This is a genomic window from Leptolyngbya sp. FACHB-60, from assembly GCF_014695775.1.
Lineage (GTDB): Bacteria > Cyanobacteriota > Cyanobacteriia > Phormidesmidales > Phormidesmidaceae > Nodosilinea.
On the sequence record NZ_JACJOX010000020.1, the window covers coordinates 1 to 114,338 of the forward strand.

The following is a 114,338-nucleotide window of genomic DNA, read 5'->3' on the forward strand; positions in this document are numbered from 1 at the left end:
TTGTGGCTATGGCCCTGCTGGTAACCTTGCTTCGGGGCAACCTCCCCATTGCCGCGATACTGGTTGTGCCATTCCGTAAGGGTGCTACGGGCAATGCCCAGCAGTTGACTGACGGCAACTTTGGATTGGCCTGACTCAATCGAGGCAATCACTTTCTGGCGCAGGTCAAGGCTGTAGGGAGCTGGCATCACAATACTCCTCTCGATATCCTGTCATTTTGCCTGACCGAACCCTTATACGGATCGCTATACACAATCCCCACCGGCTCAATCCGCTCAGCTTTCACCTGATAGGTCTGCTGAATCCGCTCCGGCTCCGTCACCATCTCCTCCGCCAGTTGCTCTACCCTGGTGCGCCAGTGCCGACGATCCGCCTCAATCTGCCGCATCTCATCCCGGTTAAACAGCCCCAGCTGCAACGTCTCATACTGCTGCTCCTGCTTCAGAATCCGGTCTCGCTGTTCCTCCAGCAGTGTTTTCATCTCCGCCGCTTCCCGTTCCCCCCGCTGGGCCAGCTTCCGCTTCGCCCGTTCCGTTAGCTCCGTCGCCCGCCGCTCTAGGTTCGGCAGCAAATCCTCCACATCCCGGCCCACAAACCCCTTCAGCCGTTCCATCAGCGAATCGGCACCTCCTGAAGCCGCCGATTCGCCAGCGAGGCCTCCAAAATTTGCATCACATCCTTCTTCTCTCCCTCCGTTAGGGGCCGCAGCTTACCCCGGCCCCTGGCCTCCGGGTCAAGCCACTCCGCCGCCACCGTCACCACCTCATCGTGCAGCCGAGCCGCCCGCTCCCCATAGAGCGACAGCCTCCCCAAAATAATCACCCTGGGGATGGGGTCATCCGTGCGGCACACACGGCCCGAGTCAGCTCATCGTAGAGAAACCCCTGGGAGAGAAATCGCCCCAGCAGCCGCTGCACCATACGGTGCTCCAGGTGCAGGTGCACCACCTCCCCATCCAGCGACCCCGGATCGCGAAAAACAACAGGACGAATGGGGGCTTCCTTGCGCCAGTCCCACAGCTTTTGGCCCCGTGGCCGAGGTGCCCGCAAGGTGTCAAGGGTAGTGGCCCAGGTCGGGTCAGCCCCGGCCTGCTGATCGAGGGCAGGCACCGTCCAGCGGCTGCGCTCTTCGTTGTCTACCGCGTCTGCCGCCGAAAGGGGCGTTAGTGCCGCAGACCCCATCAGCTCTAGCGAGACCGACAGGGCATCGCGAAAGTGGCGATCGCTCAGCCCCAGCCACTCCTTCGAGTCGCGCAACATGCCCTCTAGTTCCACCTGCTGTTGCCGCAGTTTGTCTTGCCGCAGGCGAATCGCCTCCAGCTCTTCTTTGATCGCGGTGCCTCGCCCGGTAGACTCGGCATCGGCCTGGTCAGCATTGTCAATGGCTCCGCTCAACGCCTCGGTCTGCTCAGCCCGAATGCCCTGCTCCAGCAGCTTGGTCACATTCTTTTCCACCACCGGCGACAGGCTACCCAGTTCCTCTTGAATGCGCTGAGTCTTTTTCACCAGCACATCAATCACTCGGTCTTCGGGTCGCTGGAGCAAGACAAAGTAGTGGCAGCGAACAATGGGCGATCGCTGCAATTTCCGGTCAATCCGCCCGTTGCGCTGCTCCATGCGGCTGGGGTTCCAGGGCACATCGAAGTGGAACAGGTCGGCGCAGTAATTTTGTAGGTTCACCCCCTCCCGCGCCGCATCGGTGGCGATCAGAATTCGCAGGGGGTTGTGGGCTGGGTCGGCATTGAAGGCAGCTTTGATTTCTTCGCGGCGATCGTCGCTCATGCCGCCGTGGAAGGTGCCAATACGATCGTCTTCGCGATCGCTGCCTGCCATGATCGCCTTGAGCTGCTGCTCCAGGTAGCGCTTGGTGTCGGTGTATTCCGTGAAGATCAGCACCCGCCGATTTAGCCACTTGGCCTTGGGCTGCCCCAGGTCGGGGCAGAGGTTTTGGCGCAGCCATTGCTCCAACTCCACAATTCGACTGTCGGGCTGTCGTCGGGCCTGCTCCGCCAGCTGGGTCATCTCCTCCATCAGGGCCAGCTCCTCCTGGGAAATCGCTTCCCCAGCGGCGTAGGTGGCCTTCTCCATTTGACGGTCTTCCTCCGCCAGCACCTCGTCTTCTTGCAGGTCAGCCCGGTCATCGTCAGACCCAGGACTCTCCATCAGTAGGGACAGGCTGCCCTGGGTCGAATTCTGCTGAGCCTGGGCCTGCCGCTCAATCGCCCGACGGTGGACGCTGAGGGTGCGGGCAAAGGCTTCAATCGACGACAGCAGCCGCTTTTGTAGGTTGGTGAGCACCAGCAGGGCGGCGGTCTGGGTCGAGCGGGGGGCATCCTTCAAGCACTGCTCCCGCAGCTTGCGGTAGGCCTGCAACAACCGCGCCAGCTTTAGCTCGGGGGCATCCTCCGGCAGGTCTTTAATTACCACCGGCACAATCTCCCGCTTGGGGAAGTCGGGCTCGTTGATTTCCCGCAGGTCTTGCTTGAGCCGCCGCACCATCACCGCATCCAGCAGCTTTTTGCTGCGCACCGGCACCCCCCGACAAAACCTCTGGGGGTCGAGAATTTCCAGCAGGGCAGCAAAGCTATTGGAGTGGCCATTGTGGGGGGTGGCCGACAAAAATAGCCGGTGCTCGAACCGGGGAGCCAGGTCGCGCACGGTGCGGGTGAGTTGCGAATCCACGGCATAGCGCGAGGCACTGGCCGGAGCCGCATTGTGGGCCTCATCTAAAATCAGCATTGACCCCGCCGAGAACTCGCCCAGCCAGTCCCGCAAGGGAGCGGCATAGGTTTCATCCCGCAGCAAGGCATGGGAAATGATGAAGCGGGTGTGAGCCTTCCAAGGGTTGATGCCGTAGCCCCGCTCGCGCCGTTTGGAGGCCACAAACTCGCGATCGAACACGATGAACGTCAGGCCAAACCGGCTCTCCATTTCCTCCTGCCACTGGCGCACCACCGACGGTGGGCAAGAGATCACCACCCGCTTAATCCTCTGCCGCATCAACATCTCGCGCAGGATCAGCCCCGCCTCGATGGTTTTGCCCAGGCCTACATCGTCGGCGATGAACAGGTTCACTCGGGGCATCCGCAGGGCTTTGCGCAGCGGCTCTAGCTGGTAGGCCTTGACCTCAATCCCCGCCCGGTAGGGGGCCTGAAATAGCTTCGGCTCCGTAGACGTGACGCAGTTCCACCGCAGCGCGTGGAGGTAGGCCGAGAAATAGCGCGGGTCATCAAAGCCTTTATGGGCCACCGCCTCCCAGGAAGAAGTTTCGATCATCTGAGCGTCGATCTCCCGTTCCCAAAACACCTCCAGCGCTTCGCCCTGGGCATCGTCCTCCAGGCAAGCCAGGCGCACTAGGGTGTCGCCTGTGGCCAGCGGCGCGGGGGTAACGTCTTCGACCAGAAACTGGCGCGACCTGACATGGACGATCTGACCGGGGCTAAGTGTGGTGCTGTTCTCGGTGCCTGCCAATGGTTAATCCCCAACTCACTGCTAGAAAATGCGTCTAAATGTCGTTACTTACCGATGGCCTCTTTGTTGAAGTGCCCACTGCATTACTCCCAACCTGGGGGCATCAACTCTGCGATCGCCCTCAAAGCGTGATTAAACAGAACATTTCGCTGGACACCCGTACACTCCGTTTCAAACTACGGTCACCTAGGCGTTAGATCCGTACCTTAAATCCACTAGAAATCACATACCTAATAATACCCAACGTCTTTATGATCATCTCCCTGCAAGGGTTTCAGTCACCTCCTTAAACAGTGGCTTAGGATTATAGGAGAATTAATCCTATCGTTTTTATGGGGGTGGGGAGAGCCCGAAGGCCGACAATTTGTGGCCGAACGAGAGGATTTTCAAAATAAAAACGCCCACAGATCTGAACCTGGGGCGTGTGCGTTTTTAAGTTTTGATTTAAGTCTCACAACTCTGGCACCTGAATGTGATCTGTCGGTTTAGCATAGACCCGATCGATCATCTGCGCAGAGTTGCCTACCCATTTAGCAATTTGAATGCTAGATATATCTGCCTCTCGACAAAGGCTACAAAACGTATGCCGAGTCTGATAGGGATTGCGGTACTCAATATCTAGCAAAGAAGCCATCACCTTGGCCCAGGCCCTGTTCGCGAAGTTGTGCCAATCGATGAATTTGAACTCCCGACTGGGAAATACCAACGCTTCAGGATCAGCTGAAGCGGGCTTGATCGACTCCAGCAGTTCGGTCAACTGGGCATTGACCGGGAACTTCCTCAACTTCTGAGTCTTGAGACCTTCCTTCAATACCAGCCTTCTACCGTTATAAATCACTGCCTGCCTAAAAGTGATGACTTTGGATCCAATATGTTTCCACTGAAGTGCGATCGCTTCTGATGGGCGACACCCAGTAAAAAACAAGAATTCCACGAGAGGGGCATAGTAGCCGTAATACTGATTTGCTTTGAAGGCGGCGATAATTTGATTCCGCTCATCGCGGGTGAAGGGATTGATCTCTTCCTCCTCTGTCCCGGTTTTTTTAACTTTGACATCGGCAGACATGCCATCAAACGGGTTCGAGCCGATGATGTCTGACCGCTTAGCCCACCGGCAGCAGGCTCCCAGGTGCATTAAGACCCGCTTGGCAGAGTCAGCGGGTATATGAGTAGTAAACCAATCAAACACGGCTTGAGAGTCAGCCAGGTGCTTGTGAGGACATCTTTCCAAATGGTTAGCCATCCACCCGTACATCCGAATTGTGGCAGGAGACTTGCCAGTCTTTCTGGCATCTACGTACTGCTGCCACAGCTCATTCAGCTTGGGTGTAGTTTTGGGTGTAATGTCCAGCGATGCAACACTCATTGCTGATTGAGGCTTGTACTTTGCCAGGGTTTGGTCAAAGTTGCCGGAAAGAATGTCCAGCTCAATCTCTCTAGCCTTCATCTCAGCTAGCTTTCGCCCTTCTGGGCTGTCGGGCAACCCTATGGAAATATAATGCCGTTCGCCAGCATGTCGAAATCGGAGCTGCAACCGGCCATTAGAGGCGATTACCGTAACAGTTCCTTTTGAAGCTTTGCCAGTGGGGGTTTTAGAGTACATAGGGCTACCTCGGCAGTACGTTTGAATTACACCCGGCTTACACCCAATTTACACCCAAAAAGCCTGGAAAATACCCAAAAAAGTGATGGGTCTAGAACATAGGTACTTGGACTCTACAGGCTTGCTGACAACAAAAAACCCCTGAAACCTTTTGATTTCAGGGGTTTTGGGGATAAGCTGGTGACAAGATTCGAACTTGCGACCGGCTGATTACAAATCAGCTGCTCTACCAACTGAGCTACACCAGCAAAAGCATACCCAGTATAGCAACGTTACCGGGTAGCTTTATACCTCAAACGGCATCTGGGGCTAAGATCCTACCTCGTCAGCGGTTTCCAACTCGGGGGCGGGCGCAGCGGGAGAGATGGGGTCTTCGTCGTCTTTGAAGACAATCCGCAGCAGAGGCGGAGCTACGAACGTGGTGAAAATAACCATGACGATAATGGCAGCATCGAGCGACTCGGTGAGCACGCCGCTGGCTGCCCCCACGCCAGCAAACACAAGCCCCACCTCACCCCGAGGAATCATCCCGACCCCGACGGCTAGGCGGTTAATGCCGGGCTGTCCGAAGATAGCAAAGCCAGTAATGACCTTACCGAGAATGGCGACCACCACCAGAAAAGAGGCAATCACTAACCCAGCTCTGTTTTCAGGGTTGAGAGGGTTGAGCACGCTGATATCGGTGCGCGCGCCTACAACGATAAAGAAAATCGGCACCAGCATGTCAGCAATGGGGCTGATTTGCTCCTCAATTTCCTTGTGCTTTGATGTTTCAGCCAAGATTAAGCCAGCGGCAAAGGCTCCCAAGATGGCCTCTAGCTGAATGGCGGCGGCAATATAGGCGAGCACAAAGGCAAAGATCAGCGAGCTGATGATCACCTGCCCTCGGGTGCGCATTTGATTTACCACCATGACGAAGTAGGGGCTGAGCAGGCGGCCCAGGAAGATAGACCCCACCAAAAACGTGGCGGCTCCAGCAATCAGGAAAGCCACATTTAGAATCTCAATCTCACCGGTTTTAGCCAGACTAGCGACCACAGCCAGAACAATAATGCCGAGTACGTCGTCGAGTACTGCCGCGCCGATGATAATTTGGCCTTCTTTCGAACTGAGCTGCTGCATTTCGGCCAGCACCTTGGCGGTAATGCCAATGCTGGTGGCGGTGAGTGCTGCTCCAGCAAATACGGCTGGGATGGTGTCGATACCAAAAATTGCAATGAGCCCAGCGGTACCAGCAGCGAAGGGGACCACTACCCCAACAACGGCTACTACCGCCGCCTGTGGACCAACGCGGATGAGTTCTTTCAGGTCTGACTCTAGGCCAATTTCGAACAGGAGCACGATTACCCCCAGCTCAGCCAGGACCGAGATGACCTCGCTTTCGCCCTGGAAAACTCGCAGCAGATCGCTTGGGGCTTGGCCTGTGGTCATGCCGACTAGGTTCATCAGCAGTGACTGCACTTCACCGCCGCCTTCGGGAAAGACAATCAGGTGCATGGCCGAGACGCCAACGACGACGCCCCCAATTAGCTCTCCTAGAACGGCGGGTAGGTTAACGCGAGCGCACAGCTCACCGCCAATCTTGGCAGCGAGGTAGACCACAACTAGGCTTAGCAATACACTGGCTAGCACTAAGGGCTCTACCTCAGCCTCTGAGACCTCGGCCAGCCAGGGGCTGAACGCAGATTTTGTCGATAAAAAATCGGTGGGAAGATTGCTAATCAGGCCGCTGCCGATGAGGCCACTCATCCAATTTGCCATGCAGACCGCTACAACTCGTCCCGTCCAATGTACATGAAATTACTTCAGCTGAAGAGTTCACAGGAATCGTTCCAACGACTGTTCTGCCGGAGGAAATAGGTCTTAGGGAAAGACCCGGTGGGCTAATGAGGGCATTTGGCGACGCACTTGGGAGATGCGATCGGGGTTAATTTCGGCGATCGCAACCCCCTTATCGACGCCGGCATCAGCCAGCACCATGCCCCAAGGGTCGATAATCATGGCGTGCCCGTGGGACTGGCGGCGGGCGTTGTGGAAGCCGGTTTGGGCGGGCGCAATCACGTAACAAGTATTCTCAATGGCGCGAGCTTGCAGCAGGATCTGCCAGTGATCTTTGCCGGTGAATTCGGTAAAAGCGGCGGGGATTACTAGCACCTCGGCTCCCTGTTGCGACAGGTGGCGGTACAGCTCTGGAAAGCGAACGTCGTAGCAGACCGACAAGCCCAAAATACCAAAAGGCTTAGAGGGAAACACATCGGGCAGCAGGTGGCCAGAAATAACGGTGTTGGACTCGCGGTAGGTGTTGCCGTCGGGCAAGTTGACGTCAAACAGGTGCACTTTCTCGTAGCGCAGCATCTCTTGCCCCTCGGGGGAGACCAGCAGAGCGGTGTTAAAGACTTTCCCCTCTTTTGCGGGCACAGGATAGCCGCCGCCAATCAGCGTTACCTGGTAGCGCTGGGCCATGGTTCTAAGAAACGCTTCGCTAGCCTGGCTGATGGTGTCGGCTTGAACCATCTTGGCTTCTTCGTTGCCCAAAAACGAAAAATTTTCGGGAAGGCTGACCAGTTCGGCTCCCTGGCGCACCGCCAGGTCGATTAGTTCTTCGGCCTGGGCCAAATTTTTGGCCAAGTCTGGCACACTGGTCATCTGTACGGCGGCGGCCCGATACGCTCTCATAAATTACCTGGCTGGAGTTGGAGACACCTGGAACCGCTGGGTTCCATAAACTCCAATTTTATTCGCTCGGGGGAACGGTTTGCCCAGTTGCCCCAAAACAGCCGAGGAATTACTGAGAGTTACGGTTCAGTCACTACGGTGATGCTCAGGGAATCTGCCCCAGCGCTGAGGATTACGGGAACCTCAGCAGGAATGGCGGGGGGCTGGTTGCGCTGCACGTTGCGTAGGCTCTCTATCAGCCAGGGCTGCGTAGCGGTTTCGGGGGTCGCAAGGGTTAAAAACTGGTTGGCGTGAACCACCTGGGCCATGGTCAGCGTTTTGCCCTGCGGGCTGCGGGGCAAAACTAGGGTGGCGCGATCGCGGCCCAGTTCCACCGTGGCTAGGCCATCGGCAGAGCGACCCACGGTGCGAGCATTGGGGCCAGGAGAAAAGGTAAAGGCAGGTTCGGCGGCGGCCAAGGCTGTTTGTAGGTTGCTGGCAGCAGTGGGGACGCTGGCGGAAGGGCTGGCTTTGGCTAGGCGATCGCCCGCGATCGCCCGATTGCCCCGGTACTGCTCTGCCTTAGCCTGGGCCTGGGCATCGGTGGCATCGGTGGCGGGTACGCTCTCTAGGGTGGCGATCGCCTGCCCCCAGAGATCGCTTACCCGCTGCCAGTCAGCCGGGGTCTGAGCGGTCTGAGCCGCGACTGCGGCCTGCCAACCGAAGTCAGTGCCCTGCTGCCAGGGCGAAACGGAGAAATTGTTGAGGGTCAGCTCAGGGGCGGGGGCAGGGTCGCCAGCCATCGATAGGTAGGACAGACTGATCAGGGTGGCGGCGATCGCGCCCACCCCACCAATACTCCGTACCCAAGGCGACTTGGCCAGATTGAGCCCCATAAAAACCTTGCCCCATGAGTAGACCCTTAATGTTTCAGCGCTACTGGGTCGCTAACCGGGAAGTTTTAGCGGGGTTTCGGGTTTAAGGTCGCCTCTCTAACCCAGAACCCTTTGCATAAATAACCCGTTAGATCAGACAGTGCAGATCACCCGCCTTCTGGCTAAACAGCAGGTTTTCGCGGTAGTCCACCGGGCAGTCGATCACCGCTGGCACATCATCTTCCAATGCTTGCTTCAACGTCGGAATAAAGTCCTCTGCCGATTCGATGCGGTAGCCCTTCAGCCCCATAGCCTCTGCCAGCTTGACAAAGTCGGGGTTGGTGAAGTGAACGTAGGTCGATTCACCGTAGTAGTTCATCTGCTTCCACTCGATCAGCCCGTAACCGCCGTCGTTAAAGATGATCGTGACAAAGGGCGTACCGACCCGCAGAGCAGTTTCTAGCTCCTGGCAGTTCATCATGAAGCCGCCGTCGCCAGTCACCGCCACCACCTTGCGGTTGGGGTGCACCAGCTTGGCTGCCAGCGCCCCCGGCAGGGCAATGCCCATAGCCGCGAAGCCGTTAGAGATCAGGCAGGTGTTGGGCCGGAGGCAGTGGTAGTTGCGGGCCATCCACATTTTGTGGGCACCTACGTCAGAGATGACGATGTCTTCGGCGCCGAGCACCTGACGCAGGTCGTAAATTAGCTTCTGAGGCTTGATCGGGAAGCCGTAGTCATCGGCGTACTGCTCGTAGTCGGCCCGAATTTCGTCGCGAATTTTGAGGTTATGGGGTGCAGGGCGACCCTGACGCTTCACCCGCTTGAGAATTTCTTCTAGCGAGTCTGAGATGTCGCCAATGACTTCGACTTTGGGAATGTAGCTGCTGTCAACTTCGGCGTGGGTGAGGTTGATGTGCAGGATGGGCAGCGTGCCGTCGGGGTTCCACTTTTTGGGCGAATACTCGATTAAGTCGTAGCCCACGGCAATGATCAGGTCGGTCTGTTCCATGGCGCAGGTGATGTAGTCGCGCTGCTGCAACCCGATCGACCACAGTGCCAGCGGGTGGGTGTAAGGAATCACGCCCTTACCCATGAAGGTGTTGGCGACGGGAATGTAGAGCTGGGTGGCAAACTCGGTCAGGGCTTCGCTGGCGCTGGCGCGAATAGCTCCGTTGCCCACCAAAATCATTGGGTTAGTGGCTTGAGAAATCGCCACCGCTGCCTGCTGAATGCTCTGCAATGAGGCGTAGGTTTTTTCCTGGCTATCTCTGCGCAGGGCGGCCCCGACTACCTCCATGTCAGCAATGTTTTCGGGCAGATCGATGTGGACAGCGCCCGGTTTTTCGGCTTGGGCCAGCTTAAAGGCTTTGCGCACAATTTCGGGGGTAATGCTGGGCCGCACAATCTGGGCATTCCACTTGGTGACTGGGGCAAACATAGCCACTAGGTCGAGGTACTGGTGCGACTCAATGTGCATGCGATCGGTGCCCACCTGGCCCGTAATGGCTACCAGCGGGGCGCGATCTAGAGTTGCGTCGGCCACCCCAGTCATTAAGTTTGTCGCTCCCGGCCCTAGGGTCGAAAGGCACACCCCCGCCTTGCCTGTCAGCCGTCCGTAGACATCGGCCATAAAGGCCGCCCCCTGCTCGTGACGGGTGGTGATGAACTGAATTGAGGATCGCTTTAGGGCCTGGAGCAGCTGGAGGTTTTCCTCCCCTGGTAGACCAAAAATGTATTCGACGCCTTCGTTCTCAAGGCATTGGACAAGCAATTCGGCGGTGTTCATAGCGTGGTTCGGGGGTGTAAATGGTCGAGAAAAGGGGTGAATGGCAACCGATGGGATGGTTATGTCGGGTAGAAATTGAGTAACCAGCGGGCTACTTAACCCACACAGTTTTGATGTTGACGAACTCGTGAATGCCATGGCGACCCAGCTCGCGCCCGTAGCCCGATCGCTTAATGCCGCCAAAGGGCAGACGCGGATCAGATTTAACCAGTCCATTAATAAAGACTGCCCCAGCCTCTAGCTCAGCCATCAGCCGCTCTTGCTCGGCGGCATCCTGGCTCCAGGCGCTCGCCCCCAGGCCAAAGGGAATGTCGTTGGCCCGCGCGATCGCATCATCCAAGTTGGCCACCCGAAACACCAGGGCCACTGGCCCAAAGAACTCCTCCTGGTCGGCGGGGGTGCCAGGCGGTAGAGCGGCAAGAATGGTGGGGGGAAACCAGTTGCCGTCTTGCAGATCGGCAGGCAGCTGAGATTTCAGCGCCGCGACATCGCCGCCGATCAGCGCGGTGCCTCCCTGGGCCAAGCAGGTGTTGACCTGCTGCTCAAGCTCGGCGGCAATGTCGGGGGTGGCCAGGGGGCCAACGGTAACGCCGTCATTTAAAGGATTGCCCACCACCAGGGCGGCAAATTTTTCGGTGAGGCCCTGCTCAAAGCGCTCGGCGATCGCCTCGTGGACAATAAACCGCTTGGCAGCAATGCAGGACTGGCCGGTGTTGAGCATGCGGGCGGTGGCAGCGGTGGCGATCGCCGCCTCCAAGTCAGCACTGGGCATGACAATAAATGGGTCGCTGCCGCCCAGTTCTAGCACGGTTTTTTTGATCTGCTGACCGCAGGCGGCGGCCAGGCTAGCCCCAGCGGGTTCGCTGCCAGTGAGGGTGGCGGCTTTAATTCGATCGTCGGTGACGAGTTTGGCAATGCGATCGCCTCCGATCAGCAGCGTTTGAAACGCCCCCTCGGGCAGCCCTGCCTTCTGAAAAATTTCCTCGATCGCCAGGGCGCACTGGGGCACATTCGAGGCGTGCTTGAGTAGCCCCACGTTGCCCGCCATCAGGGCCGGGGCCGCAAAACGAAACACCTGCCAAAACGGAAAGTTCCACGGCATCACCGCCAGCACCGGGCCGAGGGGCTGGTAGCGCACAAAGCTGCGGCTGGCGTCGGTGGTGACGGGCTCATCGGCCAAAAACTCGGCCCCGTGGTCGGCGTAGTAGCGGCAGACCAGGGCGCTTTTTTCGACTTCGGCGATCGCCCCCGCCAGCGGCTTGCCCATCTCCAGGGCCATGATTTGGGCGTAGGCGGCCTTGTTGTCGTCGAGCACCTGGGCAGCCTGGTGCAGCCACCCGGCGCGCTGCTCAAAGGATGTGTGATGGTAGGTAACAAAGGTCTGGGTGGCCAAGGCGAGCTTGTGCTCGATGTCGGCCTCGCTCAAGGGTTCAAAACGCTTGAGCACCGCTCCGGTGGCGGGGTTAATACTGGCAATGGGCATGGTTTGACCTCCTGTTGGTCACTGAGGTCGGCGGTGGTGCTCTCGGTCGTTGCTATCACCACGGCTACCGCCAATCGCGGCGTCACTACCGCGATTGGCGCAGCGATTGGTCAAAATCGCAGGTAACCCAGCTGGGTCAAAATCTCGACAACCCAGACTAGTCGGCTCATGGAGTGTGTTAGCTCTCAAAACAAGCGTAGCTTGACCGCCAACTTATAAAACTAAGACTCTCTATAACTGTGCCCTGAAGCACAAAAGCCTACTCCAACATCCTATTACTTCTGCACAAAACATAGTGTTATGTAACGATGACCAAACACCGCCTGTTTTCAAGCCTTTTAGGCTTCATCTGGGGTGCTAGCTCTGAGCCAGGGCCAGGGGTTAGTCAACAGTGCTGTCGCCGCCTCGCGGCCCAGGGGCCGCGAAAAGAGGTAGCCCTGACCGCGCCGACAGCCCATGGCCCGCAGTCGGTTAAGCTGGGTGTCGGTTTCAATGCCTTCGGCCACTAGATCCATGTTGAGCTTTTGACCTAGGGTGATAATGGTATGCACGATCTCGCGATCGTCACCGCTTTGATCCATTCGACCGACAAAAGACTGGTCAATTTTGAGGGTATCTGTAGGGAAACGGTGCAGGTAGCTGAGCGACGAATAGCCGGTGCCAAAGTCGTCGATCGCCAGATTCAGACCCAGCTCCTTTAGCCGGTGCATTAGCTCAGTCGCCCCATCCACGTCCCGCATGATCATGCTTTCAGTAATTTCGAGCTGCACCTGCTTGCCAGCCAAATTTAGCTCGCGCAGACAGGCTCCAAACTGTTCCACCAGATTGACCTGATGCAGCTGCCGCCGCGATAGGTTGATGCTCATGGTCAAGGGATAGTCAGGAAACTGCTGCTGCCAATCCTTGAGCTGGGCGCAAGCGGCCCGAAAGATCCACTGGCCTAGGTGCACAATCAGCCCGGTTTCTTCGGTTACTTGAATAAACTGCCCCGGCGACACAAAGCCCTCCTCAGGGCGGTACCACCGCACCAGCGCCTCAAAGCCGACAATGCGACCGCTCTGGAGACACACAATGGGTTGGTAGTGGAGCAAAAACTCGTTATTCTCAAAGGCGCTGAGCAGGTGGCTTTCGAGCTCTAGGCGGCGCACCGCCTCTTCGTGCATGGTGCTGGCAAACACTTCGTAGCGGTACTCATTCAAGGCCTTAGCCCGATACATGGCGGTGTGGGCATCGCGCAACAGGTCTTGGGGACTGGGAGGATGTTCGCCGTGGGCCATGGCGACTCCCATCGAGCTGGTCACCGAGAGCCGCCGCCGCGCGATCGAAAATGGCTCTGACAGCTCGGTTTGCAAACGATTTAACCACTCGTCTACGGTGGGCTGGTCGTGCACCGGCAGCAGGAAGGCAAACTCGTCGCCCCCCACCCGTGACAGCTGAGCCGAGGCCGGCAAAAACTGTTGCAGCCGCTGACCTAGGGTTTGCAAGACGCGATCGCCCGCAATGTGCCCAAAGGACTGGTTGATCAGCTTAAAGCGATCGATGTCTAAAAACACCACCGTCACTGCCGTGGCGGGTTTTTGGCAGAGAGCCCGCTGCACTTGCAGCACAAACATGTCTCGCCCAGGCAGCAGGGTGAGCTGGTCGTAGCTGCTGCGGTACAGCACCTTTTGGGTGAGCACCAGCCCCAAGGCCAGCCCTGAGGCCGCAACAGGTTCTACCGTAGGTATCCACAACATGTTGGCCAGGGCCAGACCGCCCAGACCCCAAATGGCCAAAACCATACTTCCGCTGAGCAACAACAGCATGGCCGGTCGGCGCACCTGCCAGCCCATTACTCCGGCCACTAGAGTCCAGCCCACCAGCCAGAGAAATTCGCCCCACTGAGGCAAAAAACGATAGAGGGCGGGTTTGCCTGCGATCGCGTCGAGCATCTGGCTAATGCTCTGGGCATGCACCTCAACCCCCGCCATTACAAACTGGGTCTCATGCTCGTGGCTGAAAGGGGTAAAAAACTCATCTTTGAGACTAGAGGCGGTAGAGCCAATCAGCACAATCTTGCCCCGCACCCAGGCGGGAGGGACCGCCCCGGCCAAGACTTGGGTAATGGTGAGGGTGGGGGCCGGCTCGTAGGGGGTGCGATACTTCAGCAGCACCTGAAAGCCCCGGTCATCAATGTTGGCGTAGCCGCCATCCTTAGCCAACAGAGCTGGAAACTCCGCCTCACCAATGCGCAGCAGATCGTTGTCTCGATCGACTTGAAACGCTAAATCGGCGTGGTAGGCCAGCACCACCCGCAGCGGAAACGAGTAAGCGGGATTGTCAGGGGTTGCTACATACAGCAGATTGCGGCGCAGCACGCCGTCAGGATCAATGGCCAAGTCGTTAAACCCCACCTGATCGGCGGGCCAAGTGGCTGGAGCGGGCACCTCAATGCCGTTTCCCTGCTCGCCCACGTTAAAGATGCCGATTACCTTTGAAGAATTGGTAAAGGCTTGGGCCAGGGCCGCCTGACCTGGCATGTCCTGGGGGGTGTTGCGGTACAGATCGAGCCCCACCACCGCCGGATCGTGGCGCTGCACCTGGGCAATAATATCGGCCACCATCTGGTCAGACAGGGGCCAACCGTAGACTTCTAGATCGGCCTCGGTCACCTCTATAATCAGCAACCGCGGGTCTGAGGTCTGCCGAATCAGCAACTGGGTCAGCAGGTCAAAGCTAGAGGTTTCGAGGGGTTCAAACAGCTGTAGCCGCTTGCCCGCAGATACCATCGTCAGGGCGAGCAGGCCAGAAACCAGTACGGCTCGACTGCCAAAATTGATGGGTTTAGAAAAACGGGAGGCCCACTGTTGGAGTTGCTGCCTAGACGGCCAGACCCGAAAATGCACCATGGATTAAACCGACAATGGTAGGAGTGGCAATGGCAGGCATTGACTCGCAATTCCCTGAATACAGAGATATACAGGGAATAAGAGCCCTATCCGGAAATCGCTAGGAGCCAGATTGGCCCCCGGTACCCCACGGAATCGTTAGCCTGCTAGGCCACAGACTTAAGCCATAGTGTCATTGTGTTGGTCGTTAACCCAGTGGGTGCCGCCCCCTCGCCGCTGGCCCGGAAACTCGTCGCGGTTGCCGCTGGCCTGCTGTTCAGTCTCGAAACTGGGCCAGTGGAGAAGTAGCAAACTTAACATGCTGAATCCCACTAGTAGCGCGGCACCACTGGGCCAAATAAAGACTCGAATCAGTGTTGCCTTCATAGCAAGAACTCAACTAGAGTAGTGACAGAACCCCTGCCCTGCCGCTAGCGCAGGCTCGTCAAAACGAGCGTTTTACGCTGCGGGGGCATAGTGTTATTCTTCACGGCTGAAGTTATATTCGATACTTGATTAACTGAGCTTTTACTGAAGCTTTATAGAGCAGTAAAGCTCGGTCAACCCGAGTTAGCTCAGCATCTAAATTGAGGCCAGGGAGCAGGTTGCCTGCAATTTCTGACGATCGCTCTACCGGGGAGCCTTAAAATCTTGTTAAGGGAAGGCTACACTCAGCCATTCCACGGATATGCTGAACGCAAGATACCTCCTAACTGCGTCTCCAGCCCCGTCTGACTCCCTCTGTTGGTGTCATTTTGACGGGGCTGCTACTTTTGTAAACCACTTCGGAAAGCTATTGAGCTGATTGTTGGCAACGTTTTGAGGTGGTCTTGAAAGCATTTTTTCGACTGCATTCAGCTACTCTGCAAAGGCTTGTCGGCGATCGTAGAAGTGTCTGCTAACTGAGAGCTTGAGCGTAAGCTCGCACTTCTATCTATAGGAAGAAATAGTTCTCTACCCGTAGTGAGATTTTTGCCTAACCTAAAGAACGCGACTAGAGTGTGATTGCAGATACAAATTTTAAGTGATATTCTAAGAAAACTAGTCGCAATCTTGCGAATAGACGTTTATATGCCCTAAAAACCCAGTTTTTTGCCTTAGTTGCTCAGCAAGCGCAACACCTGAGGCGGCTTCTATCTTGCCCGTGGCCCAGCTTGTGGCTGACTTCATCGTTAGGTGAAATCAGTGGGGGCTAGGGGCGTCGCTTTCTGCACACGCATAAATGACGCTATTTGGAATTTTCTGGGCTGCATTTCTACCGCATTATTTCAACCCGCTCAACCCATTTGGCTTTTTAGCGCTGCCGGTTAATTCCAGCGCAGCGGCTCAATCACAGCGTCCGCTCACGGTAGATCTAAGCGCCTCGCCCTATTCTCCCTTGCATCTGCAAGCTGCTATCCACAAGCCCCTTCAGTTGTTTCCTCAGCTAAGTTGGCCGCAGGCCGCGGCTGTAGACTGGCGACTCTGGAGGGCTACCGCCGCCGTGGCTGTAGTCGGCCAGGGCACGAACGCCCACATGGGCAGCGGGGTAACCCAAGTTGCTTCTCCCCCTGTGGCTTGTGGCAAGCTAGCTACGGCAAACGCTAGTGCCCCAGCTAAAGGGTTTGCCATCCGAGTTAAGAATGTGGTGATTGGCCAGGTGCCATCTCGTCCGGCGGCGGATCAGGTGGCGCGCCAAATTCGCCAAGCGGTGCCTGAGCTAGAGGCCAACCCCAACGGGCTGACCCCTCAATTAAGCGAGGCTCTAGCCGCCGCGCAGGTCGATGGCAAAACTGTGTTTGTGTTGCCTAAGGTAGGAGCCGCTCAGCCTAGTTCAGCTGAGGCATCCCACCCTAGCCAGACTGCTCTTCAGGCGATCGCATGGGTTAACAACCTGCGCCTAGCCTTTGGGGGTTCCCCCCTAGAGCCCAGTCAAGTGCAGATGGTGGCCCACGGCCTGGGTGAAACCCGCAAGACGTTTAACGGCACAGCATCTTGGTACGGGCCTTACTTCCACGGACGGCAGACGGCCACAGGTGAAATCTTCAACCAAAATGACCTGACGGCGGCCCACAAGACCCTGCCTTTTGGTACCTACCTCAAGGTGCGCAACCAGCTCAACGGCAAGAGCGTGGTCGTACGGATTAACGATCGCGGCCCATATATCGGCGATCGCTCCCTCGATCTGTCCTACGCTGCTGCCCAGTGTCTAGGAGGCGCTCATGTTGGGTTAATTCCCTATCAGGCGACGATTCTAGCGCCGGGAGTTCCCCAAGCTTGGAGCTCTGATGTAGTAGCCGCGCTTCCCTAGGGAGAGGATGACACGGTCTAGGGCCGAAGGCGAGTGCCAACATCCTCGACCCAGGCTTTTGTGCAGCCACGGGGCGGCCGGAGGGCGATCGGATCGCCTTCAAAAATCAATCCAATAGGACCTAGCCTAAGGCACGAACCCTAAGCCCCATCAGGCCCGCCACTTGAGCAGCTGGGTTTTGACAGGGGTAACAAACTCACGGGATTCAACCTGGGAGCGCTGGTACTCTTTTTTGAGCTGGTAGTACCACCGGGCTAGGGTGTCAGAGTCTTTGATCAGCCGCAGCACCGTTTCGTGTTTGAGCCCTTCCTGCTGCTTGATCACAACGTCGCGATCTTGGCCCAAAAATGAGCGAATCATGAAGGGCAAAATTGGCTTGAGCAGAGCACCCCAGGGTAAATCCCAGTAGAGCTCAAAGGTGACGTCGGTTTGGTCGTCCGTGAGCGGTGTGACCGTAGTTAGATTCACCACCCGGTGTTTTGAAGTGGTGGTTTCTTCGGTGCGCACACCGGGTAGATAAAAGATGATTTCGTTGTCGGGGACACCACCGATCAGCCAGTAGCCATAGCCCATGTTGTCGCCCATGCGGTGTTTGCGCATGGTGAAACCGTAGGTGGAGGGGTCAAACCATTTGATTTCGTCGTTTAGAGTCGCTCCGCGCCACCACCACGAACGATGCACAAAGGGGGAATGAGCTGGATCCATCAGCCCCACCACGGCGTGGTCGATGTAGCAGGGAAAGCGCATAGTGTAGGTGACTTTGGGGCGCACGTCGTCGCTAAAGCCCGGTACACGCGGCACGTCGAAGCGGGGAGGTTGGGGGTTGGCGCGATCGCTCACATAGACCCACAGGTTGCCCTGCACCTCTTTGACCTCGTAGCGGTTGACGTCAAAGCGGCTTAGATCGATCTGCTGGTCGGGCATCAGCGAGGGAATCTCGGTGCACTGGCCGTTTTCGTTAAACCGCCAGCCGTGGTAACAGCACTCGACTTCAGTGCCGTCAAAGCGGCCGCAGCTAAGGGGCACCGCCCGGTGCGGGCAAATGTCGCGAATGGCAAAGGCTTTGCCTTGCTCCGTGCGGCCAAACAAAATCGGCTCGTTGAGCAGGGTTTTAGCCACTATCTTGCCCGCCTTCAGCTCGTGGCTGGGCATAGCGTGGTACCAGATGTTGCGCAGCAGGTAGATGTCGTTAACGGCAACCACAGGTTCTCAGGGAGGTTAAGGATTAGGCGATTAATACTGTAGCAGAGGCCTAGCAGGGGGGTATGGGTGGCCATAGACCAGTTTTTGCTGGCGCAGTCCATCCTCTGACCGGCGAATACTTTCCCTAGAGCAAGCACTGAAACCTTATGCCGTTAATTAAAGCGACTAAACTATCGTGACGATGTGACTATTGAAGAAATTAGAGCTGCGATCGCTGATTTTGAGCAATTTGAGGATTTAGAACCATAATTGTCGCCAGCGGTTCTGGCCCTAAGCTACTACTGATAAAAGCCAAGAGAATCCTACAGTGCTGTAGGATTCTCTTGGCTTTTGACCACCGATTAACCCACTGCTTGGGGTTCTTGCACTTGCTTGAGCTGTTCGCGCAGGGGCGGGCCTTCGATCACCTCAGCCTCCAGCAGCTGCTGGGCTAGGGTTTCTAGCAATTCACGATTTTGCTTGAGAATGTCTAGCGCTCGCTGATGCCCTTCTTCAACGATCGCCTTCACCTCTTCATCGATCGCCTTAGCCGTTTCTTCGCTGATCGGACGGCGAGCGTTGGGCATGCCACCGTCGAGGAAGGCGTTGCGCTGGGCGCGATCGTAGGCGAGGGGGCCGAGCACCTGACTCATGCCGTAGGTGGTGACCATTTGCTCAGCCAGGTCAGTAGCCCGCTGGAGGTCATTAGAAGCCCCGGTGGTGATGCTGCCGAAGATGATTTCTTCAGCCGATCGCCCGCCGAGCAGAGTGGCAATTTGCCCCTTTAGCTCAGCCTCATCTCTGAGAAAGCGGTCTTCGGTGGGCAGTTGCAGGGTATAGCCGAGGGCAGCCATACCGCGCGGCACGATGGAGATTTTTTCGACCTCGTCGCTGCCGGGCATCATGGCACCGACCAGAGCGTGGCCGACCTCGTGATAGGCGACAATTTTCTTCTCTTTGTCGTTGAGCACGCGGCTCTTCTTCTCTAGACCGGCCACTACGCGCTCGATCGCTTCGCTAAAGTCTTCTTGCTCAACGATGGTGCTATTGCGGCGAGCGGCCAACAGAGCAGCCTCATTGACCAGGTTGGCCAGGTCGGCGCCGGCAAAGCCTGGGGTACGGGTGGCCGTCTGCCGCAGATCAACGGTGTCGGCCAGCTTCACATCCTTAGCGTGGATTTTGAGAATCGCTTCGCGGCCTTTGAGATCGGGGCGATCAACGAGAACTTGGCGATCGAAGCGACCGGGGCGCAACAAGGCCGGGTCGAGGGTTTCGGGGCGGTTGGTGGCGGCCAGCACAATTACAGTGGTCGCCCCCGCGTCAAAGCCATCCATCTCGGTGAGCAGCTGGTTGAGGGTTTGCTCACGCTCGTCGTTGCCGCCGTAGAAACCGTTGCTGGAGCGCGATTTACCGATCGCATCCAACTCATCGATAAAAATGATGCAGGGAGACTGCTTTTTGGCCTGCTCGAACAAGTCTCGCACGCGAGATGACCCGACGCCAACGAACAGTTCCACAAATTCTGAACCGGAGATGCTGAAGAAGGGAACCCCTGCCTCACCAGCCACAGCCTTGGCCATTAGGGTTTTGCCCGTGCCGGGAGGGCCGACCAGCAGCACCCCTTTAGGAATTTTGGCCCCTAGGTCAGTGAAGCGCTTGGGAGTTTTGAGGAAATCGACCACTTCTACCAGCTCAGTCTTAGCCTCTTCGACCCCGGCGACATCGTCAAAGGTAATTTTGCCGGCATCGCCTTCGACATAGACCTTAGCCTTGCTCTTGCCAATGGAAAGCGCCCCCTGGGGACCACCGCCACCGCGAGCCAAAAAGAACCGCCACACACCAATGAAAATCAGCGGCGGAATCACCCAGCTCAGCAAGCTGCCAAACCACTGGCCTTTAGGCGGTGGTACGGCGGCAAACTCAACGCCGTTGTCTTCAAGCAGCTGAGGCAGTTGCAGGTCAAAGATGGGAGTAGTGGTGTAGACATCTCCCGGTTCGCCCGTGGTGGGGTCTTTGATCTGGTAGCGAATTTCGTTTTGGCCCACCGAGGCCCGCACTACTTCTTGCTCTTGAATGCGGTGAATGAACATGCTGTAGGGTTCGCGGGCGGTTTGGCTGCCAAACACGCTAGAGAACACAATATTGAGCAGCAGGAGTCCAGTGGCGGCCCAGAGCACGATATTGATAATTTGCCGCGATCGCGGCGGCTGAGGGTCTTTTTTAACAGGCATAACGCTTTTGAAGGTGTGTTTTTGGAGTTTGGTGGGGGCGATCGCCCAACGCAGAGAGGTATCAACCGCCGGGTGAGTTAGCGGTTTTTCGCTTTGGTGCTAGTTAGTCACCTGGGGCACCCGGGGAGGATCGCACCCCACCGTTCGAGAATTTCACTTAATTAAAATCAACGTCCACGGTGGTGTCGCCTGCATCGGGGGCATCGGCCCGCAATCCAGAGCGCTTGTTGCTCAGCCCCGACAGCATGATCTGCGACATCGCTGCGATAAAGATAGACGCCACCGCCGCGTCATCAATCCAGCCGATGATGGGGATGAAGTCGGGGGAAATGTCGATGGGGCTAAGCAGGTATAGCAGCGTAGCACCGGCTAAAATCCAGCGATATTTAGGGTGCTCAAGGGTGCGCTTATACCAGTCATAAAACGACTGAACGGGAGAGTTCATGGGGCAAGGTTGAATGCGATGGCTTTATGGTGCCACGGAACCCCCTGCTTGCTCCGTGGCGGATAGCCGCCCGCTAGGTAGGGCGAGGGCCGAACCCTTAGCCCGCACGCAGGTGCCAGGCGCGAGGCTGCAAGAACGTATAGAGCCCTGCCAGCGAGAGGGTTGTACCTAAACCAGAATGGCCTCGACCGCTCCAGGGCAGGCGGGGGCTGACGCGATCGCAACAGTTCCAATAGGCGCTCCCCGTTTTGAGCTGGCGCAAAATCCCCACGGCCCGTTCCCGCTCCGTGCCATATACCGCCGCCGTCAGCCCATAGGGCGTATCTTGCATTAGCGCTACAGCTTCCGCATCACTGGCCACCCGCTGAATGCCGATTACTGGGCCAAAGGTTTCTGCTTGCATCACCGTCATGGTGTGGTTAACCTCGGTGAGCACCGTGGGGGCAAAGTACCAGCCAGGGCGATCGAGCTGCTTGCCGCCACAACGCAGGGTCGCCCCTTTAGCCAACGCATCTGCCACTTGGTCAGCCAAAACATCTAGCTGTGGCCTACGGCTGACCGGGCCAAGGTAAGTTTTGGGATCGGTTGGGTCTCCCAACGCAAAGCCCCGCACCGTTTCTATAAAAGCTGTCAGAAACTCGTCATAAACATCGGTATGAACGTAGATGCGCTCCACCGCGCAACAGCTCTGGCCGTTGTTGTAAAACGCCCCATCTGCCAGACCTGCCGCCGCCACCGCCACCTTAGCATCGGTGCACACGTAGGCCGGATCTTTGCCGCCCAGTTCGAGCTGGGTGCGAACCAGTTTGGGAGCCGCCGCGATCGCAATTTTCTGCCCCGTAGCGTAGGAGCCCGTGAAGAATACGCCATCAATCGGCTGCTCCAGCAGCGCCGATCCGGTTAGCCCTGAGCCGATAACCGGGATGAAAATATCTTGGGGAATGCCGGACTCATGGAGCAGATCTGCGATCGCCCTCCCGGTCAGTGTGGCCAACTCCGACGGCTTATACAGCACCGCATTCCCCATCAGCAGCGCCGGAATAAATACATTTCCCCCCACAAAATACGGATAGTTCCACGCCGAAATATTGGCCACCACCCCCAGCGGGTCGTAAGCAATCACCTCCTCCAACCTCCCCATCCCTGGCAGCGCCGCCGCTGGCTCAGCGTAGACCCGCTCTGGCGTGAGAACGTTGGCCGCATGCTCCACAAAGAAATCAAGTCTTCCCGGCACTGCCAAAATTTCGCTGCGCGCTTGGGTAATGGGCTTGCCAGTTTCTGACGTCAGCAACGCCGCCAGAGCATCTGCCCGCTCAATCAGCAGCTCTCGAAACCGCAGGATAGGCTGAATGCGATCGGCCAAAGGCTGCGCCGCCCACCCCGGCTGCGCCTGCCGCGCCCGATCATATTTCTCGGCAACAGTGGCGCGATCGTCCACCGCGAGTTCTTGAATCAACGCTTCAGTAGCCGGGTTGATGATCGAAAGAACGTCAGCCATAGTGATAAGAAATTCTGGAACTGATGAGCAATGTCAGCAGATGGAGTTGTTTGTAATCCGGGGTGAAAGGTGGGCAGTGCCCACCCTACGGTTGTTTAGGCCGATCGCAGAAAAGAACAGATTCATTTGCAGAACAGAGGTTTAAACCGATGATCAATTGCTCCTTTCCGTGAGGTGAAGGACGACGGAACGTCCTTCTCGTAGGGGTCTGGGGGGACCGAAATCCCCCCAGCAGTAGGTTTGGCTTTTACCACCCAGACTCTCTCAACGAGCGATCGCTCATGGGCTAAAACAATGGTGCATTGCTGCGCGGATGCACCCTACGGTTGAATGGAAGCCCACGCACAGGGTGCTCAAAAAGCATCTTGATAGATAGCGTAGAAATCCTTCTCCGTAACGGGTTTAGGATTCAACGGATGACACCCATCCTTCATCGCCACCGCCACCAACGGCCCCAACCCATCGGGTGTCACCCCCAAAGCCCCCAATGAAGCCGGAATCCCAATCGACTCAGACAGGTCCACAATCCAATCCACAAACGCTTGCCCATCGGCGGTCCCTGGCTTCACGACTTGAGCCATGCGCAAAAACTGCTCGGGCGCGGCAGCTAAGTTAAACCGCATCGCCGCAGGCAGCATAATGCCATTCGCCAAACCGTGGTGCGTGTCATACACCGTAGACAGCGCATGGGCACAGGAATGGGTGACGCCAAGGCCCTTTTGAAACGCGATCGCCCCCATCATCGACGCATTCAGCATCCCCCCCCGCGCTGCCAAGTGCGCCGCCGTCGTCGCCTCGTCAAAGGCTTCTCCATCTCGCGATCGCTGGGCAAAGTCCACACAGGCTTTCAAGTTCTGCGCTACCAGATAAATGCCCTCCAACGCAATGCCATCGCAGAGAGGATTAAACCCCTTGGCCAGAAACGCCTCAACCAAATGGGTCAGCGCATCCATCCCCGTCGCAGCGGTGATTTTGGCCGGTAGCCCTAGCAGCAGTTTGGGGTCAGCCAGCACCACCTTGGGCAACAGCTGCGGATCAAACACGATCTTTTTAGCGTGGCTGTCATCGTCCGAGATTACGGCGCTGCGTCCCACTTCGCTGCCGGTGCCCGCCGTGGTGGGCACCGCGACAATAGGCGGAATCGGTCGATCAATCGGGCGGGTGCTGTTGCCGTCTTCGTAGTCGAATAGGTGACCGGGGTGGTTGGCCATCAGGGCGATCGCCTTCGCCACATCGATTGGGGCACCGCCGCCTACGGCCACAATGCCGTCGGCCCCGTGGCTTTTCCATGCTTCAACCCCGGCATTGACCTGAGAAACTACCGGGTTGCCCCAAACGCCGCTAAAGACAGCCGCCCCGAAGGACGCCAGAGAATTCTTTAGCTCAGGAAACCAGGGGAGTTGAGCGACATCTTTATCGGTGATGATGAGGACTCGCTGAATGCCTAACGTGGTGAGTTCGTCCGCGAGTTCGTGCCGCGCCCCTGGCCCGAAGCGAATGCGGGTGGGAAAGTTGTAGGTGTGAATGGTAGAAGACATAGCGGATTTATGCCCTTGAAAATAGGAACCGTGGGGTGCATCTGCGCAGCGATGCATTGTTGCTTTGCGCTGTAAGCGATCGCTTATGCACGAGATCGGTGGAGAAAGCCAAGCCTGCCGCTGGGGGGATTTCGGTCCCCCCAGACCCCTACGAGAAGGACGTTCCGTCGTCCTTCACCTCACGGAAAGGAGCGATCGCCCATCGGTTTAAACCTCTGTTTTGCAAATTGGCCTAGTTTTTCTCTGCAATTGATCGAGGCAGTCGTAGGGTGGGCACTGCCCACCAGCTAACCTTCTGGTCGGGGCAAACGGTTGTCGCCTGCGACCTTTAAACATTCACGTACTGATCCATTTCCCAGGTGGTGATTTGGGCGTTGAAGGCGTTCCATTCCTTCGCTTTCATTTCGAGGAAGGTTTTGGCACCGAGTTCACCCATCGTTTCCATTAACAGAGGGTCTTGCTTGAGGGCGACCATCGCCTCGTAGAGGTTGTGGGGCAGGGTTTGCAAGTTGGTGAACTCGTCGCCCCGGGCGAACAGGTTTTCGTCGATGCGCTGGCCGGGGTCAAGCTGCTGCTGGATGCCCTCTAGCCCAGCCGCCAAAATTCCGGCTGTAGCCAGGTAGAGGTTGACGGCCCCATCGATCATGCGGCACTCGAAGCGACCCTTGTCGGGAATGCGGATCAGGTGGGAGCGGTTGTTGCCGCCGTAAGAGATGTATCGGGGGCTCCAGGTGCTGCCGGAGGTGGTGGTGCTGGCCCCCAACCGCCGGTAGGAGTTGACCGTGGGGGCGCAGAGAGCCGTCAGCCCTTTGCCGTGGGCCAAGACCCCGCCCAAAAAGTTGTAGCCGATGGGCGAAAGCCCCCCCGCGTCGGCCCCTTCTGCAAAGGCGTTGACGTCGCCCTGCCACAGGCTGTTGTGGACATGGCCGCCGTTGCCAGTGATGTGGCTAAAGGGTTTGGGCATAAAGGTGGCGACAAAGCCCCGCTGCTCGGCCAGGGTTTTGACCATGTATTTAAAGAAGACGTGGCGATCGCAGGTGGTCTTGGCATCGCTGTAGGTCCAATTCAGCTCAAACTGGCCATTGGCGTCTTCGTGGTCGCACTGGTACGGACCCCAACCCAGATCTTCCATATAGGTGACAACGGTTGAGATCAGGTCAAACTGGCGCATCAGGTTGAGCTGGTCATAGCAGGGCCGCTCAGCGGTGTCTTTAGGGTCAGCCAGTTCGTACCCTGTCTCGGTCTGGCGCAGCAAAAAGAACTCGGCTTCTACTCCAGTTTTAAGGGTGTAGCTCAGGGATGCGGCTTGATCGATCACCCGGTTCAACATCATCCGGGGCGCGGCGGGGAAGGGTTCGCCCTCGTAGTACACATCACAGGCTACCCAGCCTACGGTCGGCTCCCAGGGCAGCTGAATCAGCGAGTCGGGGTCGGGCACGGCCGCAATCTCAGCCGCCTCTGGCCCCAGGCCCAGGTTGGAGGCAAACGAGCAGAAAAATGCGCCGTCTTTTTCTACCGAAGCCATTTGAGTGGCGGGCACCAGCTTGGCCCGAGTGCCCCCCAGCAAATCAGTATAGGAAACTAGAAAAAACTTGATGCCGAGGGCCTTGGCCCTTTCTGCCAGGTTCTGAACCTGAGTCAACATGCTGACCATAGAACGACTCCGGACGTTTCAGCTTAGTAAAACAGGCTGACGAAGTCGCTTTTGTAGTTGTAGATACGGGGCAAGGTTGGTAGTTGTTCTTTTCTTACTGGCAGCTTTGGTCAACAGTCAGTGTCTATTTGGGGCTGGCAAATGGGCGCTAAATCCCTCAGGTTATATAGATTAATCTCTGCCATCCTACCGAGTTGTTTTGGCTGCAAAGTTCTTAGTTTGTGGACAGTGTTAGGTGCAAGGCAATCAGTCATGGCCTACACCCGACGCTGCTCTTAATACGGAATTTAGAACCATGGAACGTGACAAAAACTTGGATCACAATCCTGACACGAATCCCGATCCCATCACTGGGCAGCCAGGATCACATCCCGTTGGCACTGGAGTCGGTGCAGCTGGAGTAGGTGCGATCGCTACCGCTGTGGGTGGTGTAGTTGGTGGTCCTGTGGGCGCCGTGGTCGGTGCAGCCGTTGGTGCTGTGGCGGGTGGCCTTGCTGGTAAAGGTGTGGCCGAGAAAGTCGATCCCACTGTGGAAGACGACTACTGGCGCAATAATTACAAAAGTCGGCCCTATGTCGAGTCTGACTATAGCTACGACGACTACAGCCCAGCCTATCGCACCGGTTATGAGGGCTACAGCACCTACTCTGGTCAGGGTATGACCTTTACTCAAGCCGAGCCCCATCTGCAGAAAGACTACGAAAACCACAACGGCCGCCTCGGCTGGGAAAAAGCCAAGCATGCCAGCCAAGACGCCTGGTACCGAGTAGAGTCCACTGGCAGCCGCGATTCAGATCGACAAATTGACGATCGCCGCACTGATTCTGGCACCACCGGTATGCTGTAACCCCAATTGGGCAGGCTACCTGAGATAGTTCTCGGCTAACCGCTGAGCCAGTAACTCTGGCTCAGCGGTTGGCGATCGTAGCCATCTTTGCTGGGGCTTCTGCGATCGTCCCCCTGTGCCAAAACCACCAATCCAAACGAATTATTGCCAATCTCGAAAAACTTTGGCACAACCTGTCATATCAAGTTATGCTATGCCCCCTAGGGGTATTTAGGCAAAGCCGAGCTCCTTTCGCTGCAAAAGATTCCACCCCGCATGTCTTTCTAAAGGCTGGGTCTCATCCATGGATATTTTGGTTGTTCAACATGTCGAAGCAGACCCCGTAGGCATTTTGGGCCGATATCTAGAAGTCAAAGGAGCCTGGCTGCACACCTGGTTGGTGCCCCAGAGCCCAACCCCGCCTTACGGGGATTACGACGGCCTAGTTGTACTCGGCGGCCCCATGAATGCCTGCGAAGACGACAACTTTCCTCACCTGGCACGAGTGGCCGAGCTGATCCGCGAATTTCACAGTCAGGGCAAGCCGGTGTTGGGCATTTGCCTAGGCGCTCAGCTGGTTGCCCGCGCCTTTGGCAGTCGGGTTTACCAAAATGAGGTTCCAGAACTGGGTTTTACGCCGCTGTTTCCCGTTGCGGCTCCCGAAGAACCCTGGCTGCAAGACTACCCACCGGGGATGCCGATGATGCAGTGGCATTTTGACACCTTCGATCTACCCCCTGGAGCGCAACTGCTGCTCACCAATAAGACCTGCAAAAATCAGGCCTTTCGCATCGGCAGCAATATCTATGGCCTACAGTTTCATCCCGAAGTCACCCCGCAGGTTGTGATGAGCTGGATGGCCTTTAAGACTGAATGGATTGAGGCTAACTATCCTCACCTGTTGGAGCAACTGCGGGAGCAGCTAGGGCTGCACTGGGGGCAGTCAGCCCAGTTTACCGAAAAGCTGGCCGATGCCTGGTACGACCAGGTCGTGGCTGTGGCCCAAACCGAACCATTACTTCATCAAGGCAGCTTCACTTAAATCGCGTCAGTTGAGCCTGCGGGCTAGGAGAAAGGGTGTAACAATTGTTGCACCCTTTCTCCATTAGTCTTTGCTGCGCTCTGAGGTATGGTCTAAGCTGTAAGCGGCCGCAAACTGTTATGACGATTAAGTCTTTGAGGCGTTTGAACCCCGAGTTAATACCGTTGTAAGCAGTCAGAAAGCCTCAAGAATTACTACGCTTATCAGTCTATGTAAAGAGAGATCATGGTAGAAAATACACATGATCAATCACCTACTACGGCCAATAGCCTCCGTTTTGAACATGCTGCCCCGGTGGTGGCGCCAGCTGGCCCTGGTTGGAATCAGTATTATTGCGGTCATTTCAGTGTCTTTTGATACTCAGGCGCTGCCAGTTCGGGTAGAGCGAGGGCTGGCGCTGCGACAGCTTCAGGGGGAGGTGACACTGCTGCGACCCAGCAGTGCTAGCCCTGCGCGGGCGGGCGATCGCCTCAATCAGGTCGGTGACGGCTTGCGGACGGGGGCGCGATCGACGGTCGTTCTAGATGTGGATACCGACGTGGGCTTTTTGCAGGTTTCGGAGCGCACTGAGCTGCGCATTCGCACCCTGGAGATGGCCGCCGACGGTGGGCGCATTACCCACCTCAACGTGTCGCGGGGGCAGGTGCGTACTCAGTTGCGCCGCTTTACCAACCGAGGCTCTGAGTTTGAGATCGAAACCCCCGCCGGCATTAGCGGTGTGCGCGGCACCGAGTTTGGGGTCAGCGTGCAAGACGACGGCAAGACCGGCATTGCCACCCTCTCCGGCGCGGTGGAAACCAGTGCCGTTGGCGCGACGGTACCGGTGCCGGGGGGCTACCAAAACCTGATCTTGCCCGGTGAACCCCCCACTCAGCCAGTGCCCCTGCGGGATGATCCCGGGCTGGAGTACGAGCGCACTGTATCGTTTGAAAACAACACCCGCATGGTTACGCTCACGGGTCGGGTTGACCCCGTCAATACTGTATTTGTCGATGGTGCCCCTCAACTGGTCGATCGCCAGGGTGAATTTCGCCTGACGCGGGTGGCGACGGCCCGTTTGCGAGTCGAGGTTGTCGTGATTACGCCCCTTGGCCGCCAGGAAGTCCATGAGATTTACCTTCTCTAACCAGTTGCGGCGAGGAATAGAGTCGCTGCTGACCTTGGCTACTGCCAGCCTATTGGTCGTAAGTTTGAGCGAACTGGGCCTGCTCATGCCCCTAGTGCAAGCTGAGTATGGGCTGCGCTTCCGGCTGCGGGGGCAGCGGCCCTGGGCCGACCAGGTGGTGCTGATTGCCATCGATGAACCCAGTTTGGACGCGTTGGGGGCGTTCCCCTGGCCGCGCCGCCGCTATGCTGAGCTGATGCAAGGTCTGCAAGCAGCGTCGCCCCAGGCGGTGGTATTTGACCTGCTGTTTGTGGAGCCTAGCCCTGACGATGCGGTGTTTGTCGAGGCGATCGCTGCCCACCCTGCCGTCATCCTAGCCTCCGCCTGGGATCGCGACGGGCAACCTTTGGGGCCAACTCCAACACTGGCTAAGGCGGCGCTGACCACTGGCCATATTTTGCAGCGGTACCAGGGCGGCTACATCCACAGCGTTGAGCCGATGGTGAGCCGCCAGCCCGCCCTGGCCATTGCTACCGCAGAAGCGCTGAGTTTGACTCAGCAGGCCGTTTCCCTGCCGCCCCTCGATCGCCCTCTGTGGGTCAACTGGCCTGGGGTAGCCACTGCCCTGCCCACCTACTCTTTTGTAGATGTGCTGGAGGGACGGGTGCCGCCTCAGGTGTTTAAGGGCAAAGTGGTGCTGATTGGAGCCACGGCCCTGGGCCTAGATGACCGGGTCACCCCCTTTGACGCTTACCCGCCTGCCAGTGGGGTGTTTTTGCACGGCGCGTTAATCGACAACCTGCTGCACCAGCGCTGGCTGAGACCGTTAACCGGGGGCTGGATCGGGGCGATCGCCCTGGCTCTGGCCCTAAGCCTGGGGTTACAGCGGCAACCAGGGGTGTTTTGGCGGCAGGGGGTGTTGATGAGCGGCCTGGTGGCAGGCTGGTGGGGAACGGCCCTGGTGCTCATGGGAGCTAACCTGTGGCTGCCGGTGGTAGGGCCGGTGCTGCTGCTGAGTGCTGTGGGCGGTCTGAGCCTGGGTCAGCAATGGCTGCGACAGAACCGCTGGCTGCGGCAGATGACGACTGCATTACAGCATCGCCATCCGCCCGAAGTATTGCTGCCCGAGCCCTCACCATCCCCCGCCACCCTCGCTCAGCCTGGCTTTATACCGGGCGATCGCGTCTCAGATCTGACTCAGCTGGTCGAGCTGACCGAGCAACTGGGGCGATCGCAGGCGGTTCAGGCGGCCATTGCCCGCAGTCTGCCCCTGGGGTTGGTGGCGGCGGCGGCGGATGGCACCGTTTGGTTTGCTAACCCCTTGGCCACCGAATGGTTGGGTCTGGCGGCGGGCGATCGCCTGGCCTCGGCCCTGCCGCCCGACTGGTTTGAGGTCAAAGCTTGGGAGCAGCTGTGGGAGCGGGTCTGTCGAGGTCAAGCCGTAGCGCATCAGCTGCGCCAGCGGGGCGATCGCTGGTATGAGCTGCGGCTAGAATCGCTGGCCGTCAATGACAATACCCCCGCCGATTGGCCCCAGGGGGCCATTGTGCTGTTCGAAGACATCACCTACCGCCAGCAGATGGAAAGCGAACTGCGGCGGCTCAACGACAGCTTAGAAACCAAAGTAGAGGTGCGCACGCGGCAGCTAGAGCAGCTCAATCGATCGCTCCAGGAGCAGATTGCTGAGCGCCAGCTGGCTCAGCATCAGCTGGCCTATGAGGCGCTGCACGACCCGCTCACTGGGCTGCCCAACCGCCGTCAGTTTTTGAGTCGCCTGGGGGAGCAGTTTGGCCTACCCGAGCCGGGGCTGTACGCGGTGCTGTTTCTCGACTGCGATCGCTTTAAGCTGATCAACGACACCTTTGGCCACTGGGTGGGGGATGAGCTGCTCAAGCGGGTGGCCACCATTGTGCAAGAGTGCGTGCGCCCTAACGATGTCGTCGCTCGCTTTGGTGGCGACGAGTTCACCATTCTGCTGACGACGCTTGACCAAATGGGGGATGCGATCGCCGTGGCCCAGCGCATTCGCCAGCGGTTTACCGAAGCCTTGCACATTCAAGAGCACCAGCTATTTACTAACACCAGCATTGGCATTGTCATGGGCGGCCCCGACTACCAGCACCCCGACGAACTGCTCCGCGATGCGGACACCGCCATGTACCAGGCCAAAATCAACAACCAGGGCTATGCCCTATTCGAGCCGGGCATGCACCTCGACGTGTGCCGCTCGCTCCAGATCGAAACCGCCCTCAGGCTGGCCCTAGAACGGCAAGAGTTTCAGCTCCACTACCAGCCCATTGTGAACCTTGATACCCAGCAGCTGATGGGGTGTGAAGCTCTGCTGCGCTGGCTGCACCCCGACCGGGGGCTGATGTTTCCCGACGAGTTTATTGCCATTGCCGAAAACACGGGCATGATGGCGGCGATCGGGGCCTGGGTGCTCCGAGAAGCCTGCACCCAAATGCAGCGCTGGCGACGGCGCAGCCTGATCAACGCCGATGCCGTGGTCAGCGTCAATCTGTCGGCGCTTCAGTTTGCGCAGCCCGATTTTTTGGCCCAGGTTGACAGCGCTTTAAACGACAGCGGCTTGCCCGCGGCCAACCTCAAGCTCGAAATCACCGAAACGGTTGTGATTCAAAACCCTGAGCAGGTGGTGCCGATCATTCAAACCCTGCGCGATCGCGGCATTCGCCTCAGCATTGACGACTTTGGCACCGGTTACTCCTCCCTCGGCTACCTGCAACAGCTGCCGGTGGATATTCTCAAAATCGATCGCAGCTTCATTGCCAACATTCACCACAGCCCGCAGCAGTATGGCATCGTTGAAACCATCATTCACCTGGCAACCCACCTCAATATTCAGGTGATTGCCGAAGGGATTGAGCAGTTCCCCCAGCTGGAGTCGCTCACCCAATTGGGCTGCAAATTTGGTCAGGGGTTCTTCTTTGCCCGCCCGCTGAGCGTCAGTCAATTCAGTCAATATTTACGCGGCCGAGACAACGGGGAGGGCGGTTGGTGAGCCCATACCAAACAGGGCAGCAAGGCCGGCCTAAGCTCGGATTTGCTGCCCTGGAGGTTGGTCTTGGCGGCGGGGCTACAGTGCGCCTCACCTTCTGCGTCGGGGTATTCCATCATGGTTGTCGATGGTGATAGTGCCGACTATTCGTAGTAGCGATTGTCGAGCCAGCGCCGCACATCTTGCTCAGAGTGAAACGAGCGAGTGCGGTTGGTCACCGGGTCGTGGGCGAACCAGACCTGATGCCCGTTGCGGGTGCTCTGCCAAATGCGCAGCTCTTGGGTGTCGGTGAAGAAGCTTAGTAAGCGATCGCCCAGAGCACTGAGAGCCTGGCCCATACCTAGGGGCCGTTGGGCGGGCTGTACCAGGGTTTCAAGGCGCTGCCGCTGCCGGTTGAGCTCGGAGTTAGAGTTACGAGTAGTGGTGTTCATGGCATTTCTCGACTAAGGGAATTGCAGCGGGCAGGGCGGTGGCACGCTTAACCAAAAACCTCTGTCAGCCCTAGAGGGGCTGAGCGTAGATGCAGTCAGAATGCAAAGGCTAAGGTTAACGGTCAGGGTTCCACTACTGGGAGTGGGGGCATCTCGCCCCAAGCGCTACCGCTGCTGATGTATCTAATGTAGGCGGGGCGTCAGTTTGTAACAAAGCATGACGTGAATGGGTGCTATGCAAAAAATCGATAGGCCAGCTAAAGCCTCTGCCCTTAGCCTGGAATAGGCGTTTAGGTGCCTGGAGCCGCCATGAACCTCAACAAAATCAAGCTGTCACAACTGCGGGCACTGGTGACGATCGCCGAGTGCGGCAACTTCAGCGAAGCGGCCCTCAAGCTCGATGTCACCCAGTCCACCATCAGCCACGCCATTGCCACCCTAGAAGACGAGCTAGGCGTTACCCTTCTGAAGCGGGGCCGCCACGGGGCGCGGCTGACGAGCGTGGGCGATCGCATCACCACCCACGCCCGCGACGTGCTGGGTCTGCTCGACACCATTGGCAGCGAGGCCAACCAGGCGCGGGGCGTACAGGGAGGCAATTTGCGCATTGCCTCTTTTCGCAGCGTAGCGACCCACGTGCTGCCTGGAGCGATCGCCCGTCTGCACCGCCGCTACCCCACCATCGCCATCAGCGTCCACGAAATGGATGAAGTGCACCAGCTGAAGCAGGCGCTGGCTAAGGGCGAAGTTGATCTTTGCGTTGCCGAAACCATCGATGGCGACGATGTGGAAACCCTGCATATCTTTAACGACGACTACGTGGCCCTGCTGCCCCCTGGCTATCGCCCCAAAACCGATGCGCTCACCGTGGATGATATGCGCCAAATGCCCATTATTGGCTCTAGCCACAGCAGCTGTGGCCTGCGCATTCGCACCGTGCTGGGTGCCCAAGAGCATCCTTTAGAAATTGCCTACTGCATTCGCCACGACTCGTCGATGGTGGCCATGGTGCAGCAGGGCTTAGGCATTGCCATTCTGCCTCGACTTGCCGCTGAGCCGGTGCCCCCTGACGTGCAGATCGTCTCTATGCCCTTCCCAATTTCTCGGCCAATTGGGGCCACCATTCTAAAAGACGCATTGCACACCCCCGCGCTCTACGCCTTTCTAGACGCCCTGCGGGAAGTGGGCGAATTTAGCCGCATCAAGGCCGTTTAGAGTTACGGCTTGGCCATCGGGTTATTGCTCCCTGCTGCCCACCGCTTCGACCTCAGGGGCCGACTTCGGCTCATTGACGGGCAGTTCATTGTTCCGGCGCGCGGCGCGATTGCTCAAATAGGTCAGCCAGGACGGTGCCCAAGACGAGTGGCTGTCTTGACCAAAAGCCCGCTCTTCACCACCTTCAATAGGCCCTGGTAGCAGCCTACTGCCCCAACTCAGCAGACTAGTCATGAACCCTGGGAATAGACCGTAGAACCGGGCCATGAGCAGAATTGGCAGCGGCACCACCACTTCGGCGGCCCCTCGACGCATGCCGGCAATGGCGGTCCGGGCTACCTTTTCTGGGCTGGCAGAGATGATCGGCAGCGACTCGCTAATGCTGAACCAGGTGTACTCTTTGCGGTGCTGTCCCTTGAACAGGGCGTGATCGTTAACGCCTGTATAAATCAAACCGGGACAGACCGTGGTGACAGCAATGCCAGCCCGGGCTAGTTCAATGTGCAATCCGGCTGATAACCCCGTCAGGGCAAATTTGCTGGCGCAGTAAGCCACCATGTGCGGCGACGCCACCTTGCCTCCCACAGACGAAATGTTGACGATGCGACCGGCTCTGCGATCGCGCATCCCCGGCAACACCGCATAGGTGGTGTAGACCGGTGCCCAGAAATGGAGCTGCATCAGGTCGTCGTAGTCCTGCATGGTCAGGTTTTCTAGCGGCCCCACGATGTCAGTGCCAGCATTGTTGATCAGAATGTCGATTGCCCCAAACTGCTCGCTGACCTGCTGCACCATCTGCTCGACCTGGGTCTGGTGGGTGACATCACAGATCAGTGCCAAGATCTCTCCGCCCTGCTGCACCAGTTCAGTTTTTGCCCGCTCCAGTTCGGCCTCATCCCGCGCGCAGATTGCCAGTCGAGCCCCCGCCGCCACCAACTGGCGGGCCATGACCAGCCCCAGCCCCCGGGAGGCCCCGGTGATCAAAATGGTCTTGCCTTGCAGGTCATACTGCTGTTCGCGCCACCGGCGACCTAGCCAGAGGACGCCCGTTAGCAGGGCCGCGATCGCAGCTAAACCCAGCGGTCCCAAATGGTTAATCGACATTTTTCCCCCTCCAGTGTGGCTTTCACTTTAGGCGGTGCTAGCCGATGCTAGTCTCCTTCGTAGGGCGAAACTGCCTTAGCCGATAGGCCGGTTTTTCCCGTCGCCAGCTCGTCACTAGACGTTCCCCGGGCTGGTCAATTTTCACAGGCGATCGGAGCTGAAACAACAGCCAAAAACGTTTGTATTTTAGGCGCGGTATGAGTTGGCCAAAAACCTGTTTAAAGTTGACTAATCCACTTGTAAGATGACTAATCCACTTGCAAAGCATCCATGCGCCACCTCTACTTTCTGGTCCCCGGCACCGGCAAGCGCTTCCACTGCGGCGGGCTGTTTGCCGAGCTCAAGACCCTCAAGCTAGCTCAGCAGGTTTGCTCCGCCGAGGTGGTCACCTACGACCAGCGCGAGGTCGACACGCTGTTTTTGGATGATCTGCTCCAGCAGCCCAACCTCGGCAACAGTATTTTTGTGATTAGCTGGGGGTTTCACATCCCTCGGCTAGTCAAGCGGCTACGGGGCTACCCAGTGGTGTACCACGCCCACAGCAGCGGCTACGGGTTTAGTCTGCCGGGCGATATTCCCATCATTACCGTCAGCCGCAACTCCATGGGCTATTGGGGACAAAAGCGACCCAACGGGCTCGTGTTTTATCTGCCCAACCACATTTCGCCTGAGTTCACTAACCAGCAGCAGCCCAGGGATATTGACGTGCTGGTGCAGGTGCGCAAGTCGTCAGACTACTTGCTAAATCAGCTGGTTCCAGCGCTAGAGTCTCGCTGCAACCTGGTAACGCTGACCGGGTTTGTCGACGATCTCTCGATTCTGTTTAACCGCAGCAAAATCTTTCTCTACGACTCGGCAGAATATTGGGCGCTGAGCCGGGTGAGTGAGGGCTTTGGCCTGCCCCCCATGGAGGCTATGGCCTGCGGTTGCCAGGTGTTTACCAGCGTCAACGGGGCGTTGGCGGATTACCTAGATCCGGGATTCAACTGTTACAAGATTGGGGTGTACTCGGTGGGGTACGACTGCGATCGCATCCTCACCGCCCTGCAAACGCCCACACCCCTGGCCATGACCCCCGCAGATTTAGAACCCTACCGCGCTCCGGCTCTGCTGCCCCGGCTAGAGGTGATTCTGGCCGAAATCAACCACTTCTTCGACTATCGAGCCAAGCACTCTGGGGACATTGCCGACCTCACCAAACCCCGCCTGGCCCGCCTCTGGTTCCAGCGCACCACCGCCAAAGTTCGCAAAAAGCTCAAAGGCCGTTGATCCCCAGCTTTGGCTGGGTAGGTTGGCAAAGGCACAGTCCCGCGAGACAATAGAATATAAGAACTGTAATATTTATGAACCCTAGGCTGTGAACAACGCACCCGTACGCACGGTATCTGACGCCAAGCGCGACTTTTATACCCACCACACTCGCCCCATCAACTCCATCTACCGGCGCGTGGTAGACGAGTTGATGGTAGAGATGCACCTGCTCTCCGTCAATGTCGACTTTGCCTACGACCCCATCTACGCCCTAGGCATTGTCACTACCTTCGATCGCTTCATGGTGGGCTACGAGCCCGAGAGCGACAAAGTTACCATTTTCAATGCCCTGTGCCGCTCGATCCATAGCACCCCCGAGCACTATCGCGGCGAGGCTGAGGCCGTAAGGTCCTCCGTCAACGGCATGTCCTTAGACGACTTGAAGGGGCAGTTTGAGCACCTCGGCGACGGCGGCGATGGCCTGCGCAGCACCCTGGCATCGGTCGCTAACCGAGAAAAATTCAAGTACAGCCGCCCCTTTGGCATTGGCCTCTACACCTTGGTAGAAGCCGTGACCCCCGCCGAAGACCTCAAAGATAAAGCAGCCGTCGAAACCCTGTTTAAAGACCTGGCGGGCAAGCTCAATATCTCCAACGACAAGCTGCTAAAAGACGTCGAACTCTACCGCAGCAACATGGAGAAATTTGCCCAGGCCCAGGAAGTGATGAAAGACATGCTGGCCGCCGATCGCAAAAAGCGCGAAGACCGCAAAAAAGCTGCCGAAGCCGAGGCTGAAGCCATCGTCGAACCCGTAGCTACTGTCCCCGACGCAGGCCAATCGGGAGAAACAGCCGAGTAGGCCACTGCGCAAAAAAGCTTAGCCTAGAGCCTCAAGCCTAGACTTCCCTTGGTGGAGTCTGGGCTTTTTTGCGGTCGGGGTTGAACAGATCGTTAGCGATCGCGGTGCCCAGCAAAATCAAGCTGCCTCCTATCGCCATCGATGGGGTGACGGGCTCTGCCAACAGCACGGCACCCCACAGCACGGCAAACATGGGAATTAGATAACCCACCGTCAGTGCCTTGGTCGGGCCGACGTTTTGAATTAGCCGAAAGTAGAGTAGGTAGGCGCAGGCTGTAGAGAGTAGCGCCAGAGCCACCACCACAGCGACAACGGTTGGCGTAGGCATTTGTTGAGGCACGGTAAAGGGTAGGGCCGGTAGCAAAACTAGGGCAGCCCCCCATAGACTACCTGCGGTGATGGTCCAGGGCGAGGCCCCAGCCAAATTTTGCCGAATATAGGGAGCTGCGATCGCATATATAAAAGCAGCAACTAGCCCCGCCGCCACTGCCCAGCCCAACCCTGGCGTCGCCGTAATCGGCTGCCAACCCACCAAAATCACCACCCCAACAAAGCCCAGCCCAAAGCCAATCCACCGGGTGAGGGTAACGGTTTCTCGAAGCCAGACAGCGGCCACCACCGTGCCAAACAACGGCGCTGTGCTGTTCAAAATAGAGGTCAACCCAGCCGGTAGCGACAGGGAAGCAAAGGCCAGCAGCACAAAGGGGATTGCAGAATTAATGCTGCCTACCACCAAAAGGGCTCGCCAGTGTTGGCGCAGTTCTGACCACAGATTGAGGCGCGAGACTACCGGCAGCAGGGCACAACCGGCTAACACCACGCGAATCTCAATCAGCCACAGCGGACCCAGCACCGGAACCGCCACCCGCATAAACAGAAACGAGCCGCCCCACAGTGCTGCCAGCAGCAAAAGCTCGGCAATATCGATTTTTCGCATCACGCCTCCTGGGCGAGGGCCTGGGTCTGGCCCGCTTCCCAGCCTAGCAGCAGGGTTTTACGCGCTGGCCCCCAGCGGTAGCCACCCCCCTCACCCGAGGCTCGAATCACCCGATGGCAGGGAATCAGATACCCTACCGGGTTCCGCCCAATGGCATTGCCCACCGCTCGCGCCGCTGTAGGCCGACCGATCGCCTCTGCCAAGCCCTGGTACGTCGTTAGCCCACCTGGAGGAATCTGCAAAAGCGCCCGCCACACCTGAATCTGAAAATTGGTGCCTTTGACTGCCAGCGTCAAGGGGCGATCGGGATCTGGGGTGAAGATGCGGTAACACTCTTCCGCCGTTCCTGGCTGGTCGGCCACCAGGGTTGCCCCAGGCCACTCCGCCCACAGCAGATGCTCTGCCGTCGCCCGATCAGGCGTCTCTAAAAAGTGCAGATTGCAGATGCCCCTCGCAGTCTTGGCTAGCAAGCAAGGCCCAAACGGGGTCGCGTGAATGCCGTAGCCAATTTTTAAGCCTGCGCCCCCAGACTTAAACTCGCCCGGTGACATCGCCTCTAGGGTGACAAACAGATCGTGCAAACGGCCCGGACTCGATAGGCCCACATCTCCAGCCAAATCTAGGAGGCTTTTGGTTTCAGCAATTTTGGCCTTGGCGTAGTCTACCGTCAGGTTTTGCAAAAACCGTTTGGGGCTAATGCCCGCCCACTGGGTGAATAGACGCTGGAAGTAGTATTCGCTGAGGTGTACGTGGCGGGCTACGGTAGCTAAATCGGGCTGGTCGAGATGGTGTTGGTGCAGAAATGCGATCGCCGCAGCGATCTGTTTGTAGGTCTCATCGTCGTAGGTCGCAGTTTCCACCAGAGGGTTCATAGGTTTGGCAGCCATTCAACTACAATCCCCAATCTAGCGATCGCCCTCAACCCATACCACCCGTTTCTTGCGGCCTCACCCGCTTACCCCTTCGTCCGCCGCCGATCGATCGCCTTTAACAAGTGATACAGCATCTCAATCCTTGGCACCCTTGCCCCCGCCGCCTGGGCAGCCCGTAATGCATTGCCATAGATGGCTTCTATTTCTAGGGGGCGGCCCTCGTCAAAATCGATCTTCATGCTGGTGCGGTAGGGAGTCATGTGTTCGGTGTGCGCCAGCATTTGGGCAACCAATGCCTGCGGCAAATGCCGATTTTGACCCGGAGAAAGGGCATCTCCATCGTGCTGAGCTGCCGCTAAAACGTCTTCCATGAGCCACTCTGCCAGCTGGCGAATGTTGGGGTCGGCCATCATCTCGTCAGTCGTAGCATCCATCACCACTGACAGCCCATTAAAGGGAATATTCCAGAGCAGCTTGCGCCACCGGGCCAGACGCAGGTCCTCAACCTTGTCCACGGTGACCTGCGCCGCCGCAAAGTCCTGCACAACTTGCTCTAGCAAAGGCGAAATGCCAGCGGGCTGGTGATCGGAGCGATGCTGCCACAGTAGCAGGTTGCCGTAGTCGAGATGGCGAATGGCTCCAGGGCCGACTTTGTTGGCGCAAATAATGCACAGCCCGCCCGAGATGGGGCGATCGCCGACCCAAGCCGCCAGTTCAGCCTCAATGCCAAAGCCGTTTTGTAGCGTTAAAATCGCCGTTTTTGGCCCCAAAAGAGGCGGCAACAGTTCTGGCAGCAGAGCATTTTGCGTTGTCTTGAGCCCGATCACTACCACATCAACGGTGGGCATAGTAGCGGTGGTGCGATGGGCGTGCACCTGGAGTAGGGCAAAATCTCCCGCGATAGATTCTACCGCTAGGCCCGACTTGAGCACATGGTCATAGTCGCGGTGCAACAAAAAGTGCACCTCAGCGCCCCCTTGCTGTAGGCGGGATCCGTAGTATCCGCCCACTGCCCCAGTGCCAACAACGCCGTAACGCAGCGACATTAGGCAATCGCAGCCGGTTGATAACTAGCCCGTGCCAACCCTAGGGCCGCCGCATTCGATCTAGTTACCCAGAGGTTTCGATTGTGCATAAAAATGGATGAAATAGCCCACACTCCCTAGATTCTAGAGCCAATCTTTGGCTTCTCCAACACCAGGCTTAGGCGGGGATAGGTTGAATAGCGTCTTCTAAATGCCCAATGACGGCCGGAGCCTCTAAATCCGCCTCCAGACGCGCTGCCTCTCGGGAAACCGTAGGAAAGCCCAACTCTAAAGGCTGAGGCAAGCGGTCTAAAGATTTCATTGGCACCAGCGGTGGTGTAAACACAGGCACAGCCAGGGGGCACGGTTTCCAGCGGCTTTCTACCGGCACTCCGAGCTGACTGCACTGTCCTCCTCGCCGGCCCTCCGGGGTATAAAAACGGCAGCGACTACAAAATGACACCCGGCACTGCGCTGACTTCATAGTGGCTTCCTAAAAGCTGCACATAACCCTTACATTTTCACTCTCGAAAAATTGGAGATCGTCTACCTTAAGGCCCAAAACCATAGCCTTTGAAAAGCTGTAGCCCTTGAAATTGATAAACGCTCTTCATTTTTTCTTTATATTTGCTTTAGGCATAGTCACAATTTTATAAACAACTGATTCTAAAAACTTTAACGAACGTAAACTTGTTGGGGATCAGCCTAAACAGGGGTATTATCACTGACCTATTCAAGAGAATTCAGAATGCGAGCTAAACTCCTATCTAAAAACTAAGTCAATAACGACAGCATCCATGATATTTAATTGCCCTAAAATTATTCTTTCGAGGCGTTGTCTTTCTTTAGGTATAAATTGAGTTAACAACTGTTTAAATCAACGACTATAGCTTTAGGGAAGATGCAGAGCTAGGGCTGTGCATCTACAGCCCTTACCCCAGGCTGTGGCATAATCCTGCCCTATGGCCCAACCGTCTAATCTGCTATTAAAACTGAGCCGTCGACTATTTGCCGAGGAGCGCGATCGCGATGCCTTTGTAGAGGCTCTAGTTGACCCTCAGCCGTTTCTGGCCGCCATTGCGTGGGTGCAGCCCCGGCCAGCGGTGGTGCCTTTTGCGATCGCCCCACCCCTATCCTGGCAGCCCACCTGGGTTGATCGCCTCGACGGTGACCAACGCCCCGGTCAGCACGCCCTCCACCAGGCTGGAGCCTACTACTGCCTGGATATGGCCTCGGTGTTCTCGGCGGCGGTGTTTAGCGCCATCGCCACCCCGACAGAGTCAGTTCTCGATCTTTGTGCCGCCCCCGGAGGCAAAAGCCTGCTGGCCTGGAAAGCTTTAACGCCAACTGATCTCTGGTGCAACGAAGTCGTCCGCAAGCGGGTCAGAATCTTGATTTCTAACCTCAAACGCTGCGGCTTGACAGACTCGCTCGTGTTTAACCTCGATCCTCAAACCTTTGCCGAACAGCTTCCCCACGCTGCCTCAGTGGTGGTGGTCGATGCGCCATGTAGCGGTCAGTCGCTGCTGGCCAAAGGCGATCAGGCCCTAGGCTGTTTTCACCCCGTCAACATCAAGAAAAACGCCAGCCGCCAAAAGCGAATTCTAGCCAGTGCAGCGCAAACTGTAGCTGGCGACGGCTACCTAGCCTATATGACCTGCACCTTCTCCCCCGACGAAAACGAACAGGTCGTAGAGTGGCTGATGAAAAAGTTTCCTCAGTTTGAGGCAGTAGACGTCCCCGTTTTGGCAGACTACGCCTCATCTCTGGCCGCCTTCCCCTGCTATCGCCTCTGGCCCCAGTCGGGCCTGGGTGCGGGCAGCTTCACTAGCTTGCTGCGCAACAGAGCGACCTCAACAGAGCCTATCAATCTAAACTTTCTAACCGCTAAGGGTATGCAGATCTACAGCGTAGAGCGATCGCCTTAACCGTGCTGGTGCCCTGCCGCCAGCGCTTTGGGCCAGGCTCAACCGCCGCTATGCTGAAGATGTACCTATGCACTGATCGTTGGCGATTATGGCGAGTCCTTCTGCCCGTCCCGAACCCTCCACCCTAGATGCCATCATTCGCCTGCTGCGCTGGGATAAGCCTACCGGGCGACTGATTTTGATGGTTCCAGCCCTGTGGTCGGTGGTGCTGGCTGCCGAGGGTCGCCCCCCCTTGCCTTTGGTTGGCGTTATCATTCTGGGCACCTTGGCCACCAGTGCTGCTGGCTGCGTCGTCAACGACCTGTGGGACCGCAACATTGACCCCCACGTGGCTCGCACCCGCACTCGCCCCCTAGCCGCCCGCGATCTGTCCGTGCAGGTGGGCATTGGCGTGCTGCTGGTGTCCCTCCTCTGCGCCTATGGCCTATCGCTCTACCTCAATGCCCTGAGCTTTTGGCTGTGCGTGCTAGCCGTACCGTTTATCCTGTTCTATCCTTTGGCAAAGCGTGTGTTCCCGGTGCCGCAACTGGTGCTGTCTCTCGCCTGGGGGTTTGCGGTGCTGATTCCCTGGGCGGCAGTCACCAACAATCTAGACTTACCCGTGTGGATTATCTGGCTAGCCGTGGTGCTGTGGACTCTGGGCTTCGATACCGTCTACGCCATCCCTGATCGCGACGACGATCGCCGCCTGGGCGTCAACTCCGCTGCCCTTTTCTTCGACGACTACACACCTCAGTTCATTGGGTTTTGCTTCTTGGGCGCGTGGCTGCTTTTTATTTGGCTAGGCCTGTTACTGCTCCCCGCGTTTCCCTACTGGCTAGGGCTAGCCGCTGCGCTATTTGTGTGGTCGCGCCAGTCTTACATGCTCAGCCTCTACAAGCCACCCCTCACCCTCTACGGGCAAATTTTTAGGCAGAACGTTCAACTCGGCTTCGTACTTCTCATCGGCATGATCCTGGGTTCTCTGCTGTAGCCGCTACCCATTCCATTTGGATCGTCAAACACGCCTACCTCCACTCCTCCGCTCATCTACTCCCTCACCCCCTCATCTCCCCCACCCCCTCCCACCTACCCGGTCAGGGCTACAATAGTTACTCTAAACATGCAATTCCCCGTTGGAGCGGTTTATGACCACTGCGGCCCCTGCCAAAACTCAGTACGAAGCCATCATTGGTCTCGAAACCCATTGTCAGCTGTGCACTGAAACCAAAATTTTCTCCCCAGCCTCTACGGCCTTTGGGGCCGACCCTAACACCTACATCGACCCCATTGTGGTGGGCATGCCGGGGGTGCTGCCGGTGCTCAATCAGCGCGTGCTGGAGTATGCCGTCAAGGCCGGGTTAGCCCTAAATTGTGAGATTGCGCCCTACTCTAAGTTCGATCGCAAGCAGTACTTCTACCCCGACCTGCCCAAGAACTATCAAATTTCTCAGTTTGACCTGCCCATCGCCGAGCACGGCTGGCTCGAAATTGAGCTGATTGACAAAAAGACTAAAGAAGCTACCCGCAAGCGGATCGGCATTACTCGCTTGCACATGGAAGAAGATGCGGGCAAACTGGTGCATGCGGGCAGCGATCGCCTTGCTGGCTCCACCTACTCTCTGGTTGATTACAACCGAGCCGGCGTCCCCCTGATCGAGATTGTTTCCGAACCCGATATTCGCACCGGCCAAGAGGCTGCCGAATACGCCCAAGAGCTGCGCCGCATCGTGCGCTACCTGGGCATTAGCGACGGCAACATGCAGGAGGGCTCTCTGCGCTGCGACGTCAACATCTCCGTGCGCCCGGTGGGCCAAGAGGAGTTTGGCACCAAGGTGGAGATCAAAAACATGAACTCCTTTAGCGCCATTCAAAAGGCGATCGAGTACGAAATCGATCGGCAAATCAAAGCCAACCAAACCGGCGAGAAAATCATTCAAGAAACCCGCCTGTGGGATGAAAGCAGCCAGCGCACCCAGAGTATGCGTTCTAAGGAAGGCTCCAGCGACTACCGCTACTTTCCTGAACCCGACCTACCGCCCATTGTGGTGTCGGCAGAGCAAAAAGAGGGCTGGCTGGCCGAACTGCCCGAGCTGCCTGCCCAAAAGCGCGATCGCTACGAGACTGAGTTTGGCCTCTCTCCCTACGATGCCCGGGTGCTGAGCGACGAGCGCGCCATCACGGAATATTTTGAAGCGGCCATGGCGGCTGGTGCTGACCCCAAACTCACCGCTAACTGGATCACCCAAGACATTGCCGCCTATCTCAACACGGAGAGAGTATCGATTGATGCGCTGCCCCTCACCCCTGTCGCCCTAGCCGAGCTAGTGCAGCTGATTGCCGCAGGCACCATCAGCAACAAAATCGGCAAAGATCTGCTACCCGAGCTGCTCACTCAGGGTGGCTCCCCCAAGGCTCTGGTGGAAGCGCGGGGGCTAAGTCAAATTTCTGACCCTGCGCAGATCGAGGCGATGATTGACGAGGTGCTGGCCGCCCATCCCGAAGAGCTAGAGGCCTATCGTGGCGGCAAGAAAAAGCTCCAGGGCTTTTTTGTTGGTCAGCTCATGAAGCGCAGCGGCGGCAGAGTAGATCCAAAGCTGAGCAATCAGCTGCTCAGCCAAAAACTTAACCAATGAAGTTTTCCAAAATCATTGATTAAATTCAATAAGGGGTCTTACCCCCCATGCAACTTTTGGGTTAACATGGTATGTAGATGCACCCTGATGGTAGGGAGAGCCGTTTGAGCTCTCCTTTTTTTTGCCTATTTTTTGCGTAGCTGCCGCTACAGCCATATGTAGGAACTTGTCTGCGCTGAGTTCGATGGGCAAGCTAATTTGGGCCCATCCTCAGCATTGAACAGGATGGGGTGCTCAGAAATGCGATCGCCCACAGTCACCCTTCTACCCTAAGACTCAGCGGCGTAGCGATCCCACCAGCGATTCAGCGGGTAGTACAGCGCTGGAGCCCACAGACTGCTCAAAATCGCGGAACTCAGCGCTATCCGCTGGTGATAGATCCAGATTCTGCCCAGGGGCGGGTAAAGCGAATTGGCCGACAAAAGCTGGTCAAAACTAATTTGTAGCGCCAGTACTGTTTCTGCAATGACCGCCATCGCAAACACAATCAGCGCCACCGAGACAATGTCTTCCTGGAGGTAACGCTGCTTTTGCAGCCGCGCCGTTAGCACCCCAACCACGATCAAGCTTAGCGTATGGGTTGGGTTGGGAGAAGTCATAGCGTCCTGCAGCAGGCCCAGCACCAGCCCAGCTAGGGCGGCCTCCCACTGAGTGCGCCTAATGCTCCAGGCTACAACCCAGATTAGCAACCAGTGAGGGGCTACCCCCAGCAGTTCCATCCCCGGTATGCGGCTGGGTAGCAGCAGCAGGCAGACCAGCACCGACGCTGCCGTGACTAGGCTGTTGATCACCCAAGGCTGACGCCAGAGGGGCAATGATGCTCTCACCCCTAAGGTCATGGCTGGGCTCCGTTGCCGCTTTCGGGAATAACGCCATTTTCGGGCGTTGCCCCCGGCAGCACGGGTAAATCTACCGTTTCCTGCGGTTCAAAGGGGTGAACAATGGCCCACTCCAAAATCGATAGGGGCGACGATAGCTGAATCACCGCTTCTGGAGCCGGGCTCTTGGTTAAATCAATAGATTCGATACGGCCAATGGGAATGTCTTGGGGAAACAAACGGCTGTAGGAGGAGGTAACAATCACGTCACCGGCTTTAACGTCGGGGAGTTTTTCAAAAAACTCCATCACCACTCGGTTGTTCGATTGCCCTCTCACGACCCCCATAGCCCGACTGCGGCTAACCTTGGCTCCCACCCGGCTGGTGGGGTCACTAATTAACAACACCCGTGAAGTGCTGGGGGAAATCGCTACTACCCGACCGATCAGCCCGCCAGGGCCGGTGACCACATGCCCAGCAGCCACATCGTCACGGCTGCCCCGGTTAAGAACAATATGCTGCCACCAGTGGTCGGCTCCGCGCCCGATCACCGTTGCCCGCACTCCATCTAGGGGGGCAGTGGCTTCGTAATCATTGAGGGTTTGCAGAGAGCGGTTTTGGTTCTCTAGCTCTACGATGCGCTGCTGGAGCTCAAGGATGTAGCTGTTTTCGAACTGCTGCTCGCGGCTCATGCCCGGCTGTAAAGGCCGAGTTAACCAGTGATAGGTTTCGTAAATGACGGCACCATCATTGGCTCGCATTAGCCAAGCGGAGGAAATGGCCAGGGTAACCATTCCCGCTTTAAGGGCATGACGTGTCCACCAGCGGCGTAGGGCAAACATAGGTTCTGGGTAGATGACGACTCTGGAGATGCCCTACAGGCTCGATCGCCCGCTGAAAACTCGGCCCATTTGGCTAAAGTTCTCTAGTACTCGCCCGGTACCCAATACCACGCAGCTGAGAGGATCCGCCGCCACATGCACCAAGATGCCGGTTTCATGGCTGATCAGGGTGTCTAGCCCCTTGAGCAATGCCCCACCACCGGCCAGCATAATGCCGCGATCGATGATGTCAGCAGCTAGTTCAGGCGGAGTGCGCTCTAGGGTGCGCTTGACGGCTTCGACGATGACCGAAAGCGGCTCAGCCATGCTCTCGCGAATTTCAGCACTCTTGACCGTCACGGTGCGAGGCAGGCCTGACAGCAGGTGCAGACCCCGCACATCCATGGCAATTTCGTGGTCATCGGGGTTGGGGTAGGCAGACCCGATGGTAATTTTGATTTCTTCGGCAGTGCGTTCCCCAACCACGAGGTTGTGCACTTTCTTCATATAGCTGGAGATGGCTTCGCTAAGTTCGTCTCCGGCTACGCGCACCGACTCGCTCAGCACAGTGCCCTGCAAGCTCAGCACGGCTACTTCCGTGGTGCCGCCACCAATATCCACAATCATGTTGCCGGTAGGTTCGGCGACAGGCAGGCCGGCCCCTATAGCGGCGGCCACCGGCTCATCGATCAGGTATACGGTGCGGGCCCCAGCCTGCTGAGCGGCATCCATAACTGCGCGCCGTTCAACCCCCGTGACCCCGCTGGGAATGCCGATTACGATGCGGGGCGATACCAAGGTGCGGCCCTCATGCACCTGACGAATAAAGTGCTTAAGCATTAGCTCGGCGGTGTCGAAGTCGGCGATGACGCCGTCTCTCAGCGGGCGCAGGGCCACGACGTTGCCAGGGGTACGACCCAGCATGCGCTTGGCTGCTTCCCCAACCGCCAGGGGCTTCTTTTCGACCTGATCCATGGCCACTACGGAGGGCTCTTGCAGTACGACCCCCTTGCCGGAGACGTACACCAGAGTATTGGCCGTACCGAGGTCAATACCCATATCGCGAGAAAATCTGTCGAAGAAACCCACAGGCTATAACGCCCCTACATCACGAAAAGACAGTGAACTAATGCTAAGGCACGCCCCTAGGGGCTGACATTTACATCGAAGTGGATTCTATTACGTTTCGTATCAGTGCGTCTAGTAATGGAATATTTATCGGTAGGGGAAAAGCCACGGGACATCTCCGAAAGCTTGCAAACTGATTGGAGTAGTAAGCCCTAAGCTCAAGAGCGGCTTTACCAATATACAGAGATGCATGGCCTTTTCCAGGACGGGTTTGATCGCCGCAGTGTTCCTGACGGATGTTTGAGGTTTCGCCTACAATGCTGGAACAAGTGTTTGGCAATCAGCGATGACGATCAATGTGGTAACTCTGGTGGGCCGCGTGGGCACTGACCCAGAGGTGAAATATTTTGAGTCGGGTACGGTGGTGTGCAACTTGACCCTGGCGGTGCGGCGACGGTCGAGCCGAGACGATAAGCCCGACTGGTTTAACCTCGAACTGTGGGGTAAAAATGCCGAGGTAGCAGCCAACTACGTACGCAAAGGCAGTTTGATTGGTATAAGCGGTGCCCTGAAGCTAGACCATTGGCAAGATCGCTCTAGCGGGGCGGCGAGGTCAAAGCCTGTGGTGCGGGTAGATCGACTAGACCTGCTGGGCTCTCGCCGGGATAACGAGTCGTCGATGAACTACAGCGACGATGAATTTTAGGGAGTAACCCCTATTTCAGGTGAATACTCAGAACTTACGACGCAGCAGGGCCGACTTCCTCAAGCCAGTCAAAGATTTGGCTGAGCTGGTCGGTACTGACCAAACCGTATTGCCACAGCGCCATGGGCAATAGGTTTGTGGTTTGCCCTGCCTTGCGCAACCCCATGGCGATCGCCTCAGAGGACACCGCTAGTTCAGTTTGCAGAAACTCGATCAGCTGTTTTTGGCGTTGGGATGGCATGGCAATCAGGGCAGATGCTGGTAGTTAGCCCTTACTATAGCGGCTCTGGCTGAATGCTGCCTCTGCCCTGAGAAATCCCGCTCTTGGGGCGTACTTTACCGTTCAGGGCGGCTTTCGAGATAGGTGGCCAAGCGAGTCAAGGTGTCATTGAGCTTTTCTTCGATAGTTGGCTCAGGATCGACAGCGGCCTCTTTCCGTTTGAAGCGCTCAAAGATGCGGATGATGATGAAGAGCACCAGGGCAATGATTAGAAAGTCAATGACAGTGCCCATGAAGCTGCCTAGGCGAATCTCAGGGCCGACGACGGCCTCGCGCCAGTTCGTACCAGCTCCCGCCAGGAGAGGATTGATAAGGGCAGGCATGAGGATATCTTCTACTAAAGATGAGATGACGGCACCGAAGGCTCCGCCAATAATCACCGCCACGGCCAGATCGACTACGTTCCCTTTTAGAGCAAAGGCCCTAAAATCGTCCCAAATGCTGAAGGCGCGTGCTCGGGTGCGTCGGCCGCCCATACCATTTGCCATAGCGTTGTCCTCATAGAACAAATACAGCTACACAGTATTACACCGCCCCAAAAGAAACTACATATCTGCTATGGAGCATGGACGGTCTATCTAGATGCCCTAATAGTCGCTCTAGTTTCGCTGGACTGCTGAGGATGGCGCGATGGATAATTCTGTTTGTAAAGGCATCGCCATTAATTTGAGCCAAGTGCTCTTTCAGAGGGCCGTAGAGGTTCTGAATGGCCGATCTGATTTGCTAAGGGTAGATAGCGTAAGGTGGTGTTAGTCAGGCTCTGGCCGAGGGGGTTTTAAATTGCGGCGACCTGCGCGAGCGAAGCGGACTTATGCTGAAACCGATTCAAGTTGTTGAGTTGTTGATGACGACCCCTAACCATCAAGACTTTGGGGCTGGGGATACGATTTTTGCAGTGGGTGCTCTGGGAGATTGTATGTACGGCGTCATTCAGGGGGAGGTCGAGCTTTGGGTCAATGGCCGTGTGTTCGAGACTATTTCTGCTGGCGATGTGTTTGGTGAAGGGGCATTGGTGCAAATTCCCCATGTGCGGGCCTCTACGGCAGTGGCAAAGACCGATTGCCGCCTAGCTTTAGTCGATGAGGCTCACTTTAAGTTTTTGGTGCAAGAGACGCCGCTGTTTGCCCTAGAGGTAATTCGTAGCCTATCGAGCCGGCTGCGGGCGGCCAAGGCGGTAGCTTAGGAGTGAGGGATAGGGCGATCGCCTTCATGGTGCCTTGCCAAGACCGGGCTGTATGTTTAGCCACCCTTTTTGTGGCGGTGGCCGTCCTATCCTAAACTGCACCTCAGGACGTTAGTGAATACGGTTTAGACCGAGGAGTGACAGGATGGACGCAGCCGCCCTTTGGCAACGCTATAAAGACTGGCTCTACTACCACGAAGGTCTGGGCTTTTACCTAGATGTCAGTCGCATGGGCTTTGACGAAGCTTTTATCGCCGATATGCAACCCCGCTTTGCAAAAGCCTTTGCCGATATGGCCGCGCTAGAAGCTGGGGCGATCGCCAACCCCGACGAAGATCGCATGGTAGGCCACTACTGGCTGCGCGATGCGGGCCTGGCCCCCACCCCCGAGCTCAAGCAAGATATTCTCGACACCCTGACCAGCATTGAGCAATTTGCCAGCCAGGTGCGCACTGGCGGCATTTCCCCGATTGGTCACGAGCACTTTACCGATGTGCTCTCCATTGGCATTGGCGGGTCGGCGTTGGGGCCGCAGTTTGTGGCCCAGGCTCTAGGGCCTGACTTTCCGCCCTTGGCGATTCACTTCATCGACAATACTGACCCCGAGGGTATCGATCGCATCCTGGCCCGGCTGGAAGACAAGCTGCCCACCACTCTGGTGATCGTTACCTCTAAGTCGGGGGGCACCGCCGAAACCCGCAACGGCATGGTCGAAGTGCGCACCCGGTTTGAGCAGCGGGGGCTAAACTTTCCCAAGCAGGCTGTCGCCATTACCGGGCGGGGCAGCAAGCTCGAAAACCAGGCCCTCAGCGAAGGCTGGTTGGCTACTTTCCCGATGCGCGACTGGGTGGGTGGCCGCACCTCTGAGCTATCGGCGGTGGGGCTGCTGCCCGCCGCTCTGCAAAACATCAGCATTCGCTCCATTCTTGGCGGCGCGCGCGAGATGGATGCGGCCACCCGTGTGCCCGATCTGCGCCGCAACCCCGCTGCCCTAATCGCTCTGGCCTGGTATTACGCAGGCAACGGCAAGGGTGAGAAAGACATGGTGGTGCTGCCTTATAAAGACAGCCTGCTGCTGTTTAGCCGCTATCTGCAACAGTTGGTGATGGAGTCGCTGGGCAAGGAAAAAGACCTGGATGGCAACCTGGTCTACCAGGGCATTGCCGTCTATGGCAACAAAGGCTCTACCGACCAGCATGCCTACGTGCAGCAGCTGCGCGAGGGCGTAGCCAGCTTCTTCGTCACCTTCATTGAGGTACTGAAAGATCGCTCTGGCGAGTCGGTGGAGATGGAGCCTGGTGCCACCAGCGGCGATTTTCTCTTTGGCTTTTTGCAGGGCACCCGCAAAGCCCTCTACGAAAACCAGCGGCAGTCCATCACCTTGACCATTCCTGAGGTCAATGCCCACACCATCGGGGCGATGATTGCGTTGTATGAGCGAGCGGTGGGCTTTTACGCGTCGCTGGTGAATATTAACGCCTATCACCAGCCGGGAGTTGAGGCGGGCAAACTGGCCGCTTCCGGGGTGCTCGACCTGCAACAGGCCGTCGTCAACGCCCTGGCTCAAAGCTCAGAGCCGTTGACCCTAAGTGAACTGGCTGCTGCAGCGGGAGCGGCTGACCAAGTGGAGACGATCTATGCGATCGCCCGTCACCTCCACACCAACCAGCGCAGTTTGGTCATCCAAGGCAACCCCGGTCATCCCGAAGCGATCAAGATCGCAGCGTTGAGATAGATCTAAGGGTTTGCAGAACTGAGGGCTAGCAGAGGTGAACGATCACCCCCGCTAGCCCTCAGTGTTTAGTCCGGAATCCACACGTAGGGGCCGCCCGATACCGTAATGCCTTCGGTCTTAGAAAAGCGAATCACCACCAGCCGAGAGCTGTCACGGCCCAGGTCGAGGTAGCCGCTGGCCCATATCTCAGAGCGCACCACGCCAGTAATTTCGAGGCGATAGCCACCGGGGGGCAGGTAGAGGGTTTCCTGGCGATCGAAATTGTGAGGACGGTATACGAGGCGGTTATTCAAGTAAACTGCCCCCCAGTCATCACCGCGGGCATCAAACTCGATCCTCACCTGCTCGCTCTCTGGCTCAGGGCGGGGATAGGGCAGAATAATGATCGATGGCTGGCGAAGAATGTTTGGCAACTGCCGAATAATCACCCGTCGGTTCGAGCGAATAATGCGGTCTGACTCAGCGGTGGTGCCCTCTTGGGCTTGGGCGATCGGTGCGCAGGGTAGGGCGATCGCCACAGCTACACCCCAGAGAAGCCGCCACCAGCGCCGTGTTAATTCCCTAGGGACGGTTTTTGACCCCAGTCCTTTAGGAGACTTACTTTCACCCGCCTCAAACACCATCCCACCACTCCTTGACTCGCGGCCTCCAGTCCGATGGTAGTTGCCCCCGTTCTCAATCTAGAGAAGTCTGTGACTCTTAGCCAACCGGCGGCCACCTAACGGGTAGATATCCACACCCCAGGGCTGCCTACCCAATTCAGTAAAGTTGACTAAGATTTAGATAAGGAAAAACGGTTTGCCCAAACTTAGCGGCTAAGCTAGCTCTGAAGTCTGAGTCAGCTTGTGCGATTGCCCTAACCGGGCACCTAAATCTATTTTGCCAAATCTATTTCGTCGTAGAGGATAGGGCTTTGAGTAATACCAGCAATTTTCGTGAAGCGATTAGCAAGGCCAAGGGGCAAACCCTAGTCGGCCCCAACGTCATTAAGAACGCCCTGCCCTATGTAGGCGGCGGGCTAATTTTAACCGCTCTAGGCTCCTTTGGCGGCCTGAGCGTGATGGCCAGCGAATCGGCTATCTTTATGCCCACCTTTTGGGTGGCGTTTGTTGCTCAGATCGTGCTTTTCTTTGTGGCGATGAACGTCGCCTCTAAGGGCAACAACAGCACTGCCCTACCCCTGCTTGCTACCTATAGCCTGCTGACGGGCTACACCCTCAGTGGCCTGCTAGCTGTTGCCCTAGGCACGGCTGGCGTTGGCGTCACCGGAATTGGGTTTGCGGCGCTATCCTGTGGCATTGTCTTCATTGCGGCTCGCCAAATTGGGTCTAACCTGTCAGAAGAAGACGGCTTTGCGCTGACCCGCACCATTGGCATCGGCGTAGTCGCGATCCTAATTGCGGTAGTGGGTCAGTTCATTTTCGCCATGTTTGGTGGTCCCGTTCCTCAGTTCCTCGACATTGCCATCTCTGCTTTTGGCGTACTGGTGTTCTGCGGTGCTTCGGTAGTCGATTTCTTCATTCTGCCCCGCACCTACAAAGATGAGCAGTATCTGTCGGCGGCGCTGTCGATGTACCTCACCTACATCAACCTGTTTGTGTTCATTCTGCGTCTGTTGATTGCTATCAACCGCGACTAGCACGTTGACGGAGTTTAACCTCCTCTATTGAACTGAAGTCCCGGAGCCTAACGGTTTCCGGGACTTTTTTATGCCTCATCTCGGCCAAGCTGACTAGCTTGGCTGAGATAGGGTCTTCCCCAACCTGCTCAACTAAAAACTGCGTTTCGCGCCCCATCCTTCCTATACTGATACCTTGGTGCCCGTTACCTTAGTCGCCCCGGATCAGTTTTAAGGAGTCCCATGTCTGTCATCCGCGCTCTGCATCAACAGTTGGTCAGCAAAGAACGCTCTGCGGTGGAGATTACCCAGAGCTACCTCGACCAAATTGCAGCCCTGGAACCCCAAATCCGCAGCTACCTGACGGTGACTGGTGACCAAGCCCTGGCTCAGGCGGCCCAGGTTGACGCTCGCATCGCTGCTGGGGAAGATATTGGCTTGCTAACTGGCATTCCCATTGCTTTGAAGGACAACCTCTGCACCCAGGGAGTCCGCACCACCTGCGGGTCGAAGATTCTCGAAAATTTTGTGCCGCCCTACGAGTCAACAGTGACCGGAAAATTGCGGGACGCGGGGGCGATCGCCCTGGGCAAAACCAACCTTGACGAGTTTGCCATGGGCAGCTCCACCGAAAACTCGGCCTACCAGATCACCGGCAACCCCTGGGATGTGACCCGGGTGCCGGGCGGTTCCTCGGGTGGCTCTGCCGCTGCCGTAGCCGCTGGGGAATGCGCTGTGGCGCTGGGCTCAGATACTGGGGGTTCTATCCGCCAGCCCGCTTCATTTTGCGGCGTGGTTGGGTTGAAGCCCACCTATGGGCTGGTCTCGCGGTTTGGCCTAGTGGCCTATGCCTCTTCGCTCGACCAGATCGGCCCGCTGTCCCGCACAGTGGAAGATGCGGCGCTGCTGCTCCAGGGCATTGCCGGTCACGATCCCAAAGACTCCACCAGTCTGGATGTGAAGGTGCCCGACTACACCCAATCCCTCAAGACCGACCTCAAGGGTCGCAAGGTCGGCATCATCACCGAAACCTTTGCCGCCGAGGGCATTGACCCCGCCGTTAGAACTGCCACCGAGAAGGCCATTCAGCAGCTCAAGGAGCTTGGGGCTGAGATTCAAGAGATCTCCTGCCCTCGCTTTCCCTACGGTCTGCCCACCTACTACATCATCGCGCCGTCGGAAGCCTCCTCGAACTTAGCCCGCTATGACGGGGTTAAGTATGGCGTTCGCAACAACAACGACAGTCTGATGTCGATGTACACCAAAACCCGCGCCGAGGGCTTTGGGGCCGAGGTGAAGCGGCGCATCATGATCGGCACCTACGCTCTGTCTGCGGGCTACTACGACGCTTACTATCTCAAGGCCCAAAAGGTGCGCACCCTGATCAAGCAAGACTTTGAGGCCGCCTTTGGTCAAGTAGATGTGCTGGTGTGCCCCACGGCACCCACCACCGCTTTCAAAGCGGGCGAAAAGGTAGACGACCCCCTCAGCATGTATCTGTCTGACCTAATGACGATTCCGGTGAACCTGGCGGGGCTGCCGGGGCTCAGCCTGCCCTGCGGCTTTGACGACCAGGGGCTGCCCATTGGGCTACAACTGATTGGCAATGCCCTGCGCGAAGATCTGCTGTTTGAGGTGGGCTATGCCTATGAGCAGGCTACGGAGTGGCACCAGCGGGTGCCATAGCCTTGCTGGGTCAAATGAACTGGGCGAAGCAGCGTTGAGTTAGTGAGCAGCCCTTCTGGTTTGGGGCTTTTGACAGCTGTGTCTGGGGCAATGCGGGTCTATCCTGCCAACTGCTGAAAAATCGTCACAGGGGAGTAGGGGGAAGCGGGGCAAATACCCCATAATAGGCAGCAAGCAAGGGGCAAAGTTCTGTCAACCGTCACTGGTTCTCAACACCCATCCGCTTACTCACCTACTTCTTTCCTTCATTTCCATGCCCATTGTCAAATTTCTCTTTGGTGTTCTGGGCATTGCAGGGGTCATTTATCTTTCGCTGTGTGCCTGGCTGTGGTTTGCCCAACGGCGGCTGATGTATTTGCCCTGTCCGGCTATGGGCGTGACTCCGGATGCGTTTGGCGTAGTCTACGAAGATGTTTGGATGCCGACGGATGGGGGCGGGCAGCTGCACGGCTGGTGGCTGCCGGCGAGCTCGGGCAACGACCTCACCATTTTGTATCTTCACGGCAATGCTGGCAATGTTTCTAGCAATTTGGGCAAGGCGCTGCAGCTGCGATCGCTAGGTGCCTCTGTGCTGACCATCGACTACCGTGGCTACGGCCAAAGTTCTGGTCCCTTCCCTACCGAGCAGCGACTCTACGAAGACGCTCTGGCAGCCTGGCGATTTTTGCAGGTTGAGCAAGGCGTCATGCCTCAACAATTAGTCATCTATGGCCATTCCCTCGGCGGGGCGATCGGCATTGAGCTAGCTAGCTATGTGCCCCAGCTGGCGGGGCTGGTGGTCGAAGCGTCGTTCACTTCCATGGCCGACATGGCGACCCTCTCACAGTACAATCGCTGGTTTCCGGTGCGTCAGCTGCTCACCCAGCGATTTGAGTCGATCGCCAAGGTCAATCGCCTCAAGGTGCCCACCCTTTACCTGCATGGCCTAGCGGATGCCTCAGTTCCGGCTATGATGAGCGAGGCACTCTACCAGGCTACGGGTGGGCCAAAATCTCTATGGTTGGTGCCCGATGCCGACCACAACGACTTGCCTGACTGGGCGGGCGACGAGTTTGATCAACGTTTACGCCAGTTTTTGCAAGATCATGTGTTGGTCAAGCACTGACGACCGCTCTGCAAAGCTCGCGTGAATCCCGCTGTGAGGGTTGCAAGCGCCCGCACTGAATTTGCTATCGTTAGCGCTAACAGAGCGATCGCCTTGACCCTGGGCGATCGCTTTTGAATAGGGCTGCTTGCCAAGCTGGCGCAGGCCCACAGCTCCGCTAGCTCATACCTAAATTCTGCTCCTAGGAGCATCACCCTATAAAAATCTCTATGGCCCGCCTTTCTACTGAACTGAACCGCTATTTTTTTGAAGAGGTCGACACTCCCCAAGTCAGCCTCAAAGAAATTTTGACCCTGGCTGGAGAACGCACCTTTGGCTTTTTGTTTGTAGTGCTGGCGTTGCCATCGGCTCTGCCCATACCGGCCCCCGGCTACTCCACTCCCTTCGGCATTGTGATGTTTCTGCTGGCGGTGCAACTCATTGCCGGGCGCACCCGCCCCTGGATGCCCGAAAAGTGGAACCACAAGCAGTTCGATTTGATTTCGGTGCAAAAAATTGTCAAGGCGGGTATCCCTTGGCTGCGGCGGCTGGAAGCGGTTTCGCGACCTCGCTTGACGCCCGTCTGCACTAGTCTGCCAGGGCGCACGGTTTTGGGCATTGCGATCGCGCTCATGGCTATTTCCATGATGATCCCTATTCCGGGCACCAATACCCTGCCCGCCATGGGTATTTTTGTGACTGGCTTTGGCCTGCTCGACGACGACGGTGCCATTAGTCTGGGTGGGCTGGTGCTGTGTGTGATGGGCGGCATTCTCACTACGCTGATCTTGACCTTTGGCTATGAAGCTGTCAAAGCCGGTATAGACTTCATCCGCAGCGGCGGACTCTAACTCAGAACCTCACCTCATCCACCATCCCTGGCCTCATCCACTCACTGCCAGCGTCAGCGTCCAGCTCAGCAGCCTGCCCGTAGCTCCAGGGACATGATCCACAGCCCGCAGCCGCCAAGTTCCCTGGGTGGCCTGGCCAATGAATCGCATGAGTACGGGGGTTGTTTGCAATGAATAGGTCGTACGCAGCTTGGTTTGGCGACCTAGGCTGCGTCCTTGGATGAGAACTGTGCTGCCGTTGGGAGCAATCAGGGTCAGGCTGATATCCCCCAGGAACTCGTGCTCAGCGCTGATCTCGACCTGCACGTCGGTTACCGTGCCGGTGGCGGTCACGGCCACGCTGCTCTCCACCCCACTGGGCTGGTTGTCGGGTATGCCCTGGGCGGTTTGGTTTTGCTGCTGCACGACCCGGCCCACCTGCCGCCCCGCCCAAGCCCGCCGCTGGGCCTCGCGCACTGCTGCCGCCGCATTGACCTTGCCGTAGCCAAACCACTGGGAGTGGCCGTTGGCGTTGTAGGTGCCGTGTTGAAGGCCGAGCTGGGGGTCGGGGGTGCGATCGACAATCTTGTCGGCGGTGGCCTGCAAAATTTCGCGCACCTGCCGAGCCGTCAGACTGGGGTTCACCGAGAGCATCAGCCCCGCCACCCCCGCTACCACCGGGCAGGAGCTAGAGGTGCCGCCAAAGGTATTGGTGTAGTCTTCACCGGAGTAGCCGGCGGCCTGGGTGCGATCGCTCGTCACCATGCCCCGCCCCGGCTGATGGCCGAGCGGCGGCCCAGTTTGCACATTGCCCACTTGGGGCAGGGTCATATTGGGCGGCGCGTTGTTGCTAGGGGCCGCCACGGCGATATGTTCGCCCCAGTTGCTGTAGGCGGCCTTGGTGCCCAGGCTGGTCGAGGCTGACACCGCAATCACATCGGGGTGAATGGCAAACCCGCTCAGCCACCGCGTGGGGCCGGTGAGAGCGTTGTTGGGCCACTGGGTTTCGTTAACGGTGCCGCTGACGGGGCGGTTGGCATTGCCCGCCGAAAAGACAATGACGCAACCCTTGCCGTTGCGTCCGGTGGTGGCGGCCCGAGTCAGCGCATGGGTCTGCCGCAGGGTGAGGGGAAAGTAGTTCGCCGCCGGTGACCAGCTACAGACGATCACAGCGGCCCCCCGGCGTGCCGCCTCATTAAACAGTTGCTCGATCGCCCCGTCATCGATAAAGCCCGTGGTGCGAATCGGCAAAAAGGCGCAGCCAGGGGCCACTCCAACGATGCCAGTGGTATTTTCTTCGCCAATGGCTAGTCCGGCAACGGCGGTGCCGTGGTTTTCGTTCTGCTTAGCGGGCAGAGGCAGGGCATCTTTGTCTTGCAGATCTAACGGTGCTACCAGCTTGCCCACCCCCTGGAGATCGGGATGGTTGAGGTCAAACCCGTCATCGCTGACGGCAATCACCACCGACCTGGACCCCCGAGTAATATCCCACGCGGCTTCTGCTGAGATGTGTGACCCTAGGGCTAAGCTGGTGCCACCGTTGTGAAACAGGTGCCACTGCTGGGGGTAGCGATCGTCCGTAGGGCGGTAAAGGCTACCGGTTTCTATAGACAAGTTAGGCTCCGCCGCCAGCACTATCTCTAGGGCCATCAGCCGATTGGCGATTTTGATCGGGTTTTCGATCGCCGCTGAGGTAACCCGCACCACAAAGGTGTTGGGCATGCCCTCTAGCAGTTTTTCGATGGTAATGCCCAAGCTCCCCAGAATGGCGTCAATGGTGTCAGTGGTCGTGTCGGGGGCAAACTGCACCGTGAGCTGGTCGGTCAGATAGACCCAGGTTTGAGGGCTATCGACCAAACGATACACATGGCTGGCAAAGCGCACCATCGGGTCTTGGCGGGCAGTGGTCAGGGCTGCTTCCAGACTCTTTTCAGCCATCTGCCACTCCACCAGTTGTCCTCCAGCCACCGGATGCACTGCCAAAGGGTTCAGGCGCTGTTGCAGTGGTGCTAAGGCCGTGGCGGCTGTGAGACGAGTCGTGAAACGGGTGGGCACTTTTTCGAGCAGCAGCTCTTCGCCGCCGCGCTGCAAGATCTCTCCTCGAAAATCGCTGCGAGGGCCATTGCGGGGCAAACGAGCATCAGAGGAAAATCCGGTCATCGATTTAACGGGCTCCGACGGGAACTTTTGGTCGCTAGAGCAGTCTGTGACCTGGCTGTGGCGCTAATTTGTAGCACTAGGACAGTTGCCTGGCTGGGCCAAATTTCGGTACTGCGCCATACCGAGATGATAAGATACCTCAGTGTTTTTCTGTTTAGTTGTCTCGCCCTGCTCGTTGTCCCTCACTGCGTTTTACTCTATGGTCGTTTTCACCCGTTTTCTGCGTCAGTCTTGGGGCGGTTGCGCCGCCGCTGCCCTATCTATTGCCCTGGTTGCAGGGGGATCTGGGGTGGTCCTGGCCCAGGAGGCTAGTGGCTCTGACCCAGCGCGGCCTCTAAACCAGGCCAGCAGCTCCCTCAGCATTGTTTCGGGGCAGCAGTTGATGACCGAGGCCAGTGCCGCGATCTCTGACCAAAACTTTCCGCTGGCTGAAGAAAAGCTCAAGGCGGCGAGAGATAGTTTCAACCAAATCTCGACCTACTACCAAGAGCTGGCGCAGATGTTTGTCGGTGTCGACACCCAGATCAACCGCAGCAACCGAGAAAAAGCGCTTGAAACCGCTCAGTTGCGCGATCAGGCTACCTATCAGCTGGCGCTGGTCTATCGCTCGCAAAACCAGGCCAATGAGGCGGTACCCCTGCTGATGGAAATTCTACGCAGCCAGCAGCCCACTCGCGATCTGGGCCAGCGGGCCTACCAGCAGCTGTTTGAACTGGGCTTTGTCGATGAACCCTACAATGGTCGGGCGGCAACCACCCCAGCCGCGCCTGCTGAGCCAGCCGGGGCGGCTGAGCCGACCGAATAGGCGATCGCCCCTCTCTCCTTCTCAGGCAGCTATAGCTAGATTCAATACCCCCCGGTTAGCGACTGGGGGTTGCACCTGGCAATATGGTCTTAGGGGATTTGAGTACCCCAGCTACCCATCCCACAAGGAAACTGTTCATGATTACTCCCGACCAGGTCAGCACCATGATCAAGGCTGGCCTTCCCGACGCCGATGTGCAGGTGCAAGATTTAACCGGCGGCGGTGACCATTACCAGGTGGTTGTGGTTTCGTCGCAGTTTGCGGGGCGCAGCCTGGTGCAGCAGCATCAGCTCGTATACGGGGCGGTGCGCGAAGCCATGTCCTCCGAGGCTATTCATGCGCTAGCCTTAAAGACTTACACCCCAGAAGATTGGGCTGCTCAAAGCGCCTGAACCTGGTCATCGCTTTGCCTTAATCGTTTATTCCGTTCTGTAAGGGTATTGACGCTATGGATTCGGCAACTAAAGAAAGACTCGATCAGCTGGTTCAGAACAACACCGTCGTGGTGTTTATGAAGGGCAATAAGCTCATGCCCCAGTGTGGCTTCTCCAATAACGTTGTGCAAATTCTCAACGTGCTGGGTGCTCCCTTTGAGACCGTCGATGTGCTGGCTGACTCAGACATTCGTCAGGGCATCAAGGAATATTCCAACTGGCCCACCATTCCCCAGGTGTACATCAACGGTGAGTTTGTCGGCGGTTCCGACATTCTGATTGAGCTGTACCAAAACGGCAAGCTCCAGGAGATGGTTGAGATTGCCCTGGCCTCTTAGGGATTTGGGGTAGAGTTAAAAACTCAGTTTAGCTTTGCGAGCAACTCCGCTCCGCCTCTGATGAACGAAGGTCGAGCGGAGTTGTTGATCTGGCAGATGGCTACGTCAAGGTGAAGCGTTGCCCAAAGTCTCACGCGTATAGATGGCACCTAGGCCAAGCGATCGCATTAACCTAAGCGGTAAAGTTGTTACCAACCTATGCAAACCCAGGTCATTTAGGATGGCTAGGGTAAACTCGCCCCTCGCATTGCGTTATGCCCCCAGCCATGCCGACTGCCTTTCAGCAGCGTCTCGATCAATCTGCCATCACGCGCCCGATGGTGCGGCTGTGGCTACTGGCCGCCAGCCTGATTGCCCTAGACGGGTTTGATTTCTTTATCATTGGGGTCGCCTTACCGTTTTTGCAGCGTGACTTAGACCTCAGTCCAGCGGCGGTTGGGGCTGTGGCGGCAGCGGCGGTGGCCGGGTCGCTGCTGGGCTCTCTGTTCCTGGGGCCGCTCACTGACAAACTGGGTCGCCAGCCCATGCTGATTGCCGATGTCATTCTATTTGTGGTGGCTACCGCTGGCACCGCCCTAGCCTGGAACCTGGCTTCGCTACTGGTCTTTCGGGTATTGGTTGGGGTGGCGATCGGGGCCGACTATCCCATTAGCGTGGCTTACATTGTTGAAAACGTGCCCACGCGCCACCGCGACCAGCTCGTGATTGGAGCGTTCTCGTTTCAGGCGGTAGGGGCGTTGCTAGGGGCGCTAGTGGGCATCGCCATCCTGTATGGATTTTCTGTAGGTTATCCAGGTGATGAGCAGATGGCTATTCACTATGCCTGGCGCTGGATGCTGGGGGTAGGGGTAGTGCTAGCGCTAGGGGTAGCTCTGGCCCGCCTGGCGGTTTCTCTGGAAAGCCCAGCTTATTTGTTGTCCCAAGGCAACTATGAAGCGGCCTCTGCGATGGCCTCTGAATTGCTAGAGGAGCCTATAACTCTAAAGCCCGATCGCCCTTCAGGGCCGGTCTTTGACCATCGCGGTTCACCAGACGGCCCGCCTCGGCTCCGCTATCGAGACCTATTTGGGCCGACCTACCGTCGCCAAACGCTTCTGGCTTCGGTGCCATGGTTCCTGCAAGATATTGCTACCTACGGCGTGGGCATTTTTACCCCGGTTATTTTGGGTGTTTTAGTCTTTGGCGGAGCTTCTGATCTGGTGGCGCAGACCCTCGCCTCGGCCAAGGGCTCGGCGCTGGTCGATATTTTCTTAATCCTCGGCTTTTTGCTAGCAGTGCTGCTGGTCAAGCGGCTGGGGCCGATTGTGCTGCAAATCGTTGGGTTTTTGGGTATGGCCTTGGGGTTAGGGCTGCTGGCGGCCTCGACGGGGTTGCCAGCCGAGAGCCCCGCGGCGATGGGGCTGATTTTTGGCGGCTTTCTGCTGTTTAACCTGTTGATGAATGCTGGCCCCAATGCCACGACCTTTCTACTGTCGGGGGCAGTGTTTCCTGCTGCGATTCGAGCCAGCGGGGCCGGGTTATCGGCAGCCTTTGCTAAAGCCGGGGCAGTGTTAGGTACCTTTGGGCTGCCGGTTCTACAGCAGGCTCTAGGGTTGGCCTCAACGCTGGGGCTGTTGGCCGTGTTGTGCGGCGTGGCTGCCCTGGTGACCTTTATCTACCGTCGGGAAGCATCACAACTGCGGCTGTTGGGTGATGGAGCGATCGCCGACTCCGCGCCTAAGTGATTGCTTTGGTGGTAGCGGGGTGGCTCTGAGCATTGCTGAGGCCTCGGTGGCGGGCATGGGTTTAGCCCAGTAGTAGCCCTGGCCAAACTCACAGCCCAGCGATCGTAGCGCTAACCCCTGCTCCTGGGTTTCAATGCCCTCGGCAATCAGGTCCATTCCCAACGTGTGGCCTAGACCGATGATGGTGCGCACGATCTCGTGGTCTTCACGACTGTCTCCCATATTGCGGATAAACGACTGATCGACCTTCAGCGTATCAATGGGAAATCGTCGTAGGTAGCTCAGCGACGAGTAACCCGTGCCAAAGTCATCCATCCCCAGTTTGCAGCCCAGGGCTTTCAGCCCCAGCATCAGATCGATGGCGGTCTCAACGTCGCCCATCACCATACTCTCAGTAATTTCAAGCTTGAGGCTGCGCCCGTCGAGGTTGGTCTCCTGCAAGATTTGTCCCAACTGGTCGGCTAGATGGGGCTGCTCAAACTGCCGCCCCGATAGGTTGACGCTAACGATCAAGGGATGGTCAGGAAAATCTTGCTGCCACTGACGGGCTTGGCGGCAGGCGGTGCGGCAGATCCACTCGCCTAGGGGCAAAATCAGCCCCGTCTCCTCTGCCAGCGGAATAAACCGCACCGGCGGCACAAACCCCTGGCGAGGATGCTGCCAGCGAACCAGCGCCTCAAACCCGGCTATGTGCCCTGTTTCTAGCTCAACAATCGGCTGGTAGTGGAGCACAAACTCCTGGTGGGCGATGCCGTGGCGCATCTCGGTTTCAAGGGTGAACTGATCGGTGGCGCTGGCCATGCTGGCGGCAAACACTTGGTAGCGGGCCTGGCCATGGCGCTGGGCGCGATACATAGCCGTTTGGGCATCGCGTAGCAGGTTCTCGGCGGTATAACCCTGCTGCGGTTGCGGTACCACGATGCCAATGCTGGCCGTCATGGCAATGTCTTGACCGTTGAGGCTAAAAGGCTCGCCCAGCGCCTGCTGAATTCTGTTGGCGAGGCTGCTCAAAAAGTCCTGGTCGCTCTGTCGCAGGGCTAGGGCAAAGTCATCGCTATTTACCCGGCCCAGCTGAGCCGTGCGAGGAATGGCCTGTCGCAGACGACTAACCATCATCATCACTAGGCGATCGCCCGTGGTCTGCCCCAGACTGGCGTTGACCTGCTTAAAGCGATCAAACCCCACCACCATAATGCCCGGCGGGTTGGGGTGTTGCCGCCCGGCCAGGGGCGACAGATGCCGGTTCAGAGCATTGAGCCAGGCTCGACGGTTGAGCAGCCCCGTGAGCAGATCGCGGCTGTGGGTATAAAACAGCCGATGGGCCATGGTTGCCCCCAGGCCCAGGGAGAACCCGATCGAGGGTTCCACCACTGGAATCCAGAGCGTGTGGAGAAAGAGCCCCCAACCAGAGGCATAGAGTAAGCCCAGCGCGGCCAGACTGCTTAAACCCAATCCCAAAGGATGGCCAAACTGCCAGGCCAGTATCCCCCCGACGATCGCCCAGCCCCATAGCCATAGCACCTCTCCCCAAGGCGGCCAAAAGCTAAAGGCTGAGCGCTGTTGTAGGGCGATGTCTAGCAGATGGCTAATGATTTGGGCATGAACGACTACTCCGGGGGCGTTAAAGGTCGCAACGTCAATGCTGTAGGGGGTGTACATCATGTCTTTAAGGCTGGGCGCGTCTGTGCCAATGACCACAATGCGATCGCGAATCTGGGCTGGGTCTATCGCCCCTTCCATCAGCTGGCTCCAGGTCACTACCGGCGCTGGGCTGTAGCGGCTGCGGTAGTTGAGCAACGTTTGATAACCGTTAGTATCGGCCTGCTGGTAGCCCCCATCGTTAGTCTTTAAAGGCAAAATTGGCACCTGCCCCAGCCACAGCGCCCCCGCATCGTAGTGAAATGCTTTACCCATGGTCGCCAGATAGCGCAGGCTGGTCCGCAGCGCAAAGGAGTAGTAGGTCTGGTCGTCTCTGGCTACAAACAACAAACTGCGCCGCAACACCCCATCTTCGTCAAGGGTAAAGTCATTGAAGCCAATGCGATCGGGGGGAACCTCCGGCGGTGCGGCAATCCCGTCAATGATGTTAGTGATGGCTACCAAGTTCTCGGCTTGCAGCGCCGACTTTAGGGCCACGTTTCCCGGCAGGTGAGGTAAATCGCGGTAGAGATCTAGGCCTATCACTCGCGGGCTGTGGTGCTGAATCTGAGCTAGGCCCTCGGCCAAGACCTGATCGCTGAACGGCCAACCGTAGCGATGCAGATCGGTCTCGCTAATGCCGACAATTAGCAGACGGCTGTCGGCAGCGAGGTCAACTCGCCGCTGCATGAATTGATCAAATACTTTGAGTTCCAGCGGCTCTAGCCAGCCGAGGAACCCAAGGCCCAGCAGCAGTATTGTTGTCAAAATGCTGGTCAGCAGAATTGATCGCCCCGCCGCCCGCAGGCGATTGGGTATCGGTAAGAGCGTCGGCCATCGGCGGGGGAACTTCATGGCCAGTGGCTACTGCACAACGGTAGCGAGATCGAGAGTTTCTATTAGACGACTCCACTGGGCTTGGACGAGTGGGTTGTCAGGATGGGCCTGATGTAGCTCTACCAGCAGCGCGATCGCATCGCTCCACAGCCCTTGGGTCTGATAGGTTTCAACCAAGCCAAGCTGACTGTCTACTAAGGTTGTATTGGCAGGCGCAGGAGTGGGCTGTACCCGGCGCAGCCAGCCCTCTAGCACCACGTTCTGCGACAGGTCGCGGGGATTGCAGGCCACCACAAAGTACCAGTGATAATCTTGGTCAGTAGCGATTAGATCGGCGGGCAGATGAACCCCAACGATCGGTTCAGTACCAGCGACCACGGTGGTCTCGTACAGCCGATTCTCGTCAGCATCGTGAAGAATAAACTGACCGTGGTAGGGCGCTGCTGCTGTTGGTACAGAAAAGTAGAGTGAGGGGCGATCGCTGGCCGTCACCCCCAAGTTGCTCGTGGGGGTTAGCGCGGCTAGCGATCGGCTGTTAATGGCGCAGTCGCCACGGGTGCCGCCACCCACCCGACGGCCTGGAAAGGCACCGCGATCGCTGCCGCTAGGCTGCGCTAGCCCTGGTGACCCTACAAACATAGCCAGCCCCAGCGCCATGGCCAATGCCAGTAAAAATCTTGGTCGAGTGACGGTGCCCATGGTGAAAAAACTCTGATTTAGTCTAGTGACGGTCTTTTTCAAGGTAGTGATGTTTGATAGGGGAAAAGAACCGTGATACTACCGAGGACAGGCCTGAAGGCCTTAAGTTTTGGTGAATGCTAATTAGGCCTCGCTCAAGCCCATCACTACCACGGGCTGCTGATTAAGCTGAACCCAGCCCAGTAGTAGGGAGAGGATAGATCGGCTCCGGTGCTGGTTTGTAAATTAGTGGGCACTGGCACGGCCCCTCGCGATCGCAGCAGGCGATCGCCCTCAAACCGAGCCTCACCCCGCAGCATGGCTAGCTGGGCCTGACGCAGGGCTTCGGCCTTAGTCGTGGTTTGACCCAAATGAGCGTAAAACTCATTCATGAGCGCTAGGGTGCCTGCGTCATCCACATTCCACAGGCTAGCCAGAGCCGACTTCACCCCCGACTGTAGGGCTAACCCCGCAAAGCCCAGCTCGGCCTCATCGTCGCCCATCGCCGTCCGGCAGGCGCTAAGTACCAGCAGCTCTAGCGCGGGTGAGTTCCAGTTCATGTGGCGCATATTCTCCAGGCTTAGCTGGCTATTCCAAAGCTGAATGTAGGAGTTGCTGGGGGCACCGGGCTCAAACACCGCATGGGTGGCTAAATGCACCACCGTAGGCGCTTGGGCTCGCAGCCACAGACGCAGATTAGGCAGGGTGAAGCCCTGATTGAGGAACGATCGCCCTTGCCAACTTTCCCCTACTGGCCTGGCCCTGCGCAGCTCTAGCAAAATACTGGCGAGTTCGGTGGGTACTGCTGGCAGCGGCTCCTGGGTATCAAACTCAGAGGCTCCCATGGCCAGAATGTTGCCGGGACGCAGCGCGGTGTAGTCCGTCTGAATCAGATTAAACGCGGGAATGCGGGTCAGGCTATATTTCTCAATCAAAAACTGCTCGCCGTCGTGGAGCGCCGCCAGGGGCAGCCCTCGTACCCCATCACCTAGGCAAAAGAGCAGCGTGTCAATACCTTCTGCTGCTAAGAACTCGGCTTCGTAGGGTTCGATGATCCACTGGTAGAGCTTCTGAGCCGCAGGCCGAGTGCGGCGAGGCACTACACTGCTAGTTTCGAGCGCAAAGTCGTTGACTGCCGCGCGCAGTAGGTCGTCGGGTACGTCGTAGAGATCACGCACAATGGGCTGACCCCTGGCCGTGAGCAGCACCAGATGCAGATGGTCGCCTCGGGGCATGACCCACAGCACAGCGGGATTGCTGCCAGTCTCTGCCCCCAGGCGGGCCAGGGTCGCGGCGATTTGGTCAGGCCCCTGGGTGACTGCCACAGGGTCGTTGCCAAAATAGCCGGCAAAGTCTTGCTCTAGACCCTGCTCCATGGCCAGCACCTTTTCGTTCAAGGTCTGGGCGCTAGCGGGCAGGATGCTGAGGGTTGCGATCGCCAACGCTATTCCCCAGGTGGCTAGCTGAGGCAATGTTTTCTGCTGAGCTGAAATAGCCTGGGGCGATCGCTGGCGAAAACTCACAAACACAAGCGTACTCTCAATGCAGGTTGGTTAGCGCCGGGCGCTATGGCCAAGAGTGCCCACGGGTAGAGAGGTACTTCCGCTCAAAATAAGTGAGTTAGCGAATAATTTATACCGAGCTGCTGAGAGCTCCCTCAGCTAGCTGTCATGGCTGAAGCGGCTGCTTCTTCACTCTCGGGAGCGATTTCTTCAAAGCGAATTACGTCTTGACGGGGGCTAGCATGGCTGACCCGCACCTGAAACTGCTCGCCTAGGGCTACAGCCCGGTTGAAGCGCATAGCTAGCTCTAGGCCCAAATCTTCCACCATGATTAGCCCCAGCCCTTCGTCTTCCCGCAGCCAGCGCAGCAGCATCACATCCCAGGATTCGTCTTGGTGGCGACGCAGGTATTCTAAAGCCCAGTAGCGTTTGGTCTGGCGCTCGACCAGGGTGGCTTCGTAGGCAGCAGAGCTAGCGCCAATGGCCAACTCGGTCACCTCTGTGGAGGAAAAAGGCAGAGGTTCGCCCCGCAGGTGGGCTTTGAGCTGAAAGTGGGTCACTAAGTCGAGGTAGCGCCGAATGGGAGACGTGACCTGACTATAGCTGTCTAACCCTAGGGTGGCATGGCGGCTGGGGGTGATACCGACCTCACTGCGAGTCATGCAGCGGCGAATGGCCGAGTCGCGCACCCAGCCCGTAGGTAGCTGGATCAGTTCTTCATCCGAAGGCAGCTCGGGCTGGGGCTGGCTGCGAAAGGGAATCGCCAGGGCGTGGGTTTGCCCGTAGCGAGCCGCCACTTCTCCCGCCAAGATCATCATTTCGGCTACCATTTGCCGGGCCGTAGAGTCGTTGAAAACTTCGATGACAATGTCGTCTTCGGTCTCAGACACCTTGATGCTCGACTCGGGCATGTTGATACTGATTGCCCCCTGGGTGAGCCGCCACTGGCCCCGCACCTTGGCCCAATGGGCTAGCCCTTGCAACTCGGGCTCGGCAGTAATGCCCAGCTCCAGCATTTCATCGACATCGTCGTAGGTAAGCCGGTAGGTCGGACGAATCAGGGTCGGGTGAATTTGATAATCTTGAATATCGCCGTCGGCCGTGAGGGTGATGCCAAAGCTGAGGGCACAGCAGGTTTGACCCTGAATCAGACTCATTGCCCCGGTTGCTAACTCCATGGGGAACATGGGAATCATGCCGGTGGGCAGATAAATTGTCGTGCAGCGGCGACGGGCCTCGAGATCTAAATCATCGCCGGGCATGAGCCAGCGGGTGGGGTCGGCGATATGAATCCACAGGCGCTGGGTGCCGTCGTCCAGAGTCTCTAAGCTCAGGCCATCATCAATTTCTTGGGTGCTAGCGTCGTCTACGGTATAGGCCTTGAGGTGGGTGAGGTCTACCCGGTGGGTATCGGGGTCAGGCGGCGGAGACTGAAGACGCTGCTGCGCCATGGTAAGGGTTTCCTCAGAAAAGTGACCGGGAATTTGGCTGCGCCTGAGGGCCAGGTTTTCGTGAACGCTCCACAGTCCCAGTGCCACTAGGCTATCAAATGCACCCGCCGCTGTTGGGTTAACACCCAAAGCACTAAGAATTTCTACGGCCTGGGTGCGCTGGCTCGACTCGTCACCCAACAGCGCTAGGCGCTCAAGAATTTCGAGGCGAGGGCGATCGCTCTTCTCCCACTCAACCGGTTCTCCCGCCATGGCCTGACGAGCTTTGGTGATAAACGATTCCCACTCTTGCTGACGTTGGGTTTCGCGCTCGAGTTGCCGCTGCAACTCGTCAACTTGGGCAGCAGGGCGGGGTTCGTAGCGATCGCCCTTCTGCTTAAAGAAAATCTTGTCTTCCACTAGCAATCGGTGGGCTGCGTAGCAAAAGGTGGGACTTTGGTCAGAGAACAGTAGCTCTGCCAAAGCAGCCGGGTCAGCAAACTCCCCAGCCTCGGCGAAAAACTCCCAGGCAATCTCTAAGCTGGAAGGATCAATATATGACCCGGCCTCTGCTGCAAAGGGAGCAATGTCAGCGGGGTTATAGGTGTTGCCGCTGACCTCATAGGTGAGATCGCGGGGATGAAGGGTGTAAGCTTGACCTCGCTCGTCGATCACTACCCAGTTTTTTTTGCCCTCAGGGCGATCGACAACCCCTAGACGGGGTTGCCCCTGGTGCTTAAATTCGACTAGCGTTCCTTTATCAACCAAGCCAACACCCTAGCGATCATCATCCCTAGCCTAGCCTAGCCTTCCCCATTCACATAGGGCAGCAGGGCGATAATCCGCGCCCGCTTGATGGCAGTGGTGAGTGCCCGCTGTTGTTTAGCGGTCAAGCCAGTGATGCGACGGGGCAAAATTTTGCCACGCTCGGTGATGAACTTACGAAGCAGATCGACATCTTTGTAGTCGATCGGGTCTTCGGGCTTGATTGGAGATACTCGACGACGAAAATAGGCCATGGGTGCTAATTACTTGATTTCTTTGTGGATAGAGTGCTTGTTGCAGTGGGTGCAGAACTTTTTGAGTTCAATGCGGTTGGTCGTGTTACGACGGTTTTTTTGGGTGGTGTAGCGAGATACACCGTTAGAGCGCTTGTCGGGGTTGGTCCGACATTCGGTGCACTCTAGGGTTATGACGAGGCGGACGCCTTTAGCCATGACTGTTTACCTGAAAATAGGGCGGGCAAAAATGAAGACACAGCCTTCTATTATTTCACAGCCCGTCAAGATCGCCAACATCAATTTTGATGGGATCAGGGCAAACGCCTACTCGCAGAGAAGGCATACAACTTTGGCATCCCACCTCACGTCCTACTCGCAGTGGGCAAACTCTGGGCAATACCGCACCAGCCCTCGGCAGTTCTGTAACGCCCCCGGCTCTAGTTCCAGCACCCGAAACGCGCCTTCTGGCACAGTGTATTCGCACCGCAGCGCGCTCTCTTCAGCAGGAGTGAAGCCAAACCGAGTGTAAAACTGTGGATCGCCTAGCACAACAACCGTCCTGCTGCCCCTCTGACGGCAGTGCTCTACCCCCTGGCGGATCAGCTGTGACCCAATTCCCTGATGCTGGTGGTCTGGCCGTACCGCTACTGGCCCTAAGCCTAAAACCATTAGGTTCTTTGCATTGACATCCTCAAGGGTGACCGGACTGAAGAAGATGTGGCCCACGATCGCATCCCCCACCGCCGCCACTAGAGACAGCGTATGGGGCAAACCCCGCAGCCGATTGACCAGTTTTGCCTCATGCTCGCGGCCAAAGGCGATCGCATTGACCTGATAAATCGACTCAATATCCGCTGGGTGCTCAGCTCGAATCATCATTTCGCGGCGCGTGAGGCGTGGTCTAGTGAGCAGGGGTCAAGAGTATTCAGCTAAAAACTTGTTTAAATCGACAAAGGTGGCAGCATGGGTGGTGATGGGCTCTTCGTAGCCTTTCAGCTCGACGGTAAAGTGCTTAAAGCAGGGGTCATCTACCCCGGACCTTTGCAGGTATTTATAGGTGGTTTCGCCAATGGCGATATCTAGGCCCAGGGACTTGGTTGCAGACTCTAAGCGAAAGGCCGCGTTGACGGTGTCGCCCAGGGCAGTGTAGTCGGGGCGATCGCCGCTGCCGGTATTGCCGACCATGGCGTAGCCCGTGTTAATGCCGGCCCCAATGCGTAGGGGAAACGGCAGCGGAAACTGCTCATGGAGCTGGCTCGTCATTTCAGCCAGGGTGCTAACGGCCTGCAAAATCTTGATCATGCTGGCCTGGTCGGCCCCCTCGGGCCCATGGATCCACACTGTCATTACCGCATCGCCGATGTATTTATCGACCCAGCTACCGTATTGGCCAATAATTTCTCCGGCGCGGCGAAACCAGGTACCGATGGCCTCAGAGAGAATCTTTTCGTCAATCTGGCGGGTCAGTACGGTGAAGTCGCGAATGTCGACTACCATCACCGAAATGAGCTGCCGCACGTGAAGCATAGCTGTAGCGGTAGCATTCTGACCGTGAACTCCACCCATGGGCGCATCTGACGCCGCTGCGGCCTCTTCAGGTGAGAAAAATCGCAGTTCGGTCTGGCCAAAGGTGAGCAGGTCGCCGTCGTGGAGAATGACCGGCACGCTGACCCGACGTCCGTTGACAAAGGTGCCGTTGCGGCTGCCCAGGTCGATAAGGTAAAACCGTCCGCTATCAGCCTCCTGGAGCATGGCGTGGTTGCGCGAGATCCAGCGGTCGGGCAGCACAAAGTTATTGTCGTCGCCACGCCCTACCGTCCAATAGCTGCCACCCGCTAAGGAAAGCTGGCGATCGCCGGAGCCTGTTTTAAGCGCAAGGTAGGGGCCAGGTGAAGTCACAACGGTACTATGAGGGCACTAAATAATGGCAATTGAGCACGACTGCACTAGAACTTAAGCTGCGATCGCGGCAGACAACCCCAAACTTCCCTGAGCTGCCCCCATTATGCCAGAGATGCAAACCTGGTACCTAATCTAGGCCAGCGCCGCCGTCAGGAAAAACAAACCGTCAACCACCAGCGTGCTAAACACGGCTCCCCCAAAGGCCCACCAGGCCAGCTGTCGAGAGGTACTGAGGGCAATCGCCGTTGCCACGAGCAAAAACAACACCAAAATTATGGCTCGGCAGGCTGCCACATCCGTTTGCAAGGTAGCGCTAGCTGCCCGCAGCACCAAGGGAGCCGCGTCTGGGCTGGTCAGCATCAGCTGTCGCCAGGTGGGAAACAAGTGCATCCAGTTGATGTACAAGTCTGTGACTGCTGTGCCCAACAGCGACCCTAAAAAGAAATAGCTGCCCACTCGGCCCCAGCCCTGACACAGGCAAACTAAGGCGATCGGCAAACCTAGAGCCTCAATTGGTAAGTGAACAACCGGATCCCAGCGAAACCAGCCCCAGTAGAGCGAGCCCGTCAGCCAAATCCATCCAAAGCCAACAATTAAGTCACCCCAGAGGCTCCAGCGAGAGCGCTGCATCATCCATGCCCCCAGTACTAGCCACAGGGGAGTAATCGCCAAGCTCACCCAAGGAAAATAGCGAACCAGAGGAGCCTGAACAAACACCGGCAAAATTACCAGTCCCAGCGCTGCCCCAAAGACCTTAATTTGAAGACCTGACCGTGCTACCCAACCCTGAACTAGGGCCAGCCACGTCAACATCCCTTTGTTTGAAGCAGAACTGTAGGAAAGACTCAATGTAGACTCAACGTAATTATGAGTGTTTGATTAATCATTATTAACATAACATGCCCCTGGGGGGGATAGGGTAGCCCAAGCCGCGATCAGACCAGTATTAAGGTTGTCTTTAGATTAAGGCTGTCTCTAAGTTCATACTTAAACCGGTCAGGTGTTAAATGTGAACGAAGAATCTGAATCCTCAGCACTGTATGCTTGGCCGCTCCATAGAATGGTCAAGGTAAAGCTAGTTGGAGGAAAGTAACGCCAAGTTGGGAGGCTACCCATAAAAATAGTGTACTTATTTTAAGTGTTTGGGGAAGTATCCCAGGGAGGAAGCAGAGTCATGCTGAGCTCATCCTTCCAGTTGCCAGCTGCGCCATGGCAGAAACTGCCCAGGCTTCCCGATCGCCTTTAGCAGGTGCCTCCGGCTAGCAAACTAGATTTGCAACGCTATATCATCCACAGACTATGGTTACTCCTCTATGAATAGTGTGTTCCTCAACCTAGTAGCTACGGCAGCTCAAGTAGGCAGCGGCGCAACTACGCCTGCTGCGGAAACGATGAACCTGTTCCAAGCCATCGTGATTGGCATTGTGCAGGGACTAACGGAATTTTTACCCATCAGCAGCACGGCCCACGTCAAGATGATACCCGTGGTGCTGGGCTGGGGCGACCCAGGGGTGGCGTTTACCGCAGTCATCCAGTTAGGCAGCATCGCGGCCATTCTCTACTACTTTTGGGATGACCTGCGCCAGGTAACGATGGGCATGGTCAAGGCCACCATGACTCGACAGTTTGACTCTTCGGAGTTTCGCCTGGGATTGGGCATTTTGCTAGGCACCATCCCCATCGTGGTGTGTGGCCTCTTGATCAAAGTGTTCATCCCAGATTTTGACAATTCACCACTGCGCAGTGCCTCCACCATTGCCATGGTGTCTATTTTGATGGCCCTGGTCCTGGCTGCTGCCGAGATGGTGGGCCACCACAAGCGCACCTTTGAGGCGCTCACTTTAAAGGATGGCGTGACCATGGGCTTTGCCCAAGCTCTAGCGCTGATCCCCGGTGTGTCGAGGTCGGGGTCTACTCTCACCGCTGGCCTGTTTATGGGGTTAGAGCGATCGACAGCGGCCCGGTTCTCCTTTTTGCTGGGGGTGCCTGCTATTACGCTATCGGGGTTAGTAGAGCTGAAGGGACTTCTGGAAAGTGGGTTTGGGGCGGCTGGCCCCGTGCCGTTGATCGGCGGTATTGTGGCGGCGGTGGTGTCGTCTTATCTGGCAATTTTTTGGCTGATTCGCTTTTTGAAGCAGCACAGCACTTGGGTATTTGTGTGGTACCGTCTAGCCTTCGGAGCAGCCATTCTGCTGGCGTTGGCTACCGGAAAAATGCAAAACATCTAATATAGGAAGGCACATTTTGCTTCTCCAAGGCTTTCTTTAGCTATGGCTGCCTCGGCTATTCGCCCTGCTCGCATTACCCGCGTGCTGCCCGACTCTATTGCAGATGAGATTGGGTTTGAACCCGGCGATGCCCTAGTGGCCATCAATGGCCAGAAACCTCGCGATTTAATCGACTATCGCTTTCTCTGTGCTGACGAAGACCTAACCTTAGAGGTGCTAGACACCCGAGGCAAGAGCCACCACATTGATATCGAAAAAGAGATCGATGACGATCTGGGCCTGGAGTTTGACACAGCCCTTTTTGATGGGCTGATGCAGTGCAACAACGCCTGCCCCTTTTGCTTTATCGATCAGCAACCCCCCGGCAAGCGCGGCACGCTTTACCTCAAAGACGATGACTACCGCCTGAGCTTTCTCTACGGCAGCTATCTGACTCTCACGAACCTGCTACCGCAGGAGTGGGAGCGTATTGCCCAAATGCGGCTATCGCCCCTGTACGTGTCGGTGCATGCGACGGAGGCGGAGGTGCGATCGCGCCTGCTCAAAAACCCCCGAGCTGGCCAAATTCTCGATCAGCTGGCCTGGTTCCGTGACCAGCGCTTGCAGATTCACGCTCAGGTGGTGGTTTGTCCCGGCATCAACGATGGCGCTCACCTAGACACCACCCTGCACGATTTAGCCCGTTTTCACGAAGGCGAAGTGCCGGCAGTAGCGTCAGCGGCCGTGGTGCCCGTCGGTCTCACCCGGTTTCGCCCCAATGACGAGCTTACGCCGGTGACCCAGGCCCAGGCCCAGCAGGCGATCGCCCAGGTGCAAGCCTTTCAGCAGGACTGCCAGCGGCGGTTTGGCACAAATTTTGTTTGGCTGGCCGACGAGTGGTTTTTAATTGCCCAGCAAGAGGTGCCCGACGAGAGTCACTACGAAGACTACCCTCAACTGGGCAACGGGGTGGGGTCGATTCGTCAGTTTCTTAGAGAATTTCAGCAGTCAGCTGACGACTACTTGCCAGAGGCCGTCAGCCCACCGCGCACTCTGACCTGGGTCGTGGGCAATGCGGTAGAGCATGCCTTTCAGCCCATCGTCGATCGCCTCAACACCGTCCAAGGTCTGACAGTTCACCTAGCCGTCTTAGCTAGCGACTATTGGGGACGAGAGATGACGGTAACGGGGTTGCTGACCGGCCACGATCTGCTGCTGGGGTTGCACACTTCGCCTGATGCTCAACCACCGACGCGAAACGAGCCTGCATCTCCGCATCGTCCCCTAGGCGATGCCCTACTGCTGCCGACGGTTATGCTCAAGCCCAGCGATTCGGGCCAAGCCCAAGACACTCTGTTTTTAGACGACCTCAGCGTCGCCGAAATCAGCCAGCGCCTTGGCTGCCCAGTGATTCCTATAGATGACACCGATGCCTTGGTACAGGCCTGCTGCGGCGCTCTACCTGACCACAGCTTCGCTGACTTACAGCCCGCTGCGGGCTATTGGACACCGTCGTGATTGTACTAAACCGTTTAGTTTGTTAAGCTTGTGACTGAAAATTTCGTGGGCGATCCTTCCCCCTATCGAGATAGTTTGGTCTCTATGGGAGGATAGATCTGGCTTCGGCGGGTCTAACTTTGGTTAATGCCGATATGCTAAAAAACTGTGGCAGAAATTTTCGTTTTTCCCGTTGGTGACTCAATTTCGGTAGTGATAGCCCATGGTGTCTATGCTTTACTCTTATTGCCGTTGCCTCATACCGCTAAGCCTAGGCATTACCCTATCTAGCTGGTCCGCTGTGGGGTTAGCTAACCCTGAGCCTCGTCCCCTGGCTGACGATAGTCTAGGGATCACTATTACCCAAGTCGAGAGCGAAGCCCTAGAGTTATCCCCAGCCGTTATTGAGGATGTGCCTGCCACTGAGACAGGCACACCAGGGTTGGAGCCTGGCGAAGAGGCTGTGCCTTTAGACGCTGACGGAGCCATTACTCCCTTCTCCAGGGCGCAGACTGGCCCTCTGATACCCCAGTCTGATCGCCCCACCGACCAGGGCTTTGAGACCCCGCCCGACTACCTGACCCCCAGCCCTAATCCCCTACTGGTGCCCACCCAGCCCGAGGAGGTAGAAATTTTGGGTACCCAGCCGTTGTCCTTAGAAACGGCCCTGGAGCTGGCCTACCGCAACAGCGAAGAACTGCGTGTTGCGCAGCTGCGGCTGGAGCGCAACCAGGCAGGTTTGAGGGTTCAGCAAGCGGCGCGGCTGCCCACGGTAGATTTGAGTGCCGATCTGCAAACCAGCAACCAGTCGTCATCGGGATCGGGGGGAACGTTTGACTCGACCAGTACTACCGCTGGCAGTACCCTCAGAACCGACTACGACCTAGGCCTATCGGGGGAGCGATCGGCCCGCATTCGAGCGGCAGAACGCCAGGCGCGAGTCTCTGAGCTTCAGGTTGAGCAAACCCGGGAAGATTTGCGGCTCAATACCACCACCGACTATTACGCGGTGCAGGAAGCGATCGAGCAGATTCGCATTAACCAGGCCTTTTTGGAAGCTGCTGAGCGCAACCTGCGCGATACCCAGCTGCGCGAAGAAGTCGGTGTAGGCACTCGATTTGACGTACTGCAGGCCGAGGTGCAGGTGGCCAACGCACGCCAAACCCTTACCCAGGCCACCAGCCAGCGACAAATTTCCCAGCGACAGCTGGCCCGACGGCTCAACATTCAGCCCTCGATCGATCTGACGACCTTGGCCGTCAACATTGCCGGAGCCTGGCCGCTCTCGCTGGAGGAAAGCATTGTGCTGGCCTTCCAGAATCGGTCAGAGCTAGAGCAGTTTTTGGTCGAGCGAGAGTTTAACGATGCTCAGCGTCAGGCTAGTTTGGCAGCGGTTCGCCCCAACTTGGGGGTGTTTGCCCAGTACGGGGTTCAGAGCTTGCTGAGCTCGTCGTCGGGGGCATCATCCAGGATCGACGACGGGTTTTCACTGGGGGCACGGCTCAACTGGCGGCTGTTTGACGGCGGGGCTGCCCGAGCCGGCGCCGACCAGAGCGAAATCGACATCGAAACCGATGAGTCGGAGTTTGAGAGCGCCCGCAACGACATTCGGGTGCAGGTGGAAGAAGCTTACTACACCTTGGTGTCTAACCAGTCGAATATTGACACGGCCTCGGTGGCCGTCAACCAGGCTGAGGAAGCGCTGGAGCTGGCTAACCTGCGGTTTAATGCCGGGGTAGGTACGCAGCTAGAGGTGATCAACGCCATTCGAGATCTGACGGAAGCCCAGGGCAACTTGGTGACCGCTGTGCTTGAATACAACCGTGCCCTGGCCCGACTAGAGCGATCGGTGAGTAACTTGGATAGCCCAACCGACGATACTCCGGAAACTATTCAAGACTAGGCACTGGACAATGTTGGCGATTATCTTTTGCTATGGCTGATCTTTACCTTGATGACGGCTGCTACCAAGCCATAGTCGAGGCAGCCGTTGCTGGCTACCCAAAGGAATGCTGTGGGCTGCTAGTAGGCAAGCGTGGGTCTGGGGAAGAGCAGCCCGGCGAGGCCGCCGATCGCACTGTGATTGAGGTTGTCGCCTTAGACAATGCCTGGGAGTCGTCGTTATTGGACTATACCGACCCCGCCGGCGATGGAACCCACAGCCTGCGCGATCGCTACTGGATTGACCCCGCCGATATGCTATCGGTGCAGCGATCGGCAAGAGAGCGAGGGTTAGAGATTATTGGTGTGTTTCACTCGCACCCTGACCACCCGGCGGTGCCGTCGGAGTGCGATCGCACCCTCGCCTGGCCCGTTTATTCCTACGTTATTGTTTCGGTAATGGCAGGGCAAGTTGCAGACTTCAAAAGCTGGCAGCTCAATGACCAAAGCCAGTTCGAGCCCGAGCCTGTGAAAATGATTGGATCATCTGCCAACAAAGCCTCATTCTTGACCTAAGCTTAAATGATGTAAAAAACGGTCGTGCCCCAGACCGTTTTTTGTTTTTACCGCCACAGTTTCTCTGCCGAGGCCATGCTCAACCCAAACCTGGACGACATTCAGCTCACCAAAGAGGAGTACGAGCGCTACTCCCGCCACATCATTCTGCCGGAGGTGGGTCTCGATGGGCAGAAGAAGCTCAAGGCCGCCAGTGTGCTTTGCGTGGGCACCGGCGGCCTGGGTTCACCCCTGCTGCTGTATCTCGCCGCCGCTGGCATTGGCCGCATCGGCATTGTCGACTTTGACACCGTCGATCAGTCAAACCTCCACCGTCAGGTGATCCACAGCGAGTCGTGGGTGGGCAAACCCAAAATTGAGTCAGCCAAAAGCCGCATTCTTGAAATTAATCCCCACTGCCAGGTCGACCTCTACGAAACCCGTCTCAGCGCCGAGAATGCCCTGGGCATCTTTGAACCCTACGATGTGGTGGTTGACGGCACCGACAACTTCCCTACCCGTTACCTAGTCAACGACGCCTGCGTACTGCTGGGCAAGCCCAACGTCTACGGCTCCATCTTTCGCTTTGAGGGCCAAGCCACAGTCTTTAACTACCAGGATGGTCCTAACTATCGTGACCTCTACCCTGAACCGCCGCCGCCGGGGCTGGTGCCCTCCTGTGCGGAGGGTGGCGTGCTGGGCGTGCTGCCCGGCATCATTGGCGTTATTCAGGCCAACGAAACTATCAAGGTAATTTTGGGCACGGGCAAGACGCTCAGCGGTCGGCTGCTGCTCTACAATGCCTTGGAGATGACCTTCAGAGAACTAAAGCTGCGCCCTAACCCGGTGCGCCCAGTCATCGAAAAGTTAATCGACTACGAAGAATTCTGCGGTATTCCCCAGGCTCGTATGGAGGCAGAGAAAGAGTTGGCTGACATCTCCGAAATGACTGTTACCGAGCTTAAGCAGGTGCTCGACAGCGGGGCCGATGACGTGCTGCTGCTCGATGTCCGCAACCCCAATGAGTACGAGATCGCCCACATTCCCGGTTCGGTGCTGGTGCCTCTGCCCGACATCGAGAATGGCGACGGGGTTGATAAGGTTAAGAGCTTAGTCAACGGCCATCGTCTGATTGTGCACTGCAAAATGGGCGGGCGATCGGCCAAAGCTCTGGGCATTCTCAAGCAGCACGGCATCGAGGGCACTAATGTAAAAGGTGGCATCACCGCTTGGAGCCAAGAAGTCGACGCCTCAGTTCCCGAATACTAAGCTCCTAGCGTTAACGAAATGCCCCGGTGGAACCTTCTCCGCTGGGGCATTTCTGTTGATTCGTTCTATTCCAGAGTTGTTATCATCGGGGACGGGTTCCTTGGGAGGTACGGCAGATGATGACGTGGCGCAAACGTGATTTTGGGGGTGCGATCGCCTCAAAGGGCGGGCCTTTGGCGATCGCCTTAAAGAGCGGGTCTTTAGCCCTAGCGGCCCTGACTCTCATCGCCCATCCCGGCTGGGCACTGCCAGGGCAAACGGTGAACCTGACCGAGTCGTGGATTCGCAACAACCCTACCCTCAAACCTGGCCCCAACGAGCGCCTTGCCATTAATCGCTTGGTGGCCCCTGGGCAGCGGTTTACCTTCCAGGCGTCGGTGTTTCCGGTCAGTGGCGTAGTGCCCAATCAAAACCCTCGCCAGATTCGTTCTGAGCGGTTTAGTCTGTCTGACCACGCCAACCCCATCACCGCTGACCGGCTCGATGAGTCGTTGCGGGCTATCTACGGGCAAGCGATTTTCAACGACTACCGTCAGGCGACGGTGCTGCTACGCTACCCAGCCCGAGGGGCAAGACCGACTCCGACAGATAACCCCAACCTGGTGCTGCGGGGTGAAGTGCGCGAGGGAGAGCGGTTTGCCTACTGGCAAGAGATTGCCTACGATCGCGCCGGCAACGCCTATTTAGGCCGCATGGCCGTCTTTGTCAAAGACGACCTGCCCGCCCTTCAGGCCCAGCTCAACCCCTAGCTTTGAGATATAAGATCAGCCCTGAGTTGATGCTCTAACGCCCTTCCCTGCTCCAGTACCCAGTCTCGCAGCAGTCCGTTCACCTGGTCGGGCACCTCGTCGTGGGGGCAGTGGCCCGCTTGAAGATAGTGCTCCGTCAGGGTGGGGTAATGAGTGCGAAACTGCGCTCCCTTCGCACGGCAGTTCATCCAGGGATCGCCTTCGCCCCAGAGCATCAACAAGGGGCAGGTCATTTTTTGCAGCAGTTCATCGACCTTTTCGCCCTGGCGAGATTTGAATACTGAGGCAAACACCTTGGGAGCACCAGGGTCGAGGGCGGGGCGGTGAATGTCTTCCACCAGCTGGTCGGTAATGACGGTTTTATCTAGGTACACCTGCTGGAGGGTACGGCGAATAATAGCGGGCTGGCGCACGTACTGAAACAGCAGCCAGCTGGGCAGCGGCTGAAGCATGAGCGCTTGAATGGCCTTTGCGATCGGATTGGGGGGCGGTGAGGGCGTTTGAGCAGGGCTAGAGAATGGCCCGGCGCTGTTGATCAGCACCAGCCCGGCCACAGATTCGGGATGGTTTGCGGCCACGCTCAGCGACGCATAGCCACCGAGCGAATTGCCCGCCAGCACCACTGGGCGACCCACCACCTCAGTGATGAAATTGTGGAGTTGCGCCTGCCACAGGTCACCGCTGTACTGCCAGTCGGGCTTAGCCGATCGCCCAAACCCCAGCAGGTCGATGGCCCACACCTGAAAATCGGCCTGCAACCCTTGAATGTTTTTGCGCCAGTGGTCGGTAGAGGCACCAAAGCCGTGGACTAGCACTAGAGGAGGGCGATTCTCCTCTGGAGAGGCTTCGCCTGCACTGCGGGCTTCTCCAGCCACGACGTAGTGAATGGCCTGGTTGCGCCAAGTCCAGTAGGTGCCCAGGGCGCTATCGGCAAGTTGGGATGCGGTGGCAGTCATAGGGGGTTCGACAAGGAAATTTGTAAACAAGTGTTAATTAAAATGGTAGCGAATCTGACGGTCGCCAGCCCGATGAGGATGACAAACGGGCAAATACCAGGCATTGTTGCAGATAAACGCTTGTAAGCCTGGTGCCATGGCCGCCCTTTCTCGCCCCCGTCGATCGCCGAACCGCCGCGAATTTTCTAAGTACGATGCCCGTCGCTTGAGGGCCCGCTGGTTTGAGCGCATCATGGCGATGATTGCACTGCTCAACCTAACGTTAGTGATCGGCGATCTGAGCTACATTCCCCTGCGCGATCTGTATCTGCGATTGCTGCCGGATCTGACCATCTGGTACGGCGAAACGTTTAAAGGCATTGAGCCCCATCGCTTTACGGCCAACTATCTTGAGACCGTAGAGCAGCTCGAAGAGCAGGTGGCTCAAACGGGCTTAATCTCCCCTGCCGCCCAGGCTATCTTGACCGACCTACAGCAGCAAAGTGCCGCCATGGTGGCCGAAAACCCGTTTCAGACGGCCAATCGGTCGGGCAATTTAGAGCAGATTAAGAATAAAATGCGCGATCGCATCGGGCTTGAGTCCGCCACCGAATCGCTGACTGAGTTTTGGAGCTACGACCACCTGAGCGAAGCAGGCTTTTCTACAGAACTGACCTTTTTCAAGAGCGAGGTACAGCCCCTAGTCGAGACCAATTTCTTTCGGCGGATTGCCGTTCACGGCGGGTTTGTAAATTTGTTTTGGCGCATTGATCTTTGGTTTAATCTGCTATTTGGTCTAGAGCTGTTGGCCCGCAGCATTTATCTCGATCGCCGCTACAAAAACTTCACCTGGCGCGATGCTATCCTGTGGCGCTGGTTCGACATTCTGCTAATTATTCCGTTCAGCGCCCTGCGATTGCCCTGGCTGGCCCTAACGCGCCTGATTCCAGTCACCATTCGCATCAACCAGTCCAATCTAATCAATTTAGAGCCCATTCAAAGCCGCATCAGCCGCTTTATCATCAGCCAGGTCGCCGTCGAAATTACCGAAATGGTAGTGCTGCGCATCATTGACCAAATGCAGTCATTGGTACGCGATGGCAGCGTCGCTAAGGCCTTATTGGAACCTAACTCTCGGCGCTACATTGAGGTTGGTGGCGTTAATGAGCTAGAGGTGATTTCGCAACGGTTGGCCGCCTTAACGGTTTACAACGTGCTGCCCCAGGTCAAGCCCGAGGTCGATGCCCTGCTCAAGCACACCGTTACCCAAGCCTTCGATCGCACCCCCGGCTACCAAGGGTTTCGCCAGTTGCCAGGGATTGGCAATTTGCCCGATCAGATGGCCGAACAGGTGGTTTCGCAGCTCTCGGCCAACCTCTACGGTGCTGTGAAAGGCTCGTTAGAAGACAAGTCGGGTGGCGATCTCACCCAGGCTCTAGTGCAAAAGTTAGGCGAAACCTTCACAGCTCAGCTCAAAGAAAACGAGAATGTTGAAGAGATCGAAGCGCTAGTAGTAGATTTTCTTGAAGAATTTAAGCTCAACTACGTCAAGCGCCTAGCCAATGCCGATGTCGATCGCCTGATCGAAGATCGCTACCAGCTCTACAACGTTTCCCAGGGCAGCCTCAAGGGCGATCGCTAACACAACATCTGCACCTCCCCCATTGACTTGAAGCTCGTCTTCCGTGAGGGAGACGCGATCGGGTACCCATCTATTCCGCCTAGCTATTCACTTGGGTAGAGGGGGCTTTGCCATGCACATTGTTACATTTGGCACAGTTAAAGGGATATCTACAGATAAGAACACCTATCGAAATCGTCCGATAATTGGAGACCAATATATTATGGCTACTCGTAATAACAATCCTCGTAACCAAGATTTTGACGCGTCAATCAACGCTCGACCAGTAACTCCGGACGAAGTTGCCTACCGTGACGGCTACGTCAGTGGTAAGTCTGCCGACCAGCTAGAGCAGGAGCGCCGTCGGGCCGAAGAAGCCAGAGTTCACGAAGAAAACGCCAAACTCCGAACCGATAACGGTATCTCTACGGGTCTCATTCTAGGTTTGGTACTAGCCGCTGTAGCCGTTGTAGTCGGTGCAGTTGCCTATGTCTACAGTGACGCAAACGACGGCGCAATCATCTCCGTGCCTCAGGCCCCAGCACCCGAGGTCCAGACCCCAGAACCCCCTAACGAGACCACCATCATCGAGCGCACCATCGAGCGCACCCAGGAAGTTGTGCCCGCTCCCAGCAACGTAGAACCCCCCGAGATTAACGTCGAGCTGAACAATCCTGTACAACAGGCTCCTAGCGCGGCTCCTGCGGCCCCAAGTGCTGCTCCTAGCGCGGCTCCCGCAGCCCCGAGTGCTGCTCCTGCCGCTCCTAGCGCGGCTCCCGCAAACCAAGCCCAATCTGAAGCTGAGCCCACTCAGGCGGCCCCCCAAGACACTCAGCCCCAATAGTTACGCCAAGCTTGGCCTCAATATCCCCACGGCATCCTGTTAACCACTATTCAACTTGGACAGCCATAGGAGATTAGAAAAGAAGTCGTAACTAATAGCGACTTGCATAAGCAAAAGGAGAACTGTCCATGACGGTTCTCCTTTTGCTATGAGAGTAATTCTAAGGCTGACCAGTTCGGCTATCGCGAGGTGAAATTCGTGTAGACCGTTACCCCTAGGGCTCTAGGGACAGAAACCACAGGGGCAAACAGCTATAGCTCTTGATCTGCGCTGAGAGTTATGAGTCGGCGAACACGTAACGGGTCAGCACCCGCATTGATTCCTGCTGGCGATCGGTGGGAATGAGTTTGCTCCACTCAATCGAGTCAGAGAACCCCACGTGGCTCATTTCCAAAATCACTCGGTTTACGGCCGTAGGGCGGCCAACGACAAGAATGCGAACCTTGTCGCGATGGTCGGAGGCTGACCCTTTGGGACGATCGCCTCCCGAAGACGTGGCCCCATTCTCTGACGAGGCGCTGGCATACAAAAAAGTTTTAGGCATAGTGGGTTACGGGATAGGGAATTCAACATACATCTGCGGTGACGACTCAGGCAGTGATCAAAACGTTGAATACCTAGTTGGGAAATGACTAGAGCCGTATTCCCAAGGCATGGAGGTACACCTATCCCTAGCGTATTCACAGTAATGGCTAACGGTGCTTTCCATCAGTGAATTTACGGAGATTTCAAGGTTAGCGAAGGCAGTTTTCTGGTCGGATTAAGCCAATAATTCTTTCTAAAGACGAAATCCGTTCTAAAGCTGGCGGTGACCCTGATCTTATGACCTCATCAGGGCTTTGCAAAAGCTAGCGGAGTAGAGCGTTTGCCTGTCTGGCGTCAATCTTTCGACTTATCTGCTAGGATGTAGCTTCGTCAGCCATCCGGTCTGCGCTGGCCAACAGAATTTGCTTAGCAGCCGTTCTTTTGATTAAATTCACTGCTCTTATGACTGGGCCCAGGTAGTTGATTTGGGATAGGGGCACCATTCGGAGCAAAAAACTAAATGACATTTGAGCAACTCGGTCTTGCGGCCGGTTTACTGCGCGCGGTTGCCGATCAGGGCTACACCGAGCCCACACCGATTCAGCTAAAGGCAATCCCCGCGATTTTAGACGGGCAAGACATTTTGGCCAGTGCCCAGACAGGTACCGGCAAAACAGCAGGCTTTACTCTGCCTATGTTGCAGCGGTTGGCTGCTAACAAGAGCACGGGGCGACGCCTACCCCGCGCCCTTATTCTTACTCCTACCCGTGAGCTGGCCGCTCAGGTAGGTGATAGCGTGATGACCTACGGTAAGCACCTGCCATTTCGGGCAGCAATGATCTACGGCGGTGTTAGTTTTGGCGGCCAAATTCGCCAGCTGCGTCAGGGGGTCGATATTTTGATCGCCACCCCGGGCCGTCTGCTTGACCACGTCAGCCAGGGCACCATTGACCTCAGCGCAGTGGAAATTTTGGTGCTGGATGAGTGCGATCGCATGCTCGACATGGGCTTCATCCACGACATTCGCAAAATCATGGCGCAGCTGCCTGAAGAGCGCCAGACACTGATGTTTTCGGCCACTTTCTCCAAGCCCATTCAGCAGCTGGCTCACACTCTGTTGAAGTCGCCTGTGCAGATTGAGGTCGCCCAGCGCAATACCACCGCCGATCGAGTTGAGCAGGTGGTGCACCCCGTCGATCGCCACCGCAAGCGGGAATTGCTTTCCCACATCATTGGCTTCCACAACTGGCAGCAAGTGTTGGTGTTTACCCGCACCAAGCATGGTGCCAACCGCCTAGCCGAGCAGCTAGCTAAGGACGGCCTGAAAACCGCCGCTATCCACGGCAACAAGACCCAGGCGGCCCGCGCTCGCGCCTTGAAAGATTTCAAACAGGGTCGGGTGCGCGTGCTGGTGGCAACTGACGTGGCCTCCCGCGGCATTGACATCGATCAGTTGCCCTACGTGGTCAACTTTGAGATGCCCAACGTGCCCGAAGACTATGTGCACCGCATCGGCCGCACCGGCCGGGCGGGCAACGAGGGTCGCGCCGTGTCGCTAATCAGCGACGATGAGCTACCTCTACTGATCAGCATTGAGCGCATGCTCAAGCAGACAATCACCCAAGACATAGTGCCTGGTTACGAGCCGTCCTTTTCCTCTGATACGACTAGGGTTAGATCTGCCGCTGCTCCGGCTAGCCCTCGTCGCCAGCGTCCCCGTCGTCGCAGTGGCGGCAGCAGCCCTAGCGCCCCCCGCCGTGCTGGCGCTGGTGCCAGAGGCTAATTGGTCTCGCCTAGGGATGAGTTAACCCTTCCCTGGCTAGCTAAACTGCACTGATAAAAATCCCCTCTGCTTTCTCAATTGAGAAAGCAGAGGGGATTTTTGATGACAAGCAGCTTGGAGATTGGCAGGGGCGATCGCATCTTTTTCCCAAGCCAGGGACGAACTGCCATTCGTACCCTGCAGCTTGATTTCGCCAGGATTCGGCCTCAACTCCTATGTTGTGCTGTCTCGCTTTAGGGCATAGGCCATGAGCGTGGCATGGGTGCCGCGCTCCTCCTCATCCACGGGGCGGCGCTGGGTAAACGTACCGTCAGCCGCCATCTCCCAAGCCTGGCGGTTGTCGGCCTGCAAAACATCGAGGATGTTTTGTAGCTCCTTAACTAACTTTGGATCGTCAATCGGTACGACTGCCTCCACCCGGCGATCGAGGTTGCGGGTCATCCAGTCGGCGCTGCCGATGAAGTACTCGGGCTGTCCACTGTTGTGGAAGCAGAAAATCCGGGAGTGCTCTAAGAACCGACCGATGACACTAATCACGCGAATGTTCTCGCTGACGCCAGGCATACCGGGCCGCAGACAGCAAATGCCGCGCACAATCAAGTCAATTTCGACCCCCGCCTGGGAGGCTTCGTAGAGCAGCCGAATAATGCGACCATCGACCAGAGAATTCATCTTGGCGACAATTTTGCCCTGGCCACCGCTTTGGGCGTGGTCGATCTCGCGGCGAATGAGGGCTTCCATGCGATCGCGCAGGGCCAGCGGTGCCACCAGCAGCTTACGGTAGGCCTTCTGACGAGAATAGCCGGTGAGAAAGTTGAACAAATCGCTGAGGTCAGCACCTAGCTCCTCCTGACCGCTAAACAAACCCAGGTCAGTATAGAGTTTTGAGGTTTTGGGGTTGTAGTTGCCGGTGCCAATGTGCACATAGCGGCGAATGTTGTCGCCCTCTTCGCGCACGACCAGGGTGGTTTTGGTGTGGGTTTTAAGCCCGACAATGCCGTAGACTACGTGCACCCCAGCGTCTTCCAGCTTTTTGGCCCACTCAATGTTGTTGGCTTCATCAAAGCGGGCCTTGAGTTCGACCAGAGCCACCACCTGCTTGCGGTTTTCTGCCGCCGTGATCAGCGCTTTCACAATGGGTGAGTCGCCGGAGGTGCGGTAGAGCGTTATTTTGATGGTTAGCACCTTAGGGTCATTGGCTGCCTGGGTAATAAACTCCTGCACCGAGGTCCGAAACGATTCGTAAGGGTGATGCACCAAGATATCGCCATCCCGCAAGGCAGCAAAGAAATTGGGCGGGTGCTCAGAATAGTTGCTGTTGCCATCGTCGTCGAGCATGACTACCGGCTTGAGCCGTGGTGGGATTAGGGGCGTCCAGGGTTTATCTTTGAGCTCCGGCAGGGGCAGCGATAGAAAAAAGAACAGATCTTTCAGATTCAGTAGGCCATTAATCTCGTAGATGCGATCGCTGCCTACCTTCAATTCGCGCATCAACCCCTCTTGTAGATCAGCGGGCATAGCGCTCTCGACTTCGACGCGGCAGACAAACCCCTCCAGCCGCCGCTTGCTAATTTCTTTTGCGATCGCCAGCAGCAGGTCGTCGGCTTCATCCTCCAGCACTGGAAAGTCAGCATCACGCGTAATTCTAAATAAGTGATGGCTGACGATTGTCATGCCCGGAAACAGATAGCTCAGATTTTCAGCAATCACCTGTTCCAGGGGCACTCCAATCCACACACAGGATTTGCCCTTATGGGTGCACAGCGGTTCGGGCATGCCCACAAACCGGGGCAGGCTGCTGGGTACCTTGACGCGGGCAAAGCGTTCAACTCCAGTGTCGGGGTCGGCCACCTTGACCGCCAGGTTTAAACTCAGGTTCGACATGCGCGGAAACGGATGCGAGGGGTCTACGCTGAGTGGTGTCAGCACCGGAAAGATCCGCTTCTCAAAGTAGTCCTTCAAAAAGAAGATCTGCTCTTTGGCCAGATCGCGATAGTTTTGCAGGTAAACCCCGTGTTTGGTCAAAGCTGGGCGCAGCTCGCGCTCAAAGGTTTGGTGCTGTAGGGCGACTTTCTCGATCAGGTGCGATCGCATAATCTCCAGCTGCTTCATCGGCGTCAGCTGATCGGGCGTCGCCGGATGCACACCCGCCTCAGCCTGATCCATCACGCCCGAGATGCGCACCATAAAAAACTCGTCCAGATTGTCGCTGTAGATCGCCAAAAGCTTTAGCCGCTCCAGCAGCGGCGTGCGAGGGTCAAGAGCCTCGTGAAGCACCCGCTCATTGAACCCCAGCCAGCTAACCTCACGGTTGATGTAATACTGCGGGGCACTCAAATCAGCGCTCTGGTCGGCCACCTTCACTTTAGCCATGGCTTTCCTTAACCCCCCAAGTGTGTTGTCAGGGCATTTTAGCGATGCAACCTAATGGTTTGGTTAAGGCGCAGCGCTGCACCGACCATTGAAACCTAGGGGTGCCTTAACCCCAGCAAACCGAGGTTGAGATAAAGTCGGCGCAATCGTCGTAGGCGGTAACGCTCTAGTGATACTCTGAATGATGGCGCTTTAGAATGTAACAGTTAATTAAAAGCGACCGAAACAGCTGATCATACGGAATAGGCGCAAGCATGGTCACCACAGCAGAACAAACCAACGTTGGCTACATTACTCAAGTTATTGGCCCAGTTGTAGACATTAAGTTTACGGCTGGCGAAATGCCAAAGATCTACAACGCTCTGAAAATTCAGGGCACAAACCCCGCTGGCAACGAAGTTGCTGTCACCTGCGAAGTGCAGCAGCTCCTGGGCGACTCCCAGGTGCGGGCCGTTTCGATGAGCACCACCGACGGTCTAGTGCGGGGCATGAAAGTTGTCGATACTGGCCTTCCCATTAGCGTGCCTGTAGGCGCTGCTACTCTGGGCCGAATTTTCAACGTGCTGGGTGAGCCCGTAGACGAAAAAGGGCCTGTCAATGTTGACACCACTTCTCCTATTCACCGCTCTGCTCCTAAGTTCACCGAGCTAGAGACTCAGCCCACGGTATTTGAGACTGGCATTAAGGTAATTGACCTGCTGGCTCCCTACCGTCGCGGCGGCAAAGTGGGCCTGTTTGGCGGTGCAGGTGTGGGCAAAACCGTATTGATTCAAGAACTGATCAACAACATCGCCAAAGAGCACGGCGGTGTGTCGGTATTTGGCGGCGTCGGCGAGCGCACTCGCGAAGGCAACGACCTCTACAACGAATTCATCGAATCTGGTGTAATCAACGCCGACGACTTGGGCAAGTCTAAGGTGGCACTGGTCTACGGCCAGATGAACGAGCCCCCCGGGGCGCGCATGCGGGTAGCGCTGTCGGCACTCACCATGGCCGAGTACTTCCGCGATGTCAACAAGCAGGACGTGCTGCTGTTCATCGACAACATCTTCCGCTTTGTGCAGGCCGGCTCTGAAGTGTCGGCACTGCTGGGCCGCATGCCCTCCGCTGTGGGCTATCAGCCCACCCTGGGTACCGACATGGGCGACCTGCAAGAGCGTATTACCTCAACCCTGGAAGGTTCTATTACCTCCATTCAAGCGGTATACGTCCCTGCGGACGACCTCACTGACCCCGCTCCAGCAACCACCTTTGCCCACCTTGACGCCACCACCGTGCTGTCTCGGGCCTTGGCCTCTAAGGGAATTTACCCCGCTGTAGATCCTCTAGACTCTGCTTCCACCATGCTGCAGCCCAGCGTTGTGGGCGAAGAGCACTACAAAACCGCTCGTGCTGTGCAATCGACCCTGCAGCGCTACAAAGAGCTTCAGGACATCATTGCCATTCTCGGTTTGGATGAACTCTCCGAAGATGACCGTCTGGTAGTGGCCCGCGCCCGCAAAATCGAGCGTTTCCTCTCCCAACCCTTCTTCGTGGCTGAGGTGTTTACTGGTGCCCCTGGCAAGTACGTTTCTCTGGAAGACAACATCAAAGCTTTCAACCAGATTCTCGCTGGGGAGCTAGATAATATTCCTGAGCAGTGCTTCTACCTTAAGGGTGGCATTGAAGAAGTGCTCGAAGCTGCTGAAAAGATCAAGGCTGAGAAATAGCTTCTGCTGTCGGGGGCTTGGAATCATTCTGGCCCCCGACATCCTGTCATAATCCCTATTGCATTCTTGCTATGGCATTAACCGTTCGTGTAATTGCCCCAGACAAAACCGTCTGGGACTCTGAGGCAGAAGAAGTCATTCTGCCCAGCACCACTGGTCAGTTGGGCATCTTGGCTGGCCACGCTCCCCTACTCACCGCCCTTGATATCGGAGTGATGCGGGTGAGAGCTGATAAAGAGTGGGTGCCCATCGCGCTGATGGGTGGCTTTGCTGAAGTTGACAGCAACGAAGTCATTATTCTGGTTAACGGGGCTGAGCGGGGCGATGCGATCGATCTCCCTAAGGCTCAAGCTGCCTACCAAGAGGCTGAGGCTCGTCTGAGCGAGGTTGACTCAGAAGATAAGTCGGCCACAATTCAGGCCCGTCAGGGCCTCAAGCGCGCTAGAGCCAAGCTTCAGGCGGCTGGTGGACTCAAGTAGCCTTCTGACAATAACCACTCATTCAAAAGCCCACCGGTCAAATAATCGGTGGGCTTTTGAATGAGTTTATAACTTCAGGGGAGGTTTAGCAGCGAGGGTGTTTGAAACTGAACCTCTTAGCCAGGATTTGATTCTTAGCTACATGCTAGACCTAACCATCACGAACTACCGGTAAAGGTAATTTCGGGAAAGCGATCCTGAGCCTCGGTTAGGGGTTTGCCCTTACCTTCCTCCTGCCAATAGTTAATGATCTCGGTAGCCTGGTTGAGAATTTCAACCCGCTCCTCTTCTTCGATCCAGGGCTTGCTCTCAAGCTCTGTTTTCATTTGTTCCCAGGCATCGTTACGGGGCCAGAAGAAATAAGAGGTGAGCGGGCTAGTGCCCTTGCCTACCACCTGATCAACCGCCAGCGCAACGTCGCCTTCTAGCCAGAGTACTTTTAGGACAAATCTGGACAAGTAAACCTCCGCTGCAATTCCAAAAATACTACAGTCTATAATTCTATCACCTTGCTTCCCTGCTCTCTACCCTAAGTCTGCATTCTATGACCTCTTTGGCTGTCCCTCGGGCGATCGCAGTGTTTGATATTGACGGCGTACTGCGGGATGTGGGCAACTCCTATCGCCGTGCCCTGGCCGATACCGTAGAGGAGTTTACCGGTGGGCAATACCGGCCTACGTCGGAAGATATTGACGAATTAAAAAGCGAGGGACAGTGGAATAACGACTGGGAAGGCTCCCAGGAACTGGTGTACCGCTATTTTGAGAGTCAAGGAAAGGGTCGAGATGCGATCGCTCTCGACTACGACCAAATCGTCGAGTTCTTTCAGCGTCGTTACCGAGGGCCTGACCTCGAAGATCCTGACCAATGGACAGGCTACATTACTCAGGAGCCGCTGCTGGTGGATGCGGCTTACTTTGATAAGCTGACGCGCGATCGCATTCCCTGGGGATTTTTTAGCGGGGCCACCCAAGGGTCGGCTCGCTTTGTGCTAGAGCGGCGGCTGGGGCTAAACAATCCGGTGCTCATAGCCATGGAAGATGCCCCTGGCAAGCCTGACCCCGCCGGGCTGCTAGCTGTGGTGGAGCGGCTGACAGAGCAGCATGGGCTCCCCGCTGATCTGCCGGTGATCTACGCTGGCGATACCGTTGCTGACATGCAGACTATTGTGCAGGCCCAGGCCAACTATGTCCAGCGGCGATGGCTAGGGGTGGGAATTCTACCGCCCCACGTGGTGGTAGGGGCGGTCGATTACCGCGATGCCTACCGCGATGCCCTCAAAAAGGCTGGGGCTAACGAGGTGGTAAGCGGCATAACAGAGCTAACGGCTGACGTTATTTATGCGCTAGAGCGCTAAAAAAAAACGGGAGGTGAGTCTCACCTCCCGACTACCATCAGGGTGCATATCAAAAACTACCCGGCGGATAGAACCGCAGGGCTAGCTAAACTACGCGACGGTGGCCTTACGGCGGCGTAGGGTGGTAAACCCACCGATACCCAGGGCCGCTATGCCGAGCAGGGCAGAGGGCTCGGGAACATCCTCCGCGGGGGGTGCCCCGTGCTGAATGCCGCGCACTGCAAAGATCACGTCGTTGTAGTCGCGATCGCCGCCGCCGACAATATCCTCAAAACCTAGGATGATCCAGTCTTGGTGCTGAAAGGCAACCACGTGCTGTAGCCCGTTGGGGTTGGCCGCAGCGTTGGTGCCTAACATCGTGTTGCCGCCGTTTTTGCCGTTTGACTTAATCATAAAGTCGAGCTGAGTGGCACCGACGAACGCTCCGAGGCTGACGCCTTGCCCCAGGGCGAGGGGGCCGTTGCTCTCACTGAGCTTGCTATCGCGAGACGAAATGTCGTCGAAGATTTTGCCACTGCTGGTCAAACCGCCGCTGGCATTGGTAGCGGTGTAGAAGAGCTGGTTGCGATACCCGGCTCCTTCATTGATGAAGTAGACCTCAACCGGGTCAACGCCATTCCAAAATAGCTTGCTGGTGTCGAGTTCGTATTGGGCCAAAAAGCCTTGGGATAGGGCATTGGCCTCGTTGTTGATGAGTTTTTTGAGTTCCTCTAGGCTGGTAGAAGGCTTGGTAATATTCAGACTCTTGAGGTTGTCAAACCCGAGGTCAGTGGAAAACTGATCAGGGGCGAGACCGGCAGCGGGTAGCTGGGCCTGGGCTGGAGCCGTAGCCATAACGCTGACACACACTGCGGCCGCCGCAAGTCCGGCTTCTAAAAGGTGACGGTTGATGAACATTCCCTGGTACCTGGCGAAAAGGTGAATTGGGTTACATGGAACACCTGCCCCAAAGAGAGGAACTGGGGGTGAGCAGGCTGCATCGCGGTGGCGAGTTGAGTTGCTCTAGTGCCAGTGATACTGGCGCGGCTTGCTTCCAATCTATCTGGCTGCTGCGGGGAGAGCCTGAGTAGATCCCCTGGGTGTCCGGATAAAGTTTCAGTAATTCGAGCAGAATTAGGTAATAAAAGTTGCTAAAAGTACTGAGGTCGTATTTCGCAAATGCGGCTGAATGCCGCTCCAGCGGCATTCAGAACACCATCAAGGGCTAGGCAGAGGCCTATAGAACTTGCAGAAATTGTGAAATATCTCTTTCGCTGAGCGGCAATCAAGGGTTAGTGTCTAGCTTATCCACGTCGAGTAGGACAGCACAATGGCTAAAGCTGACCCCCATCGCCTGAAGCTCTCTCAATTACGAGCGCTCGTGGCTATTGCCGACCGGGGTTCGTTTAGCGATGCCGCTCTGCACATGGAGCTTTCTCAATCGGCGGTGAGCCACGCCATCGCCACTCTGGAAGATGAGCTAGGGGTGTCATTGCTCAGCCGGGGCCGCCAAGGGGCAGTGCTGACGCCGGTGGGTGAACAAATTACTGAGGAAGCCCGACAGGTGTTGCGATCGCTCTACACCCTATGTAATCGGGCTAACGAAGCGAGGGGGCTGCAAACGGGCGAAGTGCGGATTGCGGCCTTTCGCAGCGTAGCAACCCATATTTTACCGGAGGTGATCCGCCAGTTTCGGCAACAGTACCCTGGGGTAGCCATCGCCATTGATGAAAAATCCCACTACGAAATGGTGGAAAGCGATCTGCGCCAGGGGCGGGCCGATGTGGGCTTTACCTATTTGCCCAGCCGCGATGAGTTTGAGCAGTGGGAACTGCTGCGCGATCGCTACATCATCATCCTGCCGCCGAGTTCCCCACCGCATTCTCCCCTGCCCCAGCCCTTCACCTGGCAAGACCTAGCGGCTTATCCGCTGATTTTGACCCCCAATGACGATGGCGATCGCCAGTATCTCGATCGCCTGCTGCATAGCTGGGATCAGCAGTTGCAGCCGGCCTACGCCGTCCGCGAAGACTCCACCATTCTCAGTATGGTGGAGCGAGGATTGGGAGCCACCATCATGGCATCCCTGGCCGCAGAGCCTATCCCCCCAGGGCTACGGGTAGCGGAGTTGCCCCAACCCCTAGAGCGCGTGATTGGGGTAATTGTGCTGCGGGATGCGCTCTTGCCTCCGCCGGTCTATGCCTTTTTAGAACGACTCAAGGCGGTTTGGCTCCAGTCCCAAGCGGCCCAGTCTTCCTCTAACCTGGCCACAGGAAGCCGGTAGCCCCTAAAACCCGGCTGCCACAAAAAAGCCTCGGCACTAAGCCGAGGCAAACAGGTCGTTGTTGCTCTGGAATAATGTTGAACGCGGTTCACATTCTCCAGATGGTGACTACAGCAGCACGCCTACCGATTTCGGACGGCAGCAAATATTAGCCAGCGTTAGAAGCCCATGGCCTTGGCTATGGCATCAGGGTCCGGGTTCAGCCCCCCTTTGACCTGGTTGTTGCTGTGGGTGATCGCGGTGTCGGGGTCTTTTAAGCCGTTGCCGGTTAACACACAGACAATATCGATCCCAGCGGGCACCTGGTCTTTGACCTTCAGCAACCCGGCTACCGAAGCGGCACTAGCGGGTTCACAGAACACCCCCTCTAAAGCAAGCAGGCGGTAAGCATCTAGAATTTCTGCATCGGTAACGGCGTTAAACTCACCCTGGCTAGCATCGCGCACGGCTTCGGCTTTAGTCCAACTGGCGGGGTTGCCAATGCGAATAGCGGTGGCGAGGGTCTGTGGGTCGCGCACAACGTGACCATTGACTAGGGGGGCGGCCCCAGCGGCCTGAAAGCCCATCATGCGGGGTAGGCGACTGCATTTTCGCTGCTGGTGGTACTCACAAAACCCCATCCAGTAAGCGGTAATGTTGCCTGCATTGCCCACTGGAATGCACAGCCAATCAGGGGCATCGCCCATAGCGTCAACGATCTCAAAAGCTCCGGTCTTCTGCCCCTCTAGGCGGTAGGGGTTGACTGAGTTCACTAAAGTAATGGGGTAATCCTTCGCCAATTCCTGCACCATGGCGAGAGCATCGTCAAAGTTGCCGTTGATAGCTAGCACTTCGGCTCCATAGAGCAAGGCCTGGGCTAGCTTACCGAGCGCCACATAACCATCGGGAATTAGCACAAAGGCTCGCATGCCCCCTCGGCGGGCGTAGGCGGCCGCCGAGGCCGAGGTGTTGCCTGTGCTGGCACAAATCACCGCTTCGGCTCCGGCCTCTTTGGCCTTGGAGATGGCCATGGTCATGCCCCGATCCTTAAAACTACCGGTGGGGTTGAGGCCGTCATACTTGACCCACACCTTCACATCTTTACCAATGTGTTGGGCCAAGACTGGCATAGGAATTAACGGGGTGTTGCCCTCGCACAGGGTAACCACCGGGGTCCGGTCGGAGACGGGTAGGTAGCTTCGATAGGCTTCAATCAGCCCTGGCCAGGGCTGGAGCCCGGCGGCGAAAGAGCGGGAAACGGCGGTGGCGGCAGGGTTTACGCTTAGGGTCACGGTAGGTTGGCAGGTAGGATGGAAGGCTAAAAGTGATGAGCGAGACCTAGCTCAAGACTCAGTCTTTGTCTTTTAGTTTACCGTGAGCCTTGACCTCAACCGATCAAGCGCTGTGTTTTTAGCACGGACGAGGCTAAGATTTCGGTCTTGAGGAGGATCTCCCAATTTACAAACTGCACCAGATCGGCTCTGCCGTTTGCGAGCGCCTGACTTAAGATTGATTGCTGGACAGGATGGTTAAAATGTCTTAACTTTCTGACTGAGTACAATTCTCTACCCAACTTCGCCCATGAACGCCTCCGTAGACCGCGCTAACGTTCAGGCAACGGTTCTATCCAATGGATCGGCCCCGGAACTAGCGGCAGCCCCCGCCGCCGATAAAATTTGCTGGCTCGAGGTGCGCCAGGCTCCCTACCATCCCAGTCAGCAGGTGGAGCTGCTGCACTTGCAGGCCGAGGCCGAGGCTTTACTGTTGCAGTTGCAGGCTAAGCATCAGCGGCGACAGAGCAATCCTGACAGTGTTGTAGCACCGTCTGTCTAGATATTAATGACGCTGTAACCGGCGATCGCCACTCCTAACCCTAGCGAAAATGCGCCACTTCCTGAAGAATTCGCTATGGTTAGGGGGATTTTGTGGGGAGATGCTGCGATGACCTACTCTGTGAAGCCGAGGCAAGCTGGAGAGCCCAAGCTAAAAAGCCTAGCCAACCGAAAGCTGTACTCTGCGATCGCAGGGGGCCTGCTGCTGGCGATCGCGGCCGGGGCCACTATACGATTCACCACAGCCGACTCCCGCAGCAACGAGGTCGCTGAAGTCACTCCAGTTAACGACGCGGTCGTCCCTGACCAAACCGCCGATGGCGCGCTGACCCCTGCTGGAGAAGCGGCTACTCCCTTTCAATCAAAACCTTTCTATGCGGCATCGGCACCGCTACGGCTGGCCGACCCAAGCCTGCTGCGCTCTACCTCTCCCCAGGCTCGGGTAGAGGCGATCTCCGCCGGTCGTTCTGACCCGTTTGCCTCGGTAGTGCTGCCAGGCCCCAAAGTATCTCGTCCCAGCCGGGCAGCCGCCGCGTCGACACCAGCGCCTGCTGCAACCCCAGGTCAGGCGCTGCCAACGGTGCCAGCGTCGGCGACCCAGAGCTTGCCCCCGCTGCCCCAAGTGGCGACCCAGACTGTGGCCTTGCCTAACCTACCGGCTCCCTTCCTGCCCGGTAGCGTGCCGCCTATCCCCACGGACCTCGCTGTTGCACCCACCGGCAGCCCAGCTTTTCAGAACCTGGTTGATCAGGTTGTGGTTAGCGGCGTAGTTCAGGTAGGCAGCGGCATCAGCGTGATTATCACTGAGCCCGGTAGCACCGTTAGCCGTCGCGTTGCCCAGGGCGACATGCTGGCGGGCGGCCGCATCAAACTTAAGTCGGTGGATATGTCTGGGCAAGAGCCCATGGTAGTGCTGACCTACGACGGTAGAGACTACACTCGCACTGTCGGGGCTCCCATGGTGAGTGCCCTCTAGCTATTTGGCACTCCTGACTATAGCTTCCCGGCCGTAGCTGCTGATGCTGGCAAAGCAAAGTTTTGCTTAAGTTTGGCGGCTCATTTAATTCAGGATTGATATACCAGAGGGGTTAGCCAGGTGGCTAGGAGCCGATAGCGCTGAGTCAATTGGTTGACGGCGCTGATACCCTAGCGGTTAGTCGATCGGCTTAGGGGGAGTTGCTCATGGGCGGTAGTCACACATCTTTTAGTCAAAAAGGCGCGCCGCGATCGCTGGAGCTTGAAGGCGACAACGCCTACGAATGCCCAGTATGTCGCCATGGGCAAATTCAACCGATGGCGCTGATGGATGCCTACGCCTGTAGCTTTTGCCGACACATTTTTGAGGCCAACCTCGACCAGCAAACGGTGCATGTGGTAGACAGCGTGCAGCCCATGGGCTGGCGCTGGCAGGGCTGGCGCTGGCAACCGCTTTACCAAAGCCGGGGAGACATTACTCTGATCCTTTGGCTGGTGGGGTTGGCCCTGGTCATTCTCCCAGCGGGTCTAGTTGCCCTGGGGGGCTACGTGTTTCCGCCACTAGAGGGTACGGCGGGAGTGAACTGGTCTCTGGTTTGGGCGATCGGCACATTAGCCGCCCATAGCGCCATGGTAGGCTGGCTCATCGCTGAACATTACCAATTTCCGCTCTATGTAATGGCTAAAATTCGGTTGCAACGATTGCTAGAACGCCTACAGGTTAACTGACCCAGCTAGCCAGCAAGACAGTTCTCATTTCTATTGGCAGTCGGTCGATGAAAACCAAACAAGGGGGATATCGGCATCACTGCGCCAGCGAACCCAGCCCTCTGAAATGCTAGAGCCGGGCAATGGGGCACATCCTTGGGCCGGTTGAGTGACCCGCACCCGCAGCCAGTCGCCTTCGAGGTCGAGAGGTTGAATAATGCTGTTAGACCCCACTAGAGCCTGGAGCGGGGCAGTACCGCTGGGAGCCAAGCGCATGGGTTGGGCCAAACCAGGGCGTCGAAACGCAAGGCGTGAGGCAGCTTGCATCGATGACTCCCAAGTTTCAACAGTGAGAGATCGGTTACCTATCTCTAGGTGGGAGGTGTGGGCCCAGGCGGCTCCGGCGGGCGTATATTGAAAACGAAACCAGCCATCAGGGCGAATCTCTAAAACCGGAAAGGTATAAATCTGCTGCTCAGTTTGCACCATGGAGAAAGCAGCATCGCGGCCAATGGCTAGGGGGGCCGCGCCGTTGGGCACTAGCCAGCCGTTGATCAGCCATCCCCAGGGGGCACTGTCTGGGTTGGGGTAAATGGGGAGGGCTACATCTCGAAGCCAGCTAGCACCCTCTCGGGTGCCCATGGCATTGGTTGAGAGCAGGTTGACGGGGCGCAGATGCCCCACCCCAATGTTGTCGTTGGGGGCTGGAGTAAGGCCGATAATGCCCGTTGCGTCTGGACTGATAGGTTCGGGAGGAGGCGTTGGCAAGGGCGGCGGGCTGGGAATCACAGCGTCTTGCTTACCCTGAGTGTCTTGGGTGACAGAGAGCGATTCTGGTGCCGCCCAGAGGGAAGTGGCTGTACTTGCTCCGAATGTGGTGGCTAAGAACCCGATCGCAAAGGTGAGCAACCGGTTTAAACGGCCGAGTCTATTTTGTTCTGAAGTATGGCCCAAGGGGCGTGGCGACTGAGACAAGAGGGGACGCATAGCCATGACAACTGGGAACGGGTAAATGTCAGAACTTGGTGCAGTACGATTGCGATCGCAGTTCGGATGTCCTATTCGGATGTCCTAGGCCGACTCGATTCTGGTTTAGTCAACTTACTGTGAGCCGCTTGTCAGGCTCGCTTGACTAACACTTAACTCCATTGTGACCAATGTAACACCATTGCCCATAAAACATTCCGTATCTGTCATTGCTGCTAACGCCGACTCACTCAACCCCACTACCCAACCCATCGGCTGGCTAAACCGACCGGCTCCTGAGCACCGTTAATAACTTAAGAAAGTGCTCAGGCAGGGGGGCGATCGCCACCACCGTCTCCCCCGTCGCTGGATGGCGCAACTCTAGCCGCTCGGCATGGAGCGCCTGACCGGGCAAATTCACCCCTACATCGCGCCCTGTGCCGTAGGTGGGATCACCAACAATAGGATGGCCCATGTGGGTACTGTGGACCCGAATCTGGTGGGTGCGCCCAGTTTCTAGGCGAAAGCGCAGCAGCGAGAAGTTGCCCAGGCGTTCTTCTATCTGCCAGTGGGTAACGGCGGTGCGGCCTTTTTCTAAAGGAACGACGGCATTCTTTTTGCGATCGGCGGGGTGACGGCCTAGGGGCGCGTCAACGGTACCGGAGTTACTTTTGGGCGCGCCGTAGACTAGGCCTAGATATTCGCGGCGGGCAGTTTTGGCCTTCATCTGGGCTTGCAGATCGCTGTGGGCCAGGTCGGTTTTGGCGACGACGATCGCCCCAGTGGTGTTTTTGTCGAGCCGGTGCACAATGCCCGGGCGCTGCACGCCGCCAATGCCCAGCAGTTGGTCACCACAGTGAGCCAGTACGGCATTGACCAGGGTGCCGCTCATGTTGCCCGGGGCGGGATGCACCACCAATCCAGCGGGCTTGTTGAGAATAATCAAATGCTCGTCTTCGTAAAGAATATCGAGGGGAATGGCCTCAGCAGCTAGCTCCAGCGGGCGGGGCTCAGGAATGGTGAGGCGAATGCGATCGCCCACCTGCACCGCCTCTTTTTTGTTGGTGCAGAGCTGCCCGTTGAGCTGCACATATTCCCAATCGATCAGCTTTTGGATGCGGTTGCGGGAAAGTTCGTTCACGTTGGCGGTCAGCCAGCGATCGAGCCGTTCGGGGTCGGGGACAGTGACGGTGAGTTCGAGGGTTTGGTCGGCGATGGCTGAGGGACTGAGCGCGGTAGGAGTTCTATAATCCATCATAATTCGCTCTTTTCTTGGACACGTTCTATGAGCACCAGCCCTGCAACGTTAACCGCCCTGCTACCCGGTCAACTGCGCCGCATCCACCACCTGGCGTTGAACGTGAAGGATATGAATGCTTCGCGGCGCTTCTACGGCGGATTGCTGGGCCTCAAGGAGTTAACCGGGGATGAGGTAGATGACACGCTTAAGGAACTGGTAGCCACGGGCAAGGTTGCTAACTTTGTCACCCCTGATGGCCTAATTCTCGATTTGTTTGGTGCCCCCGATCTAGAACCACCCGATCCCGATCCCGAAAAATCCTTTACCCGCGCTTACCATCTGGCCTTTGATATTGACCCCACGCAGTTCGAGCAGGCCTTGGCAGTACTAGAGGTGAATGGGGTAGCGATCGCCCACGGCCCTGTCACCCGACCCACCGGGCGCGGCGTCTACTTTTATGACCCTGACGGCTTTATGGTAGAAATTCGCTGCGACCCAGTTGAGACTTAAAGCATGACACTATCGAAGAAAGAGAGCCTTGTAGAGCAGCTCAATCGCCAGGGTTGAGCACGGCTAGAGGAGTTCTTGAGTCAGGCTAAAGGGTTGCTATGATTAAGCGGTCAGGATTGGAGTTCGCTTAACTCATCTCTTCCAGTAACGCCTGAAGGACATTCCATGCGATTTAAGGCTCGATCTGACAAGCGTGATTTGCCCGAGATCAACCTCGTGCCCATGATGGACGTCTTAATGACGATCCTGGTATTTTTCATCATTATTTCGATGACGGCTGAGTTTAATCAGCAAGCAGTCGATATTCAATTGCCCTCAACCGAATCGGGCAGTAGTGACGTTGATCAACCCGACCCGCTCATCGTTGAGTTAGATCAACAAGAGCAGCTTTACTTGGCAGGGCAGCCCGTTGATCCAGCCACGATGGCGCAGCAAATTCAGCAGTATCTCGCTGAAGATCCGAAGGGCGTTATTGTCTTAAAAGCTGATTATCAGCTGAGCTATCAGCAAATTGTCGAAGTGCTGGGGCCAATGCGAGAGGTTGGCGGTGCCCAGGTTTCTCTAGCGATTGAATAACGAACCAGCAAAAAACATCGTCCCCCAGTGAGTCACTCACTGGGGGACGATGTTGAGCAGATTACCGAACCAGAACCGGTTTTTCGACCTGGTAGGTGGCGAGAATGCGCTCGGCCATCTGGGGTGGGGTCAACCCCAACGCCGCCTTCGACTGGTCGGGGGAGGCATGATCTACCAGCACATCGGGCACGCCGATGCGCAGCACCGAGGCAGGCACCTGGGCATCCAAAATCGACTCGGCCACGGCAGAACCAAAGCCACCCATTAGGCAACCCTCTTCGAGGGTCACGACTTTGCCAATTTCCCGCGCCAGGGGCAAAATTAGCTCCTCGTCGAGGGGTTTGGCGAAGCGGGCGTTGACCACAGTGGCCTCAATGCCGTGCTCACTGAGAATCTCGGCGGTTTGCATGGCGGGGTACACCATTGAACCGTAGCCCAGCAGCAGGACGTCGTCGCCCTGGCGCAGCACTTCCGCTTCACCAATCGGCAGCGGCTCCCAGCCCTCTTCCATTAAGGGAGCACCGTAGCCGCTACCTCGGGGATAGCGCATGGCGATCGCACCCGCTTTATAATCAATCCCGGTCACCATCATCCGCTGCATCTCAGCCTCATCCTTAGGGGCCATCAGCACAATGTTGGGAATGCAGCGTAGGTAGGCGATATCGTAGAGCCCCTGGTGGGTTGGCCCATCGGCCCCGACAATGCCTGCCCGGTCGAGGCAGAAGAACACCGGCAACTTTTGAATGCAGACATCATGGACAATCTGGTCAAAGCCGCGCTGCAAGAACGTGGAGTAGATGGCCGCAACGGGGCGCATGCCCTCGCAAGCCAAACCAGCCGCCAGGGTGATGGCGTGCTGCTCGGCGATGCCCACGTCGATGTACTGCTTGGGCAGAGCCTGCTGGAGCTTGTCTAGCCCGGTGCCCGTAGCCATGGCGGCAGTGATGCCGACAATTTTGGGGTTGTCTTCAGCCAGCTTAATTAGGGTTTCAGCAAACACCTTCGAGTAGCTGGGGGGCTTGGGCTTAGTTGAGGGAATGCCTTTGCCGGTGGAGAGGTTAAAGGGCGACTGGGCGTGGTAGCCGACCTGGTCTTTTTCGGCGATCGCATAGCCCTTGCCTTTGGTGGTCGCCACATGAACCAGCACGGGGCCGGTGTGCTTGTGGGCTTCTTTGAAGGTGGCAATCAATTCTTGCAGGTTGTGGCCATCCACCGGTCCCATGTAGGTAAAGCCTAGCTCCTCAAACACGGCCCCTACCTTGGGCACCGCTAGGCGCTTCATGCCTTCCTTAACCCGATCCAGCTCGGGCGACAGCGACTCACCTAAAAAGGGCAGGTGCTTGAACTGCTCTTCGAGGTTATCGGTAAGGAACTGCACCGGCAGGCTGAGGCGCATTTTGTTGAGGTAGCGCGGAATTGCCCCCACGTTGGGTGAAATCGACATTTCGTTGTCGTTGAGCACCACCAGCAGATTGGTGTGGGGCAGGTGCCCAGCGTGGTTGATGGCCTCTAGGGCCATACCGCCGGTGAGCGCCCCGTCGCCGATAATGGCCGCCACCTTATAGTTGTCGCCGCTAAGATCGCGGGCCAGGGCCATGCCCAAAGCCGCAGAAATACTGGTGGAGGCATGCCCCGCACCAAAGTGGTCAAACTTGCTCTCGCTGCGCTTGAGGTAGCCCGCCACCCCGTCTTTCTGGCGCAGGGTGTGAAAGTCGTGGTAGCGCCCGGTGATCAGCTTGTGGGGATAGGCTTGGTGGCCCACATCCCAGGTGACTTTGTCGCGATCGAGGTCGAGGGTTTGATACAGGGCCAAGGTCAGCTCCACCACTCCAAGACCGGGGCCCAAGTGCCCCCCACTAGCCGCCACGGTTTCCAGATGCTTTTCGCGAATCTGGCGGGCCACGTCTTCGAGCTGGCGAATAGATAGACCGTGGAGTTGATTGGGGTGAGTTACGTCACTCAGGTGCATACTGCCTTAACCTCTGCGTCACGAAATTGAGTTTTTCCTGCTACTCTTCACTGTAGAAGATTCAACGACCAAGAAACATTGAGGAGGGCAGGCATTGATTAAACCAATGCTGCCTAGGCTAAATTGAGAGAGCTAATCCTCTGTAATTAATTGATCAACAGACTGTAACCGCTAATTACGTCCGTTAACCAAGCGATATAACCTTTAACGTTCTGTTATGGTTCATTTTCTAGCTTTTGTTACCCATCGCCAGTGCCTAGCAATACCGTTCGCCCTGATCACAGGGCTGACGACTTCTATGGTGCTTATCTCCGCTCCCCAAGCGATCGCCAACGATTTTGAATCCTGCGCCAGTCGCTTAATTGAGGCTGGTGTTGCTGGGCCTGCGGCAGCCGGGGCCTGCGGCCAAGCCCTGCACCCCATTGATTTGGCAAGCTGCACCGTTGATGTCATCGGTGTCGCTGAAGTAGATGCCGAGCAGGCTCTAGTGGCTTGCCAGAGCGATCGCCGCCCCCAAGATCTAGCCACCTGCATCGGTGATATTCACCAGGGGTTAGAGGTGGCCAACTCCACCGCCGTGCTGAACAACTGCCGCCGCAGCGTGCTGCCCGTGCGTTTTTCTGACTGCGTTGTGGGCGTAGCTACCGCCGCCGACCTGGCCGTGGCCGACTCTATGACCCAGTGTATTGCCGCCGGCTACCGCCCGGAGGATGTTGCTCCTACCTTCATTTTTTCTCGCTAGCCCTGGCACTGATGCTCTAAGGCTGTCAGCTGGCTCGACGGGGTAGCCCAGATTGGGTTTAACAAAAATCCGTTGAGCCGATTGAGCAGCGGGAGAGGTGTAGTAGAAGCGATCGCTGGGAGCTACCACCACCGAAGCTAAAACGGACATAGGGTTGCACTAAAGCATGGGCGCTAACTAATGAACTGCACCACAATAATGCCAATGGCCCAGGCAAAGAAAATCCAGGTGATTAAGCTTGTCATCGTTACTCCTGCCCAACAATTCTTTTGGCAATAAAAAAACTCTTTCGCTCTAATGTAGTTTGGATACTTGAGTGATTCCGAGGGCAGAAAACCGAACTCGTTGCAGCGACGAGCCGTTCACAAAATCTCTCCACAGGGAAAGTCATTCAAGGACAGGAAGAAAAATGGGTGCTGGGGTTTACTCTCCTGGGTTGAGTCGCGTATAGTAGTAGACTGTGTCTGTGATAAAAAGGTCTTACGGCTAGAGAAACCAAATGGCTAAGAAAAGCATGATTGCGCGGGAGCGCAAGCGGGAAAAGATAGTAGCGCAATACGCTAAGAAGCGTGAGGCTCTGCTAGAAGAGTTTGACAAAGCTGCCAACCAGCAAGAGAAGGTGGCAGTCCACCGCAAGATTCAGCAACTTCCCCGCAACAGCGCGCCGACTCGCCTGCACAACCGCTGCTGGATGACCGGTCGCCCCCGGGGCTACTACCGCGACTTCGGTCTGTGCCGCAATAAGCTGCGCGAGATGGCTCACCAAGGCCTGCTGCCTGGGGTCGTTAAGTCGAGCTGGTAAGGCGGTCTCGCTGTTTGAACCAACCTAAGGCTTCTGTAAAAGTCTTAGGTTGGTTATTTGAAAGGGGCTTGAGCAATTCTCAAGCCCCTTTTTGCTTGAGAATTACGTGACTCGCGTAACCATCTATCCCCAAATCTCGGCCATCACCAGAACAAAACCGGACAGAACCTCTTCTCCAGAGAGCTGTTCTGGCTGGCTCAAATACTCTGTAGGTCGGCCCAAACGGTAGATTTCTACTCGTTTTTCCTGGGGATCGATTAGCCAGCCTAGCCGCACGCCACAGTCGCGATACTCAGCCATCTTGTGCTGAAGGGTGGCCAGTTTGTCAGTGGCCGATCGCAGCTCGATCACGAAATCGGGAGCCAAGGGTAAGAACCTGGCAGGGTCTGGGGCCAAAGCTTCAATGCGCGATTTTTCTACCCAGGCCACATCCGGCGAGCGATCGGCCCCGTTGGGGAGCGAGAACCCGGTGGAAGAGTCAAACACGATACCCAACCGAGCTTGACGATTCCATAGATTCAGGTTTGTGGTTAAGTCTGCGTTGCGCTGACCAGACTCCCAGCCAGTGGGTGGCATGAGGATTAAATCTCCTGTACTGCTGCGCTCGAGGCAAATGTCGTGGTTAACTTTGCACAGCTCATAGAACTGTTCGCGGGTAAGCCGCACCACTGGGTCGAGGGTTAGGGTCAGTGAAGTCATAGCCCTAGGATAACGACTGATCGCTGTGGGTTAGTTAATGTTGCTCTCGGCATCGCCACCGTCGGATAGCCTGCCCACGCGGCTCGCCTCCAGAGTGGTGGAGCGGCCGCAGCAGCGATCGATTCCCAAGCTATCAAACAGGAGGTCGCCCACGGCGTTGGCGACGGTAAACTCGCCGTAGAAACTTTCAGAAAAATCAAAGGCTTGCAGCTCAGTCAAGATCGCCATCACCAGCGAGCCGACATCGTTTTCGCCCTCCATGCGCTGGCGGACAAACACCTGCGAAACGCGCTCGGCGATTTTGCGGTTGGCTGGTTCCGGCAGATACTCTGCATTCAGCCAGGTCAACAACGCTGCTTTGAGCCACTGCCCCTCCTGTTGAGCATCCTCTGGCGGCGGCAGCATAATGGGGCTAAGGGGGTCAGTCATCGAGTTGCGGGTTAAGGAAACCGAGAAAAACCTTTTGTACACTCAATACTACTGCCTTAGATTCCTGCCTTAGAGTGAAGGCGGCTGAGCGTCAAGAAACATTACTTGCCTGCCCCTTGAGCACCCATCTACTCAAACTATTGTGAACTCCATCAAGTACGACCTAGATGCCATCATTCGCGGTTACTCCCAGGGGTATTTTTTAATGGCCGATGGCGAGGGCGACGACCTGGGCTGGTACTCTAGCCGCCAGCGCACGCTGATTCCGCTAGACGATCGCTTTCGCTATCCCAAATCGCTGCGGCGCTCGCTCAACCAAAACCGCTTTCGAGTCGCCATTAACCAGGCCTTTGAGGAGGTGGTCAGTGGCTGCGCCGATCGCGACACCACTTGGATTTCGAATGAACTCAGGCAGGTCTATACCGAACTCTACCGAGCGGGCTTGGCCTACAGCTTTGAAACCTGGCAAGGGGATGAACTGGCAGGGGGCATCCTCGGCCTGGTAATTGGCGGGGCGTTTATTGGCGAGTCGATGTTTTTTCGAATTTCTGAGGGGTCTAAGGTGGCGATGGTAAAGCTGGTCGAACACCTACGTCAGCACCACTTTGCCCTGTTCGATGCCCAGATGATGAATCCCCACCTGGAGCGGTTTGGGGCCTACGTGATTGGCGATCGCGAGTACAAAAGCCTGCTCAAAGTAGCGCTAAAGCAAAACTGTAGCTTCCTCTAGTGCCTCTGTCTGGGCCTGGGGTGCCTCACAGCTGGGTAAGTCACCATACCAGCGCTGGGCCAGGCCATTGAGCTGGTCGAGAATGGCCACCAGTTCGCCCGCGCGCTCTGTCAAGCTGTAGGTGACCTGGGGCGGCACAGTGGGCTCGTAGTGACGGTCAACAATGCCCTCCTGCTCCAGCATCCGCAGGCGCTCGGTGAGCATTTTGGTCGAGATCCCTTCCACTTGGCGACGCAACGCCCCAAACCGCATAGGGCCATTTGTGGACAGCCTCCAGATGATGTACATGGTCCAGGGCCCTGACAGCAGGTTCATCAAAACGCTGACGGGGCAGGAGTTGCGATCGTTGGTCAATCGTGCCATAGGAGGTTGGGGACGGTTCAGAATGCTGTAAGCAGGGTACGGGCAGGCCTTAACCCGTTAACCTTGTCTTGCTCTGTTACCAGAATACTTCCTCCTTTCGCGAACCACTAGTTACTTTGAGGTTCCTACTTTACTTTGGTGAGTAGTTACTTTTAGTATCTAGGCGTAGCTTTCGCCGTACCGCTCTATGTCAACCATTGCAGTTGTTTACTTTTCTGGAGGTGGGCACACCCATCTCATGGCTGAAGCGATCACCGCTGGCGTGCGCGCAGCGGGCCACACCGCTGACCTGCTGCGCATTACTGGCGAGCAAATCACGGCTGGTCGCTGGCAAGATGATGCAGTTATGGCTCGCTTGGGCGCAGCTGACGCCATTGTGTTTGGCTCCCCTACCTATATGGGCGGCGTGGCGGCCCAGTTCAAAGCTTTTATCGACGGGGCTAGCTCTGCCTGGTTTGTGCAGCAGTGGAAGGACAAAATTGCCGCCGGTTTTACCCACTCCAGCTCCCCCAGTGGCGACAAGCAGGGCACGCTGCTGTATTTGTCTATCAATGCAGCCCAGCACGGCATGGTGTGGGTGGGGGCCGCCGACATGCCCAGCCAGTACCAGGGCAAAACCGACGGCGTCAACCGCCTGGACTCGTTCTTAGGAATTATGGGCCAGAGCCCCATGACGATGGATGGTAGCCCTGCTACCGTCGAGCCGGGCGATCGCCTCACCGCCGAGCTGTTTGGCCAGCGCATTGCCGCCGCCGCCGAGCGTTGGACCTCGCAAAAAGTGGCTGTTCCGGCCTAGGCCGACAATGCTTAGCTATCATGAGTGGTCTGCCGAGTTCTGAGAACGCCACCTGTTATTGCCGGGATGGGTCACTGTAAAGGGCTAAATGCACCTCGCCCCATTGGCACAGCGACTGCAACACCGGCACTAAGCTCCGGCCATAGTCGGTGAAAGAGTACTCTACCTTGGGAGATTTGCTCAGGTGCGAAATTCGCAGCACAATGCCATCAGCTTCTAATTCTCGAAGCTGCTGAGTAAGGACTTTTTCACTCACGTCAGGCATTAGGCGCTTCAGTTCACTAAAACGCTTTGCTTCGTCACGCAAATGCCAGAGAATCAAAATTTTCCACTTACCGCCCAGCACTTTTAGAGTTGCTTTAACAAACTCTGTTCCTTCGGTAGCTATCTCTGACATCGTTCATTTTGGCTAATCATAACGAAGGCTGGATACTTACGAAAAAGTAAGTACTTTGCAAACCCCAAGACTCAGTATACCGTTGTGAAAACTGGTTAGAAAAAGGCCGCTAAAATGCAGGTTCAGAACGCTGTCGCACTGGTAACTGGAGCCAATGGTGGTATCGGAAAACACTATATTGAAACTCTGCTAACGCTAGGAGCCGCTCGAATTTACGCTGGGGCCAGAAAAATCAGTAGTTTAGATGACTTAGTTGCCCTCAACCCCGATCGCATTATTCCCGTCGCCCTCGACATTACCGATCACAGCACCGTGGCAGCGGCGGTCGCCCAGTGCAGCGACGTCAATTTGCTAATTAACAATGCCGGGATTGGCTTACTTAAAGGCTTCATTTCTGCACCCGATCTCGCGGCTGCGCGGGCTGAAATGGAAGTAAATTATTTTGGTACGTTGACCATGTGCCGTGGGTTTGCGCCTGTGCTCAAGGCCAACGGTGGCGGTGCCATCGTCAATATGCTGAGCATTTTAGGCAGGGTCAACTTCCCTATGAACGCATCATACAGCGCCTCCAAGGGAGCAGGCTACATCTTGACTCAGGGAGTGCGGGCTGAGCTGGCAGCGCAAAATACCTTGGTGGTGGGCGTTATGCCTGCCACGGTAGATACCAAGGGCAGCCAAGATTTTCCGCCCCCTAAGGTGGCCCCAGTGACGGTAGCCCAAGAGGCGCTTCAAGCCGTGATTGATGGCGTGGAAGATGTTTACCCTGGCGAACAGGCAAAGGCGATCGCAGCCCAACTGCTCAGTGATCCCAAGGGGCTAGAGAAAGCAATGGCGGCAATGTTGCCCCAGTCAGCGTAAGCCTGGGAAGCAGGTTTCACGTTGCACCCCGCTAACTCCCGCCCCCATCCTGCATTCTCCAGGTCTTAAATACCGCTGACGTAGTAGTCGCGGGTGCCCTTGGCATTGAGGGCATCGCCCAGCCGATCTAGGGCGTGCACGTAGGCGGCAGTGCGCGGAGAAATTGCCAGCTCCTGGGCAATTTGCCAAATGCGCTCGCCCTCGGTCACCATCATGGTTTTGAGGCGGGCGTTGACATCCTCAATCGACCAGTAGAGACCGCTGCGGTTTTGCACCCATTCAAAGTAGCTGACGGTGACGCCGCCCGCATTGACCAAAATATCGGGGAAGACGTAGATGTCTTTGGCTTCTAGGATGCGATCGGCCTCAGAAGTCACAGGGCCATTGGCCACCTCAAAGATGTAGCGAGCCTGAATGGTATTGGCATTCTCGGCGGTAATTTGATTCTCCAGCGCCGCCGGAATCAAGATATCGACATCCAGGGCCAGCAGTTCGTCGTTGGTGAGCACGGAGTGATCGTTCACGATGTGGCATACGGTGCCTTCGCAGTACACCGCTTTGAGGCTGCGGGTTGAGGTCTTGAACTGCTGAATGCTAGGGATATCCAGCCCTGACGGGGAATAGACGCCGCCCTGGGAGTCGCTAACTGCCACAACCCGATAGCCAGCATCGAACAGCAGCCGGGCGATGACACTGCCGGCATTGCCAAACCCCTGCACCGCGACGGTAGTGTTTTGAGGCACCTGGCCAAATTTAGCCATCATTGCCTGTAGTACGTAGAAGGCTCCGGTGCCGGTGGCCGTGTCGCGCCCCTGACTGCCGCCCATGCTGAGGGGTTTGCCGGTAATTACCGCTGGGCTCAGCTTGCGGCAGATGATGCTGTACTGATCCATCATCCAGCCCATGATCATGGGGTTGGTGTAGACGTCAGGGGCGGGCACGTCGACATCGGGGCCGATAAAGTTGGCGATCGCATCAATATACCCTCGGCTTAAGCGCTCTAGCTCAAATTTCGACAGCTCCTTGGGGTTTACCGTGACGCCGCCTTTGGCCCCGCCCAGGGGCAAATTTAGCGCCGCGCACTTAAAGGTCATCCAAAACGCTAGCGACTGGACCTCGTCAAGGTTGACATCGGGGTGAAAGCGAATGCCGCCCTTGGTAGGGCCGCGTGTGTCGTCATAGCGCACTCGGTAGCCCTGAAAGACCTTCAGGGTGCCGTTGTCCATCCGCACCGGAATCGACACGGTGAGACTGGCCTTGGGATATCGCAGCCGTTCAGAGGCATCGTCAGAGATAGAAACGTACTTAAGCGCCCGCTCTAGACGGCGGTTAGCATCAGACAAAATAGAGGCCATAAACAAACACCAGGGGATGAAGGGATTGGTGAGCAGCAAATGTGGCTGCTGTTATTAAGGTGCCGCTAGGTCGAATCGACTCAGTCAAATAGCAATATTTTGTATTGTAAGCTACCGTTTTAATCCCCCTGTGCTCTGTTCACTCACCTATCTCCTTCACCTTCCCCACTCCCTCATCTCAGTGCCAAACAGGTTCGCTCTGTCAGAAGGGCAGGAAAATGCTGCTCAGCTCAAGTTGTCTTCACAGCTCCAGCGGGGCGCGATCCAGTGAATTTTCGCTGGCGCTAAGTGCAACCTCCTATTGCGAAGCACAACAAACCTTATCGAGGCGTAAAGGTTCAGCCTAAATAGTGGCTGTTAGCGGTGGGTTCTCGGAGAATGGGGTCATGCACCCAGGCCCGGTGCCCCAAAGCGGGCCTGGTTCCTCTTATGTATAAGGACTATTTCTATGAACAACCCCCAAGAAGTGCTTGAGCACCTCAAGCAGCTCGAAAAAGTCAATACAGTACAAAGCGCCCTATATCGCGAAGAGGCTCAGGCATTGCTGGCCGATGACACCGTTAGTCTGAAGTGGCGACAGGCGATCGCCGATCGCCTCAACCGAGCCAACCACGATCTGGCCCTGCACACCGTCTCCAGCGAAGACAGCTACTAGGCTTTAATCTTTAGCCCTATTAAGCCCGGCGGAGCAAAGTCTCCGTCGGGCTTTTGACTGCCTGCGATCGCCCTAACTATGCCACAGTCTCAAATTACCGCTGGCGCAGTCTGAACTGAACTCAGGGAATCTGCGGCCCAGCTACTTCCCCAACCGGGGGTGAAAAGCCCCATGGCTCCACTCTCAGCAACTGCTCCAGACATCGCCAAATCTTCGGCTGCCAGCGCCGGCATTGCACCATTGCCAGGCTGCAAGTACCCTGCCTCAAGGAGGCTAGTCTGAAACACATCTGCCAGCAGCTCGTGCACGGTGGTCGTGGGGTGCTGCTGATCCCACCAGAAGTAGCCAGGGTCGTCGAGCAGCCCTTGGTTGATCAGCGGGTCAGTGACGTTGGTAAAACCAAATTCCGCCGGAGCGCCGATAATCTCGGTGGTCAACCCAAACAGATCGACTGGGATGATGTCGGTCGTAGCGGACAGAGTTTTCTCCAACACATCTAACGTATTGGCCAAACCAGCATTAAACGACTGGCTAAGTGCAGTGGCCTGAGCGCCGGTGCCATTGTCCAGGGCGCGGGGCGTCAGACCCAAGTTCGGCAGGTTGGGCACCAAAAACGTATCGGCCCCCCGCGCTGCCAGGCTGCTAATGGCCGTGGTGATATTCTGCACTGAGGTGGCGAGAAAGGCTGGAATCGCAGCGGGGTCGCTGGGTAAGTTAAACAAATCGTTGGCCCCGGCCCACACGACATAGAGACTGTCAGGGTTGGCCGCGCCTTCCCCAAGGCCGCCCAGATAGCTATCAACTTCGTCGAGCAAGCCTGGCAGGTTAGCCTCTGTGCCTGTGAGTGCACCGATCACGGGGTCGAGGCCGTTGTCTCGGCCCGTGGTCGCTCCCCCCACGGCAAAGTTTTGCACCTCGGTGGGCTCTAGTCCGATGTCGCTGACCAGGTAGTCAACCCAAATGTCGCCGTTAGAAAACCGGCCTTCAGAATAGGGCAAGGGCGGGAAAAAGCCCGTCAACCCAAACAGGTTGCCAGGGTCTGACAGACTATCGCCAAAGATCGTCAGGCCGTTAAAGCTGGGCACCAGCGCCTGGGTTTGAAAACTCTCAGGCGTGAGACTGGTGGCCTCCACATTCAGGAGAATGACGCTGGGCTCTGGCTGGTCCAGGTAGCGCAGGGTGGTATTGGCCCCCTGCTGGGCGATCGCAATCTGCCCGAAACTCAAGCCCCCTGGCAGCAGGAAGCGATCGACTCTAGAATCAAAATCCACCACGGTATCGACCCGGCCATCGTTTTTGAGCACAACCGTATCCTGCCCCGGCCCGGTAAAGAGCTGGTTGTTGCCCACCCCCCCATCGAGAACGTCATTGCCCAGGCCACCTAGCAGCCAATCGTCTCCTTCGGCCCCAAACAGCTGTTTGTTACCCCAGAGGCCGACTAAAATCTCGTCTTCTGTGCCACCGTTGAGAGCATCATCGCCAAAGCCACTGACCAAAACAGTACTGCCAAAAATATCAAGGGGGCCAAGACCAGCAAGAAACGGATTTAAAAAAGACGGTAAAAGCGATGCCATAACGCCTCCGGATAGTTAGATAGCTCAAAAGGACCATGCCCAAGTTAGCGAACAGCAGACCTGCATGACTCACACTTTAGGCTGACTGAGCACCACGTTTACACCCAGCAAAATTAACCCCATACTGGCCATCATCGTCGCCGTCAGCGGCTCTCGAAAAAACAGCCAGGCCAGCCCCGCCACAAAGATCGGCACCAAACTATAGACCACGCTGGCGGTGCGGGTGGGGCCAACCTGCTGAATGCTGAGGTTAAACAATAAATAGGCCACCCCCGACGCGGCCACCCCCATATACAAAATGGCGACCATTGAGGCTAGAGATAGAGTCGCCAGCTGCTGCCACCAGCGCTCCAGTGTAGCCAGCCCCAAGAGCTGCCCTACCCCGGCCACAGCGGCATAAAAAGTAATCGTCAACCCCGAGTAGCGTTGGCTGAGCTGCTTGATAATCAGGGAATACACTACCCAGCACAGCACGGCGCACAGCATCAGCCCATCGCCTCGATTGAGTTCTAGGGTAAGTAAGGTAGTGATGTTGCCCCGAGTCAGCAGGGTTAGCACCCCCAGCAGCGCCAGCACAATGCCGCCGTACTGGCGGCGGGTCAGCCGCTCGCCAATAAACAGCGCCGCCATCACCCCCGTCACCACTGGATTAAAGGCGTTGATAATGGCGGTGTTAGCTGTGGCTGTGTAGCGCAGGCTGCTAAAGAAAAAATAGTGATAACCCACCACCCCAAATAAACCCAATAGCGCCATCGCTCCCCAGTCGGCGCGGGCGACGGTGAGGGCTTTAATCGGCTGAGCACAGCGGGCAATAAATAGGCCCAACACCCCCATGGCAATGACGTAGCGCAGCAGTGAGGTGGTCAGCGGCCCCAGATCGACTGTGGTGTATTTGCCTGCTATGAAGCTGCCCGCAAACAAAAAGCTGGTGAGAACAGGCAGCAAAACCTTGAGTTTGAGCATCGATCAATCCTACATAGAGCAACCCAGTTCGGGAACCCGTACAGAGGCTTTGTTGCGATCGCCCCCCTGGCGTCGTAAATTAGCACTCGGAGCTTGTGAGTGCTAAGCTCCAAACAACATGTGTAATACGTCTGAGCGGGGCACGGTTTATCCCCAGACGTTGTCTTAATAGCAAATCCGGAGAAAGCATTGTATGGCAGCTATCACTTTGGCGGCATCTAGCGTTAAGCCCCTAGCCGATCGAGTTTTGATTAAAGTAAGTGCGTCCGAAGAGACCACCGCTGGCGGCATTCTGCTACCTGACACCGCCAAGGAAAAGCCTCAGGTGGGCGAGATCACCGCCGTAGGCCCCGGTAAAACCGACGATAAAGGCACCCGCCAAGCGCTGGAAGTCAAGGTTGGCGACAAGGTGCTCTATTCCAAGTATGCCGGTACCGACATCAAGCTGGGCGGCGACGAGTTTGTGCTGCTGTCTGAGAAAGACATCCTTGCCGTTCTCGGCTAAACCAATTCTGGATTTGAGATTTGGTGCGGGTGCTCTGTAGGCAATCCGTAGGATGGGCACTGCCCACCATCAGCCCTGGCAAGTTCCGTTGGGTTCCGCAAACGCTTCACCCAACCTACTAAGCTGAACTCCTAAATTCTGACTCTTAAATTCCCTTCACGTTTTTGCATTCACCTCTTATCTTCTTTTCGGAGAATATCGAATTTATGGCTAAGCGCATTGTTTACAACGAAAATGCTCGTCGCGCCCTCGAAAGGGGTATGGACATTCTGACCGAGGCTGTTGCCGTGACCCTTGGCCCCAAAGGCCGCAACGTGGTGCTCGAAAAGAAATTTGGCGCGCCCCAGATCGTCAACGACGGCGTCACCATCGCCAAAGAAATTGAACTCGAAGACAACATCGAGAACACCGGCGTAGCCCTGATTCGTCAGGCCGCTTCTAAAACCAATGACGCTGCTGGCGACGGCACCACCACCGCTACGGTGCTCGCCCACGCCATGGTTAAAGAAGGGATGCGTAACGTCGCCGCCGGCGCTAACGCGATTTCGCTGAAGCGCGGCATCGACAAAGCCACCGCGTTTCTAGTCGAAAAAATTGCTGAGCACGCCCGTCCCGTTGGCGATTCTAAGTCGATCGCTCAGGTAGGCTCCATCTCCGCCGGTAACGACGAAGAAGTGGGTGCGATGATCGCCGAAGCCATGGAGAAAGTGGGCCGCGAAGGCGTCATCTCTCTGGAAGAAGGCAAGTCGATGACCACCGAACTGGAGGTCACCGAAGGGATGCGCTTTGACAAGGGCTATGTCTCTCCCTACTTTGTCACCGACACCGAGCGCATGGAAGCGGTGCTGGATGAGCCCTACATTCTGATCACCGACAAGAAAATTGCCCTGGTGCAGGATCTGGTGCCCGTGCTTGAGCAAGTCGCTCGCTCCGGTCGTCCCCTGATCATCATTGCCGAAGACATTGAGAAAGAGGCCCTGGCTACCCTGGTGGTCAACCGTCTGCGCGGTGTGCTGAATGTGGCCGCTGTGAAAGCACCTGGGTTTGGCGATCGCCGCAAGGCCATGCTTGAAGACATCGCTGTGCTGACCGGCGGCCAGGTGATCTCCGAAGATACTGGCCTCAAGCTCGACAACACCAAGCTCGACATGCTGGGTCAGGCTCGTCGCCTCACCATCACCAAAGACACCACCACCATCGTCGCCGAAGGCAACGAGAAGGATGTCAAGGCCCGCTGTGAGCAAATTCGTCGTCAGATCGACGAAACCGAGTCGACCTACGACAAAGAGAAGCTGCAAGAGCGTCTGGCTAAGCTGTCCGGCGGTGTGGCCGTAATCAAGGTCGGTGCTGCCACCGAAACCGAGATGAAGGACCGCAAGCTGCGCCTCGAAGACGCCATCAACGCCACCAAGGCAGCGGTTGAAGAAGGCATCGTCCCCGGCGGCGGTACCACCCTGGCTCACCTAGTACCAGCCCTGACCGAGTGGCTCGAAGCTAATCTCACCGCTGAAGAGCACACTGGCGCTGCGATCGTGGCTCGTGCCCTGGCCGCTCCTCTGATGCGCATTGCCCAGAACGCTGGCCAAAACGGTGCCGTAATCGCCGAGCGCGTCAAAGAGAAGGACTTCAACGTTGGCTACAACGCTGCCAACGGTGAGTTCGTCGATATGTTTGACGCTGGTATCGTTGACCCTGCTAAGGTGACCCGCTCTGCCCTGCAGAACGCGGCCTCCATCGCTGGCATGGTGCTGACCACCGAGTGCATTGTGGTCGATCTGCCCGAATCCAAGGAAGGCGCTCCCGCAGGCGCTGGCATGGGCGGCGACTTCGACTACTAAGTTAGCTTCTAGGCCTCTTACTGGAGGCCAGAGCTAACTAATAAAAAGCCGCCCTGAGTTAGGGCGGCTTTTTTAATGTTTAGATTTCAGGCAAACTGGGTTTGAGGTTCTAGTTGCTCCGTCGTTGGTAGGCAACTCGTTGCGACTCAATGCCAATACTTAGCGGAAATTGCAGGTAGTGCCAGCCCACAGGTCTTCGACAACGGCATCGGGTTCAGCAGAGCTGAGAATTCCAAACAGGTTGCCCGTGGAAAACTCTGTGCCCAGGGTGCTTTCCATCACCTCGATGGTGTAGGCGGTCTCTAGGTCGCTGCGGGTTGAGCCAACGCCTACACCGTTCATGGTCGTCAGGGTCACCCCAGTGCTGGGTCGGGTCGACCAACCAATGAACTCACCGTCAGCGGAGTGCATCGCCAATCCGTTTGACCATTGGGTAATGGTCTGGGGGCCGGAGCCACATTCGCTGTTTTCTCCCGATTCTGTGGGTTCTCCTGCGATCCGGGTGACAGCCTCTTCAGCAACGGCCATCTCGGTGCCAAAGTCGAGAGCATCGGTGGAGCCTGTTTGCTCATCCACCACTCGCAGCCCTTCTACTGCTAAAGCCAATACAAAACTAGTCTCTGTGGCCGGGTCCATAGGGGCCGGGTCGACCGGGTCAGTATTTGCCATAGGGTCTGTGCCGTTGGCATTGGCGGAGTCGGGCGTGCGGGTACAGGCGGCGGTCGTCAGTAGCAGGGTAAGCCCTAGGG

Annotated in this window: 102 protein-coding genes, 1 tRNA gene and 2 pseudogenes (1 of these 105 running past the window's edge); 49 read left to right on the forward strand and 56 right to left on the reverse strand. The window is 56.9% G+C overall.

Annotated features, from left to right (window positions below; genetic code table 11):
- From H6F57_RS06945 to H6F57_RS06985, 9 genes and pseudogenes are all read right to left on the reverse strand, one after another.
- Window positions 1-188 (reverse strand): IS630 transposase-related protein (locus H6F57_RS06945; protein ID WP_190624969.1); only part of this gene is annotated, 188 nt, incomplete at its 3' end.
- Window positions 188-3,470, reverse strand: a pseudogene (drmD, locus tag H6F57_RS06950) (DISARM system SNF2-like helicase DrmD). The gene H6F57_RS06945 and the pseudogene drmD, both read right to left, overlap by 1 nt.
- 451 nt (window positions 3,471-3,921) lie before the next feature.
- Window positions 3,922-5,073, reverse strand: a complete 1,152-nt coding sequence (locus H6F57_RS06955) for a site-specific integrase (RefSeq protein WP_190625561.1) — start codon at window positions 5,071-5,073, stop codon at window positions 3,922-3,924.
- Window positions 5,074-5,248: 175 nt separating this feature from the next.
- Window positions 5,249-5,321, reverse strand: a tRNA-Thr gene (locus H6F57_RS06960).
- A gap of 61 nt (window positions 5,322-5,382) precedes the next feature.
- A complete protein-coding gene (locus H6F57_RS06965; RefSeq protein ID WP_242024795.1) occupies window positions 5,383-6,834 on the reverse strand; it encodes a cation:proton antiporter in 1,452 nt (483 codons plus the stop codon).
- Window positions 6,835-6,936: 102 nt separating this feature from the next.
- Window positions 6,937-7,749, reverse strand: coding sequence for a carbon-nitrogen hydrolase family protein (locus H6F57_RS06970; RefSeq protein ID WP_190625562.1), 813 nt, complete (start codon window positions 7,747-7,749; stop codon window positions 6,937-6,939).
- Window positions 7,750-7,868: 119 nt separating this feature from the next.
- Complete coding sequence (locus tag H6F57_RS06975; protein ID WP_190625563.1) at window positions 7,869-8,624, reverse strand: hypothetical protein; 756 nt, start codon at window positions 8,622-8,624, stop codon at window positions 7,869-7,871.
- Between the two features lie 127 nt (window positions 8,625-8,751).
- A complete protein-coding gene (locus tag H6F57_RS06980; protein ID WP_190625564.1) occupies window positions 8,752-10,389 on the reverse strand; it encodes an acetolactate synthase large subunit in 1,638 nt (545 codons plus the stop codon).
- 91 nt (window positions 10,390-10,480) lie between these two features.
- Window positions 10,481-11,872, reverse strand: a complete 1,392-nt coding sequence (locus H6F57_RS06985) for an NAD-dependent succinate-semialdehyde dehydrogenase (protein ID WP_190625565.1) — start codon at window positions 11,870-11,872, stop codon at window positions 10,481-10,483.
- Between the two features lie 14 nt (window positions 11,873-11,886).
- Between H6F57_RS06985 and H6F57_RS06990 the strand changes: the two genes are divergently transcribed.
- Window positions 11,887-12,033, forward strand: coding sequence for a hypothetical protein (locus H6F57_RS06990; protein WP_190625566.1), 147 nt, complete (start codon window positions 11,887-11,889; stop codon window positions 12,031-12,033).
- 177 nt (window positions 12,034-12,210) lie between these two features.
- Here H6F57_RS06990 and H6F57_RS06995 read toward each other — a convergent pair whose 3' ends face one another.
- Both H6F57_RS06995 and H6F57_RS07000 read right to left on the reverse strand, forming a co-directional pair.
- Window positions 12,211-14,760 carry an EAL domain-containing protein gene (locus H6F57_RS06995; RefSeq protein WP_190625567.1) on the reverse strand — a complete coding sequence of 850 codons (2,550 nt, stop codon included), beginning with the start codon at window positions 14,758-14,760 and terminating at the stop codon, window positions 12,211-12,213.
- 159 nt (window positions 14,761-14,919) lie between these two features.
- Window positions 14,920-15,126 (reverse strand): hypothetical protein, encoded by a 207-nt coding sequence (locus H6F57_RS07000; protein ID WP_190625568.1) that lies wholly within the window; start codon window positions 15,124-15,126, stop codon window positions 14,920-14,922.
- Between the two features lie 835 nt (window positions 15,127-15,961).
- Between H6F57_RS07000 and H6F57_RS27925 the strand changes: the two genes are divergently transcribed.
- Entirely contained in the window at window positions 15,962-17,029 is a 1,068-nt protein-coding gene (locus H6F57_RS27925) for a septal ring lytic transglycosylase RlpA family protein (RefSeq protein WP_242024796.1), read from the forward strand.
- 150 nt (window positions 17,030-17,179) lie between these two features.
- Here the strand turns inward: H6F57_RS27925 and H6F57_RS07010 are convergent, their stop codons facing one another.
- The 6 genes from H6F57_RS07010 to glnT all read right to left on the reverse strand — a co-directional run bounded on the left by H6F57_RS07010 (window position 17,180) and on the right by glnT (window position 25,577).
- Window positions 17,180-18,232 carry an aromatic ring-hydroxylating dioxygenase subunit alpha gene (locus tag H6F57_RS07010; RefSeq protein WP_313933563.1) on the reverse strand — a complete coding sequence of 351 codons (1,053 nt, stop codon included), beginning with the start codon at window positions 18,230-18,232 and terminating at the stop codon, window positions 17,180-17,182.
- A 341-nt stretch (window positions 18,233-18,573) separates the two neighbouring features.
- Window positions 18,574-20,442 (reverse strand): ATP-dependent zinc metalloprotease FtsH, encoded by a 1,869-nt coding sequence (ftsH, locus tag H6F57_RS07015; protein WP_190625569.1) that lies wholly within the window; start codon window positions 20,440-20,442, stop codon window positions 18,574-18,576.
- Window positions 20,443-20,599: 157 nt separating this feature from the next.
- Entirely contained in the window at window positions 20,600-20,887 is a 288-nt protein-coding gene (locus H6F57_RS07020) for a YkvA family protein (RefSeq protein WP_190625570.1), read from the reverse strand.
- Between the two features lie 97 nt (window positions 20,888-20,984).
- The gene (locus H6F57_RS07025) at window positions 20,985-22,385 is read right to left on the reverse strand and encodes an aldehyde dehydrogenase family protein (protein WP_190625571.1); all 1,401 of its coding nucleotides are present in this window, start codon (window positions 22,383-22,385) and stop codon (window positions 20,985-20,987) included.
- A 353-nt stretch (window positions 22,386-22,738) separates the two neighbouring features.
- On the reverse strand, window positions 22,739-23,923 hold the full coding sequence (locus H6F57_RS07030; RefSeq protein ID WP_190625572.1) for an iron-containing alcohol dehydrogenase: 1,185 nt from the start codon (window positions 23,921-23,923) through the stop codon (window positions 22,739-22,741).
- A 328-nt stretch (window positions 23,924-24,251) separates the two neighbouring features.
- The gene (glnT, locus tag H6F57_RS07035; RefSeq protein ID WP_190625573.1) at window positions 24,252-25,577 is read right to left on the reverse strand and encodes a type III glutamate--ammonia ligase; all 1,326 of its coding nucleotides are present in this window, start codon (window positions 25,575-25,577) and stop codon (window positions 24,252-24,254) included.
- Window positions 25,578-25,872: 295 nt separating this feature from the next.
- Here glnT and H6F57_RS07040 point away from each other — a divergent pair, with 295 nt between their 5' ends.
- The 4 genes from H6F57_RS07040 to H6F57_RS07055 all read left to right on the forward strand — a co-directional run bounded on the left by H6F57_RS07040 (window position 25,873) and on the right by H6F57_RS07055 (window position 31,569).
- Window positions 25,873-26,424: a hypothetical protein gene (locus H6F57_RS07040; protein WP_190625574.1), complete on the forward strand. Its 552-nt coding sequence runs from the start codon at window positions 25,873-25,875 to the stop codon at window positions 26,422-26,424.
- A 283-nt stretch (window positions 26,425-26,707) separates the two neighbouring features.
- A complete protein-coding gene (locus H6F57_RS07045) occupies window positions 26,708-27,445 on the forward strand; it encodes a type 1 glutamine amidotransferase (RefSeq protein ID WP_190625575.1) in 738 nt (245 codons plus the stop codon).
- Window positions 27,446-27,791: 346 nt separating this feature from the next.
- Window positions 27,792-28,571: a FecR family protein gene (locus H6F57_RS07050; RefSeq protein WP_313933564.1), complete on the forward strand. Its 780-nt coding sequence runs from the start codon at window positions 27,792-27,794 to the stop codon at window positions 28,569-28,571.
- On the forward strand, window positions 28,552-31,569 hold the full coding sequence (locus tag H6F57_RS07055) for an EAL domain-containing protein (RefSeq protein ID WP_190625576.1): 3,018 nt from the start codon (window positions 28,552-28,554) through the stop codon (window positions 31,567-31,569). Before H6F57_RS07050 ends, H6F57_RS07055 begins: the two co-directional genes overlap by 20 nt.
- 140 nt (window positions 31,570-31,709) lie before the next feature.
- On the opposite strand, the gene H6F57_RS07060 is transcribed toward H6F57_RS07055, so the two are convergent.
- Window positions 31,710-31,997: a hypothetical protein gene (locus tag H6F57_RS07060; protein WP_190625577.1), complete on the reverse strand. Its 288-nt coding sequence runs from the start codon at window positions 31,995-31,997 to the stop codon at window positions 31,710-31,712.
- A gap of 309 nt (window positions 31,998-32,306) precedes the next feature.
- Here H6F57_RS07060 and H6F57_RS07065 point away from each other — a divergent pair, with 309 nt between their 5' ends.
- Window positions 32,307-33,212, forward strand: a complete 906-nt coding sequence (locus H6F57_RS07065; RefSeq protein ID WP_190625578.1) for a LysR family transcriptional regulator — start codon at window positions 32,307-32,309, stop codon at window positions 33,210-33,212.
- Between the two features lie 21 nt (window positions 33,213-33,233).
- Here H6F57_RS07065 and H6F57_RS07070 read toward each other — a convergent pair whose 3' ends face one another.
- Window positions 33,234-34,316: an SDR family NAD(P)-dependent oxidoreductase gene (locus H6F57_RS07070; protein ID WP_190625579.1), complete on the reverse strand. Its 1,083-nt coding sequence runs from the start codon at window positions 34,314-34,316 to the stop codon at window positions 33,234-33,236.
- Between the two features lie 270 nt (window positions 34,317-34,586).
- Here H6F57_RS07070 and H6F57_RS27930 point away from each other — a divergent pair, with 270 nt between their 5' ends.
- Window positions 34,587-35,585: a glycosyltransferase gene (locus H6F57_RS27930; protein WP_190625580.1), complete on the forward strand. Its 999-nt coding sequence runs from the start codon at window positions 34,587-34,589 to the stop codon at window positions 35,583-35,585.
- An 88-nt stretch (window positions 35,586-35,673) separates the two neighbouring features.
- Entirely contained in the window at window positions 35,674-36,426 is a 753-nt protein-coding gene (psb29, locus tag H6F57_RS07080) for a photosystem II biogenesis protein Psp29 (protein ID WP_190625581.1), read from the forward strand.
- A gap of 37 nt (window positions 36,427-36,463) precedes the next feature.
- Here psb29 and H6F57_RS07085 read toward each other — a convergent pair whose 3' ends face one another.
- From H6F57_RS07085 to H6F57_RS07100, 4 genes are all read right to left on the reverse strand, one after another.
- Window positions 36,464-37,363 carry a DMT family transporter gene (locus H6F57_RS07085; RefSeq protein WP_190625582.1) on the reverse strand — a complete coding sequence of 300 codons (900 nt, stop codon included), beginning with the start codon at window positions 37,361-37,363 and terminating at the stop codon, window positions 36,464-36,466.
- Window positions 37,363-38,250, reverse strand: a complete 888-nt coding sequence (locus tag H6F57_RS07090) for a methylated-DNA--[protein]-cysteine S-methyltransferase (protein ID WP_242024797.1) — start codon at window positions 38,248-38,250, stop codon at window positions 37,363-37,365. The genes H6F57_RS07085 and H6F57_RS07090 overlap by 1 nt, the downstream gene beginning before the upstream one ends.
- 68 nt (window positions 38,251-38,318) lie before the next feature.
- A complete protein-coding gene (locus H6F57_RS07095) occupies window positions 38,319-39,281 on the reverse strand; it encodes a putative 2-dehydropantoate 2-reductase (protein ID WP_190625583.1) in 963 nt (320 codons plus the stop codon).
- 157 nt (window positions 39,282-39,438) lie between these two features.
- Window positions 39,439-39,744, reverse strand: a complete 306-nt coding sequence (locus H6F57_RS07100; RefSeq protein ID WP_190625732.1) for a hypothetical protein — start codon at window positions 39,742-39,744, stop codon at window positions 39,439-39,441.
- Window positions 39,745-40,222: 478 nt separating this feature from the next.
- On the opposite strand from H6F57_RS07100, the gene H6F57_RS07105 reads away from it, so the two are divergent.
- The 3 genes from H6F57_RS07105 (at window position 40,223) to gatB (ending at window position 43,803) form a co-directional block, all read left to right on the forward strand.
- A complete protein-coding gene (locus H6F57_RS07105) occupies window positions 40,223-41,188 on the forward strand; it encodes an RsmB/NOP family class I SAM-dependent RNA methyltransferase (RefSeq protein WP_190625584.1) in 966 nt (321 codons plus the stop codon).
- An 88-nt stretch (window positions 41,189-41,276) separates the two neighbouring features.
- Window positions 41,277-42,161 (forward strand): 4-hydroxybenzoate solanesyltransferase, encoded by an 885-nt coding sequence (locus H6F57_RS07110; protein WP_190625585.1) that lies wholly within the window; start codon window positions 41,277-41,279, stop codon window positions 42,159-42,161.
- A 154-nt stretch (window positions 42,162-42,315) separates the two neighbouring features.
- Window positions 42,316-43,803: an Asp-tRNA(Asn)/Glu-tRNA(Gln) amidotransferase subunit GatB gene (gene gatB, locus H6F57_RS07115; protein WP_190625586.1), complete on the forward strand. Its 1,488-nt coding sequence runs from the start codon at window positions 42,316-42,318 to the stop codon at window positions 43,801-43,803.
- A gap of 269 nt (window positions 43,804-44,072) precedes the next feature.
- Here gatB and mreD read toward each other — a convergent pair whose 3' ends face one another.
- The 3 genes from mreD to H6F57_RS07130 are packed head-to-tail and all read right to left on the reverse strand — an operon-like array spanning window position 44,073 to window position 46,531.
- Window positions 44,073-44,642, reverse strand: coding sequence for a rod shape-determining protein MreD (mreD, locus tag H6F57_RS07120; protein WP_190625587.1), 570 nt, complete (start codon window positions 44,640-44,642; stop codon window positions 44,073-44,075).
- The gene (gene mreC / locus H6F57_RS07125; protein WP_190625588.1) at window positions 44,639-45,463 is read right to left on the reverse strand and encodes a rod shape-determining protein MreC; all 825 of its coding nucleotides are present in this window, start codon (window positions 45,461-45,463) and stop codon (window positions 44,639-44,641) included. The genes mreD and mreC overlap by 4 nt, the downstream gene beginning before the upstream one ends.
- A gap of 33 nt (window positions 45,464-45,496) precedes the next feature.
- Entirely contained in the window at window positions 45,497-46,531 is a 1,035-nt protein-coding gene (locus H6F57_RS07130) for a rod shape-determining protein (RefSeq protein ID WP_190625589.1), read from the reverse strand.
- 325 nt (window positions 46,532-46,856) lie between these two features.
- Here H6F57_RS07130 and H6F57_RS07135 point away from each other — a divergent pair, with 325 nt between their 5' ends.
- Window positions 46,857-47,216: a single-stranded DNA-binding protein gene (locus H6F57_RS07135; RefSeq protein WP_073610322.1), complete on the forward strand. Its 360-nt coding sequence runs from the start codon at window positions 46,857-46,859 to the stop codon at window positions 47,214-47,216.
- 34 nt (window positions 47,217-47,250) lie between these two features.
- On the opposite strand, the gene H6F57_RS07140 is transcribed toward H6F57_RS07135, so the two are convergent.
- Both H6F57_RS07140 and mscL read right to left on the reverse strand, forming a co-directional pair.
- Window positions 47,251-47,457: a DUF2949 domain-containing protein gene (locus tag H6F57_RS07140; protein ID WP_190625590.1), complete on the reverse strand. Its 207-nt coding sequence runs from the start codon at window positions 47,455-47,457 to the stop codon at window positions 47,251-47,253.
- A 95-nt stretch (window positions 47,458-47,552) separates the two neighbouring features.
- Window positions 47,553-47,972, reverse strand: a complete 420-nt coding sequence (mscL, locus tag H6F57_RS07145) for a large conductance mechanosensitive channel protein MscL (RefSeq protein WP_190625719.1) — start codon at window positions 47,970-47,972, stop codon at window positions 47,553-47,555.
- 335 nt (window positions 47,973-48,307) lie between these two features.
- Between mscL and H6F57_RS07150 the strand changes: the two genes are divergently transcribed.
- Window positions 48,308-48,679 carry a cyclic nucleotide-binding domain-containing protein gene (locus H6F57_RS07150; RefSeq protein ID WP_190625591.1) on the forward strand — a complete coding sequence of 124 codons (372 nt, stop codon included), beginning with the start codon at window positions 48,308-48,310 and terminating at the stop codon, window positions 48,677-48,679.
- Window positions 48,680-48,824: 145 nt separating this feature from the next.
- Window positions 48,825-50,414, forward strand: a complete 1,590-nt coding sequence (locus H6F57_RS07155) for a glucose-6-phosphate isomerase (protein ID WP_190625592.1) — start codon at window positions 48,825-48,827, stop codon at window positions 50,412-50,414.
- Window positions 50,415-50,479: 65 nt separating this feature from the next.
- On the opposite strand, the gene H6F57_RS07160 is transcribed toward H6F57_RS07155, so the two are convergent.
- Window positions 50,480-51,037, reverse strand: coding sequence for a hypothetical protein (locus H6F57_RS07160; protein ID WP_190625593.1), 558 nt, complete (start codon window positions 51,035-51,037; stop codon window positions 50,480-50,482).
- Window positions 51,038-51,327: 290 nt separating this feature from the next.
- On the opposite strand from H6F57_RS07160, the gene H6F57_RS07165 reads away from it, so the two are divergent.
- The 4 genes from H6F57_RS07165 (at window position 51,328) to H6F57_RS07180 (ending at window position 55,653) form a co-directional block, all read left to right on the forward strand.
- Window positions 51,328-52,053: a Bax inhibitor-1 family protein gene (locus H6F57_RS07165; RefSeq protein WP_190625594.1), complete on the forward strand. Its 726-nt coding sequence runs from the start codon at window positions 51,328-51,330 to the stop codon at window positions 52,051-52,053.
- A 222-nt stretch (window positions 52,054-52,275) separates the two neighbouring features.
- The gene (gene gatA / locus H6F57_RS07170) at window positions 52,276-53,718 is read left to right on the forward strand and encodes an Asp-tRNA(Asn)/Glu-tRNA(Gln) amidotransferase subunit GatA (protein WP_190625595.1); all 1,443 of its coding nucleotides are present in this window, start codon (window positions 52,276-52,278) and stop codon (window positions 53,716-53,718) included.
- Between the two features lie 253 nt (window positions 53,719-53,971).
- Window positions 53,972-54,823 carry an alpha/beta fold hydrolase gene (locus H6F57_RS07175; RefSeq protein ID WP_199289586.1) on the forward strand — a complete coding sequence of 284 codons (852 nt, stop codon included), beginning with the start codon at window positions 53,972-53,974 and terminating at the stop codon, window positions 54,821-54,823.
- A 209-nt stretch (window positions 54,824-55,032) separates the two neighbouring features.
- Window positions 55,033-55,653 (forward strand): exopolysaccharide biosynthesis protein, encoded by a 621-nt coding sequence (locus H6F57_RS07180; protein WP_190625596.1) that lies wholly within the window; start codon window positions 55,033-55,035, stop codon window positions 55,651-55,653.
- Between the two features lie 33 nt (window positions 55,654-55,686).
- On the opposite strand, the gene H6F57_RS27935 is transcribed toward H6F57_RS07180, so the two are convergent.
- Window positions 55,687-57,792, reverse strand: a complete 2,106-nt coding sequence (locus H6F57_RS27935) for a S8 family serine peptidase (protein WP_190625597.1) — start codon at window positions 57,790-57,792, stop codon at window positions 55,687-55,689.
- Between the two features lie 199 nt (window positions 57,793-57,991).
- Between H6F57_RS27935 and H6F57_RS07190 the strand changes: the two genes are divergently transcribed.
- From H6F57_RS07190 to H6F57_RS07205, 4 genes are all read left to right on the forward strand, one after another.
- Complete coding sequence (locus H6F57_RS07190) at window positions 57,992-58,597, forward strand: hypothetical protein (RefSeq protein WP_190625598.1); 606 nt, start codon at window positions 57,992-57,994, stop codon at window positions 58,595-58,597.
- A gap of 137 nt (window positions 58,598-58,734) precedes the next feature.
- Window positions 58,735-58,989 carry a BolA family transcriptional regulator gene (locus tag H6F57_RS07195; RefSeq protein WP_073610311.1) on the forward strand — a complete coding sequence of 85 codons (255 nt, stop codon included), beginning with the start codon at window positions 58,735-58,737 and terminating at the stop codon, window positions 58,987-58,989.
- A 56-nt stretch (window positions 58,990-59,045) separates the two neighbouring features.
- Window positions 59,046-59,369, forward strand: a complete 324-nt coding sequence (gene grxD / locus H6F57_RS07200; protein ID WP_190625599.1) for a Grx4 family monothiol glutaredoxin — start codon at window positions 59,046-59,048, stop codon at window positions 59,367-59,369.
- A 266-nt stretch (window positions 59,370-59,635) separates the two neighbouring features.
- Complete coding sequence (locus tag H6F57_RS07205; protein ID WP_242024800.1) at window positions 59,636-61,093, forward strand: MFS transporter; 1,458 nt, start codon at window positions 59,636-59,638, stop codon at window positions 61,091-61,093.
- On the opposite strand, the gene H6F57_RS07210 is transcribed toward H6F57_RS07205, so the two are convergent.
- The 9 genes from H6F57_RS07210 to H6F57_RS07250 all read right to left on the reverse strand — a co-directional run bounded on the left by H6F57_RS07210 (window position 61,040) and on the right by H6F57_RS07250 (window position 70,894).
- Window positions 61,040-63,586 carry an EAL domain-containing protein gene (locus H6F57_RS07210; protein WP_190625601.1) on the reverse strand — a complete coding sequence of 849 codons (2,547 nt, stop codon included), beginning with the start codon at window positions 63,584-63,586 and terminating at the stop codon, window positions 61,040-61,042. The two genes, H6F57_RS07205 and H6F57_RS07210, sit on opposite strands and share 54 nt — an antisense overlap.
- Window positions 63,587-63,595: 9 nt before the next feature.
- A complete protein-coding gene (locus H6F57_RS07215; RefSeq protein ID WP_190625602.1) occupies window positions 63,596-64,267 on the reverse strand; it encodes a DUF928 domain-containing protein in 672 nt (223 codons plus the stop codon).
- A gap of 146 nt (window positions 64,268-64,413) precedes the next feature.
- Window positions 64,414-65,775 (reverse strand): CHAT domain-containing protein, encoded by a 1,362-nt coding sequence (locus tag H6F57_RS07220; RefSeq protein ID WP_190625603.1) that lies wholly within the window; start codon window positions 65,773-65,775, stop codon window positions 64,414-64,416.
- A 128-nt stretch (window positions 65,776-65,903) separates the two neighbouring features.
- A complete protein-coding gene (locus H6F57_RS07225; protein WP_190625604.1) occupies window positions 65,904-67,946 on the reverse strand; it encodes a ribonuclease R family protein in 2,043 nt (680 codons plus the stop codon).
- A 35-nt stretch (window positions 67,947-67,981) separates the two neighbouring features.
- Window positions 67,982-68,197, reverse strand: a complete 216-nt coding sequence (gene rpsR, locus H6F57_RS07230) for a 30S ribosomal protein S18 (protein ID WP_073610307.1) — start codon at window positions 68,195-68,197, stop codon at window positions 67,982-67,984.
- Window positions 68,198-68,206: 9 nt separating this feature from the next.
- Entirely contained in the window at window positions 68,207-68,395 is a 189-nt protein-coding gene (rpmG, locus tag H6F57_RS07235; protein ID WP_190625605.1) for a 50S ribosomal protein L33, read from the reverse strand.
- A 153-nt stretch (window positions 68,396-68,548) separates the two neighbouring features.
- The gene (locus tag H6F57_RS07240) at window positions 68,549-69,058 is read right to left on the reverse strand and encodes an N-acetyltransferase (protein ID WP_190625606.1); all 510 of its coding nucleotides are present in this window, start codon (window positions 69,056-69,058) and stop codon (window positions 68,549-68,551) included.
- Window positions 69,059-69,094: 36 nt separating this feature from the next.
- Window positions 69,095-70,078, reverse strand: a complete 984-nt coding sequence (locus H6F57_RS07245) for an adenylate/guanylate cyclase domain-containing protein (protein WP_190625607.1) — start codon at window positions 70,076-70,078, stop codon at window positions 69,095-69,097.
- A gap of 135 nt (window positions 70,079-70,213) precedes the next feature.
- Window positions 70,214-70,894, reverse strand: coding sequence for a DUF3120 domain-containing protein (locus H6F57_RS07250; protein WP_190625608.1), 681 nt, complete (start codon window positions 70,892-70,894; stop codon window positions 70,214-70,216).
- Window positions 70,895-71,472: 578 nt separating this feature from the next.
- On the opposite strand from H6F57_RS07250, the gene H6F57_RS07255 reads away from it, so the two are divergent.
- The 6 genes from H6F57_RS07255 (at window position 71,473) to H6F57_RS07280 (ending at window position 78,239) form a co-directional block, all read left to right on the forward strand.
- A complete protein-coding gene (locus tag H6F57_RS07255) occupies window positions 71,473-72,309 on the forward strand; it encodes an undecaprenyl-diphosphate phosphatase (RefSeq protein WP_190625721.1) in 837 nt (278 codons plus the stop codon).
- A gap of 42 nt (window positions 72,310-72,351) precedes the next feature.
- Complete coding sequence (locus H6F57_RS07260; protein ID WP_190625609.1) at window positions 72,352-73,806, forward strand: TIGR03279 family radical SAM protein; 1,455 nt, start codon at window positions 72,352-72,354, stop codon at window positions 73,804-73,806.
- 202 nt (window positions 73,807-74,008) lie between these two features.
- Complete coding sequence (locus tag H6F57_RS07265) at window positions 74,009-75,688, forward strand: TolC family protein (RefSeq protein ID WP_190794990.1); 1,680 nt, start codon at window positions 74,009-74,011, stop codon at window positions 75,686-75,688.
- Between the two features lie 32 nt (window positions 75,689-75,720).
- The gene (locus H6F57_RS07270) at window positions 75,721-76,242 is read left to right on the forward strand and encodes a M67 family metallopeptidase (RefSeq protein ID WP_190625611.1); all 522 of its coding nucleotides are present in this window, start codon (window positions 75,721-75,723) and stop codon (window positions 76,240-76,242) included.
- A 75-nt stretch (window positions 76,243-76,317) separates the two neighbouring features.
- On the forward strand, window positions 76,318-77,490 hold the full coding sequence (moeB, locus tag H6F57_RS07275; RefSeq protein ID WP_190625722.1) for a molybdopterin-synthase adenylyltransferase MoeB: 1,173 nt from the start codon (window positions 76,318-76,320) through the stop codon (window positions 77,488-77,490).
- Window positions 77,491-77,606: 116 nt separating this feature from the next.
- On the forward strand, window positions 77,607-78,239 hold the full coding sequence (locus H6F57_RS07280) for a hypothetical protein (RefSeq protein ID WP_190625612.1): 633 nt from the start codon (window positions 77,607-77,609) through the stop codon (window positions 78,237-78,239).
- On the opposite strand, the gene H6F57_RS07285 is transcribed toward H6F57_RS07280, so the two are convergent.
- Window positions 78,236-79,195, reverse strand: a complete 960-nt coding sequence (locus H6F57_RS07285; RefSeq protein ID WP_190625613.1) for an alpha/beta fold hydrolase — start codon at window positions 79,193-79,195, stop codon at window positions 78,236-78,238. The two genes, H6F57_RS07280 and H6F57_RS07285, sit on opposite strands and share 4 nt — an antisense overlap.
- A 136-nt stretch (window positions 79,196-79,331) precedes the next feature.
- On the opposite strand from H6F57_RS07285, the gene H6F57_RS07290 reads away from it, so the two are divergent.
- Both H6F57_RS07290 and H6F57_RS07295 read left to right on the forward strand, forming a co-directional pair.
- The gene (locus H6F57_RS07290; protein WP_190625614.1) at window positions 79,332-80,816 is read left to right on the forward strand and encodes a hypothetical protein; all 1,485 of its coding nucleotides are present in this window, start codon (window positions 79,332-79,334) and stop codon (window positions 80,814-80,816) included.
- 202 nt (window positions 80,817-81,018) lie between these two features.
- Window positions 81,019-81,639, forward strand: a complete 621-nt coding sequence (locus tag H6F57_RS07295; RefSeq protein WP_190625615.1) for a hypothetical protein — start codon at window positions 81,019-81,021, stop codon at window positions 81,637-81,639.
- Window positions 81,640-81,916: 277 nt separating this feature from the next.
- Here the strand turns inward: H6F57_RS07295 and H6F57_RS07300 are convergent, their stop codons facing one another.
- Complete coding sequence (locus H6F57_RS07300) at window positions 81,917-82,183, reverse strand: hypothetical protein (protein ID WP_190625616.1); 267 nt, start codon at window positions 82,181-82,183, stop codon at window positions 81,917-81,919.
- A gap of 501 nt (window positions 82,184-82,684) precedes the next feature.
- Between H6F57_RS07300 and H6F57_RS07305 the strand changes: the two genes are divergently transcribed.
- Window positions 82,685-83,947 (forward strand): DEAD/DEAH box helicase, encoded by a 1,263-nt coding sequence (locus tag H6F57_RS07305; RefSeq protein WP_190625617.1) that lies wholly within the window; start codon window positions 82,685-82,687, stop codon window positions 83,945-83,947.
- 213 nt (window positions 83,948-84,160) lie between these two features.
- Here H6F57_RS07305 and ppk1 read toward each other — a convergent pair whose 3' ends face one another.
- Window positions 84,161-86,320, reverse strand: a complete 2,160-nt coding sequence (ppk1, locus tag H6F57_RS07310) for a polyphosphate kinase 1 (RefSeq protein WP_190625618.1) — start codon at window positions 86,318-86,320, stop codon at window positions 84,161-84,163.
- Between the two features lie 254 nt (window positions 86,321-86,574).
- Between ppk1 and atpD the strand changes: the two genes are divergently transcribed.
- Together atpD and atpC are read left to right on the forward strand one after the other, a co-directional pair.
- Entirely contained in the window at window positions 86,575-88,029 is a 1,455-nt protein-coding gene (gene atpD / locus H6F57_RS07315) for a F0F1 ATP synthase subunit beta (RefSeq protein ID WP_190625619.1), read from the forward strand.
- A gap of 71 nt (window positions 88,030-88,100) precedes the next feature.
- Window positions 88,101-88,508, forward strand: coding sequence for an ATP synthase F1 subunit epsilon (gene atpC / locus H6F57_RS07320; RefSeq protein WP_190625620.1), 408 nt, complete (start codon window positions 88,101-88,103; stop codon window positions 88,506-88,508).
- Between the two features lie 158 nt (window positions 88,509-88,666).
- Here the strand turns inward: atpC and H6F57_RS07325 are convergent, their stop codons facing one another.
- Complete coding sequence (locus H6F57_RS07325; RefSeq protein WP_171973078.1) at window positions 88,667-89,005, reverse strand: 30S ribosomal protein PSRP-3; 339 nt, start codon at window positions 89,003-89,005, stop codon at window positions 88,667-88,669.
- Between the two features lie 47 nt (window positions 89,006-89,052).
- Between H6F57_RS07325 and H6F57_RS07330 the strand changes: the two genes are divergently transcribed.
- Window positions 89,053-89,865 carry a TIGR01548 family HAD-type hydrolase gene (locus H6F57_RS07330; protein ID WP_190625621.1) on the forward strand — a complete coding sequence of 271 codons (813 nt, stop codon included), beginning with the start codon at window positions 89,053-89,055 and terminating at the stop codon, window positions 89,863-89,865.
- A gap of 90 nt (window positions 89,866-89,955) precedes the next feature.
- On the opposite strand, the gene H6F57_RS07335 is transcribed toward H6F57_RS07330, so the two are convergent.
- Window positions 89,956-90,762, reverse strand: a complete 807-nt coding sequence (locus H6F57_RS07335; RefSeq protein WP_190625622.1) for a DUF4114 domain-containing protein — start codon at window positions 90,760-90,762, stop codon at window positions 89,956-89,958.
- A gap of 412 nt (window positions 90,763-91,174) precedes the next feature.
- Here H6F57_RS07335 and H6F57_RS07340 point away from each other — a divergent pair, with 412 nt between their 5' ends.
- Window positions 91,175-92,128 (forward strand): LysR family transcriptional regulator, encoded by a 954-nt coding sequence (locus H6F57_RS07340; RefSeq protein WP_190625623.1) that lies wholly within the window; start codon window positions 91,175-91,177, stop codon window positions 92,126-92,128.
- A gap of 158 nt (window positions 92,129-92,286) precedes the next feature.
- Here H6F57_RS07340 and thrC read toward each other — a convergent pair whose 3' ends face one another.
- Entirely contained in the window at window positions 92,287-93,399 is a 1,113-nt protein-coding gene (gene thrC / locus H6F57_RS07345; protein ID WP_190625624.1) for a threonine synthase, read from the reverse strand.
- A gap of 289 nt (window positions 93,400-93,688) precedes the next feature.
- Between thrC and H6F57_RS07350 the strand changes: the two genes are divergently transcribed.
- The 3 genes from H6F57_RS07350 (at window position 93,689) to H6F57_RS07360 (ending at window position 95,643) form a co-directional block, all read left to right on the forward strand.
- The gene (locus H6F57_RS07350) at window positions 93,689-93,940 is read left to right on the forward strand and encodes a hypothetical protein (protein ID WP_190625625.1); all 252 of its coding nucleotides are present in this window, start codon (window positions 93,689-93,691) and stop codon (window positions 93,938-93,940) included.
- A 108-nt stretch (window positions 93,941-94,048) separates the two neighbouring features.
- Window positions 94,049-94,915 (forward strand): hypothetical protein, encoded by an 867-nt coding sequence (locus H6F57_RS07355; protein WP_190625626.1) that lies wholly within the window; start codon window positions 94,049-94,051, stop codon window positions 94,913-94,915.
- 206 nt (window positions 94,916-95,121) lie between these two features.
- Complete coding sequence (locus H6F57_RS07360; protein WP_190625627.1) at window positions 95,122-95,643, forward strand: hypothetical protein; 522 nt, start codon at window positions 95,122-95,124, stop codon at window positions 95,641-95,643.
- A gap of 30 nt (window positions 95,644-95,673) precedes the next feature.
- Here the strand turns inward: H6F57_RS07360 and H6F57_RS07365 are convergent, their stop codons facing one another.
- Entirely contained in the window at window positions 95,674-96,615 is a 942-nt protein-coding gene (locus H6F57_RS07365; protein WP_190794991.1) for a hypothetical protein, read from the reverse strand.
- 253 nt (window positions 96,616-96,868) lie between these two features.
- Window positions 96,869-97,843: an RluA family pseudouridine synthase gene (locus H6F57_RS07370; protein WP_199289591.1), complete on the reverse strand. Its 975-nt coding sequence runs from the start codon at window positions 97,841-97,843 to the stop codon at window positions 96,869-96,871.
- A gap of 30 nt (window positions 97,844-97,873) precedes the next feature.
- On the opposite strand from H6F57_RS07370, the gene H6F57_RS07375 reads away from it, so the two are divergent.
- Together H6F57_RS07375 and H6F57_RS07380 are read left to right on the forward strand one after the other, a co-directional pair.
- On the forward strand, window positions 97,874-98,338 hold the full coding sequence (locus tag H6F57_RS07375; protein WP_190625629.1) for a VOC family protein: 465 nt from the start codon (window positions 97,874-97,876) through the stop codon (window positions 98,336-98,338).
- Window positions 98,339-98,536: 198 nt separating this feature from the next.
- Window positions 98,537-98,914 carry a biopolymer transporter ExbD gene (locus tag H6F57_RS07380; RefSeq protein WP_199292402.1) on the forward strand — a complete coding sequence of 126 codons (378 nt, stop codon included), beginning with the start codon at window positions 98,537-98,539 and terminating at the stop codon, window positions 98,912-98,914.
- 61 nt (window positions 98,915-98,975) lie between these two features.
- Here the strand turns inward: H6F57_RS07380 and dxs are convergent, their stop codons facing one another.
- Complete coding sequence (dxs, locus tag H6F57_RS07385; RefSeq protein WP_190625631.1) at window positions 98,976-100,883, reverse strand: 1-deoxy-D-xylulose-5-phosphate synthase; 1,908 nt, start codon at window positions 100,881-100,883, stop codon at window positions 98,976-98,978.
- Window positions 100,884-101,100: 217 nt separating this feature from the next.
- On the opposite strand from dxs, the gene H6F57_RS07390 reads away from it, so the two are divergent.
- Both H6F57_RS07390 and rpsN read left to right on the forward strand, forming a co-directional pair.
- Window positions 101,101-101,625 (forward strand): hypothetical protein, encoded by a 525-nt coding sequence (locus tag H6F57_RS07390; RefSeq protein WP_190625632.1) that lies wholly within the window; start codon window positions 101,101-101,103, stop codon window positions 101,623-101,625.
- 499 nt (window positions 101,626-102,124) lie between these two features.
- Entirely contained in the window at window positions 102,125-102,427 is a 303-nt protein-coding gene (rpsN, locus tag H6F57_RS07395; protein WP_190625633.1) for a 30S ribosomal protein S14, read from the forward strand.
- Window positions 102,428-102,550: 123 nt separating this feature from the next.
- Here rpsN and H6F57_RS07400 read toward each other — a convergent pair whose 3' ends face one another.
- Window positions 102,551-103,126, reverse strand: coding sequence for a Uma2 family endonuclease (locus H6F57_RS07400; RefSeq protein ID WP_190625634.1), 576 nt, complete (start codon window positions 103,124-103,126; stop codon window positions 102,551-102,553).
- Window positions 103,127-103,228: 102 nt separating this feature from the next.
- Window positions 103,229-103,555: pseudogene (locus H6F57_RS07405) on the reverse strand (hypothetical protein); the annotation flags it as partial.
- A 151-nt stretch (window positions 103,556-103,706) separates the two neighbouring features.
- Here H6F57_RS07405 and aat point away from each other — a divergent pair.
- Window positions 103,707-104,285 (forward strand): leucyl/phenylalanyl-tRNA--protein transferase, encoded by a 579-nt coding sequence (gene aat / locus H6F57_RS07410; protein WP_190625724.1) that lies wholly within the window; start codon window positions 103,707-103,709, stop codon window positions 104,283-104,285.
- On the opposite strand, the gene H6F57_RS07415 is transcribed toward aat, so the two are convergent.
- Window positions 104,259-104,648 (reverse strand): helix-turn-helix domain-containing protein, encoded by a 390-nt coding sequence (locus H6F57_RS07415; protein ID WP_190625636.1) that lies wholly within the window; start codon window positions 104,646-104,648, stop codon window positions 104,259-104,261. The genes aat and H6F57_RS07415 overlap by 27 nt on opposite strands.
- Window positions 104,649-104,835: 187 nt before the next feature.
- Between H6F57_RS07415 and H6F57_RS07420 the strand changes: the two genes are divergently transcribed.
- Window positions 104,836-105,444, forward strand: coding sequence for a flavodoxin family protein (locus tag H6F57_RS07420; protein ID WP_190625637.1), 609 nt, complete (start codon window positions 104,836-104,838; stop codon window positions 105,442-105,444).
- 55 nt (window positions 105,445-105,499) lie between these two features.
- On the opposite strand, the gene H6F57_RS07425 is transcribed toward H6F57_RS07420, so the two are convergent.
- Window positions 105,500-105,841: a helix-turn-helix domain-containing protein gene (locus H6F57_RS07425; protein ID WP_190625638.1), complete on the reverse strand. Its 342-nt coding sequence runs from the start codon at window positions 105,839-105,841 to the stop codon at window positions 105,500-105,502.
- A 114-nt stretch (window positions 105,842-105,955) separates the two neighbouring features.
- Here H6F57_RS07425 and H6F57_RS07430 point away from each other — a divergent pair, with 114 nt between their 5' ends.
- Window positions 105,956-106,699, forward strand: coding sequence for an SDR family oxidoreductase (locus H6F57_RS07430; protein ID WP_190625639.1), 744 nt, complete (start codon window positions 105,956-105,958; stop codon window positions 106,697-106,699).
- Between the two features lie 65 nt (window positions 106,700-106,764).
- Here H6F57_RS07430 and H6F57_RS07435 read toward each other — a convergent pair whose 3' ends face one another.
- Window positions 106,765-108,054 carry a Glu/Leu/Phe/Val dehydrogenase gene (locus H6F57_RS07435; protein ID WP_190625725.1) on the reverse strand — a complete coding sequence of 430 codons (1,290 nt, stop codon included), beginning with the start codon at window positions 108,052-108,054 and terminating at the stop codon, window positions 106,765-106,767.
- A 448-nt stretch (window positions 108,055-108,502) separates the two neighbouring features.
- On the opposite strand from H6F57_RS07435, the gene H6F57_RS07440 reads away from it, so the two are divergent.
- Window positions 108,503-108,709, forward strand: a complete 207-nt coding sequence (locus tag H6F57_RS07440; protein WP_190625640.1) for a hypothetical protein — start codon at window positions 108,503-108,505, stop codon at window positions 108,707-108,709.
- A gap of 89 nt (window positions 108,710-108,798) precedes the next feature.
- Here the strand turns inward: H6F57_RS07440 and H6F57_RS07445 are convergent, their stop codons facing one another.
- Both H6F57_RS07445 and H6F57_RS07450 read right to left on the reverse strand, forming a co-directional pair.
- Window positions 108,799-110,283 carry an SGNH/GDSL hydrolase family protein gene (locus H6F57_RS07445; RefSeq protein ID WP_190625641.1) on the reverse strand — a complete coding sequence of 495 codons (1,485 nt, stop codon included), beginning with the start codon at window positions 110,281-110,283 and terminating at the stop codon, window positions 108,799-108,801.
- Window positions 110,284-110,352: 69 nt separating this feature from the next.
- Window positions 110,353-111,246: a DMT family transporter gene (locus tag H6F57_RS07450; protein ID WP_190625642.1), complete on the reverse strand. Its 894-nt coding sequence runs from the start codon at window positions 111,244-111,246 to the stop codon at window positions 110,353-110,355.
- A 193-nt stretch (window positions 111,247-111,439) separates the two neighbouring features.
- On the opposite strand from H6F57_RS07450, the gene groES reads away from it, so the two are divergent.
- A complete protein-coding gene (gene groES, locus H6F57_RS07455; RefSeq protein WP_190625643.1) occupies window positions 111,440-111,751 on the forward strand; it encodes a co-chaperone GroES in 312 nt (103 codons plus the stop codon).
- 206 nt (window positions 111,752-111,957) lie between these two features.
- Window positions 111,958-113,589, forward strand: a complete 1,632-nt coding sequence (gene groL / locus H6F57_RS07460; protein ID WP_190625644.1) for a chaperonin GroEL — start codon at window positions 111,958-111,960, stop codon at window positions 113,587-113,589.
- Between the two features lie 159 nt (window positions 113,590-113,748).
- Here groL and H6F57_RS07465 read toward each other — a convergent pair whose 3' ends face one another.
- Window positions 113,749-114,338, reverse strand: partial view of a hypothetical protein gene (locus H6F57_RS07465; protein WP_190625645.1) — the 3' portion only. It continues 37 nt past the right edge of the window; 590 of the gene's 627 nt are visible here — the last part of the coding sequence; the start codon falls outside the window, past its right edge; it ends in the stop codon at window positions 113,749-113,751.

Bases quoted from the DNA above. Each gene is read 5' to 3' on its own strand.
- glnT (WP_190625573.1), bottom strand. From the start codon at position 25,577: ATGGTCAGCATGTTGACTCAGGTTCAGAACCTGGCAGAAAGGGCCAAG.
- H6F57_RS27930 (WP_190625580.1), top strand. From the start codon at position 34,587: ATGCGCCACCTCTACTTTCTGGTCCCCGGCACCGGCAAGCGCTTCCAC.
- H6F57_RS07055 (WP_190625576.1), top strand. From the start codon at position 28,552: ATGAGATTTACCTTCTCTAACCAGTTGCGGCGAGGAATAGAGTCGCTG.
- H6F57_RS07350 (WP_190625625.1), top strand. From the start codon at position 93,689: ATGAACGCCTCCGTAGACCGCGCTAACGTTCAGGCAACGGTTCTATCC.
- H6F57_RS07040 (WP_190625574.1), top strand. From the start codon at position 25,873: ATGGAACGTGACAAAAACTTGGATCACAATCCTGACACGAATCCCGAT.
- H6F57_RS07095 (WP_190625583.1), bottom strand. From the start codon at position 39,281: ATGTCGCTGCGTTACGGCGTTGTTGGCACTGGGGCAGTGGGCGGATAC.
- H6F57_RS07420 (WP_190625637.1), top strand. From the start codon at position 104,836: ATGTCAACCATTGCAGTTGTTTACTTTTCTGGAGGTGGGCACACCCAT.
- H6F57_RS07030 (WP_190625572.1), bottom strand. From the start codon at position 23,923: ATGTCTTCTACCATTCACACCTACAACTTTCCCACCCGCATTCGCTTC.
- H6F57_RS07020 (WP_190625570.1), bottom strand. From the start codon at position 20,887: ATGAACTCTCCCGTTCAGTCGTTTTATGACTGGTATAAGCGCACCCTT.
- groL (WP_190625644.1), top strand. From the start codon at position 111,958: ATGGCTAAGCGCATTGTTTACAACGAAAATGCTCGTCGCGCCCTCGAA.
- H6F57_RS06995 (WP_190625567.1), bottom strand. From the start codon at position 14,760: ATGGTGCATTTTCGGGTCTGGCCGTCTAGGCAGCAACTCCAACAGTGG.
- H6F57_RS07335 (WP_190625622.1), bottom strand. From the start codon at position 90,762: ATGTTCATCAACCGTCACCTTTTAGAAGCCGGACTTGCGGCGGCCGCA.
- H6F57_RS07255 (WP_190625721.1), top strand. From the start codon at position 71,473: ATGAACCTGTTCCAAGCCATCGTGATTGGCATTGTGCAGGGACTAACG.
- H6F57_RS06980 (WP_190625564.1), bottom strand. From the start codon at position 10,389: ATGAACACCGCCGAATTGCTTGTCCAATGCCTTGAGAACGAAGGCGTC.
- H6F57_RS07360 (WP_190625627.1), top strand. From the start codon at position 95,122: ATGGGCGGTAGTCACACATCTTTTAGTCAAAAAGGCGCGCCGCGATCG.
- H6F57_RS07285 (WP_190625613.1), bottom strand. From the start codon at position 79,195: ATGACTGCCACCGCATCCCAACTTGCCGATAGCGCCCTGGGCACCTAC.
- grxD (WP_190625599.1), top strand. From the start codon at position 59,046: ATGGATTCGGCAACTAAAGAAAGACTCGATCAGCTGGTTCAGAACAAC.
- moeB (WP_190625722.1), top strand. From the start codon at position 76,318: ATGCTCAACCCAAACCTGGACGACATTCAGCTCACCAAAGAGGAGTAC.
- H6F57_RS07330 (WP_190625621.1), top strand. From the start codon at position 89,053: ATGACCTCTTTGGCTGTCCCTCGGGCGATCGCAGTGTTTGATATTGAC.
- H6F57_RS07370 (WP_199289591.1), bottom strand. From the start codon at position 97,843: ATGGATTATAGAACTCCTACCGCGCTCAGTCCCTCAGCCATCGCCGAC.
- H6F57_RS07175 (WP_199289586.1), top strand. From the start codon at position 53,972: ATGCCCATTGTCAAATTTCTCTTTGGTGTTCTGGGCATTGCAGGGGTC.
- H6F57_RS07045 (WP_190625575.1), top strand. From the start codon at position 26,708: ATGGATATTTTGGTTGTTCAACATGTCGAAGCAGACCCCGTAGGCATT.
- H6F57_RS07300 (WP_190625616.1), bottom strand. From the start codon at position 82,183: ATGCCTAAAACTTTTTTGTATGCCAGCGCCTCGTCAGAGAATGGGGCC.
- H6F57_RS07240 (WP_190625606.1), bottom strand. From the start codon at position 69,058: ATGATGATTCGAGCTGAGCACCCAGCGGATATTGAGTCGATTTATCAG.
- H6F57_RS07440 (WP_190625640.1), top strand. From the start codon at position 108,503: ATGAACAACCCCCAAGAAGTGCTTGAGCACCTCAAGCAGCTCGAAAAA.
- H6F57_RS07430 (WP_190625639.1), top strand. From the start codon at position 105,956: ATGCAGGTTCAGAACGCTGTCGCACTGGTAACTGGAGCCAATGGTGGT.
- H6F57_RS07160 (WP_190625593.1), bottom strand. From the start codon at position 51,037: ATGGTGTTTGAGGCGGGTGAAAGTAAGTCTCCTAAAGGACTGGGGTCA.
- H6F57_RS07265 (WP_190794990.1), top strand. From the start codon at position 74,009: ATGGTGTCTATGCTTTACTCTTATTGCCGTTGCCTCATACCGCTAAGC.
- atpD (WP_190625619.1), top strand. From the start codon at position 86,575: ATGGTCACCACAGCAGAACAAACCAACGTTGGCTACATTACTCAAGTT.
- H6F57_RS07290 (WP_190625614.1), top strand. From the start codon at position 79,332: ATGGCCGCCCTTTCTCGCCCCCGTCGATCGCCGAACCGCCGCGAATTT.
- H6F57_RS07105 (WP_190625584.1), top strand. From the start codon at position 40,223: ATGGCCCAACCGTCTAATCTGCTATTAAAACTGAGCCGTCGACTATTT.
- H6F57_RS07435 (WP_190625725.1), bottom strand. From the start codon at position 108,054: ATGGCCTCTATTTTGTCTGATGCTAACCGCCGTCTAGAGCGGGCGCTT.
- rpmG (WP_190625605.1), bottom strand. From the start codon at position 68,395: ATGGCTAAAGGCGTCCGCCTCGTCATAACCCTAGAGTGCACCGAATGT.
- gatB (WP_190625586.1), top strand. From the start codon at position 42,316: ATGACCACTGCGGCCCCTGCCAAAACTCAGTACGAAGCCATCATTGGT.
- H6F57_RS07025 (WP_190625571.1), bottom strand. From the start codon at position 22,385: ATGGCTGACGTTCTTTCGATCATCAACCCGGCTACTGAAGCGTTGATT.
- H6F57_RS07355 (WP_190625626.1), top strand. From the start codon at position 94,049: ATGACCTACTCTGTGAAGCCGAGGCAAGCTGGAGAGCCCAAGCTAAAA.
- rpsN (WP_190625633.1), top strand. From the start codon at position 102,125: ATGGCTAAGAAAAGCATGATTGCGCGGGAGCGCAAGCGGGAAAAGATA.
- H6F57_RS06985 (WP_190625565.1), bottom strand. From the start codon at position 11,872: ATGCCCATTGCCAGTATTAACCCCGCCACCGGAGCGGTGCTCAAGCGT.
- groES (WP_190625643.1), top strand. From the start codon at position 111,440: ATGGCAGCTATCACTTTGGCGGCATCTAGCGTTAAGCCCCTAGCCGAT.
- rpsR (WP_073610307.1), bottom strand. From the start codon at position 68,197: ATGGCCTATTTTCGTCGTCGAGTATCTCCAATCAAGCCCGAAGACCCG.
- H6F57_RS07295 (WP_190625615.1), top strand. From the start codon at position 81,019: ATGGCTACTCGTAATAACAATCCTCGTAACCAAGATTTTGACGCGTCA.
- H6F57_RS07425 (WP_190625638.1), bottom strand. From the start codon at position 105,841: ATGTCAGAGATAGCTACCGAAGGAACAGAGTTTGTTAAAGCAACTCTA.
- H6F57_RS07280 (WP_190625612.1), top strand. From the start codon at position 77,607: ATGATGACGTGGCGCAAACGTGATTTTGGGGGTGCGATCGCCTCAAAG.
- ftsH (WP_190625569.1), bottom strand. From the start codon at position 20,442: ATGCCTGTTAAAAAAGACCCTCAGCCGCCGCGATCGCGGCAAATTATC.
- H6F57_RS07450 (WP_190625642.1), bottom strand. From the start codon at position 111,246: ATGCTCAAACTCAAGGTTTTGCTGCCTGTTCTCACCAGCTTTTTGTTT.
- H6F57_RS07415 (WP_190625636.1), bottom strand. From the start codon at position 104,648: ATGGCACGATTGACCAACGATCGCAACTCCTGCCCCGTCAGCGTTTTG.
- atpC (WP_190625620.1), top strand. From the start codon at position 88,101: ATGGCATTAACCGTTCGTGTAATTGCCCCAGACAAAACCGTCTGGGAC.
- mscL (WP_190625719.1), bottom strand. From the start codon at position 47,972: ATGGGCGGCCGACGCACCCGAGCACGCGCCTTCAGCATTTGGGACGAT.
- H6F57_RS06965 (WP_242024795.1), bottom strand. From the start codon at position 6,834: ATGGCAAATTGGATGAGTGGCCTCATCGGCAGCGGCCTGATTAGCAAT.
- H6F57_RS27925 (WP_242024796.1), top strand. From the start codon at position 15,962: ATGACGCTATTTGGAATTTTCTGGGCTGCATTTCTACCGCATTATTTC.
- H6F57_RS27935 (WP_190625597.1), bottom strand. From the start codon at position 57,792: ATGACCGGATTTTCCTCTGATGCTCGTTTGCCCCGCAATGGCCCTCGC.
- H6F57_RS07110 (WP_190625585.1), top strand. From the start codon at position 41,277: ATGGCGAGTCCTTCTGCCCGTCCCGAACCCTCCACCCTAGATGCCATC.
- H6F57_RS06975 (WP_190625563.1), bottom strand. From the start codon at position 8,624: ATGGGGCTCAATCTGGCCAAGTCGCCTTGGGTACGGAGTATTGGTGGG.
- H6F57_RS07060 (WP_190625577.1), bottom strand. From the start codon at position 31,997: ATGAACACCACTACTCGTAACTCTAACTCCGAGCTCAACCGGCAGCGG.
- H6F57_RS07250 (WP_190625608.1), bottom strand. From the start codon at position 70,894: ATGTTGACGTGGCTGGCCCTAGTTCAGGGTTGGGTAGCACGGTCAGGT.
- H6F57_RS07260 (WP_190625609.1), top strand. From the start codon at position 72,352: ATGGCTGCCTCGGCTATTCGCCCTGCTCGCATTACCCGCGTGCTGCCC.
- H6F57_RS07210 (WP_190625601.1), bottom strand. From the start codon at position 63,586: ATGAAGTTCCCCCGCCGATGGCCGACGCTCTTACCGATACCCAATCGC.
- H6F57_RS07180 (WP_190625596.1), top strand. From the start codon at position 55,033: ATGGCCCGCCTTTCTACTGAACTGAACCGCTATTTTTTTGAAGAGGTC.
- H6F57_RS07100 (WP_190625732.1), bottom strand. From the start codon at position 39,744: ATGAAGTCAGCGCAGTGCCGGGTGTCATTTTGTAGTCGCTGCCGTTTT.
- H6F57_RS07190 (WP_190625598.1), top strand. From the start codon at position 57,992: ATGGTCGTTTTCACCCGTTTTCTGCGTCAGTCTTGGGGCGGTTGCGCC.
- ppk1 (WP_190625618.1), bottom strand. From the start codon at position 86,320: ATGGCTAAAGTGAAGGTGGCCGACCAGAGCGCTGATTTGAGTGCCCCG.
- H6F57_RS07195 (WP_073610311.1), top strand. From the start codon at position 58,735: ATGATTACTCCCGACCAGGTCAGCACCATGATCAAGGCTGGCCTTCCC.
- H6F57_RS07375 (WP_190625629.1), top strand. From the start codon at position 97,874: ATGAGCACCAGCCCTGCAACGTTAACCGCCCTGCTACCCGGTCAACTG.
- H6F57_RS07205 (WP_242024800.1), top strand. From the start codon at position 59,636: ATGCCGACTGCCTTTCAGCAGCGTCTCGATCAATCTGCCATCACGCGC.
- H6F57_RS07090 (WP_242024797.1), bottom strand. From the start codon at position 38,250: ATGGCTGCCAAACCTATGAACCCTCTGGTGGAAACTGCGACCTACGAC.
- H6F57_RS07445 (WP_190625641.1), bottom strand. From the start codon at position 110,283: ATGGCATCGCTTTTACCGTCTTTTTTAAATCCGTTTCTTGCTGGTCTT.
- gatA (WP_190625595.1), top strand. From the start codon at position 52,276: ATGTCTGTCATCCGCGCTCTGCATCAACAGTTGGTCAGCAAAGAACGC.
- H6F57_RS07305 (WP_190625617.1), top strand. From the start codon at position 82,685: ATGACATTTGAGCAACTCGGTCTTGCGGCCGGTTTACTGCGCGCGGTT.
- H6F57_RS07070 (WP_190625579.1), bottom strand. From the start codon at position 34,316: ATGTCGATTAACCATTTGGGACCGCTGGGTTTAGCTGCGATCGCGGCC.
- H6F57_RS07400 (WP_190625634.1), bottom strand. From the start codon at position 103,126: ATGACTTCACTGACCCTAACCCTCGACCCAGTGGTGCGGCTTACCCGC.
- dxs (WP_190625631.1), bottom strand. From the start codon at position 100,883: ATGCACCTGAGTGACGTAACTCACCCCAATCAACTCCACGGTCTATCT.
- H6F57_RS07150 (WP_190625591.1), top strand. From the start codon at position 48,308: ATGCTGAAACCGATTCAAGTTGTTGAGTTGTTGATGACGACCCCTAAC.
- H6F57_RS07065 (WP_190625578.1), top strand. From the start codon at position 32,307: ATGAACCTCAACAAAATCAAGCTGTCACAACTGCGGGCACTGGTGACG.
- mreC (WP_190625588.1), bottom strand. From the start codon at position 45,463: ATGTTTGCCCTACGCCGCTGGTGGACACGTCATGCCCTTAAAGCGGGA.
- H6F57_RS07140 (WP_190625590.1), bottom strand. From the start codon at position 47,457: ATGCCATCCCAACGCCAAAAACAGCTGATCGAGTTTCTGCAAACTGAA.
- mreD (WP_190625587.1), bottom strand. From the start codon at position 44,642: ATGACCTTAGGGGTGAGAGCATCATTGCCCCTCTGGCGTCAGCCTTGG.
- H6F57_RS06970 (WP_190625562.1), bottom strand. From the start codon at position 7,749: ATGAGAGCGTATCGGGCCGCCGCCGTACAGATGACCAGTGTGCCAGAC.
- H6F57_RS07085 (WP_190625582.1), bottom strand. From the start codon at position 37,363: ATGCGAAAAATCGATATTGCCGAGCTTTTGCTGCTGGCAGCACTGTGG.
- H6F57_RS07340 (WP_190625623.1), top strand. From the start codon at position 91,175: ATGGCTAAAGCTGACCCCCATCGCCTGAAGCTCTCTCAATTACGAGCG.
- H6F57_RS07135 (WP_073610322.1), top strand. From the start codon at position 46,857: ATGACGATCAATGTGGTAACTCTGGTGGGCCGCGTGGGCACTGACCCA.
- H6F57_RS07390 (WP_190625632.1), top strand. From the start codon at position 101,101: ATGGTTCATTTTCTAGCTTTTGTTACCCATCGCCAGTGCCTAGCAATA.
- H6F57_RS07155 (WP_190625592.1), top strand. From the start codon at position 48,825: ATGGACGCAGCCGCCCTTTGGCAACGCTATAAAGACTGGCTCTACTAC.
- H6F57_RS06955 (WP_190625561.1), bottom strand. From the start codon at position 5,073: ATGTACTCTAAAACCCCCACTGGCAAAGCTTCAAAAGGAACTGTTACG.
- H6F57_RS07215 (WP_190625602.1), bottom strand. From the start codon at position 64,267: ATGGGCACCGTCACTCGACCAAGATTTTTACTGGCATTGGCCATGGCG.
- H6F57_RS07000 (WP_190625568.1), bottom strand. From the start codon at position 15,126: ATGAAGGCAACACTGATTCGAGTCTTTATTTGGCCCAGTGGTGCCGCG.
- H6F57_RS07270 (WP_190625611.1), top strand. From the start codon at position 75,721: ATGGCTGATCTTTACCTTGATGACGGCTGCTACCAAGCCATAGTCGAG.
- H6F57_RS07365 (WP_190794991.1), bottom strand. From the start codon at position 96,615: ATGGCTATGCGTCCCCTCTTGTCTCAGTCGCCACGCCCCTTGGGCCAT.